This window comes from Kitasatospora sp. NE20-6 (genome assembly GCF_045862635.1).
Genome location: NZ_BPRL01000021.1, coordinates 1 through 115,343, shown reverse-complemented (window position 1 = coordinate 115,343; position 115,343 = coordinate 1). Strand labels below are relative to the sequence as shown.

Annotated in this window: 84 protein-coding genes, 2 pseudogenes and 1 riboswitch (1 of these 87 running past the window's edge); of the genes and pseudogenes, 51 read left to right on the top strand and 35 right to left on the bottom strand. The window is 74.5% G+C overall.

What is annotated here, in order from left to right:
- The 3 genes in view from SNE206_RS18450 to SNE206_RS18440 are tightly spaced (each overlapping or abutting the next) and all read right to left on the bottom strand, a layout consistent with a single transcriptional unit that may run on beyond the window.
- Positions 1-934, bottom strand: partial view of a bile acid:sodium symporter family protein gene (locus tag SNE206_RS18450; RefSeq protein ID WP_407914492.1) — the 5' portion only. The gene continues 182 nt to the left of window position 1, outside the view; the window shows 934 of its 1,116 coding nt (coding positions 1-934); the start codon lies at positions 932-934; its stop codon lies beyond the left edge, outside the window.
- Positions 931-2,241: an amidase family protein gene (locus SNE206_RS18445; protein ID WP_407914491.1), complete on the bottom strand. Its 1,311-nt coding sequence runs from the start codon at positions 2,239-2,241 to the stop codon at positions 931-933. Before SNE206_RS18445 ends, SNE206_RS18450 begins: the two co-directional genes overlap by 4 nt.
- Positions 2,238-3,374, bottom strand: a complete 1,137-nt coding sequence (locus tag SNE206_RS18440) for an acetamidase/formamidase family protein (RefSeq protein ID WP_407914490.1) — start codon at positions 3,372-3,374, stop codon at positions 2,238-2,240. The genes SNE206_RS18445 and SNE206_RS18440 overlap by 4 nt, the downstream gene beginning before the upstream one ends.
- 51 nt (positions 3,375-3,425) lie before the next feature.
- Between SNE206_RS18440 and SNE206_RS18435 the strand changes: the two genes are divergently transcribed.
- From SNE206_RS18435 to SNE206_RS18340, 20 genes are all read left to right on the top strand, one after another.
- On the top strand, positions 3,426-4,115 hold the full coding sequence (locus tag SNE206_RS18435; RefSeq protein ID WP_407914489.1) for a GntR family transcriptional regulator: 690 nt from the start codon (positions 3,426-3,428) through the stop codon (positions 4,113-4,115).
- 169 nt (positions 4,116-4,284) lie between these two features.
- Complete coding sequence (locus tag SNE206_RS18430; RefSeq protein ID WP_407914488.1) at positions 4,285-5,574, top strand: amidohydrolase family protein; 1,290 nt, start codon at positions 4,285-4,287, stop codon at positions 5,572-5,574.
- A 212-nt stretch (positions 5,575-5,786) separates the two neighbouring features.
- Complete coding sequence (locus tag SNE206_RS18425; protein WP_407914487.1) at positions 5,787-6,344, top strand: DUF1097 domain-containing protein; 558 nt, start codon at positions 5,787-5,789, stop codon at positions 6,342-6,344.
- A complete protein-coding gene (gene hpxZ / locus SNE206_RS18420; RefSeq protein ID WP_407914486.1) occupies positions 6,341-6,745 on the top strand; it encodes an oxalurate catabolism protein HpxZ in 405 nt (134 codons plus the stop codon). Before SNE206_RS18425 ends, hpxZ begins: the two co-directional genes overlap by 4 nt.
- 551 nt (positions 6,746-7,296) lie before the next feature.
- Positions 7,297-8,376, top strand: a complete 1,080-nt coding sequence (locus SNE206_RS18415) for a hydrogenase expression protein HypE (RefSeq protein ID WP_407914485.1) — start codon at positions 7,297-7,299, stop codon at positions 8,374-8,376.
- 84 nt (positions 8,377-8,460) lie between these two features.
- Complete coding sequence (locus SNE206_RS18410) at positions 8,461-10,245, top strand: nickel-dependent hydrogenase large subunit (protein WP_407914484.1); 1,785 nt, start codon at positions 8,461-8,463, stop codon at positions 10,243-10,245.
- The gene (locus SNE206_RS18405) at positions 10,242-10,706 is read left to right on the top strand and encodes a hypothetical protein (RefSeq protein WP_407914483.1); all 465 of its coding nucleotides are present in this window, start codon (positions 10,242-10,244) and stop codon (positions 10,704-10,706) included. Before SNE206_RS18410 ends, SNE206_RS18405 begins: the two co-directional genes overlap by 4 nt.
- Entirely contained in the window at positions 10,703-11,350 is a 648-nt protein-coding gene (locus SNE206_RS18400) for a DUF5947 family protein (RefSeq protein WP_407914482.1), read from the top strand. Before SNE206_RS18405 ends, SNE206_RS18400 begins: the two co-directional genes overlap by 4 nt.
- Positions 11,347-12,087, top strand: a complete 741-nt coding sequence (locus SNE206_RS18395) for a DUF6084 family protein (RefSeq protein ID WP_407914481.1) — start codon at positions 11,347-11,349, stop codon at positions 12,085-12,087. The genes SNE206_RS18400 and SNE206_RS18395 overlap by 4 nt, the downstream gene beginning before the upstream one ends.
- Positions 12,084-13,454, top strand: coding sequence for a hypothetical protein (locus SNE206_RS18390; protein WP_407914480.1), 1,371 nt, complete (start codon positions 12,084-12,086; stop codon positions 13,452-13,454). The genes SNE206_RS18395 and SNE206_RS18390 overlap by 4 nt, the downstream gene beginning before the upstream one ends.
- The gene (locus SNE206_RS18385) at positions 13,451-13,984 is read left to right on the top strand and encodes a hydrogenase maturation protease (protein WP_407914479.1); all 534 of its coding nucleotides are present in this window, start codon (positions 13,451-13,453) and stop codon (positions 13,982-13,984) included. The genes SNE206_RS18390 and SNE206_RS18385 overlap by 4 nt, the downstream gene beginning before the upstream one ends.
- Complete coding sequence (locus SNE206_RS18380) at positions 13,969-14,070, top strand: DUF6893 family small protein (RefSeq protein ID WP_407914478.1); 102 nt, start codon at positions 13,969-13,971, stop codon at positions 14,068-14,070. The genes SNE206_RS18385 and SNE206_RS18380 overlap by 16 nt, the downstream gene beginning before the upstream one ends.
- Positions 14,071-14,208: 138 nt before the next feature.
- The gene (hypA, locus tag SNE206_RS18375) at positions 14,209-14,580 is read left to right on the top strand and encodes a hydrogenase maturation nickel metallochaperone HypA (RefSeq protein ID WP_407914477.1); all 372 of its coding nucleotides are present in this window, start codon (positions 14,209-14,211) and stop codon (positions 14,578-14,580) included.
- A gap of 5 nt (positions 14,581-14,585) precedes the next feature.
- Positions 14,586-15,395 carry a hydrogenase nickel incorporation protein HypB gene (gene hypB, locus SNE206_RS18370; RefSeq protein ID WP_407914476.1) on the top strand — a complete coding sequence of 270 codons (810 nt, stop codon included), beginning with the start codon at positions 14,586-14,588 and terminating at the stop codon, positions 15,393-15,395.
- The gene (gene hypF / locus SNE206_RS18365; protein WP_407914475.1) at positions 15,392-17,719 is read left to right on the top strand and encodes a carbamoyltransferase HypF; all 2,328 of its coding nucleotides are present in this window, start codon (positions 15,392-15,394) and stop codon (positions 17,717-17,719) included. Before hypB ends, hypF begins: the two co-directional genes overlap by 4 nt.
- A gap of 14 nt (positions 17,720-17,733) precedes the next feature.
- On the top strand, positions 17,734-18,117 hold the full coding sequence (gene hypC / locus SNE206_RS18360) for a HypC/HybG/HupF family hydrogenase formation chaperone (protein WP_407914474.1): 384 nt from the start codon (positions 17,734-17,736) through the stop codon (positions 18,115-18,117).
- Positions 18,114-19,238, top strand: coding sequence for a hydrogenase formation protein HypD (gene hypD, locus SNE206_RS18355; protein ID WP_407914473.1), 1,125 nt, complete (start codon positions 18,114-18,116; stop codon positions 19,236-19,238). The genes hypC and hypD overlap by 4 nt, the downstream gene beginning before the upstream one ends.
- Complete coding sequence (gene hypE / locus SNE206_RS18350; RefSeq protein ID WP_407914472.1) at positions 19,231-20,304, top strand: hydrogenase expression/formation protein HypE; 1,074 nt, start codon at positions 19,231-19,233, stop codon at positions 20,302-20,304. The genes hypD and hypE overlap by 8 nt, the downstream gene beginning before the upstream one ends.
- Before the next feature lie 63 nt (positions 20,305-20,367).
- Positions 20,368-20,736, top strand: a complete 369-nt coding sequence (locus tag SNE206_RS18345) for a hypothetical protein (RefSeq protein WP_407914471.1) — start codon at positions 20,368-20,370, stop codon at positions 20,734-20,736.
- A gap of 181 nt (positions 20,737-20,917) precedes the next feature.
- A complete protein-coding gene (locus tag SNE206_RS18340; protein WP_407914470.1) occupies positions 20,918-21,544 on the top strand; it encodes a histidine phosphatase family protein in 627 nt (208 codons plus the stop codon).
- Positions 21,545-21,604: 60 nt separating this feature from the next.
- Here SNE206_RS18340 and SNE206_RS18335 read toward each other — a convergent pair whose 3' ends face one another.
- Entirely contained in the window at positions 21,605-22,201 is a 597-nt protein-coding gene (locus SNE206_RS18335) for a hypothetical protein (RefSeq protein WP_407914469.1), read from the bottom strand.
- A gap of 265 nt (positions 22,202-22,466) precedes the next feature.
- On the opposite strand from SNE206_RS18335, the gene SNE206_RS18330 reads away from it, so the two are divergent.
- Positions 22,467-24,152 carry an ABC transporter transmembrane domain-containing protein gene (locus SNE206_RS18330; RefSeq protein WP_407914468.1) on the top strand — a complete coding sequence of 562 codons (1,686 nt, stop codon included), beginning with the start codon at positions 22,467-22,469 and terminating at the stop codon, positions 24,150-24,152.
- Positions 24,149-25,930, top strand: a complete 1,782-nt coding sequence (locus tag SNE206_RS18325; protein ID WP_407914467.1) for an ABC transporter ATP-binding protein — start codon at positions 24,149-24,151, stop codon at positions 25,928-25,930. Before SNE206_RS18330 ends, SNE206_RS18325 begins: the two co-directional genes overlap by 4 nt.
- Positions 25,931-26,013: 83 nt before the next feature.
- On the opposite strand, the gene SNE206_RS18320 is transcribed toward SNE206_RS18325, so the two are convergent.
- From SNE206_RS18320 to SNE206_RS18300, 5 genes are all read right to left on the bottom strand, one after another.
- Positions 26,014-26,769 carry a hypothetical protein gene (locus tag SNE206_RS18320; RefSeq protein WP_407914466.1) on the bottom strand — a complete coding sequence of 252 codons (756 nt, stop codon included), beginning with the start codon at positions 26,767-26,769 and terminating at the stop codon, positions 26,014-26,016.
- Between the two features lie 154 nt (positions 26,770-26,923).
- A complete protein-coding gene (locus tag SNE206_RS18315; RefSeq protein WP_407914465.1) occupies positions 26,924-28,003 on the bottom strand; it encodes a Gfo/Idh/MocA family oxidoreductase in 1,080 nt (359 codons plus the stop codon).
- 152 nt (positions 28,004-28,155) lie between these two features.
- Positions 28,156-31,065, bottom strand: a complete 2,910-nt coding sequence (locus tag SNE206_RS18310; RefSeq protein ID WP_407914464.1) for a GH92 family glycosyl hydrolase — start codon at positions 31,063-31,065, stop codon at positions 28,156-28,158.
- A 213-nt stretch (positions 31,066-31,278) separates the two neighbouring features.
- Positions 31,279-31,620: a hypothetical protein gene (locus SNE206_RS18305; protein ID WP_407914463.1), complete on the bottom strand. Its 342-nt coding sequence runs from the start codon at positions 31,618-31,620 to the stop codon at positions 31,279-31,281.
- A 316-nt stretch (positions 31,621-31,936) separates the two neighbouring features.
- Positions 31,937-32,101 carry a hypothetical protein gene (locus SNE206_RS18300; RefSeq protein ID WP_407914462.1) on the bottom strand — a complete coding sequence of 55 codons (165 nt, stop codon included), beginning with the start codon at positions 32,099-32,101 and terminating at the stop codon, positions 31,937-31,939.
- Between the two features lie 457 nt (positions 32,102-32,558).
- Here SNE206_RS18300 and SNE206_RS18295 point away from each other — a divergent pair, with 457 nt between their 5' ends.
- The 4 genes from SNE206_RS18295 to SNE206_RS18280 all read left to right on the top strand — a co-directional run bounded on the left by SNE206_RS18295 (position 32,559) and on the right by SNE206_RS18280 (position 38,055).
- A complete protein-coding gene (locus SNE206_RS18295; RefSeq protein WP_407914461.1) occupies positions 32,559-33,626 on the top strand; it encodes a glycoside hydrolase domain-containing protein in 1,068 nt (355 codons plus the stop codon).
- Positions 33,627-33,839: 213 nt separating this feature from the next.
- The gene (locus tag SNE206_RS18290) at positions 33,840-35,948 is read left to right on the top strand and encodes a SpoIIE family protein phosphatase (protein WP_407914460.1); all 2,109 of its coding nucleotides are present in this window, start codon (positions 33,840-33,842) and stop codon (positions 35,946-35,948) included.
- A 113-nt stretch (positions 35,949-36,061) separates the two neighbouring features.
- Positions 36,062-37,303, top strand: coding sequence for a PP2C family protein-serine/threonine phosphatase (locus SNE206_RS18285; protein ID WP_407914459.1), 1,242 nt, complete (start codon positions 36,062-36,064; stop codon positions 37,301-37,303).
- A gap of 446 nt (positions 37,304-37,749) precedes the next feature.
- Positions 37,750-38,055: a DUF4193 domain-containing protein gene (locus SNE206_RS18280; protein ID WP_407914458.1), complete on the top strand. Its 306-nt coding sequence runs from the start codon at positions 37,750-37,752 to the stop codon at positions 38,053-38,055.
- A 131-nt stretch (positions 38,056-38,186) separates the two neighbouring features.
- Here SNE206_RS18280 and SNE206_RS18275 read toward each other — a convergent pair whose 3' ends face one another.
- Both SNE206_RS18275 and SNE206_RS18270 read right to left on the bottom strand, forming a co-directional pair.
- A complete protein-coding gene (locus SNE206_RS18275; RefSeq protein ID WP_407914457.1) occupies positions 38,187-38,906 on the bottom strand; it encodes a DUF4232 domain-containing protein in 720 nt (239 codons plus the stop codon).
- Positions 38,907-39,106: 200 nt separating this feature from the next.
- Positions 39,107-40,579, bottom strand: a complete 1,473-nt coding sequence (locus SNE206_RS18270; protein WP_407914456.1) for a glycine hydroxymethyltransferase — start codon at positions 40,577-40,579, stop codon at positions 39,107-39,109.
- Between the two features lie 20 nt (positions 40,580-40,599).
- Positions 40,600-40,693: riboswitch (ZMP/ZTP riboswitch) on the bottom strand.
- Between the two features lie 321 nt (positions 40,694-41,014).
- Between SNE206_RS18270 and SNE206_RS18265 the strand changes: the two genes are divergently transcribed.
- The 6 genes from SNE206_RS18265 (at position 41,015) to SNE206_RS18240 (ending at position 54,701) form a co-directional block, all read left to right on the top strand.
- A complete protein-coding gene (locus SNE206_RS18265; protein ID WP_407914455.1) occupies positions 41,015-41,794 on the top strand; it encodes a potassium channel family protein in 780 nt (259 codons plus the stop codon).
- 206 nt (positions 41,795-42,000) lie between these two features.
- The gene (locus tag SNE206_RS18260; protein ID WP_407914454.1) at positions 42,001-42,867 is read left to right on the top strand and encodes a DUF4132 domain-containing protein; all 867 of its coding nucleotides are present in this window, start codon (positions 42,001-42,003) and stop codon (positions 42,865-42,867) included.
- Positions 42,868-42,920: 53 nt separating this feature from the next.
- The gene (locus SNE206_RS18255; RefSeq protein ID WP_407914550.1) at positions 42,921-47,795 is read left to right on the top strand and encodes a DNA-binding protein; all 4,875 of its coding nucleotides are present in this window, start codon (positions 42,921-42,923) and stop codon (positions 47,793-47,795) included.
- 212 nt (positions 47,796-48,007) lie between these two features.
- Positions 48,008-49,171, top strand: coding sequence for an ATP-binding protein (locus tag SNE206_RS18250; protein ID WP_407914453.1), 1,164 nt, complete (start codon positions 48,008-48,010; stop codon positions 49,169-49,171).
- On the top strand, positions 49,168-52,770 hold the full coding sequence (locus SNE206_RS18245; RefSeq protein ID WP_407914452.1) for a vWA domain-containing protein: 3,603 nt from the start codon (positions 49,168-49,170) through the stop codon (positions 52,768-52,770). Before SNE206_RS18250 ends, SNE206_RS18245 begins: the two co-directional genes overlap by 4 nt.
- Positions 52,767-54,701, top strand: coding sequence for a hypothetical protein (locus tag SNE206_RS18240; protein WP_407914451.1), 1,935 nt, complete (start codon positions 52,767-52,769; stop codon positions 54,699-54,701). The genes SNE206_RS18245 and SNE206_RS18240 overlap by 4 nt, the downstream gene beginning before the upstream one ends.
- Before the next feature lie 60 nt (positions 54,702-54,761).
- Here SNE206_RS18240 and SNE206_RS18235 read toward each other — a convergent pair whose 3' ends face one another.
- Both SNE206_RS18235 and SNE206_RS18230 read right to left on the bottom strand, forming a co-directional pair.
- On the bottom strand, positions 54,762-55,058 hold the full coding sequence (locus SNE206_RS18235; RefSeq protein WP_407914450.1) for a hypothetical protein: 297 nt from the start codon (positions 55,056-55,058) through the stop codon (positions 54,762-54,764).
- Between the two features lie 123 nt (positions 55,059-55,181).
- Positions 55,182-55,598, bottom strand: coding sequence for a hypothetical protein (locus SNE206_RS18230; protein ID WP_407914449.1), 417 nt, complete (start codon positions 55,596-55,598; stop codon positions 55,182-55,184).
- 325 nt (positions 55,599-55,923) lie between these two features.
- Between SNE206_RS18230 and SNE206_RS18225 the strand changes: the two genes are divergently transcribed.
- Positions 55,924-56,949 carry a hypothetical protein gene (locus SNE206_RS18225; protein ID WP_407914448.1) on the top strand — a complete coding sequence of 342 codons (1,026 nt, stop codon included), beginning with the start codon at positions 55,924-55,926 and terminating at the stop codon, positions 56,947-56,949.
- A gap of 97 nt (positions 56,950-57,046) precedes the next feature.
- Here SNE206_RS18225 and SNE206_RS18220 read toward each other — a convergent pair whose 3' ends face one another.
- From SNE206_RS18220 to SNE206_RS18205, 4 genes are all read right to left on the bottom strand, one after another.
- Positions 57,047-58,153, bottom strand: coding sequence for a PQQ-dependent sugar dehydrogenase (locus tag SNE206_RS18220; RefSeq protein ID WP_407914447.1), 1,107 nt, complete (start codon positions 58,151-58,153; stop codon positions 57,047-57,049).
- Positions 58,154-58,467: 314 nt separating this feature from the next.
- Entirely contained in the window at positions 58,468-59,547 is a 1,080-nt protein-coding gene (locus SNE206_RS18215; protein WP_407914549.1) for a glycoside hydrolase family 19 protein, read from the bottom strand.
- Positions 59,548-59,881: 334 nt separating this feature from the next.
- Positions 59,882-61,123: an FUSC family protein gene (locus SNE206_RS18210; protein ID WP_407914446.1), complete on the bottom strand. Its 1,242-nt coding sequence runs from the start codon at positions 61,121-61,123 to the stop codon at positions 59,882-59,884.
- Between the two features lie 180 nt (positions 61,124-61,303).
- Positions 61,304-61,975 carry an esterase/lipase family protein gene (locus tag SNE206_RS18205; protein ID WP_407914445.1) on the bottom strand — a complete coding sequence of 224 codons (672 nt, stop codon included), beginning with the start codon at positions 61,973-61,975 and terminating at the stop codon, positions 61,304-61,306.
- 274 nt (positions 61,976-62,249) lie between these two features.
- On the opposite strand from SNE206_RS18205, the gene SNE206_RS18200 reads away from it, so the two are divergent.
- The 6 genes from SNE206_RS18200 to SNE206_RS18175 all read left to right on the top strand — a co-directional run bounded on the left by SNE206_RS18200 (position 62,250) and on the right by SNE206_RS18175 (position 73,442).
- The gene (locus SNE206_RS18200) at positions 62,250-65,009 is read left to right on the top strand and encodes an AAA family ATPase (protein WP_407914444.1); all 2,760 of its coding nucleotides are present in this window, start codon (positions 62,250-62,252) and stop codon (positions 65,007-65,009) included.
- Between the two features lie 225 nt (positions 65,010-65,234).
- A complete protein-coding gene (locus tag SNE206_RS18195; RefSeq protein WP_407914443.1) occupies positions 65,235-67,217 on the top strand; it encodes a discoidin domain-containing protein in 1,983 nt (660 codons plus the stop codon).
- A 443-nt stretch (positions 67,218-67,660) separates the two neighbouring features.
- Entirely contained in the window at positions 67,661-68,971 is a 1,311-nt protein-coding gene (locus SNE206_RS18190; protein ID WP_407914442.1) for an ABC transporter substrate-binding protein, read from the top strand.
- A 130-nt stretch (positions 68,972-69,101) separates the two neighbouring features.
- Positions 69,102-70,073, top strand: coding sequence for a carbohydrate ABC transporter permease (locus tag SNE206_RS18185; protein WP_407914441.1), 972 nt, complete (start codon positions 69,102-69,104; stop codon positions 70,071-70,073).
- Positions 70,070-70,948 (top strand): carbohydrate ABC transporter permease, encoded by an 879-nt coding sequence (locus tag SNE206_RS18180; RefSeq protein ID WP_407914440.1) that lies wholly within the window; start codon positions 70,070-70,072, stop codon positions 70,946-70,948. The genes SNE206_RS18185 and SNE206_RS18180 overlap by 4 nt, the downstream gene beginning before the upstream one ends.
- 100 nt (positions 70,949-71,048) lie before the next feature.
- Positions 71,049-73,442, top strand: coding sequence for a glycoside hydrolase family 2 protein (locus tag SNE206_RS18175; RefSeq protein ID WP_407914439.1), 2,394 nt, complete (start codon positions 71,049-71,051; stop codon positions 73,440-73,442).
- A gap of 36 nt (positions 73,443-73,478) precedes the next feature.
- Here SNE206_RS18175 and SNE206_RS18170 read toward each other — a convergent pair whose 3' ends face one another.
- The 3 genes from SNE206_RS18170 to SNE206_RS18160 all read right to left on the bottom strand — a co-directional run bounded on the left by SNE206_RS18170 (position 73,479) and on the right by SNE206_RS18160 (position 76,307).
- Positions 73,479-73,853, bottom strand: coding sequence for a DUF6083 domain-containing protein (locus SNE206_RS18170; protein WP_407914438.1), 375 nt, complete (start codon positions 73,851-73,853; stop codon positions 73,479-73,481).
- Positions 73,854-74,185: 332 nt separating this feature from the next.
- Positions 74,186-74,713, bottom strand: a complete 528-nt coding sequence (locus SNE206_RS18165) for a hypothetical protein (protein ID WP_407914437.1) — start codon at positions 74,711-74,713, stop codon at positions 74,186-74,188.
- A 76-nt stretch (positions 74,714-74,789) separates the two neighbouring features.
- Positions 74,790-76,307 (bottom strand): alkaline phosphatase, encoded by a 1,518-nt coding sequence (locus tag SNE206_RS18160; protein ID WP_407914436.1) that lies wholly within the window; start codon positions 76,305-76,307, stop codon positions 74,790-74,792.
- 408 nt (positions 76,308-76,715) lie between these two features.
- Here SNE206_RS18160 and SNE206_RS18155 point away from each other — a divergent pair, with 408 nt between their 5' ends.
- The 4 genes from SNE206_RS18155 (at position 76,716) to SNE206_RS18140 (ending at position 81,202) form a co-directional block, all read left to right on the top strand.
- Positions 76,716-78,200: an APC family permease gene (locus tag SNE206_RS18155; RefSeq protein ID WP_407914435.1), complete on the top strand. Its 1,485-nt coding sequence runs from the start codon at positions 76,716-76,718 to the stop codon at positions 78,198-78,200.
- Positions 78,197-78,637, top strand: a complete 441-nt coding sequence (locus SNE206_RS18150; protein WP_407914434.1) for a hypothetical protein — start codon at positions 78,197-78,199, stop codon at positions 78,635-78,637. Before SNE206_RS18155 ends, SNE206_RS18150 begins: the two co-directional genes overlap by 4 nt.
- Before the next feature lie 62 nt (positions 78,638-78,699).
- Entirely contained in the window at positions 78,700-80,049 is a 1,350-nt protein-coding gene (locus SNE206_RS18145) for a dipeptidase (protein ID WP_407914433.1), read from the top strand.
- A gap of 31 nt (positions 80,050-80,080) precedes the next feature.
- Positions 80,081-81,202 carry a M24 family metallopeptidase gene (locus SNE206_RS18140; RefSeq protein WP_407914432.1) on the top strand — a complete coding sequence of 374 codons (1,122 nt, stop codon included), beginning with the start codon at positions 80,081-80,083 and terminating at the stop codon, positions 81,200-81,202.
- Between the two features lie 97 nt (positions 81,203-81,299).
- Here SNE206_RS18140 and SNE206_RS18135 read toward each other — a convergent pair whose 3' ends face one another.
- Positions 81,300-82,001 (bottom strand): response regulator transcription factor, encoded by a 702-nt coding sequence (locus SNE206_RS18135; RefSeq protein WP_407914431.1) that lies wholly within the window; start codon positions 81,999-82,001, stop codon positions 81,300-81,302.
- A gap of 459 nt (positions 82,002-82,460) precedes the next feature.
- On the opposite strand from SNE206_RS18135, the gene SNE206_RS18130 reads away from it, so the two are divergent.
- The 3 genes from SNE206_RS18130 (at position 82,461) to SNE206_RS18120 (ending at position 86,956) form a co-directional block, all read left to right on the top strand.
- Complete coding sequence (locus SNE206_RS18130) at positions 82,461-84,317, top strand: DNA/RNA non-specific endonuclease (protein ID WP_407914430.1); 1,857 nt, start codon at positions 82,461-82,463, stop codon at positions 84,315-84,317.
- 117 nt (positions 84,318-84,434) lie between these two features.
- Positions 84,435-86,273: a SpoIIE family protein phosphatase gene (locus SNE206_RS18125; RefSeq protein ID WP_407914429.1), complete on the top strand. Its 1,839-nt coding sequence runs from the start codon at positions 84,435-84,437 to the stop codon at positions 86,271-86,273.
- Positions 86,274-86,551: 278 nt separating this feature from the next.
- Positions 86,552-86,956: a PPOX class F420-dependent oxidoreductase gene (locus SNE206_RS18120; protein WP_407914428.1), complete on the top strand. Its 405-nt coding sequence runs from the start codon at positions 86,552-86,554 to the stop codon at positions 86,954-86,956.
- 167 nt (positions 86,957-87,123) lie between these two features.
- On the opposite strand, the gene SNE206_RS18115 is transcribed toward SNE206_RS18120, so the two are convergent.
- The 8 genes from SNE206_RS18115 to SNE206_RS18080 all read right to left on the bottom strand — a co-directional run bounded on the left by SNE206_RS18115 (position 87,124) and on the right by SNE206_RS18080 (position 101,985).
- Positions 87,124-88,773: a glycoside hydrolase family 13 protein gene (locus SNE206_RS18115; RefSeq protein ID WP_407914427.1), complete on the bottom strand. Its 1,650-nt coding sequence runs from the start codon at positions 88,771-88,773 to the stop codon at positions 87,124-87,126.
- 73 nt (positions 88,774-88,846) lie between these two features.
- Complete coding sequence (locus SNE206_RS18110; RefSeq protein WP_407914426.1) at positions 88,847-91,813, bottom strand: carbohydrate-binding protein; 2,967 nt, start codon at positions 91,811-91,813, stop codon at positions 88,847-88,849.
- Positions 91,814-92,014: 201 nt separating this feature from the next.
- A complete protein-coding gene (locus SNE206_RS18105) occupies positions 92,015-92,905 on the bottom strand; it encodes a carbohydrate ABC transporter permease (protein ID WP_407914425.1) in 891 nt (296 codons plus the stop codon).
- A gap of 12 nt (positions 92,906-92,917) precedes the next feature.
- Positions 92,918-93,883 carry a carbohydrate ABC transporter permease gene (locus SNE206_RS18100; protein WP_407914424.1) on the bottom strand — a complete coding sequence of 322 codons (966 nt, stop codon included), beginning with the start codon at positions 93,881-93,883 and terminating at the stop codon, positions 92,918-92,920.
- A 101-nt stretch (positions 93,884-93,984) separates the two neighbouring features.
- Positions 93,985-95,349: an extracellular solute-binding protein gene (locus SNE206_RS18095; protein ID WP_407914423.1), complete on the bottom strand. Its 1,365-nt coding sequence runs from the start codon at positions 95,347-95,349 to the stop codon at positions 93,985-93,987.
- Between the two features lie 198 nt (positions 95,350-95,547).
- The gene (locus tag SNE206_RS18090; RefSeq protein WP_407914422.1) at positions 95,548-96,564 is read right to left on the bottom strand and encodes a LacI family DNA-binding transcriptional regulator; all 1,017 of its coding nucleotides are present in this window, start codon (positions 96,562-96,564) and stop codon (positions 95,548-95,550) included.
- A 132-nt stretch (positions 96,565-96,696) separates the two neighbouring features.
- Positions 96,697-99,033, bottom strand: a complete 2,337-nt coding sequence (locus tag SNE206_RS18085; protein WP_407914421.1) for an AbfB domain-containing protein — start codon at positions 99,031-99,033, stop codon at positions 96,697-96,699.
- A 96-nt stretch (positions 99,034-99,129) separates the two neighbouring features.
- Complete coding sequence (locus SNE206_RS18080; RefSeq protein WP_407914420.1) at positions 99,130-101,985, bottom strand: RICIN domain-containing protein; 2,856 nt, start codon at positions 101,983-101,985, stop codon at positions 99,130-99,132.
- Positions 101,986-102,525: 540 nt separating this feature from the next.
- On the opposite strand from SNE206_RS18080, the gene SNE206_RS18075 reads away from it, so the two are divergent.
- Both SNE206_RS18075 and SNE206_RS18070 read left to right on the top strand, forming a co-directional pair.
- Positions 102,526-104,193: a sodium:solute symporter family protein gene (locus SNE206_RS18075; protein ID WP_407914419.1), complete on the top strand. Its 1,668-nt coding sequence runs from the start codon at positions 102,526-102,528 to the stop codon at positions 104,191-104,193.
- Positions 104,194-104,229: 36 nt separating this feature from the next.
- A complete protein-coding gene (locus SNE206_RS18070) occupies positions 104,230-104,736 on the top strand; it encodes a hypothetical protein (RefSeq protein WP_407914418.1) in 507 nt (168 codons plus the stop codon).
- A 133-nt stretch (positions 104,737-104,869) separates the two neighbouring features.
- Here the strand turns inward: SNE206_RS18070 and SNE206_RS18065 are convergent, their stop codons facing one another.
- The 3 genes from SNE206_RS18065 to SNE206_RS18055 form a co-directional block, all read right to left on the bottom strand.
- On the bottom strand, positions 104,870-105,448 hold the full coding sequence (locus tag SNE206_RS18065; RefSeq protein ID WP_407914417.1) for a YdeI/OmpD-associated family protein: 579 nt from the start codon (positions 105,446-105,448) through the stop codon (positions 104,870-104,872).
- A gap of 29 nt (positions 105,449-105,477) precedes the next feature.
- Positions 105,478-106,503: a LacI family DNA-binding transcriptional regulator gene (locus SNE206_RS18060; protein ID WP_407914416.1), complete on the bottom strand. Its 1,026-nt coding sequence runs from the start codon at positions 106,501-106,503 to the stop codon at positions 105,478-105,480.
- A 180-nt stretch (positions 106,504-106,683) separates the two neighbouring features.
- On the bottom strand, positions 106,684-106,842 hold the full coding sequence (locus SNE206_RS18055; RefSeq protein ID WP_407914415.1) for a hypothetical protein: 159 nt from the start codon (positions 106,840-106,842) through the stop codon (positions 106,684-106,686).
- 295 nt (positions 106,843-107,137) lie between these two features.
- Between SNE206_RS18055 and SNE206_RS18050 the strand changes: the two are divergent.
- Positions 107,138-107,617, top strand: a pseudogene (locus tag SNE206_RS18050) (UDP-N-acetylglucosamine 2-epimerase); the annotation flags it as partial.
- Between the two features lie 60 nt (positions 107,618-107,677).
- Here the strand turns inward: SNE206_RS18050 and SNE206_RS18045 are convergent.
- Positions 107,678-108,622, bottom strand: a pseudogene (locus SNE206_RS18045) (histidine kinase dimerization/phospho-acceptor domain-containing protein); the annotation flags it as partial.
- A 553-nt stretch (positions 108,623-109,175) separates the two neighbouring features.
- Between SNE206_RS18045 and SNE206_RS18040 the strand changes: the two are divergent.
- On the top strand, positions 109,176-110,387 hold the full coding sequence (locus SNE206_RS18040; RefSeq protein WP_407914414.1) for a GH12 family glycosyl hydrolase domain-containing protein: 1,212 nt from the start codon (positions 109,176-109,178) through the stop codon (positions 110,385-110,387).
- A gap of 356 nt (positions 110,388-110,743) precedes the next feature.
- Here the strand turns inward: SNE206_RS18040 and SNE206_RS18035 are convergent, their stop codons facing one another.
- Both SNE206_RS18035 and SNE206_RS18030 read right to left on the bottom strand, forming a co-directional pair.
- Entirely contained in the window at positions 110,744-111,961 is a 1,218-nt protein-coding gene (locus SNE206_RS18035) for a hypothetical protein (RefSeq protein WP_407914413.1), read from the bottom strand.
- Positions 111,962-112,080: 119 nt separating this feature from the next.
- Positions 112,081-113,721, bottom strand: coding sequence for an endo-1,3-beta-xylanase (locus SNE206_RS18030; protein WP_407914412.1), 1,641 nt, complete (start codon positions 113,719-113,721; stop codon positions 112,081-112,083).
- Between the two features lie 303 nt (positions 113,722-114,024).
- On the opposite strand from SNE206_RS18030, the gene SNE206_RS18025 reads away from it, so the two are divergent.
- On the top strand, positions 114,025-115,317 hold the full coding sequence (locus tag SNE206_RS18025) for an extracellular solute-binding protein (RefSeq protein ID WP_407914411.1): 1,293 nt from the start codon (positions 114,025-114,027) through the stop codon (positions 115,315-115,317).
- Positions 115,318-115,343 lie beyond the last annotated feature (26 nt).

Sequence of the window (115,343 nt, the reverse complement as noted above, 5' to 3'; positions counted from 1 at the left end):
TGCAGGCCATCAGCTGCAGTTGGTGGAAGAGCATCAGCGGAAGGGCGATCAGGCCGAGATCGGTGGGCGTGAACAGCACTGCGGCCATGGGCAGTCCGCTCGCGAGGCTCTTCTTCGAACCGCAGAAGACGACGGTGATGCGGTCGGCACGCGAGAAGCCGAGAGCCCGTGCGCTCCGGTCGGTGACGATCAGGGCGGCGGCCAGCAGCAGTGCGCAGACGGCCAGGAGGAGTCCGATCCGGCCCGGCGAGGTCGTGTGCCAGACGCCGGCGACCATGCCCTCGCTGAAGGCGCCGTAGATGACGACGAGGATGGATCCACGGTCCACGGCGGTCACGACCGGCTTGTGCGCGGCGATCCACGACGCCGTCCAGCGGCGGGAGAGCTGGCCGAGGAGGAACGGCAGCAGCAGCTGGAGGACGAGGGTCAGCACCGCTCCCGCGTCGAGCCGCACCGCACCCGCGCCGCCGAGCAGCGCGGAGGCCAGCAGCGGGGTGGCGACGATGCCGAGCAGGCTGGAGAAGGACGCGGCGCAGACCGCGCCCGCGGTGTTGCCGCCCGCGATCGCGGTGAAGGCGATCGACGACTGCACCGTGGAGGGCAGCAGCGAGAGGAAGAGCACGCCGCGGGCGAGTTCGGGCCCCAGCAGGGGCGACGCGAGGGCCTGCGCGGCCAGGCCGAGCAGCGGGAGGACGACGAACGTGGCGGCCAGGATGGTCAGGTGGAGCCGCCAGTGGGTGGCGCCCTCCAGTGCGGCGCGGGGCGAGAGCCGGGCGCCGTAGAGGAAGAACAGCAGGCCGACGAGCCCGGTGGTGGTGTCGGCGAGGCCGTGGGCGGCAGCCCCGCGGGCCGGCAGCAGGACGGCGAGGCCGACGGTGGCGAGGATGGCCAGCAGATAGGGGTCGATGCCGAGGCGTGCGGTGATGCTTTTCATCGGGGGCCTTTCGCTGTGGTGCCGTCCGGAGGCGGCCCGCCGGCCGGTCCCGCACCGGTCGGCGGGTCGAGCGCGGCGAGCAGGTCGAGCAGGTGTTCGTCGGAGCCGGGGGCGGCGACGAGGCAGAGCCCGAGCGGGGCGCCGTCGAGGCGGGCGACGGGGAGGCAGAGGGCGGGTGCGCCCGCGGCGGAGGCGAGGCAGGTGAGCAGCACGGTGGCGGTCCGGCGGTCCGGCGCGGGCGGCGCGGCGGGAGCGGCGCCGCCGCCGGTGAGCAGCGGTGCCGGGCCGGGTGCGGCGGGGAGCAGCAGCAGGTCGCCGTCGTGGAGGAGTTCGAGCAGCGGCGCGATGTCGGCGGCCAGGTCGGCCCTGGCCTGTGCCGCCCGGTCCGCCGTGACCTCGGCGGCGGCGGCGAAGCGGGCGCCGACGCCGGGCCCGAACTCCGGTTGCCGTGCGGTGATCCAGGCGCCGTGCGCGGCCCACGCCTCGGCCGCCTGGACGGTGGAGAACGCCTCGCGGGTGCGGTCCCAGCCCGGTGAGGCCGCTGCCCGGAACGTCCGCCGGTCGGTGGGGGCCAGGTGGGCGAGCGCGGCCACCGGCCCGGCGAGCGCGGCGGTGACGGCGTCGCCGGCGCGGGCCCACAGGTCGTCGGGCACCAGCAGCCGGCGTACGGGCCGGGGGGTGCGCGGGTGCTGCTGCTCCGGGCCGGTGCCGAGGAGCGCCCGCAGGCCGGCGTCGAGCACGGCGGGGTCGCGGGCGAGCAGGCCGGGCACGTCGAAGGACGGTGCGAGCGGCACGATCCCGGCGCGGGGTGCCCGCCGGTGGGTGGGCCGGAAGCCGTACAGGCCGCAGTAGGAGGCGGGGACGCGGACGGATCCGGCCGTGTCGGTGCCGAGACCGAGGTCGGCGGCGCCTGCGGCCACGGCGGCGGCCGTGCCGCTGGAGGAGCCGCCGCAGACCCGGCCGGGCGCGGCGGGGTTGGGCACGGCGCCGTAGTGGGCGTTGGTGCCGCCGAGGCTGTAGGCGAGCTCGTCGGTGTGGGTCTTGCCGACGAACGCCGCCCCGGCGGCGCGCAGCCTGGCCACGGCCTCGGCGTCCCGCTCGGCGGCCGGGTGGGTGAGGAGCCGGAGCGGGTGGCCTGCGCCGGTGGGGAGCCCGGCGACGTCGACGACGTCCTTGACCGCGAGCCGGACACCGGCGAGCGGGCCGTCCGGCGCGGTCGGGGCCGGGTCGGACGGCGACGGGTCGGGCGTCGACGGGTCGGGCGGCGCGGGGAGCCACTCCACGAACGGGCCGGGACGGGTCGTCATGCCGTGTCTCCCTCACTGCGGGCGGTGTCGGTGCCGCCGGGCCCGAGGCCGGCGAGGTCGGCCTTGGGCAGGACGAAGTGGACGCCCTTGACGCGGTCGACGACCTGGGAGATCCGAACGTCGCACGCGGCGCTGAGGTAGGCGAGCGCGACGGCGGGCGGGAGGCCGTGCCGGGCGCGGAGGAAGGCGACGGCGTTGCGGGTGGCCTGCCGGACGGCCGTGTCGAGGTCGGGGTCCAGGCCGAGCACGAGGTGGGCGTCGGCCGTCTCCGCGAAGGGCAGGGCGAGGTCGGCGGCGAGCCGCCGGACGGCCTCGTCGCGGTGCACGGTGAGCCGCAGGGTCGCGCGCAGCGGCGCCTCGAAGGCGGTGAGCGAGACCTCGCCGTCGCCCTGGGAGAAGTGCGGGTCGCCGGTGTAGAAGAGGGCGCCGTCGGCCTGCACGGGCAGGTACAGCCGGGCGCCCTCGGTGAGCATGCGGATGTCCAGGTTGCCGCCGTGGGGGCCGGGCGGCACGGAGTCGTGCGGCCGGTCGCCGGCGGTGGCGACCCCCAGGATGCCGAGGAACGGGGCGAGCGGGAAGCGCAGGTGCCGGCCGTCGCCGGTGGGCAGGAGGCCGCGGCCGTCCTCGTCGACGTGGGCGACCAGGCTGACGGTGGGTGCGGGCTGCCCGGCGGGCCAGCCGTGCGGGGGTATCGGGTGTTCGCCGGCGAGGGCGCCGCGCCCGTGCCGGTTGCTGATCACGCCGTAGGGGGCGCGGCGCAGCAGGCTCAGCACCTCGACCTCCAGGACGTCGCCGGGGCGGGCGCCACGGACGGCGACCGGTCCGGTGACGATGTGCGGGCCGGTGACGTCGGGGCGGTGGGTGAGGGCGGCCGCGATGTCGCGGGCGTCGGAGAGCAGGTGGCCGGGGGCGATGCCGGCCGCGCCGAAGAAGGCGGCGGGGTCACCGCCCTGGTCGGCCAGCAGGCCCTCGTGGCTGACGGTGTCGAAGCAGACCGTCGAGCCGGAGTCGACCGTGAGGACGGGCCGGTCGGCCGCGGTGGGCAGCAAGCCCCAGGAGACGGTGTCGGGGGTGGAGCGCAGGTACGCGTCGCCGTGGATCGGGCCGGTGCCGGGTTGTAGTACGTTCGCCACGCCAAGCTCTTTCGCCGAAGGAGCGGCGATTGTATCCAATCGAGGATGATCATGGGTGACGAGGCTGGACAGTCCGCGTCGGACCGGGGGCGGGTGTCGCCGCAGGCGGTCGTCAGGGCGATCCGCGAGGACCTGATCCGGGGGGTCCACCGGCCCGGCCAGCGGCTCACCGAGGAGGCGATGGCCGCCCGGTACGGCGTCTCACGGGTGCCGGTGCGCGAGGCCCTGCGCGCACTGGAGGCGGAAGGCTTCCTGGTGAGCCGGCCCTACGCGGGCATCGCCGTGGTGGAGCTGAGCGACGACGAGGCGGAGGACCTGCTGGAGATCCGCGGCCTGCTGGAGCCGCTGGGTGCGGGCCGGGCGGCGCTGCGCCGGACACCCGAGCAGGTGGGACGGATGAAGGAACTGGTCTCGCTCGGCCTGGAGGCGGCCGAGGACGGCCGGCTGGAGGAGCTGGCCCGGCTCAACAGCCGTCTGCACGAGGTGATCGCGACGGCCTCCGGCAGCCGCACGCTCAGCCAGCTGGTGACCCAGCTCAGCCACAAGATCGCCTGGGTGTACGCGGCCGAACTCCCGCGCCGGGCCGTCGACTCCTGGCGGGAGCACGCGGAGATCGTGGCCGCGATCGAGGACGCCGACCAGGACCGCGCCCGTGACCTGGTCGCCCGTCACATCGTGAAGGCGCAGTCCGCGTACCGGCGCCGCGAGCCGGGCACGGCGGCCGCGGACGGACCGGCGTAGGACCCGTCCCGCCCGACGGCCTCCCGCCGGCCGGCGCACCGAAACACGGGCGTTTCCGGAGAAGCGTTTTCGCGCAACAAACGACTTGTATACAACCGGTGGACAAGATCGGCGGCGCCCCCGGAGGACCCCTCTCCCCCGGCGCCCCGCCCCGGAGGGATCCGCCTGTATGCACGCTCGCCGCCTGCCCGACCTCGTCCTGCCCGACCTCGTCCTGCGCGACGCCCGGATCGCCGACCACGCCGAGCCCGTCGACATCCACCTGGGCAACGGCCTGATCCGCTCGATCGGCAGCCGGTCCGCCGCGGCACCGGGCGCCGAAACCCTCGACTGCGCAGGGCGCGTGGTGATACCCGGCCTCATCGAATCCCACCTGCACCTCGACAAGGCCCTGCTCGACCGTGAACGGCCCAACCCCGACGGCTCGCTGGCCGGGGCGATCGCGGTCACCGGGGAACTCAAGCGTTCCTTCACCGCGCAGGCCGTCCGCGAACGCGCCAGGAGCGTCATCGAGCAGGCGGTGACCCACGGCACCACCCTGATCCGTGCCCACCCCGACGTCGACCCGATCATCGGCCTGCTGGCCCTCGACGTCGTGCTGGAGCTGCGCGAGGAGTACCGCGACGTGGTGGACCTCCAGGTGGTGGCCTTCCCGCAGGAGGGGGTGCTGCGCGCCGAGGGCACCCTCGGCCTGCTGCGCGAGGCGCTGCGCCGCGGTGCCGACGTCGTCGGCGGCTGCACCTACAACGAGGCGGACGTCGCGGACTGCCGGCGCCAGGTCGACCTGGTGCTCGATCTGGCCGTCGAGTTCGGCGTGCCCGCCGACCTGCACGCCGACTTCGCGGACGACACCGCCGATCCGCGGTTCGCCATGGCGGAGTACATCGCCGGGGCGGTGGTACGGCGGGGCTTGCAGGGCCGGGTCGCGCTCGGCCACATGACCTCCCTGGCCGGCCGGCCGCCCTCGGAGCGACGGGAGGTGCTCGCCGCCCTGGCGTCGGCCGGGGTGGCGGTCGTCCCGCTGCCCGCCACCGACCTGCACCTCAACGGCCGGGCCGACCAGGTGAACACGCGGCGCGGCGTCGCCCCCGTCCGCGAGCTGTGGGAGTCCGGGGTGACGTGCGCGTACTCCTCGAACAACATCCGCAACGCGTTCACCCCGTACGGCAACGCCGACCTGCTCGACATCGGGCTCCTGCTCGCCCAGACCGGCCACCTGACCGGGCCGGACGACCTCGCCCGGGTGCTCGCGATGGCCACCACCGAGGCGGCCCGGGTGGTCGGCGTGGCCGACCGGTACGGCCTCCGGCCGGGTGCCGCGGCCGACCTGGTGGTACTGGACACCCTGAACGTGCACGACGTCCTGCTGGACCGTCCGGTGCGCACCGCGGTCATCAAGGGCGGCCGGGTGGTCGCCCGTTCGACCCGGAGCACCGAGCTGTTGTTCCGCACGGCCTGACCCGATCCGGGCCGTCCTCCCCCACCGACTCGCTCCCCCGGCGATGCACTCGCCCACCGACTCGCTCCCCCGGCGATGCACTCGCCCACCGATGCACTCCCTCACCGATGCACTCCCTCACAGACTCACTTGCCCACCGACTCACTCCCTCACCGATGCACTCGCCCACCGACTCACTCCCCACGTCACTCCCCTCCCCCACGGAGTCCCCCATGCGTGAACGGATCCCCCACGAGATCGCGGCGTCCGTCCTGGCCGCCTCCACCGCCTTCATCGGCGGCACCGCCCTCGACCTCCCGCCCTGGGCGATCTTCATCTCCTGGGCCGCGACCTTCCTCGCGGGCGGCCCGAGCCTGCCGGTGGCCCGGCGGCTGTGGGTGGCCATGCCGGCGGGGTCGTTCTTCGCCCTGGTGATCGTGCTGGTGATGCAGCAGGTCGGCGGCCTGGTGTCCGGGCAGCTCGCCCGGGACGCCGTGCTGGCCGCCGTCATCCTGGTGGTCAACACCGTTCTGATGTACACCGGCCGGCTGCGGATGTTCTCCCTCGTGCCCGGCATGTTCCTCGGGTTCGCCTCGTACTTCGCGACGTTCTTCGGCGGTTTCGGCTTCCGTGCCGGCGACCCGTGGGCGGCCTGGCTGTCGGTGGTGGCGATGAACGCGCTCGGCCCGGTCTTCGCCCACCTGGCGGGCCGGCTGACGTTCCCCGTCGGCGGGCGTGCGGCTGCGGCCGCCGACGGCGACGCCCCGCTCGGTGCGGCGGCCGCCCGGTGAGCGGGGCCACGGAGCCGGCGGGACTCGTCGTCGACGACCCGGCCGTGCATGCGGAGGTCCGTGCGGCGTTCGCCCGCTACGAGCGCGCCCTCACCTCGAACGACGTCGCCGTGCTGGACGAGCTGTTCCTCGACGCCCCGCACACCGTGCGGTTCGGGGCCGACGAGGAGCTCTTCGGATATGCGGAGATCGCCGCGTTCCGCCGGGCCCGCCCGGCGGCCGGGCTCGACCGCACTCCCGAGCGCGTGGCGGTCACGACGTACGGCGACGCGTTCGCCGTGACCTCCCTGACCTTCCGCCGGGAGGGCGTGCCGGGGGTGGGCCGCCAGTCCCAGACCTGGGTGCGGATGCCCGGGGTGGGCTGGCGGATCGTCTCGGCGCACGTCTCCCGGCGCACCTGACGCGCTGCCCGGCGACGGGTGGGGCTGCGGCGGGCGGGGCTGCGGCGGGCGGCGGACGCCACCCGGCAGGGTACGGCGGGGTACGGCAGGACCGTCAGCGGTCGACCACGACGACGATCTTGCCCCGCCGCGCAGGCCTGAGGTGATGAACGCCCCGGCCACCCGGCCACCCGGGCCCGACCCCTGACCGGCCCCCTGGGCGCAGCTGCGCCCAGGCCGACCGCCCACGACGGCCGGCCACCGCCCGCGCAGCCGGTCGGGTGACTCCCCGGGCGGTGTTGCGCCGTCCGGCCCCTCCTCTGCGTCACCATCGGCTGGGACGCACCCGCGGTGTCCGGTCGGTGGCGTCCGATCGGCGGCGTCCGATCGGCGGTGTCCGCCCCCGGACGCCGGACGCCCGGCGGCCTGCACCGGCCGGGCTCCGGGGCTGCCACGGCCGGCCGGCCGGTCGCCGGTTCGGACCAATCCGGAAGCCGCCCCGACCGGAGGACTGCTAGGAAGTCAGAGAGTCCGTTTCATCGGTCTCGTCCCTTTTGCAAGGAGGCATCCTCATGGATGCTGCAGCAACGACCGCCGATACCGGCGGCACCCCAGGCGCTGTGGAGACGCCACCCGTCCACATCCTGTGGATCAACGCCGGCCTCAGCTGTGACGGCGACTCCGTCTCGCTCACCGCGGCCATGCAGCCGAGCATCGAGGAGATCGTCACGGGCGCCCTCCCGGGCCTGCCCAAGATCGCCGTCCACTGGCCGCTGATCGACTTCGAGTGCGGGCCCGTGCAGGGCGCCGACAACTTCGTCGAGTGGTTCTTCAAGGCGGACCGCGGCGAACTCGACCCGTTCGTCCTCGTGGTCGAGGGCTCCATCCCGAACGAGCGCATCAAGCCCGAGGGCTACTGGTGCGGCTTCGGCGACGACCCCGAGACCGGCCAGCCGATCACCACCAGCGAGTGGCTCGACCGGCTGACTCCCAAGGCCACCGCCGTGGTGGCGATCGGCACGTGTGCGACCTACGGCGGCATCCACGCCATGGCGGGCAACCCGACCGGCGCGATGGGCGTGCCCGACTACCTGGGCTGGGACTGGACGTCCAAGGCCGGGCTGCCGATCGTCTGCGTGCCCGGCTGTCCGATCCAGCCGGACAACTTCGCCGAGACGCTGACGTACCTGCTGTACCAGCTGGCGGGTTCGGCACCGATGATCCCGCTGGACGACAAGCTGCGCCCGGCCTGGCTGTTCGGCGCGACGGTGCACGAGGGCTGCGACCGCGGCGGCTACTACGAGCAGGGCCAGTTCGCGTCCGAGTACGGCACGCCGGAGTGCCTCGTACGGCTCGGCTGCTGGGGCCCGGTCGTCAAGTGCAACGTCGCCAAGCGCGGCTGGATCAACGGCGTCGGCGGCTGCCCCAACGTGGGCGGCATCTGCATCGCCTGCACGATGCCGGGCTTCCCCGACAAGTTCATGCCGTTCATGGACGCCCCGCCCGGCTCCACCGTCTCCACCGCCGCGAGTTCGGCGTACGGCACGCTCATCCGCCGGCTCCGCTCGATCACGCTGAAGACCGTGGACAAGGAGCCCAGGTGGCGCAAGACCGGCCGCAAGGTGACGACGGGCTACCGGCCGCCCTGGTGATCCTCCGCGAGGCCGCCCGCCGTGCGCGGGCGGCCTCGTGCCGCCCCCTCCCGCTTCCCCCCGCAGAAGGGCACGACAGAGACGATGACGCAGACGACGAAGGCAGCCGGCGACGGCAGCGGCCTGGTGGAGATGTCCTGGGATCCGATCACCCGGATCGTGGGCAGCCTGGGCATCCACACGAAGATCGACTTCAAGCAGAAGCGGGTCGCGGAGTGCTACAGCACCTCGTCCGTCTTCCGCGGCTACAGCGTGTTCATGCGCGGCAAGGACCCGCGCGACGCGCACTTCATCACCAGCCGCATCTGCGGCATCTGCGGCGACAACCACGCGACCTGTTCGGTGTACGCGCAGAACATGGCGTACGGGGTCAAGCCGCCGCACCTGGGCGAGTGGATCATCAACCTCGGCGAGGCCGCCGAGTACATGTTCGACCACAACATCTTCCAGGAGAACCTGGTCGGGGTCGACTACTGCGAGAAGATGGTCCGCGAGACCAACCCGGGCGTGCTGGAGCGGGCCGAGCGCACCGAGGCACCGCACGCCGCCGACCACGGGTACCGGACGATCGCCGACATCATGCGCTCGCTCAACCCGATCGAGGGCGAGTTCTACCGCGAGGCGCTGCAGGTCAGCCGCTACACCCGCGAGATGTTCTGCCTGATGGAGGGCCGCCACGTGCACCCCTCCACGCTCTACCCGGGCGGTGTCGGCACCGTCGCCTCCGTGCAGCTGTTCACCGACTACCTGACCCGGCTCATGCGGTACGTGGAGTTCATGAAGAAGGTCGTGCCGCTGCACGACGACCTCTTCGACTTCTTCTACGAGGCCCTGCCCGGGTACGAGGAGGTCGGCCGCCGCCGCATCATGCTCGGCTGCTGGGGCGCGCTCAACGACCCCGACCACTGCGACTTCACCTACGCCAACATGACCGACTGGGGCCGGCGGATGTTCGTCACGCCCGGCATCGTCGTCGACGGCAAGCTCGTCACCAACGACCTGACCGAGATCAACCTCGGCATCCGCATCCTCCTGGGCAGCTCGTACTACCAGGACTGGGAGGGGCAGGAGCAGTTCGTCACCCACGACCCGCTCGGCAACCCCGTCGACCCGCGGCACCCGTGGAACCAGCACACCATCCCCGCGCCGCAGAAGCGGAACTTCGACGACAAGTACAGCTGGGTGATGTCGCCGCGCTGGTTCGACGGCAAGGACCACCTCGCCCTCGACACCGGCGGCGGCCCGATCGCCCGCCTCTGGTCGACCGCCCTCTCCGGGCTCGTCGACATCGGCTACGTCAAGGCCACCGGCCACAGCGTGCAGATCAACCTCCCCCGCTCGATGACCAAGCCCGAGGTCACCTTCGAGTGGAAGATCCCCCAGTGGTCCAACGCCCTGGAGCGCAACCGCGCCCGCACCTACTTCCAGGCGTACGCGGCCGCCGTGGCCCTGCACTTCGCGGAGAAGGCGCTGGAGGAGGTGCGCGCCGGACGCAGCCAGACCTGGGAGAAGTTCGAGGTGCCGGACGAGTCCATCGGCTGCGGCTTCACCGAGGCCGTCCGCGGCGTGCTCTCGCACCACATGGTGATCCGCGACGGCAAGATCGCCAACTACCACCCGTACCCGCCGACCCCGTGGAACGCGAGCGTCCGCGACACCTACGGCACACCCGGCCCGTACGAGGACGCCGTGCAGAACACCCCGATCTTCGAGGAGAACTCCCCGGAGAACTTCAAGGGCATCGACATCATGCGCGCCGTCCGCAGCTTCGATCCCTGCCTCCCCTGCGGCGTGCACATGTACGTCGGCGGCGGGAAGACCGTGCAGAAGATGCACGTCCCCACCGGCCTGAGCGGACTCGGCGGATGAGCGCCGAACAGACCGGTCTGCGCGTGCAGGAGTGCCTGGACCAGCTGGCCGGCGCCGGACAGGGCGAGGCCGCCGAGGAACTCGTCCGGCTGCTCATGGACTTCTACACCGGCGGGCTGGAGCGGATGGCCGCCTTCCTGCCGCCGCAGGCGCTCGGCGAGCCGCTCGTGTCGGGGCTGCTCGTGCTGCACGACCTGCACCCGGAGAGCGTCGAGACCCGGATCGGCCGCGCGCTGGAGAACGAAACCGGCTGGCAGGTCGAGGAGTTCGACGCCGCGACGGGCAGCCTGCGGCTGCGCGGCGAGGACTCCGGCGGCGGCTGCGGCTGCGGCGGCGCCCAGGCCGAGGAACGGCTGGAGGAGGCGCTGGCCTGCTTCGCCCCCGAGGTGACCGCCCTCCACCTGGAACGGCGCCCCGCGCTGCTGCAGATCGGCACCCGGCCGGTGGCGGTGGAGCGGTGAGCACACGCCAGATCGACCGGCCCGGCACCGCACTGCTGCGGAGGCTCCGCGAGCCCGCCCCGCCGCAGCCCGAGGCCTGCGCCTTCTGCGGCCAGCGCCTGCCCGGCGGCCACCGGCACCTGGTGGACGTCGAGGAGCGCTCGCTCGCCTGCGCCTGCACCGCCTGCGGCCTGCTCTTCCACCAGGACGGCGCGGCCGGCGGCCGCTACCGCCCGGTGCCCGACCGCTACCTCGTCGACCCGGAGCACAGCGTCACCGACGCCGTGTGGGACTCGCTGCGGATCCCGGTCAGCACGGTGTTCTTCCTCCGCAACGCGGCACAGGAACGGCCGATCGCGCTGTACCCCAGCCCGGCCGGCGCGACCGAGAGCGAACTCGACGAGGACGACTGGCAGGCCGTGCTCGGCGGCAGCCCGCTCGCCGCCCTGCTCGAACCGGACGTCGAAGCCCTCCTCCTGCGCCGCTCCGAAGGGCACAACCGGGCCTACCTGGTGCCGGTCGACGCCTGCTACGAACTCGTCGGCCGGATGCGCCTGCACTGGCAGGGCTTCGACGGCGGCGCCGAGGCCCGCGCCGAACTCGACGCCTACTTCGACCGGTTGGACGCCCGGGCCCGGCCGGTCGGCACGGGCGGTGCGCCGTGACCGGACTCGACTTCCGGTGCACCGGTGTACGCGCCGACGGCTACGCTGCGGGCCCCACCCTGGTGTTCCGGCTCCGCATCACCGCCGAACCCGGCCTGCAGGTGCACGCGCTGGCCCTCCGCTGCCAGCTCCGCATCGAACCCGCCCGACGGCGCTACAACGACACCGAGACGGAACGGCTGGGCGACCTCTTCGGGGAACCCGCCCGCTGGGGCACCTCGCTCAACCCGATCCAGTTCGCCCAGGTGCCCCTGATGGTCACCGGGTTCACCGGGGAGACCGAGGTCGACCTGCCGGTGCCCTGCTCGTACGACCTGGAGGTCGCCGCCGGGCGCTACCCGCACGCGCTGGAGGACGGCGAGGTGCCGCTGCTCATGCTCTTCTCCGGCACCGCGTTCTCCGGTCCGTCCGGCTTCCAGGTCAGCCCGGTGCCGTGGGACCGCGAGGCCACCTGCCGCCTCCCCGTACAGGTCTGGCGGGACATGATGGAGCAGCACTTCCCCGGCAGCGGCTGGCTGCGGCTGCGCCGCGACACCCTGGACGCGCTGCTGGCCCACCGGTCGCGGCACGCGCTGCCGTCCTGGGAGGCCACCGTGCAGTCGCTGCTCGACACCGCCGCACCGGCCGCCTCCGCCGCCACGCCCGCTGCCGCGCCTTCCCCTGCTCCGGCCCCGGGCCCGGCTCCGGCTCCCGCTCCGGCCGAGCTCGCCGGCACGGCCGACGGAGGTGCGCGGTGAGCGACTTCACGACCGCCCGCAGGATCGCCGACGCGGTGCTGTTCGAGGGCTACGTGCTGTACCCCTACCGGGCGTCCGCGGCGAAGAACCGGCTGCGCTGGCAGTTCGGCGTGCTCGTGCCGCCCGCGTACGGCGAGGACGAGGGCGAGCACGCGTTCCAGCAGACCGAGATGCTCGTGGAACCCCGGCAGGGCTCGGTGCTCTCCGGCGAGCTGCGCTTCCTCCGCGCCCAGCGGCGCACCGTCAAACAGGCCGACCCGCAGGGCGGCTTCGTCGAGGTCGACTCGCTGGAACTCCCCGACCGGGTGCTGGTGCCCTGGGACGAGGGCGTCGAGGACACCGTCACCTTCTCCGTACCGGTCGACCGGCTGCTCGCGGAAGGGCTGACCGTGCCCTTCCACCGGCCCGCCCGGGACGAGCAGGAGGCGGTCTCCGCCGGCGGAGGCCCGCCGGTCGGCCGGCTGAGCCGGCGCTGCGAACGGCTCGACGGCCTGGTGCGCGTCACCGCCGAGGAACTGCCCGGCCCCTACCGGGTGCTGCGCCTCACCGCCGTGGTGGAGAACATCACCGAATGGGTGCCGCCCGCCGACGCGGACCGGGAGTCCGCACTGCGGCACTCGCTCGTCTCCGCGCACCTGCTGCTCGGCCTGGACGGCGGTTCCTTCGTCTCCATGACCGACCCCCCGCAGTGGGCCGCACCCCGGATCGCGCACTGCCGGAACCTGCACACCTGGCCCGTGCTGGCCGGCGAACCCGGCCGCTCGGACGTCGTGCTCTCCTCGCCGATCATCCTGGAGGACCACCCGCAGATCGCCCCGGAGAGCCCCGGCGCGCTCTACGACGCCACGGAGATCGACGAGATCCTCGCCCTGCGCACCGCGACCCTCACCGACCAGGAGAAGCGGGAGGCCCGCGGCACGGACGAGCGGGCCGGCGCCGTCATCGACCTCGCCGACTCCATGCCGCCGGAGGTCATGGAACGGCTGCACGGCGCCGTCCGGGCCCTCCGCGACATCACCGACCCTGCACCGACCGCCGCCGACCCGTTCGCCGCACCGGACACCCCCTGGTGGGATCCGGGCCGGGACGCCGAGGTCGACCCCGGCACCGACCGGGTCGTGGTCGACGGGCGGTCCGTCGGCGCGGGCAGCCGCGTCCGGCTGAAGCCCGGCCTGCGGCGCACCGACGCCCAGGACATCTTCCTGCACGGCCGGGAGGCCCTGGTCGAGGCGGTGCTCCACGACGTGGACGGCTCCGTGCACGTGGCGGTCACCGTCGACGGCGACCCCGGGGCCGATCTCTGGCGGGCCCAGGGCAGGTACCGGTACTTCCAGACGGACGAGATCACCCCGCTGGAGGAGTCGTGAAGGACATCCTGGTGGCCGGGGTCGGCAACATCTTCCTCGGCGACGACGGCTTCGGCGTCGAGACCGTCCGCCGGCTCACCGAACGGCCGCTGCCCGACGGCGTGGAGGTCGTCGACTTCGGCGTACGCGGCGTCCACCTCGCCTACCAACTCCTCGACGGCTACCGCGTGCTGGTGCTCGTGGACGCCACCGAACGGGGCGGCGAGCCCGGCACCGTCTACCTGATCGAGGCCGACCACGAGCCGGCCGAGGCCCCCACCGGGGCACCCGCCGTCGACGGACACCGCATGGGCCCCGACGCCGTGCTCGCCCTGCTCGGCGCGCTCGCCGCCGGCACCGGCGGACGGCCCCCGGAGCGGGTGCTGGTCGTCGGCTGCGAACCGGCGGCGCTGGACGAGGGCATGGGCCTCAGCGCACCGGTCGCCCAGGCCGTCGACCCCGCCGTGGAACTGCTCCTGCGGGTCATCGAAGAGAACCGGAAGCCCGGCGAACGGGCGGACAGGAAGGCGTCACCATGTGGAAGTTCGTGATCGGCACCGCCGCGGCGGCGGCGGCCGTCGTGGTCCTGGCCAACCTGGGGGACCTCCGGCGGTACCTGCGCATCTCCCGGATGTGAGGGCGGCCGGGCGCCCCCCGCGCCCGGCGCTACTGCAAATGGCTTGGCCTCCGGTGCGGCGGCGGCGCGGCTTCGGACCCGCGCCACCGCCGCACCCTGTACTGGACCCGCTGTGGACCCTCCCCGGGAGTGAGGCCGATGCACGAGATGTCCATCGCGGCGGCCGTCGTGGAGCAGGTGGCGCAGGCCGCCCGTGAACACGGCGCCGGCGCCGTACGGCGCGTACGGCTGCAGGTCGGCGAACTCGCCGGCGTGGTGCCGGAGGCACTGGCCTTCAGCTTCGAACTGGCCTGCACCGACACGGTCGTGGCCGGCGCGGAGCTGATCACCGAGACGGTCCCGGCCCGCGCCCGCTGCACCGGGTGCGCCACCGAATGGGCCGTCGGCATGCCACCCGATCTCACCTGCCCCCGCTGCACCACCGGACAGGTCGACCTGCTGTCCGGCCGGGAGCTGCAGATCATCGGCGCCGAGTGGGACGACCACCCGGCCTACGTCCAGGAGGGCTGAACGCCATGTGCCGCATGCTCGATCTCCACCAGGCCGTGCTCGCCAGGAACGACGCCGACGCGCAGCAGCTGCGCGCCGAACTCGCCGCCCGCGGCACGGTCGCGGTCAACCTGCTCTCCAGTCCGGGCAGCGGCAAGACCGCGCTGCTGGAGACCGAACTCTCCCTCGCCACCGAACGCGGCATCCCCGTCGCGGCGCTCACCGCCGACCTCGCCACCGAGAACGACGCGCTACGGCTCGCGCGTTCGGGAGCCCCGGTCAAGCAGGTGCTCACCGACGGGCTCTGCCACCTGGAGACGGACATGCTCCGCGGGCACCTCGCCGGCTGGCTGCCGGACGACACCCGGCTGCTCTTCGTCGAGAACGTCGGCAACCTGGTCTGCCCGGCCTCGTACGACCTCGGCGAGTCGCTGCGGGTGGCTCTGGCGTCGGTCACGGAGGGCGAGGACAAGCCGCTCAAGTACCCGACGGCCTTCGGGCTGGCGCACCTGGTGGTGGTCACCAAGACCGACCTCGCGGAGGCGGTCGACTTCGACCGTGCGGGGTTCCTCGCCAACGTCGCCCGGGTCAACCCCGGTGTGGAGGTCGTCTTCACCTCCGTCCGGACCGGGCAGGGCCAGGGGGTGCTGCTGGACCGGGCGCTCGCGGTGCTCGACGGCGGGCCCGTGCACCGGCCCGTCATGGCCGCCGCACCGTCCCACCACGGACACGACCACGGGCCTGAGGGGCACGGCGCAGGGGACGGCCACACGCACGGGCACGGGCCGCACGTCCACGGGCCGCACGAGCACGGCACGGTGGGCAGCCTGTCGTGACGACGGGCCGGACCGCGACCGCACCGCAACGCCGGCGGCTCGCCGTCCACGGCGTCGTCCAGGGCGTCGGCTTCCGCCCGTTCGTCTTCGCCCTGGCCACGGAACTCGGCCTCGCCGGGCACGTCACCAACACCGGCGAAGGCGTGCTGGCCGAGATCGAGGGCCCGGCCGACGCCCTCGACGCGTTCTGCCGCCGCGTGCGGACCGACGCCCCACCGCTCGCCGAGGTCGCCGGGGTCTCGCACGAGCCCCTCGCCGCCACCGGCGCCGCCGGATTCACCATCGCCCCCTCGCTGGCCACCGGTCCGCGCCGCAGCGCCATCCCCCCGGACGTGGCCACCTGCGACGACTGCCTGGCCGAACTCGCCGACCCGGGCGACCGCCGGTACCGCCACCCCTTCATCACGTGCACCAACTGCGGGCCGCGCTTCACGATCGTCACCGCGCTGCCCTACGACCGGGCCAACACCACGATGGCGGGCTTCCCGCTGTGCCCGCAGTGCACTCGCGAGTACACCGACCCGGCCGACCGGCGCTTCCACGCGCAGCCGCTGAGCTGTCACGCCTGCGGCCCCACCCTGTCGTTCACCGAGCCGGGCCGGGCCGCGCGCGCCGGCGAGGCCGCCCTCGCACGGGCCCGGCGGATGCTCGCCGACGGCGCGATCCTCGCCGTCAAGGGCATCGGCGGCTACCACCTCGTCTGCGACGCCGCCGACCCGCACGCCGTGACCGAGCTGCGCCGGCGCAAGAACCGCGGCGACAAGCCGTTCGCCGTGACGGCCGCCGACCTCGCCGCCCTGCACCCGCTGCAGCCCGACGCCGACGAACGGGCGGCCCTCACCTCCCCCGCGCGGCCGATCGTGCTGCTGCGCGCCACCGCGGGCGGCCGGGCGCCGGTGGCCGACGCGGTCGCCCCTCGCAGCCCCGACCTCGGCGTGATGCTGCCGTACACGCCGCTGCACCGGCTGCTGTTCGGCCTGCCGGGCGATCCGCCGGGGCCACGGCTGCTCGTCACGACCAGCGCCAACCGCTCCGGGGAACCCATCGTCACCGACGACCGCGAGGCCCTGGACCGCCTCGCCCCGCTCGTCGACGGCTGGCTCGCGCACGACCGGGCGATCCGGGTGCCGTGCGACGACTCGGTCGTCCGCGTCGTCGACGGCGACCTGCTGACCCTGCGCCGCTCCCGCGGGTACGCCCCGCTGCCGCTGGCCCTGCCGGTCCCCGTGCGCCCGGCGCTCGCCGTCGGCGGCGACCTCAAGAACACCTTCGCGCTCGGCCGCGACCGCCAGGCGTGGCTGTCGGCGCACATCGGCGACATGGACGACCTCGCCACCCTGCGCGCCTTCGGGTCGGCGGCGGAACACCTGGGCGCCGTCACCGGCACCCGGCCCGAACTCCTCGCCGCCGACCGGCATCCCGGCTACCGCTCGGTCGGCGCGGCCGTCCGGATCGCCGCCGGACGACCGCTGCACCGCGTGCAGCACCACCACGCGCACGTCTGCTCCGCCATGGCCGAACACGGCCTGGACGGAAGCAGCCCGGTGCTCGGGATCGCCTTCGACGGCTCGGGCCACGGCGACGACGGGGCCGTCTGGGGCGGCGAGCTGCTGCTCGCCGACTACGCCGGCGCCCGCCGCCTCGCCCACCTGCGCTACGCACAACTGCCGGGCGGCGACGCCGGGGTGGAGCGACCGTACCGGATGGCGCTGGCCCACCTGCACGCGGCGGGCATCGCCCGGTCGGACGACCTGCCGTGCGTACAGGCCTGCGGCGACGGCGAGTCGGCGGTGCTGGAGCAGCAACTGGCCCGCGGGGTGAACTGCGTGCCGACCTCCAGCATGGGCCGGCTCTTCGACGCGGTCTCCTCGCTCGCCGGGATCTGCCACCGGGCCGGCTACGAGGCGCAGGCCGCGATCGAGCTGGAGGCAGCCGCCGCCGGGTACGGCCCGGTGCCGCCGTCCGACCGCTACACCTTCGAACTGCGCACGGGCGACGGTCCGTCGATCGCCGATCCGGGGCCCGTGCTCGCCGCGGTCGCGGCCGACGTCCGGGGCGGCGCACCGGCCGGGGCGGTCGCGGCGCGGTTCCATGCGGCGGTCGCCGACCTGGTGCACCGGATGTGCGGCGCGGCCCGGGCGGAGCACGGCATCGCCACGGTCGCCCTGACCGGCGGCGTGTTCGCGAACGCCCTGCTCTCCTCGGCCTGCGCGCAGGCCCTGGCGGCGGACGGATTCACCGTGCTGCGGCACCACCGGGTGCCGCCGAACGACGGAGGGCTGGCGCTCGGCCAGCTGATGGTGGCCGCGCGGGCGGCCCGCTGAGAGGAGACGTGCCCATGTGCCTGGCGGTGCCCGGCAGAGTGGTGGAGATCGAGGAGCGCGACGGCGCCCGGATGGCGGTCATGGACTTCGGCGGCGTCGTCAAGGACGTCTGCCTGGAGTACCTGCCGGACCTCGGGGTGGGTGAGTACGCGATCGTGCACGTGGGGTTCGCGCTGCAGCGGCTGGACGAGGAGTCGGCCCGCAGGACGCTCGACCTCTTCGCCGAACTCGGCCTCCTGCAGGAGGAGTTCGGCGACCCGTGGGAGGCGGCAGCGGGTGCGGGCGGTCCGGCGGAGTACGACCCGGCGGCGGCGGGCGGTCCGGCGGCGGTCGGTCCGGCGGCGCCGGGCGGTCCGGTGGCGGGCGGTCCGGTGGCGCACGAGGGGGTGGAGCGGTGAAGTACCTGGAGGAGTTCCGCAACCCGGAGCTGGCCCGCGGCCTGCTCGACGACATCCGGGCGACGGTGACGCGCCCGTGGGCGCTGATGGAGGTGTGCGGCGGCCAGACGCACACCATCATCCGGCACGGTATCGACCAACTGCTGCCCGAAGAAGTCGAGTTGATCCACGGACCGGGCTGTCCGGTCTGCGTGACGCCGCTGGAGGTGATCGACAAGGCGCTGGAGATCGCCTCCCGGCCCGACGTGGTGTTCTGCTCCTTCGGCGACATGCTGCGCGTGCCCGGCACCGGCCGCGACCTGTTCCGGGTGCGCGGCGAGGGCGGTGACGTCCGGGTGGTGTACTCACCGCTCGACGCGCTGCGGATCGCCCGTGAGAACCCGCACAAGGAGGTGGTGTTCTTCGGCATCGGCTTCGAGACGACCGCACCGCCGAACGCCATGACGGTGTACCAGGCGCGCAAGCACGGCATCCGCAACTTCAGCATGCTCGTCTCGCACGTCCGGGTGCCGCCCGCCATCGAGGCGATCATGCAGTCGCCGGACTGCCGCGTGCAGGGCTTCCTCGCCGCCGGTCACGTCTGCAGCGTGATGGGCACCGACGAGTACCCGGCCCTCGCCGAGCGGTACCGCGTGCCGATCGTCGTCACCGGCTTCGAGCCGCTCGACATCCTGGAAGGGATCCGCCGCACCGTCCGCCAGCTGGAGCGCGGCGAGCACACCGTGGAGAACGCGTACGCCCGCGCGGTGCGGCCCGAGGGCAACCCGGCGGCCCGCACGATGCTGGAGGACGTCTTCGAGGTCACCGACCGGGCCTGGCGCGGCATCGGGGTCATCCCCGCGAGCGGCTGGCGGCTCTCCGAGCGCTACCGCGACCACGACGCGGAGCACCGCTTCGACGTCGGCGGCATCACCACCTGCGAGCCCGCGCAGTGCCGCGCCGGCGAGGTGCTGCAGGGCCTGATCAAACCGCACCAGTGCGAGGCGTTCGGCACCGCCTGCACCCCGCGCAACCCGCTCGGCGCGACGATGGTCTCCAGCGAGGGCGCCTGCGCCGCCTACTACCTCTACCGCCGGCTCGGTACGCCGGCCGTCCCCCAGGAGGCGAGCCCCGTTGGCTGACACCGAGACCCTCACCGCGCCGGACTTCTCCGGCTGGAGCTGCCCGCTGCCGCTGCGGGACCACCCCCGGGTGGTGATGGGCCACGGCGGCGGCGGCGCGATGTCCGCCGAACTCGTGGAGAACCTCTTCGCCCCCGCCTTCGGGAACAGCATCCTCGCCGGCCTGGGCGACTCCGCCGTGGTCGACCTGGGCGGCGCGCGGCTCGCCTTCTCGACCGACTCGTACGTGGTGCGCCCGCTCTTCTTCCCCGGCGGCAGCATCGGTGACCTGGCGGTCAACGGCACCGTCAACGACCTCGCCATGAGCGGGGCCCGCGCCGCCTATCTGAGCTGCGGTTTCATCCTGGAGGAGGGTGTCGAGACCTCGGTCGTCGGCCGCATCGCGCAGGCGCTGGGCGCGGCGGCCCGGGCCGCGGGCGTCGAGGTCGCCACCGGCGACACCAAGGTGGTGGAGGCCGGCCGCGGCGACGGCGTCTACCTCAACACCGCCGGGATCGGGCTCGTGCCGCAGGGCGTCGACATCCGTCCGCAGCGCGCGCGGCCCGGCGACGTGGTGATCGTCAGCGGCGAGATCGGCCTGCACGGCGTCGCGATCATGAGCGTGCGGGAGGGCCTGGAGTTCGGCGTGCAGATCGAGAGCGACTGCGCGCCGCTCGGCGGGCTGGTCGAGGCGATGCTGGCCGCGACCCTTGACCTGCACGTGCTGCGCGACCCCACCCGGGGCGGCGTCGCGGCGGCGCTGAACGAGATCGCGGCGGCGGCCGGCGTCGGCGTGGTCGTGCAGGAGCAGCGCGTACCGGTGCCCGACCAGGTGGCCAACGCCTGCGCGATCCTCGGCCTCGACCCGATGTACGTCGCCAACGAGGGCAAGCTCCTCGCCTTCGTGCCGCGGGAGCACGCGGACGCGGTGCTCGCCGCGATGCGCGCCCATCCGGGGGGCGCCGGCGCGGTGGTGATCGGCGAGTGCGTGGCCGAGCATCCCGGCATGGTCGTCGCCCGTACGCCCTTCGGCGGCACCCGGGTCGTCGACCTGCCGCTCGGCGAGCAGCTCCCCCGTATCTGCTGAGCCCGCCGGCCCGGCGGCCGGGAGTCACCGGCCGCCGGGCGGCCGCCGGGAAGGAGCGCGTCCGTGAAGGTCCGGCACCCCGCCGAGTCGGGAGGGAAGGGCAGGAGCCGCTTCGGCCATCTGGCGGAGGCGGTCTCGAACTTCACCGGCTCGCCCGCGTTCAACGTGCTGTGCGTGCTGCTCGTCGGCGCGTTCGTCGTGGTGCACCTGGTGCCGGTGCCGCTCGCCTGGCAGATCTTCGTGGGCGAGACCATGTCGGCGGTGGCGCTGCTGCTGCTGTCGCTGCTCACGAACTCCGAACGCCGCGCCGAGCACGCCCTCCAGCGGAAACTGGACGCCATCGCCGCCGCGATGCTCGAACAGCAGGAGGGCCGGCCGGGACCGGCCCACGAGGCGCTGCGCGACGCCATCGGGCTGGAGAAGCGGCAGTGACGGTGCGGGCCGTCCCGCCCGGTGGGGCGGGCCCGGACCGTCCGGCGCCCGGGCCTGCGACGGTTGCCGGTGGCGGGCCGGGTGCGGTACAAAGCCCGTCGTACCCACGGGTAAGGAGCCCCGCATGGCCGTCCGCACCGCCGAGGAACCGTCCCGCCGCACCGCAGGGACGGGCTGACGCGTGCCGACCGTCCACCTGCTCCGGCACGGCCAGGCCTCCGCCCACGCCGCCGACTACGACGTGCTCAGCGACCTCGGCCGCGAACAGGCCCGCCTGCTCGGCGGCGAACTGCACCGCCGGCAGGGCCGGGTCACCGCGATCAGCACGGGCACGCTCGTCCGCCAGCGCGACACCGCGGCGATCGCCGCCGCCGCGGCCGGTCTCGCCCTGCCCGCCGTCAAGGACCGGCGCTGGAACGAGTACGACCACCTGGCGCTGCTCGACGGGGTGGCGCACGGCCCCGGCTTCCAGGAACGGCTGGACACCGCCCTCACCCGGTGGGCGCAGGACCCCGACGGCAGCTGGCCGGAGTTCCGCGACGGCGCGCGGGCGGCGCTCGACGACCTCGCCGGCCGGCTCGCGAGCGGCGAGAGCGGCCTCGTCTTCACCTCCGGCGGGGTCGTCGCGGCGATCTGCGCGAGCCTGCTCGGCCCCGGACCCGGCGGTTTCGTCGCCCTCAACCGGATCACCGTCAACGCCTCGGTCACCACGGTCGTGGTCGGACGCCGGGGCGCGCACCTGCTGAGCTTCAACGACCACGCGTACCTGCACGGCCGGGGGCGCAGCGACCTGGTCACCTTCCGCTGAACGCCCCGGCCGGGCCGCGACGGCCCCGTCCGGCGGCCCCGCCGGGCCGCCGGACGAAGGTCAGGCGCCGGGCCCGTCGGCCTCCTCGCCGGCGGGCAGCGGCAGCGCGGTCGCCATGACGGCCGGCAGCAGGGCGGCCAGCTCGTCGAGGTACCGGGCGAGGTCGGTGCCCTCGGGCAGCGGCTGGTAGAGGAAGCAGGCCTCGTCGCCGATCACCGACACGGCCGGGGCGCCCGCGTGGAGGAGGCGTTCCACCAGGTCGGTGCCCTCCAGCCGGGCGTCCAGCGCGGGCACGTCGTCGGCGAGCGGCAGGTACGGGCCGGGCCCGATCGAACGGACGCCGACCGCGGCGGCGCTCCAGCCGCGCTCCAGCCGCAGGTGCCGGCAGGCCTCCGGCAGCGGGTAGACCACCGCGAGCCAGTACTCGTCGTCCCGTTCGTGCTTCCTGACGAGCACCGTCGCCTCGGCCCGGTGGCCCTCGGCGGCCGTCAGGACCGCGTGGCAGCCGGCGCGCATCCACGGGTAGTGCCGCTGGTGCGAACCGCCCGGCTCGCGGAACCGGTACGTCAGCTCCCAGCCGGGGCGCTCCGCGAGCGCCCTCATGGCCTTGCGGAGCCGTCCGACCCGGCGTGCGAGGCCGGCGGCCCTGACCGCCATGACCGCACAGAACACGACAACGACTGCGAGCACGCCGAGATACAGCACGCCGGTCCCCTCCCCCTCGGCGGCGCGCCCCACGCGCACCGCCCTCCGACCACGATAGGCGGCCGGGCGGACACCGGGAGGGGCCGTGCCCCCGGGCCACGTCCGGCAGCGGCCGCGGGCGGTGGCATAATCCTTGGCCCCCGCCCGCCTCCCCCCGATAGGCCTGCCCGTGCCAGCCGCCTTCACACCGCCCCGACCTGCGGACATCCGGGGCCCGGTGCCGTTCCTGCTCTGGCTGGTCTCCCGTCAGCGCCGCCGGATCGCCCTCGAATCGCTGCTCGGCAGTGCGTGGACGGCCGGCCTCGCACTCCCCCCGTACCTCCTCGCGCGCGCCGTCGACGACGGCCTCGCCACGGGTGACCGCCGTGCCCTCCTCACGTGGACGGCGGCGATCCTGGCCACCGGCGCCGCCGGCGCGCTGCTGGCCGCGGCACAGCACCGTACGACCACCCTGGTGCGGATGGACGTCACCTTCCGCACCGCGCGCGCGGTGACGGAGCAGACGCTGCGGCTCGGCGCGGCCCTGCCGCAGCGGGTCACGGCCGGCGAGGTGGTGGCGGTCGGGATGGGCGACGTCCGCACGATCGCCCAGGCGATGGCCGTCGCCGGGCCCGGCATCGGCGCCGTCGTCGCGTACGCCGCGGTCGCCGGCCTGCTGCTCCGCGAGTCGGTGCTGCTGGCGCTCGTCGTCGTCGCCGGGGTGCCGCTGGTGGGCGTCGTGGTCGGTCCGCTGCTGGGCCGGCTGCACCGGGCCGGCGACGGGTACCGGACCCGGCAGGGCGCCCTGACGGCGCACCTGGTGGACGTCGTCACCGGCCTGCCGGTGCTCGACGGCCTCGGCGGCAAGGAGGTGCACGCCGCCCGCTACCGCCGGGAGTCGGCCGCACTCCGCACCGAGGGGCAGCGGGTGGGGGCGGTGGCCAGCTGGGTGGGGGCGCTCGGCAGCGGCCTGCCCGCACTGTTCCTCGCCGCCGTCACCTGGCTCGGGGCCCGGATGGTCGCCGAGGGGTCGCTCACGATCGGCGGCCTGGTCGCCGTCTTCGGGTACGTCGCCGTGCTGGCCGTCCCGATGGCGCTGCTCGTCTCGGGCGGCTCCCGGCTCGCCCGGGGGCTGGTCGCCGCCCGGCGCGTGACCGCGTTCCTCGCGCTGGACGCCGGGCCCGCACCGGACGGGCCCGGGCCCGACGGTCCGGCCCGGCTGCACGACCCGGTCTCCGGTGTCGTGATCGAGCCCGGCCGGCTCACCGTGCTCACCGGCGCGCGCCCGGCCGACGCCGCGGCCGTCGTCGAACGCCTCGGCCGGTTCACCGCCTCCGACGCCACCTGGGGCGGCGTGCGGCTGGACACGATCGCCACCCGTTCCTTCCGCGCCCGGGTGCTCGTCGCCGACCACGACGCCGACCTCTTCACCGACACGCTCCGGGCCACCGTGGCCGGCCGCACCGGCGCCGGGGACGACGCCGTCCGGGCCGCCCTGCACGCCGCGGCCGCCGACGACGTCCCCGACACCCTGCCGGACGGTCTCGGCACGGTGCTCGCCGGCCGCGGCGGGAGCCTCTCCGGCGGTCAGCGGCAACGGCTGCGGATGGCCCGCGCGCTCTGCGCCGCACCGGAGGTCCTGCTGGCCGTCGAGCCGACCTCCGCGGTCGACGCCCACACCGAGGCCGTGATGGCCCGCCGGCTGCGCGCCGCCCGCGCCGGCCTGACCACGGTCGTCGCCAGCACCTCGCCGTTCGTGCTGGCGCAGGCCGACACGGTCGTCCACCTGGTCGACGGCCGGGCCGCCGCTCCCGGCACGCACGGGGCACCGGCAGCGGGCGGCCGTCCCGGACCCTCTGACCGGGCGGACCGCCGCGTCCTCGCCGCGCGCGGCGCCGACCGGGACGGCGAGGCCGTCCGATGAGCCGCGCCCTGCCCGTCGCGGGCCGTCGGCAGGTGCGCCGCGCCGCCTGGGCCGAACTGCGGGCCGACCGCCGCGCCGTCGCCGCCGTCGTCGTGCTCGACACCCTCGCCGCGGCCGCCGGGCTCGTCGGCCCGCGCCTGCTCGGCCTCGTCGTGGACACCGTCCGGTCGGCGCCCGGCCCGTCCGCCGTGGCCGCCGTCGACCGGCTCGCCCTTGCCGTCGCCGCCGCCACCGCCGCCCGGATCCTGCTCTCCCGCCACGCACTCCTGCTGGGAGCGGGGTTCGGTGAGCGGGCCGCCGCACGGGTACGGGAACGCTTCCTCGAACGTGTCCTGGCACTGCCCGCCGCTACCGCCGGACACGCCACCACCGGCGACCTCGTCACCCGCGGCACCGAGGACGTCGACACCGTCGCCACCACCCTGCGCGACGCGGTGCCCGCCGTGTTCGTCGCCACCGTGCAGACCGTGCTCCTCGTCGGTGCGGTCGTCCTCCTCGACCCGCTGCTCGGCCTCTCCGGCCTCACCTGTCTCCTGCTCTTCGCGGTCGTCCTGCGGTGGTACCTCCGCCGTGCCCGCGCCGCGTACCTCACCGAGGCCGACGCCACCGCGGAACTCGCCGAGGTGATCACCGCCAACGCCGCCGGCGCCCGCACCACGGAGGCGCTCGCACTCCGGCAGTCCCGCCACGAGGCCGCCGAGCACGCCGTCGACGCCGCCCGCCGCACCCGGCTGCGCACCCTGCGGCTGCGCACCGTGCTCTTCCCCACCGTCGAGGTCGCGTACGTGCTGCCGGTGGTGTGCGTGCTGCTCGCCGGCGGCGTCCTGCTCGACCGGGGCGCCGTCACCCTGGGCACGGTCGTCGCCGCCGCCCTGTACGTACGCCAACTCGACGCGCCGCTCGACACGCTGCTGCAGTGGGCGGAGCAACTGCAGTCCGCCGGGGCTTCGTTCGCCCGGCTCGAAGGCCTCGCCGACATCGGCGCGGCCCCGGACGCGACGAGGGGCACCGCAGCCGGGCAGGCGGCCCCCGGGGCGGAGCCGGGAACGGGCGGCGGGCGGATCCGTGTCTCCGGGGTGCACCACCACCATCCGGGCCGCGCGGACGTGCTGCACGGTGTCGACCTGGAGGTCCGGCCCGGCGAACGGCTCGCCGTCGTGGGGCCGTCCGGTGCGGGCAAGTCGACCCTCGGCCGGCTGCTCGCCGGTGTCGACGCGCCCACCACGGGCACGGTCACCGTCGACGGCACACCCGTCGCCGCACTGCCGGCCGGGCAACGGCGCCGGGAGGTCGTGCTCGTCACCCAGGAGCACCACGTCTTCCAGGACACCCTGCGCGGCAACCTGCTGATCGGCGCACCGGAGGCCGGCGACGACCGGCTCCGCGACGCCCTCGCCACCGTCGGCGCCGACTGGGCCGCCGAGTTGCCGGACGGCCTCGACACCCGGCTCGGCGGCACCGCGTACCGCCCGGACGGCGGCCAGGCCCAACAGCTCGCCCTGGCCCGGGTGCTGCTCGCCGACCCGCGCACCCTCGTCCTCGACGAGGCCACCGCGCTGCTCGACCCCGCGACCGCCCACCGGGCCGAACGCGCCCTCGCCGCCGCGCTGGAGGGTCGTACGGTCGTCTCCGTCGCGCACCGGCTCCGGACCGCACGGGACGCCGACCGGATCGCCGTCGTCGACGGCGGTGTCATCACCGAACTCGGCACCCACGACGACCTGGTGGCCGCCGACGGCACCTACGCCGCGCTCTGGCGCACCTGGCACGGCAGCTGAGCGCCGCCCCCGCGGGGGCGGCCGCGATCCGGTCGGTACACGGTGCCGGTCGGTACACGGTGCCGGTCGGTACACGGTGCCGCTCAGTACACGGTGCCGCTCAGCCGGGCGATGCCGCCGAGGACGAGTCCGTCGCGGACGGCCCGGCCGAGCGCGGCCGTGTCGCCCGGCGCGATCGTGTCCTCGCCGCCGGGCAGCACCACGAACCAGACCACCCCGGTCGTGTGCGCGGCGCGCCGCCACTCGCGCGAGGTGGCGACGCCGCCGGGCCTGGCCCACCAGAAGGCCGCGCCGTGGTCGTAGGTGACGGCGTGGATGCGGCCGGAGGCCACGTGCACCGTCCAGCCGGGGAGGTCCTCGGCGGGTACGGCCCCGGTGATGTCGAGCGGGGGCAGGCCCTCGGTGAGGCGGTCGGCGAGGTGGCCGAGGAGGCCGTGCGGGTACGGCCCGCCGGGGTGGTGGACGGCGGCGGGCCGGACGTGGCCGGGCCCGCCGGACATCGCGGGTACGAGCGCGTCCTCGGCGCGCGGCCGGTCGTCGGGCGTCACCGGCCCGCCCACCGGGGCCCGGCCCGCCCCCACCCGGGCGGCGTCGAGCTGGGTCGGCGCCCACACCCGGCTCGGGGCGCACGCCGGATGGGTGTGCAGGGCGCGGTGCTGCGCACCGGTGGGCCCGTCGACGAGGACGCCGGGCACCGGGTCGTCCCGGCGCGGGTCGAGCGGGCCGTCGCAGACGGCGCAGCCGCCGGCCGCGGGCGCGGCCGTGCCGAGCAGCCGTCGTACGCCCGGGCCCGGAACGGCGCTGCCGTACGGCGGAGTTGCGCGGGGGTCCTGGTGCACGGCATCTCCTGGCGGGGCGTCGTCCGGCGGCACGGCGTCCGGCGGCACGGGCGGGTCCGGCGGTCGGACGGTCGGGCGGTCGGCCGTCACCGGCACGGCGTCAGCGTAGGCCACCCGCGGTGCCGCCGTGGCCGGCTTGCACCGAACGGCCCGGTCAGCGGGCCCAGGCCTCCGTGGAGGTGACGACCGTGCCGCCGCCGGCCGCGGCCTCGTCGATGGCGAGGCCGATCAGGTGGTCCTGGCAGCCGTCGGCGAGCGGGTACGGCGCGGGGCCCTCGTCGCGGGCCCAGGCGGCGGTGGCGAGGAGCAACGAGGCGATCGCGATCTCCTCGTCCATCAGCCGCAGTCCGACGAAGGGGTTGCGGTAGACGACCTCGCCGTCGAGGGCGATGTGTTCGGTGTCGTGGCCGTCGAGGTTGAGGTCGTGGCCGAGTTGGGAGCGGTGCAGGGTCGAGGTGAGGACGGTCCGCGGTGCGGCGAGGCGGACGACGGTGTCGTCGGCGATCTCGCCGTGGCTGCCGCGGACGACGATGCGGCGCAGGCGCAGCCGGTTGTGCCACTGGTTGTCGGTGAAGTCGTACAGGCCGGAGGGGCCGCCGAAGTCGAGGGTGGCGAGGGTCGTGGTCGCGGGCCGGGGCGTGTCGTCACCGGTCCAGCCCGCGCGGGTCAGCGGGTCGACGAGCGGCGCGGTGTGGCGGCTCGCCCGGACGGTGACGGGTTCGAACCCGGCGCCGAGCAGTCCGCGGATCATCGAGACCGCGTGGTAGCCGTGGGTGGAGGACACCTGGACGGAGGTCGGCGTGCCGATCGTGCCGCGTTCGACGACGGCCCGGCGGGCGGCGTGGCCGGGCATCAGCAGGTACTGCTCGGCGACCTGGACGGCCTGCCGGTCGCCGACCCGTGCCCAGAGGGTGCGCAGCCCGTCGAGGTCGGGGGCCGGGGGCGTCTCGGAGAGGACCCTGGTGCCGGCCTCGACGGCCTCGGCGACGACGGCCGCGTTGACGGCCCACGGCACCGCGCTGACGACGAAGTCGGGGCGGGTCGCGCGGACGAGCTCCGCCGGGGTGAGGTGGGCCGGTACGCCCCAGGTGCGGCGGACCTCCTCGGCGGCCTCGGGGCGCCGGACGGCCGCGCCGACGAGCGTCAGCCTGTCGGGCAGCAGGGCGGCCAGCCTGGCGAAGAACCCGGCGCGCCAGCCGCTGCCGATGATGCCGAACGTCGCTGGTGTGTGCACCGGTCGCCTCCTGCGTGATCTTCCGACCGGTCACTGTAGTACCGGTCGGCGCCGCCGGTGCCGCCGGGCACCGACGGCGCCGACCGGGTCACCGCGCCACCGGATCACGACACCATCGGGTCACGGCGTCACGGCGTCACCGGGTCACCGCGTCACCGGGCGAGGCCGACGGCGAAGATGTGCATCACGCCCTGGTCGGTGCCCTTCGGCAGGAGGACCGTCGCGACCCGCTTCGCCGGGTCGAGGGCGACGGGTGCGGTGGCGAGGACCTTCGCCGCGGTGGTGTCCCGGGTGCCGTCGGCGAGGTTGCGGCCGGTGGTGGTGAGCAGCGGGACGTTGCCGAACCGGTAGGTGGTGCCCGGTGTCCAGTCGGTGAGCCCGACGGGTACGTCGACGGCGGTGCCGTCGGTGTAGAGGACGGTGGCGGTGCCCTGGGCGGGGCCGTTGGTGGCGAGGCCGAGGAACGCGATGCTGCGGGCGGCGACGGAGCCCATGGCGACGGCCTGGCCGTGCGGCACCCAGTGGTCGGCCTGGCCGGGGGCGGCGCCCGGCCAGGTGAACTCGACGCCGGTGGTGCCGAGTCGGAGGGTCGCGCCCGGGGTGGCGCCGGCGGCGCGCAGGTCGGAGCGCGGCAGGCTGTGGCCGGTCGCGTCGAGGGTGCCGGTGTTGCCGGCGCCGTCCTCCGTGGTGCCGGTGCCGTTGTACGCGTCGGTGCCCTCGCCGTAGGAGGGCGGCGCGTCGTCGGGCCCGGTGCCCCAGGTGCCGGGCGTGGCAGCGGTGGTGTAGGTGATCCGGCCGCCGGTGCGGGCGAAGGACTCGGGCAGCCAGGAGGCGGTGGTGGCGGTGCCGTCGACGGCCATCGTGCGGATGTACGGGGCGGTGGGGCCGATGCCCGGCGCGTCGATGACGATGCTCCGGGCGGTGTCGGCGGGGTGGATCTCGATGTGGGCGAACATCGGTGCGGAGACGGAGAGTTCGGCGGTGCCGGGGATCGACGGGAACAGGCCGGTGGCGGCCCAGACGTACCAGGCGGAGAGGCCGCCGAGGTCGTCGTTGCCGGGCAGGCCGGTCGGCGCGGTGGTGTAGAGCTGGTCGGCCGTGCGGCGCAGCACGTCCGTGGCCCTGGCGGGCTGCCGCAGCCAGTTGTAGATCCACGGGGTCTGCAGGTCGGCCTCGTTGCTGAGGTACGCGTACGGGGTGTTGTACACGCCGGCGTCGAGGGCGGTGAAGAACGTGTCGAGCGCGGCGGTGGCGGCGGCGGTTCCGCCGCGGCGGGCGATCAGGGCCGCCGTGTTGTGCGGCACCATCCAGCCGTACTGGATGCCGGTGGACTGCTCGAACTGGTCGCCGCGGGTGGTGAGGTCGAAGGCGCGGTCGAAGCCGCTGCGGCTGCGGGGGCGGATCTCGCCGGTCACCGGGTCGAGGAGGTTCTGCCAGTTCTGGGCGCGGGCCATGAAGGCGGCGCGGGTCGCCGGGTCGCCGAGGCGGTCGGCGAGGCGGGCGATCGCGAAGTCGTCGACCGCGTACTCCAGGGTCTTGGAGGTGGCGTTGTCGCCGTTGCGGTTCTCGGCCCAGCCGAGGCCCGCGTACTGCAGCAGGTAGGGGCGGTTGGTGGCGGTCGCGGGGAGGGTCTGGGTGGCGGCCATCGAGGCGAGGGCGGCCCGGCGGTCGTAGTCGGTGCTGCCGAAGGCGTCGGCGGAGCTGAGCACGACCTGCAGGCCGTCGCCGCTCATCTTCTGCTGCGAGACGCCGTTGTGGGGCCAGTTGGGCCACCGGCCGGTCTGGGTGGCCAGGTCGGTGATCGACTGGTTGATGTCGGAGGCGACCTTCGGGAGGAGCAGCGCGACGAGTTGGGCCTGCCCGCGGGAGGTGTCCCAGCTGGAGTAGGTGGCGTACTCGTGGTGGCCGGGCCGCACCTGGCGCACCGTGCCGTCGAATCCGAGGTAGCGGCCGTCGGTGTCCTCGTACGTGTTGGGGTGCAGCAGCGCGTGGTAGAGCGCGGTGCAGAAGACGGTGCGGGCGGCGGTGGTGCCGCCGGTGACCTCGGCGGTGTGGAGTGCGGAGGTCCACACGGAGGCTGCCTGGGCGCGGAGTTCGGCGAAGCTGCGGCCGGCGGTCTCGGTGGCGGCGTTGCGGGCCGCGCCGTCGGTGCTGACGTACGAGATGCCGATCCTCGCGGTGACGGTGGAGCCGACCGGGAAGCGGACGAAGGCGCCCGCTCCGTGGGCGGTGGCGGACGTGGCCGAGGTGCCGCCGGGGGTGACGGTGGAGCCGCTCCAGGTGCCGGAGCCGGTCGGTGCGGTGTCGAAGGTGGCGGAGAAGTGGATGCGGTAGCTGCCGCCGTTGCAGACCGTCCGGGTCTGGGTCCAGCCGGAGACCGTACTGCCCTGCACGGTCACCGCGTTGGCGGTGGAGCCGTTGTTGGAGCCGGCCACGTCGAAGAGCAGCATCGAGGAAGCGCCGCCCTGCGGGAAGGTGAAGGAGGCGACGCCGGTGCGGGTGGTCGCGGTGAGGGAGACGCCGACGCCGTTGCCGAGGGCGACGGAGTAGTAGCCGGGCCGGGCCTGCTCGCCGGTGTGCGAGAAGCCCGGGTAGTAGTCGGTGATGCGGTCGGCGGGCGAGACGGGCAGCCCTCCGCCCGGGGTCGGCGCGCCGGTGTACGGCAGCACGGGGATGTCGAAGGCCCCGTTGGCTCCGGCGCAGCCGGTGCCGGAGAGCCGGGTCAGCCCGAAGCCGCGCAGCCGGTCGGCGTCGTACTCGTAACCGCCCCAGTTGCCGGTGCCCTTGGAGTTGTACGTGGTCGGGGTGAACTGCACCATCCCGAACGGCAGGGTCGCACCGGGCCACGTGTTGCCGTACGCGCTGTTGCCCTTGTTCTGGGCGGCGTCGTTCTGCGTGCCGATGAACTGGTCGACGGAGTCGAACGCGGAGCGGTCCGCCGCGACGGCCCGGTCGGCCGAGGTGACGGCCGTGAACGCGGCGAGCAGGGCCGTCACGGCGGCGAGCGCGAGGACCCGCCGGAAGCGGGCGGGATTCAGGTGCCGGGTCGGGAGGGAGCGCATGTCCACCTTCCTGCAGCGGGTGTCGGGGCGGCGGGCGGCTCCGGGGCCGTCCGGCACCCTCGGCACCCTCGGCACCGTAGGCCACCGCCGCGAACACCGGCCGACCCGGCGGTGAACACGGCGGATCGGGACATGTCAGATACACCTGCCGTACCGTCCGGCGCGGTGCGGCCCGCGGGTCCTGACCGGACGGGAGCCCGCCGGGCCGACGGACTACCGTGCGGCGCGCCGGCGGCGGCCGCCCACCAGTGCGGTGCCCGCCACGGCGGCGACCACGCCCGCCGCCATCACGCCGCGCGAGGAGCGCCAGGACAGCACGGAGAGGTGCGAGCAGGCGGACAGCAGCGAGCCCGAGCTCAGCCAGGAGCCGGCCGAACCGACGGAGAGCGCCGAACCGGCCGAGCCGATCGAGAGCACCGACCCGACGGAACCGACGGAGAGGACGGAGCCCACCGAGCCGATCGAGAGCACGGACGCCCTCGACCAGAGCGAGAGCAGCGAACTGCCGCCGTCCGTACCGGCGGAGGGGGCGGGGCATGAGGGGTCCTGGGCCACGGCACCGATCGTAGCCTGCGGGCGCGCCGCCGCGCCGGACCCCGGGCAGGCCGGTCGCAGGCCGCCGGGCGGCGCCGGGCGGGCACCGTCCGGGCGGGGTCGGACCGCGGGGTCGGCCCGCGGGGTCGGCCCGCGGGTCGCGCACCTTCTCGGCTGCCGGGCCTGCAGGTGTTACGGTGCGCGGTACGCCGCGAGCGGGAGGGCCGCCGCGCCCGGTCCGCGCGGCGGGCCGTCCCGGTGCAGGTCCTCGGCCGGGGTGCCCCGTCGTCCGTCCGCCGCCGAGGAGATCCCCGCCCATGCCCGTGCGCACGGTCCGTCAGCGGTCGTTCCCGTCCCGGTCGGCCGAGCATGTCGCGGTGCCGCCCGTGCACACCGATCCGTGGGCGAGTCCGGCCCGGCGGCGGCACTTCGCCTGCACCGGCTGCGAGGTCACCTGGGCGGGCGGCGGGGCGGAGTGCTGGTGCTGCGGGAGGACGAGCACGGCGACGAGTCCGAGCCTCTCGGGGGTGCTGGAGCTGCTCGCCGGGCCGACCGGTGCGGCCGACCGGTGTGCCGGTCCGGGGCTACCCGACCGCCGCCACCAGGCACAGGACGTAGCCCGCCATGACGGCGGCCCAGCCCAGTCCGACGGCGAGGACGATCCAGACCCCGGCCCGTTCCGGCTTGTCGGTGCTGTCCATCCGCACCCCCTGTCCGACGCCGGCGACGCCCGTCACGGTAGTGGTGGAGCGGTCGGGCGCGCCTGAGTAGCCGTACTCAGATGCGGCGCGCCTGCCGGGCGGCGGGAGGGCTGCCGCGGTGGTGCCGCCTCCGGTGCGGCAGCCGTCACCCCGGGTCGGACCGTGGGCGGCGCAGGGTGATATCCATGCAGTCCGAACGATCCGCAGTCCGATCGGTACCGCGTGTCGGCACTGCCCCTTCCCCCTGCGAGGACCCCCGTGGCCGACGGCCTTCTCCGTGAGCGGCGCACCGCCGCCCTGTCCGCCGCCTGCCTGCTGCTGGCCGGGGGGCTGGCCCTGGGCGGCTGCGCGACGACGGACGGGACGGCGGCAGGTGACGCCTCCGGCGCGACGGCGGTCGCCGCCGCCGGTGACGCGGGCGGCTCGCCGTCCGTCTCCGCCCCGGCCCCGGCGTCGGCCTCGGCCTCGGCCTCCGTGTCGGCCTCGGCGTCGGCGTCGGCCTCCGATTCCGCGTCCGCCTCGGCATCGACGTCGGCATCGGGTTCCGCGAAGCCCTCCGCCTCCGCCGGCACCCCCGCCGCCGCCACGGCCCGGCCGGCCGGCACCTCCTCGGGCAGCGTGTTCACCGGCCTCGCCTTCGACACCTGCACCGCCCCCTCCGCCGCCACCATGAACGCCTGGCGCGGCACCTCCCCGTACGGCGCGATCGCCGTCTACGTCGGCGGCAGGAACCGCGGCTGCGCCCAGCCCCAGCTCACCGCCTCCTGGGTCCGCACCGTGAGCACCGCCGGCTGGAAGCTCATCCCCCTCTACGTCGGCGCCCAGCCGCCCTGCCAGACCGGCTCAAGCCCCGAGAAGATCACCGCCGCCACCGCCGCCACCCTCGGCACCGCCGACGGCGCCGACGCCGTCGCCAAGGCCTCCGCCCTGGGCATGCGGGCCGGCAGCACCCTCTACCTCGACGTCGAGGCCTACAGCGCCGCCGACACCGCCTGCGCCGACGCCGTCCTCACCTACACCCAGGCCTTCGACCGCGCCGTCAGGGCCCGCTCGTACCGGCCCGGCTTCTACGGCTTCGCCTCCTCCAGCGCCGCCGGCATCGCCAGGGCCGCCGCCGCCGGCAAACCCGACCTCCCCGAGGCCCTCTGGTACGCCAAGTACGACGGCGCCGCCGACACCACCTCCAGCTTCCCCTACGCCGCCGGACTCTTCACCGGCCACCGCCGCGGCCACCAGTACCAGGTCAACCAGCGCGAGACCTACGGCGGCGCCACCCTCACCATCGACCGCAACGCCTGGGACGCCCCCGTCGCCGTCACCGGCTGACCCCCCCCCGCGCGCGACCCCGACCGGACCGGCCGACCGGACCGGACCGCTGACCCCCCGTGGGGCGGACCGGCCCCGCGGACAACCCCGCGAACGGCAGCAGGAACGGCCCCAGAACGGCCCGGGAACGGCCCCGGAGCGGCACCGGCCGTCACCCGCTTGCCCCGCCGGCCGGGCATCCGATGCCCGATACTGGGAACGCTTGGGGTCACCATGTCAACGACCGGGCAGCCGGAGCCGATCCGGGCGGTGACCGCCGACTCGGGCGCGGCCCGGGACGCCGGCGGGTGGATCGGCGACGTCCCGGTGGCCATGGCGGCGACCACCGCGGACGGCCGCATCGTCGCGTGGGACGCGGTGGCGCAGCTGGTGCTCGGCTACCGCGCGGACGAGGCCGTGGGCCGCCACATCTCGGAGGTGCTGCACCCCGGTGTCCACCGCGGCATGACGCGGGCCCTGTGGGAGCGGGCCGCGACGGGTCAGGGCATCATGGGCGCCGTCACCGCCCGTCACCGCGACGGCTCGTTCGTGCAGCTGGAGATCTGGGCGCGGCCGTGCACCGGGGCGGCCGTCGGCGCCGAGGTGGTGGTGTTCGCGGCGGAGGCGCGCAGCACCGCGCGGGTGCGGGGCTCGTCGGCGGTCTGGGACGGGCTGTTCGCGCGGTCGCCGATCGGGATCGGCATCTTCGACACCCGCTTGCGCTTCGTGCGGGTGAACCCGGCGCTCCAGGCGATGAACGGGCTCGCCGAGGCCGACCACGTGGGGCGCACCCTGCCCGAGGTGCTGCCGGCGGTCAACGCCCACGCCATGGAGGAGCGCATGCGCACGGTGCTGGCGACGGGCACGCCGGTGCTCGACTTCCGCCGCACCGGGCGCACCGCCGCCGACCCGGGCACGGACCGGGTCTGGTCGTGCTCGTGGGTGCGGCTGGAGGACGGCCAGGGCACGCCGGTGGGCATCACCGCCTGCCTGGTCGACATCACCGCCCAGGAGGAGGCCCGGGCGGAGGCGGAGGCCGGCCGGCGGCGGCTCGCGATGCTGGCGGAGGCCAGTACCCGGATCGGCACCACGCTGGACCTGGAGCGCACCGCGCAGGAGCTCGCCGCCTTCGCGGTGCCGGGCCTCGCGGACACGGCGACCGTCGACCTGCTGGAGGCGTTCGACGTGGGCGGCGACCTCGTCTCCGGGCTGTTCGGCGGGGCGACGCTGCGCCGTGCCGGCAAGGCGCCCGCCGCCGGCTCGCCCGTGGCGGACGTGCTGGGCGCGGTCGGCGACCGGTTCGTCTTCCCCGCGGCGGCGCCGTACACGCAGGCGTTCTCCCGGCGCCGGCCGTTCGTGGTCGCCGACCTGGACGAGACGGCCGCCGCGGTCGCGGCGCCGTTCTCGTCGGTCGTGCGCAGCCTCCGGGCCCGGGGCGTGACGGCGCTGATGATGGTGCCGCTCGTCGCCCGCGGCCTGGTGCTGGGCGTGGCGACGTTCTACCGCAGCAGCGACGGGCCGTTCGACGAGTCGGACGTCGCCCTCGCGGGCGAGCTGGCCGCGCGGGCCGCGGTGTGCGTCGACAACGCCCGGCTCTACGCGATGGAGCACGACACGGCGCTCGTGCTGCAGCGCAGCATGCTGCCGCAGCACGTGACGCCGCCGCCCGGCATCGAGATCGCGCACCGCTACATCGCGGCCTCGGACGTGAACGAGGTCGGCGGCGACTGGTACGACGTGGTGCCGCTGCCCGACGGCCGGGCCGCCCTCCTGATCGGCGACGTGATGGGCCACGGCATCGCGGCGGCGGCCGTGATGGGCCGGCTGTCCAGCACCGTACGGGCGGTGGCGCGGCTGGGGCTGCCGCCGGTGCAGGTGCTGCAGCAGCTGGAGGCCGCGCTCGCCGACCTCGCCGAGCCGATGCTGGCGACGTTCCTGTACGCGGAGTGCGATCCGGTCACGGGGCGCTGCCTGGTCACCCGGGCCGGGCACCCGCCGCCGGCCGTGGTGACCCCCGACGGCCGCGTGCACCTGCCGGAGATGCCCGCAGGCGCGCCGCTGGGCATCGGCGGCGTGCCGTTCACCAGCACCGAGCTGCGGCTGGAACCGGGCAGCCTGCTGGTGCTCTACACCGACGGCCTGGTGGAGGCGCGCGGGCGGGACATCGACGAGCGGCTCGCCGAGCTGCTGCACGTGCTGGGCGGCCGTCCGCCGGAGTCGCTGCACGGCGTCTGCGAGCAGCTGATCGGCCGGATGGTGCCGTCGGGTGCGGAGGACGACGTGGCGCTGCTGGTGGCACGGATCGGCGGCGCGGCGTACGGGCCGGGCGGCCCGCCGGGGTGAACCCGGCCGGGGCGGGGCGGCCGGGTTCACCCCGACACGTGGCGGTCCGCGCTGCCGCCCCGTGGCCGCCCGACTAGATTGAAGGCCCGGAGGGATCGCGATCGAGGAGCGGTGTGGCAGCGCCCGGTGTCGACTACGGCGCGGCGTTCAGGGCCGGGCCCAGCCCGATGCTCGTCCTGTCGCCGGAACTGATCGTGCTGGACGCCAACGACGCGTACCAGGCGGTCTCCGGGCGTGCCCGTGAGCAGTTGCTCGGCCACCACCTCTTCGACGTCTTCCCGGACAATCCCCGGCACCCGGACGTCGGCGGCCCCGGCGCGCTGCGGGCCTCCTTCGAGCGCGTCCTGGCGACGCGCGAGCGCGACAGCATGGCGCTGCAGCAGTACGACGTCGAGGAACTCGCCCACCCGGGCGAGTTCGCCGAGCGCTACTGGAGCACGGTCAACACCCCCGTGCTGGACGGGGCCGGGGAGGTCGCGTTCATCCTGCACCGGGTGGAGGAGGTGACGGCCCTCGTCCGGCAGCTCCGGGGCGCACCGCCCGAGGGTCCGCTGAGCCCCGTTGACCGGATGGCCGCCGACCTGCTCGCCCGGTCCGAGGAGCTCGCCCTGCTCAACGAGGACCTGCGGCGGGCGCACGCACGGGAGCGCGAGGTGGCGCTCGCCCTCCAGCGGGCCCTGCTCCCGGCGGTGCCCGCGACGTACCGGCCGTCCGCCGCGGTGCGCTACCGGCCGGCCGCCACCGCGCTGAACGTCTGCGGCGACTGGTACGACCTCGTGGACCTCGACCGGCGCTCCAGCGCCGTCGCGGTGGGCGACGTCGTCGGCCACGGCCTGGAGGCCGCCGGGGTCATGGGCCAGCTGCACAGCGCGCTCAGCGCCGCCGTCCGGGCCACCGGGCAGCCCGCCCGCGCCCTGGAGACCCTGGCACTGTTCGCCGGGTCGGTGGAGGGCGCCCTGTCGACCACCGTGGTGCAGATCGTCGTCGACCGGCGGATGCACACCATCCGGTACAGCTGCGCCGGGCACCCGCCCCCCGTCCTCGTGCAGGCCGACGGCGGCGCCGAGCTGCTCGACGCCGCGACCGACCCCCCGCTGGGCGCCTGGGACGACTCCCTGCCCCGGTCGGAGGCGGAGGTGCACTACCGCCCCGGCGCCACGCTGGTGCTCTACACGGACGGCCTCGTCGAGCGGCGCGGCGAGGACATCGACGCCGGGCTGGACCGGCTCGTCGACAGCGTCACCCGGCACCGTCGCCTGGAGCCGGAGCAGCTCGCCGACGCGCTCCTCACCGACCTGGGGGCCGACGACGGCCAGCGCACCGACGACATCGCGGTGGTCGTGCTGCGCCTGTGAGAGGGGGGTGCGGGCCGCCGGTGCGGGGAGACTGGTGGCCGTCCGCGGCCGCCGGTGCCGGGCCCGGCCGTGGCCGGGCCTCGCGCTCCGCCCGGGGCAGGCGTCCCGTCCGCCGTCGCTCCCGCTCCCGCGCCCGGTGGGCGGCAGCGTCGCGCCGGGAAGGCACGGCGCCGGGACCGGCGGGGGCCGGAGGGGGTCCGCACGGTCCGGCAGGCGCCTCGTACGGTTCGCACGGCCCGCTCGTACACCTGATTCGTGGGCGGACCGGGAGTCGGACGGGTGATTCGGGGAAAAAGTCCGGCGGAGTTTTCTACCATGGGATTTCCGAGGTATTTCTCCTCCGCGGCGAACCGCCGCGACCAGGCCCGACAAATGTCGCGGCGGGCCCGCCTCCGGGAGAGGCTGGTGCGGCTACGGGGTCACCCACTCCACGGAAGGACAGCACTGTGGCAACCGATTACGACGCCCCGCGCGGCGGCGGCGACGAGAGTTCGGACGACAGCATCGAGGAGCTGAAGGGACGCCGTTCCGAGAAATCGGACGGCAAGGTCGACGTCGACGAGTTCGACGCGGCCGAGGGCCTCGAACTTCCGGGTGCCGACCTGTCGGGCGAGGAGCTGACCGTCCAGGTCCTGCCGAAGCAGCAGGACGAGTTCACCTGCTCCACCTGCTTCATGGTGCGCCACCGTAGCCAGCTCGCGGGCGAGGACGCACAGGGCCGTCCGCTCTGCAAGGAGTGTGCCGGCGGCTGACCGCCCGGCCCCGACGGGCGCGGGCGGGCCGGGTGGCCGCCCGCCCGGGCCCGTCCGCGCCCGTCCGCTGCCGTGCCCTGCCGTGCCCTGCCGCGCCGCCCTGCGACCGGGCGGCACCGCAGGGCCCGCGGTCAGGACAGCACGGTCGCCGGGAGGATCTCCGAGACCTGCACGCTGCCGCCGCAGGGCTGGAAGGCGAACGGCACCTTCTTGTCGGCGTCGGCCAGCGGGTCCACCGGCGCCCGGAAGACGAAGCCGACCGCCTTGGGGCACGGCGCGTCACCGGTCGGCACGTTGCTCCACTTCACGAAGAACGCGGCGCTCTGCCCGGGCGCCAGCACGATCGTGCCGCCGTCCTGCCCGAGATCGCCGAAGCCCGCGGGGATCGCGCCGACCGTCAGCGACAGCTCGGGCGCGGCCGGCGGGCCGTACGGGACGAACGTGGGGCGTCCGTCCATCGAGCAGGCGGCGGCCGAGACGTTCTTCACCACGAACCGCTGCACCATCGTGCCCGCGGCGCCGTCCGAGGTGGAGGCGGTGACGGACAGCCAGGGGTTGACGCAGTTCTCCGTCTCGCCGCCGCCACCGCCCCCGCCCCCGGCGGGCGAAGCGGTGGCCGGGGCCGGCTTCTTCGGCTTCGCCGAGGCCGACGCCGAGGCCGACGCCGGGGAGGCGGCCGCGGACGGCGCGGCGCCCGACGCCGACGGCGGCACGGCCGGCGAGGACGCCGCGGTGACCGCGGTCGTGACGGACGCGCTGCCCGCGTCGTGGGCCGCGCTCCCGCAGCCGGCGACGGCCCAGGGGGCGGCCAGGGCCAGGGCGACGGCGAGGCTGCGGCGGCGAGTGTGCACAGAGGGGTCCTTCGGTCGGTCCACGCGGTCGGCGGCGGGACGCCGCCCCGCCGCAACCACGGCCGGCCTGCGCCACGGCCGACATCCCACACCCCGGCCGGGGCCGGAGTCCAGCACGGATCGATCACCACTCGCCCGTCCGGGGGCGGACGCGGCACCGGCCGCGCCCGGCCCGGCGCACCGCCGGGCCGGGCGGCGCGTCACACCGCGCCGAGGCCCGGGTAGAGCGGGAAGCCGGCCAGCAGGTCGTCCGCACGCTTCGCAACGGCCTCACGCACCTGCGGGTCGAGTACGTACTGCGCCTTGGACGGGCCGCCGGCCGCGGTCCGCGCCGGGGTGGTGCCGCGCAGCACGGTGTCGATCAGGTCCGCGATCTCGTCCATCTCGGCGGTGCCGAGCCCGCGCGTGGTGAGCGCCGGAGTGCCGATCCGGACGCCGGAGGTGTACCAGGCGCCGTTCGGGTCCTGCGGGACGGCGTTGCGGTTGGTCACCACGCCCGCGTCCAGCAGCGCCGCCTCGGCCTGGCGGCCCGTCAGGCCGCGGCCGGAGACGTCGGCGAGCACGAGGTGGTTGTCGGTGCCGCCGGTGACGAGCGTCGTGCCCCGCCGCAGCAGCCCCTCGGCGAGCGCCCGTGCGTTGTCGACGACGCGCTGCGCGTAGTCCTGGAACTCCGGGCGGCGGGCCTCCGCGAGGGCGACCGCCTTCGCCGCCATGACGTGCGGGAGCGGGCCGCCGAGCACCATCGGGCAGCCCCGGTCGACGTGCTCGGCCAGCTCGGAGGTGCACAGCACCATGCCGCCGCGCGGGCCGCGCAGCGACTTGTGGGTGGTGGTGGTGACGATCTGGGCGTGCGGCACCGGGTCGAAGTCGCCGGTGAGCACCTTGCCCGCGACCAGGCCCGCGAAGTGCGCCATGTCGACCATGAGGGTCGCGCCGACCTCGTCGGCGATCTCGCGCATCAGGCGGAAGTTCACCCGCCGCGGGTAGGCGGAGTAGCCGGCGACGAGGACCAGCGGGCGGAACTCGCGGGCGGTGGCGCGCAGCGCGTCGTAGTCGAGGAGGCCGGTGACCGGGTCGGTGCCGTAGCTGCGCTGGTCGAACATCTTGCCGGAGATGTTGGGGCGGAAGCCGTGCGTGAGGTGGCCGCCGGCGTCCAGCGACATGCCCAGCAGGCGCTGGTTGCCGAACTCGCGGCGCAGCTCGGCCCAGTCCTGCTCGCTCAGGTCGTTGACCTGCCGCACCTGCGCGCGGGCCAGCGCCGGGCTCTCCACCCGCTGGGAGAGGATCGCCCAGAAGGCCACCAGGTTGGCGTCGATGCCCGAGTGCGGCTGCGCGTAGGCGTGTTCGGCGCCGAAGAGTGCGCGGGCGTGTTCGGCGGCCAGCGCCTCCACGGTGTCGACGTTGCGGCAGCCCGCGTAGAAGCGGCGGCCGACGGTGCCCTCGGCGTACTTGTCGCTGAACCAGTTGCCCATCGCGAGGAGCACGGCGGGCGAGGCGTAGTTCTCGCTGGCGATGAGCTTCAGGGAGGCCCGCTGGTCCTGGATCTCGGCGCCGATGGCGTCGGCGACGCGGGGCTCGACGGCGCGGACGGCCTCGATCGCGCTGCGGAAGGCGGTGTCCGCGGCGGGACCGACGGCGGTGTGGGGCGCGCGGGGGTAGCCGGACTCGGCCAAGGCTGTCTCCTCATGACGATTCGGACGGCCCAGGCGCACGGCGACAGCGTGAGAGACACGGAGCCGCTTCCCGATGGTCGAGTCCATCCCTGCGCGCCAGTCACGGCTCACGGAGAGCCTACCAACCCGGGCGGGCGGTGCGGGCGGAAGCCGGGAGGACGCCCGGACGGCGCAGCCGGGGACGGCCTCCAGCGGGGGCTCCGGCAGGACTCCGGACGGGCTCCGGCAGGGATGCGGGCGGCCGGGGCGCGTGCGGCCGGGAGCGGCCGCGGGCGGTGCCGCCCGGCCGGACCTGCACGGGAGGGCAAGCAGCCGGGCACGGATCGTGCAGGCGGCCGGGCCCGCCCGTGAAAGGATGCCGGTGCGGCCGCCGACCAGGGCGCCCTCGCGCGTGCGGCGGTCCGCCGGAGCAGGCACCGCGAAGGAAGGCAGCCCATGACGACGCGACGTGAGCGCTGGGAGCGGCGCACGCAGACCCCGCTGATCGCCCTGTCCGGGCTCTTCGCGATCGCGTACGCGGTGCCGGTGCTCGGGCCGCAGGCCCCCGCCCCGCTGCTGCGCTGGGCCGCCTGGACGGAGTGGGCGGTGTGGGCGGCGTTCGCCGCCGACTACGCGGCCCGGCTGCTCCTGGCCGAGCGCCGCTGGGAGTTCGTCCGGCGCAGCCCGTTCGACCTGGCGTCCGTGGTGCTGCCGCTGGTGCAGCCGCTGCGGCTGCTGCGGCTGGTGTCGACGCTGCTGCTCGCGGGCCAGCGGGTGCGGATGGCCTCGCAGGTGCGGCTCACCACGTACGTCGCGGGCGTGGTGGTGGGGCTGCTGGTGTTCGGGTCGCTGGCCGTGCTGGAGATCGAACGGACCTCGCCCACCGCGACCATCCTGACGCTCCAGGACGCGCTCTGGTGGTCGTTCACGACCATGACGACCGTCGGGTACGGCGACCTGACGCCGACCACCGGCCTGGGGCGGCTGCTGGCGGTCGCCCTGATGCTCTCCGGCATCGCGCTGCTCGGTGTGGTGACCGCGAACATCGCGGCGTGGTTCATCTCCCGGTTCGACGCGGAGGACCGCATCGACCACCTCAACCACCGGGCGATCCAGGACCTCACCGCCGAGGTCCGCGAACTCCGCCTGCAGGTGGCCGAGCTGAGTGCCGCCTCGGGCCGGGACGGCCTGGCGGGGCCGCCGGCCGTGGCGGAGGCGGCGGTCCCCCGGGGGTAGTGCCGACCGTTCGTCAGCACAGGACCTGTGGCACGTCCGGGTCCACCGCCTGCGCGTGCCCGGGGGCGGCCCGGCGGGGCCGCACCCCGCGCGTGCGTTGTCCGCGGCAGCCGCTAGCGTTCCGGCATCACCTGCGGCGGAGTGTCCGACTCCCTCCGCGTCTGCGGTGGTTTTCGACGACTTGCACGAGACCGAGGTGGGGACCGATGGGTTGGCTGGCGGCGGGCGAGGGGTACGAGGTGGCCCTCGTGGAGGGCCGGGTGACGGCGCGGGCGACGGCCGGGCGTTCGGCCGGGAGGCAGCTGAAGACGCTGCCGAAGGCGGTGCGGGAGCACCCCGAGACGGACCGGCTGCGCCGGTTCGCGGAGTGGCTGGACCGGCACGCCGTGTCGTGCGTGGCGCAGGTGGACACCTGGATGGTCTCCTCGCTGCCGGTGCCGACGGGGCTGATCGCCCGCGTCTGGCCGGACGAGGCCTGGCAGGCCGCGCTGCGCGACCTGGTGGTCGTCGGCGACGACCCGGACGAGACCGGCTTCCTGCGCGACGCCACGGCCGACGGCTCGCTGAAGCTCGTCGACCTGGACGGCGAGACGGTGCGCATCGCCCCGGAGACCGTGACGCTGCCGCACCCGGTGCTGCTGCCCGACCTCGACGACCTGCGCGAGTTCGCCGCCGAACTCGGCGTCGTGCAGCGCGTGGAGCAGATCCACCGGGCGACCTGGCTGCGGCCCGGCGACCTCGCGCCGACCGCCGCCGAGGTCCGGGACTTCGCGGGCGGGCGGTTCCCCTCGCGATTCGGCCTCGCCGCCCGTGCCTCCTCGCTGGGCTACCGGGTCTCCGGCGGCTACGCGACCTGCCGGGTGCGCGACACCGGACGCACCGTCGAGGCCTCCGTGTGGATCGGCGAGCCCTACTGGGACGGCGACTCGGAGACCGGCGCGCTCAGCTGGCAGGACGGCGACGGCAAGGCGCTCCGCCTGCCGGACGTGGGACCGGTCGCCTGGTCCGAGGGCATGCGGATGGCCGCCGCGCTGTACGCCGGCCGCACGGTCGAGGAGGGCAAGGGCGCATGAGCGGCATCACGGACACGGGTACGGACACGGACACGACGGGGGCGGCAGTGGCGATGACGGAGGCGGAGGCGGCGGACCTGCTGCAGGCGGGCGCGGTGCTGCCGCCCGGCACGGCGGGCGCGGGCGACCGGGCGGTGCCGCTGACCGCGCGCACGTACCGCCACCCCGGGCTCGACGGCCGGGTCGTGGTGCGGCTCGTCCCCGGCGAGCTGGGCGCCGCGGAGGACCTCGCCGCCGGATACCTCGGGCTGGAGACCGGCGCCGAGCCGGCCGAGGTCGGCCTGGGGCTGCGCCAGGCACTCGGCTTCCCCGAGTGGGTGCTCGCGCACCACCCGAAGGACGGCCACCACGCGCTCGGCATCATGCCCGAGCTGGAGCGGATCGCCCGGCAGGCGAAGTCCAAGCCGAAGGCCGCCCTCGACGCGTACCAGGAGGTCGCCGGGCGGCTCGCCGCGGCCGTCCCGCACTTCCTGCCGACGTTCTACGAGCAGGCCGGCCGGACGTTCCTCGGCGTGGAGAACGCCACCTACGCGGCGCAGCTCTTCTCCAAGGCCCGCCGGGCCGAGGCCGAGCACGGCCTGCGGCTCGACGAGGCCCGGCTCGACGCGGTGTTCCTGGAGTTCGCCCTCGCGGGCGCACTGCCCGTCAAGGTGCTGACCGGGTACGCGAAGGAACTCGCCGCGCGGGTGCCGGCGCAGGAGGCGTTCGACCGCTTCCGGGTCCTGTGCGTCCGGCGTACCGCGGGCGGCCTGCAGCCCTCCGCGCAGATGGCCACCGACCTGCGGAAGCTCGCCCGCGCGGCGGGCGCCGACCCCGACACCGCCGAGGGCGCCTACCTGGCGGAACTGCTCGCCCTGCCCGCCACGCTGCGCGCCGCCGCCGGCTGGTGGAAGGGCCACCGGGCGGCCCTGGTGTCGCTCGCCCGGCGGGACGCCGCGGTGCGCGGGCAGCTGCTCGGCCTGATGCCCACCGGTGACGACCGCGAACTGCCCGGCCTGTGGCTGGAGATCCTCACGGAGTCCGGCGCCGACGCCGGGCTGTGCGACGACGCGCTGCCCGCCGCGGAGCGGCCCGCGGACGGCCCGAGCGGCTGGTTCGGGCGGTTCAACACCTGGCGCGGCCGCGGCTGGGGCCGCCCGCCGCGCATCCCCGCGCTCTACCCGCTCGTCGACCGGATGGCCGGGGCCCTGCGCACCGACCTGGCCGCCTCCGGCGGCGCGCTCGGCTTCGTCGAGGCCGACGTCGACCTGCTCGACCAGCTGCTCGCCCTCGGGCTGCCGGTCGCCGACCCCGGCGACCGCACCGCGCTCGGCCTGAAGCGGTGGGCGCAGGGCGACGTGGACCGCCGCGACCTGCTCGCCGTGGCGGCGGACCCGCGGTTCCGGCCGGCGTTCCGGCGCGGCGCGAACCAGCTCTCCGACGACCAGGACAGCCGCACCGCGTTCGGGCTGCTCGCCCGCTCCCCGGGCGGCCGGCCGATGCTCGCCGAGTGGACGGCGCGGGTCGCGGAGGCCTCCTCGGCCAGCGGCCTGCCCGGCCTGCCCACCGCGCTGGGCCGGCTCACCTGGCTGCCCGGCGAGGTGCTCGTGCTCGCCGAGAAGGAGGTGCGCGCGGCCGCCGCCTTCGACCTGTCGCAGACCCTCGCCCGCACCCTGCGCGCCGGCCTGCTCGACGAACTCGGCTGGCCCGCCTGGGACGACGCCGCCGCCGCGCTCGTGCCGCGCAAGGACCTCGACGAGATCGTCGTCGCCGACGCCTGGCCGCACCTGGTGGCCGCCGGCCCGTCGCAGGCCCGCGTGCTCGGCGCCGAGGGCACCGTGCTCACCCACGACCTGCGGATACCCGCCGGCGACTCCAACGGCGACACCGGCTTCGCCTACGTCGACGGCTCGCTCCTCGTGCAGTGGCACTCCCGCGCCGCGCAGCACCGCGTCACCGGCTACTGGCACACCGCCGCCGACCGGACGTTCACCATGCCCGAGCACACCCGCACCCGCGGCATGCGCACCAACTGGCTCGGCACACTGCGCAGTTACGGCCTGCCGCTGCCCGGCGGCGGGCGCACGCTCGGCGAGGGCGTCCTGCACGCCGGCGACACCGCGCTGCCGGGCGAACGCCACGTCATCGGCGACGGCACGTCGTACTGGGTGTGGGCCCCCCAGGGCGACGGCCTCCCGCACGCCTGGACGGAGTACGACCCCGCGACCGGGGCGACCGGCCGGGCCTCGGCGCCCGCCTTCCTCGCCGACGCCCTGCGCGACACCCCGGCGGGCAGCACCCTGCGGAACGGCTGGGTCATGCCCGCCCCCGACGCCGGTGAACGCCCCGCCGGCGGCCTGCTCGGCTGGCGCGTCGTGCGGCTGCCCGACGGCACGCTGCGCGGCGAGGACACCGCCGGGCACCACGTCACCCTGCCCGGGGACGGCGACGTCCCGGCGCGGCTGCTCCGCTTCCCCGGCGCGGAGCGTCCGCTGGCCGTGGTGCGGCAGAGCTACCAGGTGAAGCTGGTCGACGCGGACGGCGTGGTCACCGCGGAGGCCCGGACGGACAACCTCCCCGGCGTCTTCGCCGAGGGCTCCCTGATCCTGCCGCCGCTGCGGTACTGGCACTGCCTGCAGCCGCGGGACGTCGACGGCTCGCTCGCGCTGCGCCGCGTGGACGCGGGGACCGCGGCCGCGCTCCTCAAGGCCGCCGCCGAGGCGGACCCGCGGCAGCCCGGCGAACTGCCCGCGGCCGTCCGGGCGATCCTGCCGCAGGTCGGCGACGACGCCCTGGTGGCGGGCATCACCGGTGTGCTGCGCTTCGCCGCGCAGCAGCAGAAGGTACTCGACGCCGTCGCCGAGCGCCTCGCCGAGGAGCTGGCGGGCGGACGGAAGTCCGAGGAGCCGACCGGCCCCACCGATCCTGAACTCCAGGACGCCCTCAACGGCCTCGGCTCCTTCGGCTACTGGTACGGCCGCGAGAACAGCCGCAACGTCGGCGCGCAGCTGCAGTTCCTCACCACGGCCCTGCAGCCCGACCACCCGGCCGTGCCCGCGGGCACCCTGCACGTGTACGGCGCCCGCGCGCCCTACGAGCAGATCAACTGGACGACGCTGCCGCAGCTGCCGGAGGTGCTCGCGCTGCGGGCGGCCTCGGACACCACCCCGCCGGAGCACCGCGCCACCCTGACCGCGTTCGCCGGGGCACTGCTCGGCCTCGGCCTCGGTGCGGACGCGCCGCACTGGCGGACGCTGGGCGTCCACCTCGACGGCCATCACCTGGCCGGCCCGGACGGCGAGACCCGCGACGGCAACCGCGAGGCGCTGGTGGCGCTGGGCGGCGGGGCGTTCCTGATGTTCGCGGACTCCGAACTGTCGACCACCGGCGGCACCTCGTCGACCGTGCTCTTCCACGACCCGACCGGGCGCTTCGAGATGCCCGCGCCCTACACCGTGCGCTCGGTCGCCGCGACCGGCACGGCCGCGGACGGCCGGGCGGCGGCCGTGCTCGCCGAGGCGGCGGTCCGCGGGCCCGCCCCCTGGCAGCCCGCCGCGGCCGAGCGGTTCGCCGAACTGACCGGGGTGACGCCGACGACCGCCGCCCTGGTGGTCGCGGGCCTGCCGCACCTCGACGCGTACGAGCGGAACTTCCTGCCCACCGCGACACGCACCCTGCTCGGGCTGAAGGTCGCCGACGCCGCGGTCGCCCGCAACGAACTCCGGTCGCTCTCCGCCGACGTCCGGCGGCGGCTCGTCGCGGCACTGCTGCCCGCCGACGCCACCGCGCTGTGGACCGACGGGCCGGACGCCGAGGCCGCCGCCGAGGTGTGGAACGCCACGGTCGGACGGCGCGTCGCCGTACCCGAGGCACTGCTCGGCGAGGCCGTCCGCGCGGTGCGCTCCGACTGGGCGCCCGGCCGCTCGCTGCCCGCCCTGCTCGACCCGGCGCAGTCGCCCGAGCTGAGCCGCGACCTCGCCTGGACCGTCCGCGGCGACCGCTGCGTGCCGGTGCAGCAGGACGAGTCCGGCTTCACCGCGCAGACGCTCGTCGGCGCGGTCGCGGCGGCCGCCTGGCTCGCCCACCGGCTGCCCGCCGGCGACCCGCTGCGCGCCGCGCTGCCCGCGGCCCTCGCGGCGGTCCGCGCCCGGCTGGCCAACCCGGAGCTGATCCTCGACCTGGGACGCTACGTCGACCTGCCGGCCTTCCGGAAGGCCGCCGGCACCCCGACCGAGCTCGGCGAGGGCTACGAGCGCTACGGCGCCGTCCTGATGGCCACGCACGACGACCGGCCCGCACCCGGCATCCGCACCAGCCTGCTCGACGAGGCCGGCGAGGACCCGTACCTGCCGGCCCTGCGGATCGACGGCGAGCAGCCGTTCCCCGCGGAGACGGCCCTGCGGATCGCCTCGTCGGACGGCTTCGCCGCGCTGCTCGCCGACCCCGGCGAGCCGGCGGCCGGTGCGCGCGGCACGGACGGCACCTGGTGGCCGCAGGACCCGTCGCGCTCGGTGCCGGACCTCGTCGCACAGACCGTCGCCGAGCACGGCATCGGCGAGGACGCCGCCGCCGTGCACCTGATGCTGCTCGCCATGCCCGACCCGACGGACCGCAACACCGCCCGCTGGACGGGCTGGCGCCCCGCCCGCCTCAAGGCGGCCCGCGCCGAACTCGCCGCGAGCGGCCTGGTCGTCGAGGCCACCCGCACCCGGGCCGGCCGGACGCTCTTCCTGCCCGGCGGCTGGACGGAGCTCCGCACGCCGCACCTGCCGATCGAGACCTGGAAGCTGCCGCTGCTCGGCCCGGCCGGCGGGCCCGGCACCCCGCTGGGCGTCATGGCACCCGTCGAGCCCGCCGAGACGCTCTACCGACGCGCATGGCAGCGACTCGCCGACGGCGACCTGCCGCGCTTCGAGGAGCTCAAGGTGCGGCGCGGCCGGCGCCGCTGACCCCCCCCCCCCCCCCCCGGTGGGGGGCCCCCCCCCGGGGGCCCCCCCCCCCCCCCCCGCGCCCCCCCCACCCCGCACCCCCTTCGTGGAGCGAATGGGGCGGGGCGGCCGCGGCGCCCCCCCCCCCCCCCCCCCCCGGGGGGCGGCCCCCCCGGGGGCCGCCCCACCCCTCCCGGCGACCTCCCACCGACCCCTGAACCCGGAGAATCCCCATGACCGTGACGACCGAGAAGCCGGCCCGGCAGATCCTGCCCGCCGAGGAGCGGTACGCCGCCGAACTCGCCTTCCTCGCCGCCCACGACGACGGCCCCCGCCCGCCCGGCTGGGCCCTCACCCCGAGCGCCGCGGTGACCTTCGTCTGCGGCAGCGCGGGCGAGGCCCTCACCCTGCCGCCGGCCCGCCGCAAGGACGGCGGCCTGCCCGCCAAGCTGGTGATCGCACCGAAGTTCGTCGGCGAGCGCGCCCTCGTCGAGCGCTGCGTCGTCACCCTGGCCGGCGAGCGCGGCCTGCTGCTCGTCGGCGAGCCCGGCACCGCCAAGTCGATGCTCTCCGAGCTGCTGGCGGCCGCCGTCAGCGGCACCAGCGAACTCACCGTGCAGGGCACCGCGGGCACCACCGAGGACGCCTTCCGCTACGGCTGGAACTACGCCCTCCTCCTCGCCCAGGGCCCCACCCCGCAGGCGCTCGTCGCCTCCCCCGTGCTCACCGCGATGCGCTCCGGGCGGGTCGCCCGCATCGAGGAGGTCACCCGCTGCCTGCCCGAGGTGCAGGACGCCCTGGTGTCGATCCTCTCCGACCGCCGGATCAGCGTGCCCGAGCTCTCCGGCACCCCCGACGCGACGGCCGCCGCCGTACCCGGCTTCACCGTCATCGCCACCGCGAACCTCCGCGACCGCGGCGTCTCCGAGATGTCGGCCGCGCTCAAGCGCCGCTTCAACTTCGAGACGGTGCAGCCGATCGCCGACGCCGACGCGGAGACCGCACTCGTCCGCACCCAGGCCACCGCCGCCGTGCAGCGCGCCGGTGCCGCCTTCGGCGTCGACGACGCCGTGCTCGACGCCCTCGTCACCGTCTTCCGCGACCTGCGCACCGGCCGCTCCGCCGAGGGCTGGGACGTGGAACGCCCCGGCACCGTGATGTCGACCGCCGAGGCCGTGCACGTCGCCTCCTCGCTCGGCCTGGCCCGCGCCTACCTGCCCGGCGGCGGCGACGTGCTCGACCTCGTGCCCGGCCACCTGCTGGGCGCCGTCCGCAAGGACGACGCCGCCGACCACGGCCGCCTCCTCGGCTACTGGGACGGCCCGGTGCGCCGCCGCGCCGAGGACGGCTCCGCCCTGTGGCGCCGCCTCTGGGACCTCCGGGAGAACCTCCGGTGACCGGGCCCCGGACCCTCACCGCCGACGGCACCGGCAGCCCCGCCGAAACCGACAGCACCGATCCGCGGGACGCCGTCGCGGCGCTCGCCGCCTCGGTGCAGCCGTACCTCGTCGGGGTGCGGCACCACAGCCCGGCGCTGGCCGCCGTCGTCCCCGCCCTGCTCGACGCGGCCGACCCGCAGGTGGTCTGCATCGAGCTGCCCGCCGACTTCGCCCCCTGGCTGCCCCACCTCGCCGCCCCCGGCACCCGGGCCCCCGTGGCCCTCGCCGGCGCGGGGGCGGGGGCGGACGGCCGGCTCGGCTTCTACCCGTTCGCGGACTTCTCCCCCGAGCTCGCCGCGCTCCGCTGGGCGCACGCACGCGGCGTCGAGGTGCTCTGCTGCGACCTGCCCATGGACGACCCCGGCTGGTCGGCGCCCGAACTCCCCGGCAGCGCACTCCCCGGCCCCGGACGGCCCGCCGCCCGCCCGTACGCCGACGGCCTCGCGGCCTCCGGCACCGGCCGCGACGGCGACGACCTGTGGGACCGCACCGTGGAGGTCCGCGCGCCGGGCGCCACCCCGGAAGCCGTCCGGCGGGCCGCGCTCGCCGTCGGCTGGGCACTGCGCCGCGACGCCGCCGAACGCGGCGGCGTCCCCGCGGGCGACCTCGCCCGCGAGGCCCGCATGCGCCGGGTGATCGCCGCGGCGGGTGCCGACGGGCGCCGGGTCGCCGCCGTCGTCGGCGCCTTCCACGGCCCCGGCCTGCTCACCCCCGACACCCCGGCCGACCGGCCCGGCCCCGCCCCCGCGGAGCCCGGACCGGCCGTCACCACCTCGCTCGTGCCCTACACCTTCGGGCTGCTCGACGCCCGGTCCGGCTACCCGGCCGGGATCCGCGACCCGCGCTGGCAGCAGGCCGTCCTGGAGGCCGGCGGCGACCCCGACCGGGTGCGCGACGCCGCCGCCCGGGCCATCACCGACGTCTGCCGCGAGCTGCGCGCCGCCGGCCACCCCGCCGGCACCGGCGAGGCCGCCGAGACCCTGCGGCTCGCGGGCGACCTCGCCCGCCTGCGCGGGCTCCCCGCCCCCGGCCGCGGCGAACTCCTGGAGGCCGTCACCGCCGTGCTCGGCCAGGGCGAACCGCTCGGCCGCGGCCGGGCCCTCGCCCGCGCCCTGGAGACCGTGCTGGTCGGCACCGACCGCGGACGCACGGCCCCCGGCACACCGCGCTCGGGCCTCGGCCCGTCGGTGGAGGCCGAGCTCGCCGAGCTCCGGCTGCCCGGCCCCGACGACCCCGAGGCCCGCGAGCTGCGCCTCGACCCGCTGCGCTCCCCGCTCGACCGGCGCCGCGAGACGCTGCTGCAGCGCCTCGCCGTCTGCGGGGTCGGCTACGCCGAGCCGACGGAGGTCGCGGGCACCGGCGACGGCACCGCGCTCACCACCCGCTGGCGGGCCTCGTGGACGCCCACCGCCGCCGCCCGGCTCGACCTCGCGGGGGTGCGCGGCGTCACCGCCGCCCTCGCCGCCGCCGGCACCCTGCGCGAGCACACCCGCCACGAGACGGCCGAGGGCGGTCCGAGCTGCACCCAACTGCTCGACGGCCTGCGCGCCGCCGCCGCCTGCGACCTGCCCGACCTCGTCGGCGAACGCCTCACCGCGGCCGGACGGATCCTGCCCGACTCCGCCACCCTGCCCGAACTCCTCACCGCCCTCGACCTGCTGGAGGCCCTGCGGCGCGGCCACCTGCCCGGCACCGACGAGGCCGGGCGGGCGCAGGCCGCCGAGCTCGCCACCGCCCTGCTCGACGCGGCCGTCCGCGGCCTGCCCGGCCTCTCCGGCAGCGACGACCCCGGCGACGCCGCCGCCCTGGTCGCGCTCGCCACCCGCGCCGGCGAGCACCGCCTCGGCCTGCGCATGGACGACGCGCTCGCCACCCTCGCCCGCACCGGCTCGCCCCTGCTGCAGGGCGCGGCCCTCGCCGCCCGCGTGCTGCTCGACCTCGACGGCCCGGACGCCCTCGGCACCCGGGCCGCCGGGTGGATCGACACCGCCACCGGACCCGACGCCCGCCGCCGGCTGGCCCGGCTGCTCACCGGCCTGCTCACCGCGGGCGGGCCGCTGCTGCAGTACGCGCCCGCCGCCCTCGGACCCCTGCTGGAACGCGTCGACCGGCTGCCCGACCGGGGATTCCTGGAGCGCCTGCCCGCGCTGCGCGCCGGGTTCGACGCGCTCAGCCCCGCCGGGCGCGGCCGGCTGCTGGAGACCGTCACCGAGCGGCTCGGGGACCGCCCCGACCTCACGCTGGCCGCCCCTCCCGCGCTGCTCGCCCTCTGGACGGCCGCGGACTCGGCTGCAGCCGCCGCCCTCGACGCCCTCGGCCTGGGCCGCGGCCGGGCCGCCGACACCGGCACCGGCACCGACACCGACACCGACACCGGTACGACCCCGGCTCAGGAGCAGGCCCCGGGGCCGGCCGACCGGCCCGCCCCGGACCCGGCCGACCGGCTCGCGCCCGCCGACCGCTGGCGGCTGCTGCTGGGCCGCGAACCCGAACGGCTGCCCGACGGCGCCCGCCGCTACGCGCACGCCCTGGACGAGCTGTACGGCGCCGGACGCGGCGAGGGCGCCCGCGACCTCGGCGGCAGCACCGGCCCCGGCGGCAGCGAGGCGTCCTTCCCGACCGCCCGCGAGTGGGCGGAGGAACTCGACGCGCTCTTCGGCGCCGAGGTCCGCGAGGAGGTGCTCGGCAGCGCCGCCGAGGCCGGCCGCACCGACGTGCTCGCCGAGCTCGACCCGGCGTCCGTACGGCCCTCGGTGGAACTCCTCACCTCGGTGCTCAACCTCGCCGGCGGCCTGCCCGAGCAGCGCCTCGGCAAGCTCCGCCCGCTGGTACGGCGGCTGGTCGACGAACTCGCCCGGGAACTCGCCACCCGGCTGCGCCCCGCGCTCAGCGGGCTCGCCACCCCGCGGCCGACCCGCCGCCCCGGCGGCCGGCTCGACCTGCCGCGCACCCTGCGGGCCAACCTGGCGCACACCCGCCGCCTCGACGACGGCCGCACCGTCGTCGTGCCGGAGCAGCCGGTCTTCAGCACCCGCTCGCGCCGCGAGGCGGACTGGCGGCTGATCCTGGTGGTCGACGTCTCCGGCTCGATGGAGGCCTCCGTCATCTGGTCGGCCCTGACCGCGGCCGTGCTGGGCGGCGTGCCCACCCTGTCGACGCACTTCCTGGCGTTCTCCACCCAGGTCGCCGACCTCACCGACCGGGTCGACGACCCGCTGTCGCTGCTGCTGGAGGTGCGCGTCGGCGGCGGCACCCACATCGCCGCCGCGCTGGCCCACGCCCGTTCCCTGGTGACCGTGCCGAGCCGCACCCTGGTCGTCGTCGTCAGCGACTTCGAGGAGGGCGCGCCGCTCGGCGGGCTGCTCGCCGAGGTGCGCGGCCTCGCCGCGTCGGGCGTCCACCTGATGGGCTGCGCGGCCCTGGACGACACCGGCAACCCGCGCTACTCCGTGCCCGTCGCCCGGCAGCTCGTGACCGCCGGCATGCCGGTCGCGGCCCTCAGCCCGCTCGCCCTGGCCCGCTGGGTCGGCGACCGCCTCCGTGGAGAGAACCGATGAGCCCGGACACCGGCCCCACCCTGCCACCGGTCGCCCCCGAGGTGCTCGCGGCCGCCGTCGAGTCGCTCACCTCGCGGCTGCGCAAGAAGCTCGACGCCGCCGTCGAGCAGTACGCCGCCCTGCCCGTCACCGCCGCGGAGGGTACCGGCGCCGCCGTCCGCTGCGGCGAGGACGCCCTCGTCACCCTCACCCCCGGGCCGGACGGCGCCGTGACGGCGGAGGACCAGGCGCACTGCAGCTGCCTGCTCGCACCGCGCTGCCTGCACCGGACGGCGGTGCTCCACTGCTGCCCGATCGCCGACCCCGCGGCGGCAGGCCCCGCCCCGGCCGGGGAACCGACCGCCGGACCGGACACCGCGGCGGGTCAGGAATCCGCAGATCAGGGGGCCCCGGGTCAGGAATCCGCAGGTCAGGAGTCCGCGGATCAGGAACCGGCACCCGGCCCGGAGCCCGGCACCGCCGTCGCGCCGACCCCCGCGCAGCTGCGCGCCGCCGACGCGCTGTGGTCGGCCGCCGCCGCCGTGCTGGCGGCCGGGGTGCCCGCCGCCGGGGCCGTCCCGCAGGCCGAACTGCTGCGGGCCGCGCACACCGCCCGCCTCGCCGACCTGCACCGCGCCGAGGCCGCCGCACTGCGCGTCGTCCGCGGCCTGCGCAGCGCCCGGGCCCGGCACGACGGCCACCGGCTGGCCGACCTGGCCGCCGCACTGCGCGACCTGCTCCTCACCACGGCCCTGCTGCGGGCGGGCCGGGCCGACCGTGCGCTGCTCGGCGGGGCCCGCCGCAGCTACCGGCCGGGCGGCGCGCTCCGCGTGCACGGCGTGTGCCGCGAGCCGGTGCTCACCGCCACCGGGTACGGCGGCGTGGTCACGCACCTGGTCGCGGAGGACGGGCAGTGGTTCTCCGTCGCCGACGTCCGGCCCGGCGGCCCGGCGCGCGCCCGGGGCGCGGCCACCGCCCCGGTCTCGGTGGGGGCCGCGGCTCTCGACCACGCGCAGCTCTCCCGCGGCGGGCTGCTGGTGTCCGGCGCGACCGTCTCGGCGGACGGCCGGCTCGGTTCCGGCCGCGGCGTCCGCGCGAACCCGGTGGCGGGGCTCGACTGGTCGTCCGGCCCGCTCGGCGCGCTCTTCGCCCGGCCGCTGGCGCAGGCCGCGGCGGAACGCCTCGGGGAGGGCCCGCTCGCCGACCCGGCGCAGGAGGGCCGCCTGGGCCGGCCGGTCGGCTGCGACCTGGTGGTGCTGGGCGGCGCCGGTGACGCCGTCCTCGCCCGCGAGGTCGACCCGGTCGACCGGCAGGCCCGCGGGCCGGTCATCCGGCTCGTCGCCGCCAACGGCCACCCGGAGCTGGCCCACACGGCCAACCTCGGCCTGCTCGCCCGGCATCCGGGCACGCTCGTCCGGGTGCTGGGACGCATCGACCCGGACCGGGCCGCGACCCTGCGCCCGCTGGCCGTCGGCCCCGTGCCGGGCAGCGAGGCCACGCTGCGCCTGCCGGCGGCGTGGCAGGGCCGGGCCGACCTCGGGTACGACCTGCTCGTCGGCGCGCACTTCCCGCCGGCCGCAGGCGACGTGCCACCGCCGCAGGCCGGGCCCGACCCGCTGGCCGACGCGCCGCTGTGGCGGGTCCGCCGGCAGGTGGAGCTCGGGGTGGCCGGCGGGCGCCGCGCCGTCGCGGAGGCGGCCCGCAGCGGCGGCGCCCTGACGGACGGCGCCGCGCTGCGCCGGACGGGCTTCCACCGCGCCGCCGGGCTCGCCGCGGACCTCGCGGCCGCCGCCGACCGGCGCGGCCGCGACGTGTTCGGGCGCCTCGGCGACGGCACCGCCGACGCGGAGGGCTACGCGGAGGCCTGGCTGGCGGCGGCCGTCCACCTCACGGGCGCCGAGCGTGAGCTCGTCCGCGCCACCTGGGGAGATCCGACCGACGGGGAGGGCTGACCGGGGGCACCCACGTCCCGGTGCGGACGGGGGCGGGCCCGGGCCGGGCCCGCCCCGCGGTCAGGACATGACCAGGTTGAAGGTGCGGTAGGAGCGGGCGACCGCGGGCGGGAAGCCGTCCTTGCGCAGGATCGGCGCAAGGAGCTCGCCGAACTCCTCGAACGCCTCCTGCGAGGCCCACACGTCGACGACGAGCCAGCCCTGCTCGGTCGGCGCGGCGGTGTGGCTCAGGAGTCCGGGCACCGGCCAGTCCGCCCGCCGGTGCAGCCCCTCGGGGTGCCCGGCGATGTCGGCACAGGCCTGCCGGTACTGGGCTTCGGAGACACCCGGGAACTCCAGCAGGACGACGATCGGCATACCTCCCAGGAGAACCCCCTGCGGCACATGACGCCAGTGCGCCGATGCGCCGATGCGGCACTGCGGCGGGCGGCGGGCGGCGGGCGGCGGTGGACGTCGGCGGGCGTCGGCGGGCGTCGGCGGTCAGATGTGCGGCACCGTCGGGCCGCCGGCCGTGCGGGCGGCGCCGAAGGGCGCGAGACTGGCGGCCGCGGCGGCCATCGTCGCGGAGAGCAGAACGGCGGTGCGGCTCGCCTCGTAGAGCTGCTCACGGGCGTCGCGGGCGGCCCTGATGACGTCGTACTCCCGGTTGTCGGCGGGGCCGGGGCCGATCCGGCCGGCCGCCTGCTCGCTGCTGAGGAAGGCCTCCAGCTGGTCCAGGAGTTCCGGCAGCCGGCCGGTGAGGCCCGCGAGGGCGGCGACCGTCTCCGCCGCCTCGGCGGTGTGCAGGAGGCCGGGCCGGCCCCCCTCGTGGGCGGCGAGGTCCGCGGAGCGGATCAGCTCGGCCGCCTCGCAGGCGAGTTCGGCCACGGACAGCTGCGGCGGGACGGGACCGGTCATGGGGCTGCTCCTTCGCTGCTCGGTGCGGTGGACCCGCGTCTGCCCCGGCCCGCCGCGGGCTCACGGGCGGAAACCGGCCATTCCACCAGCGGCGGACGCGGTGCACGGGCGCCGCGGATCCCGCGCTCCGCACGGATCCCTGACGATGCGTCCGTCACCGCACCCACGGAGGAGGGACCGTACGACGACGACGGCCGGTACGGGCCCGCTGCGCACGGCACCGACCGGGGCTGCCGCCACCGTGCGGACCACCGGATCGGTGCTGTTCCGCCGCTCCCCCGGGCCCGGCCGGGCAGCGTCGGTGGCCCGCACTACGGTGAGCGGCATGATCTTCGCACGATGGACGCCCGCACGGTCCGTGGAGCAGCTCGCGGCGGCGCTCGCCGCCCAGGATGGGCCACGCAGCGAACGGGCGTTCGCCTCGCTGCTGAAGGCCGCCGGCCGGGCCCGCCCCGCCGAACTCGCCGCGGCCGGGCCCGCGCTGGCCGGGCTGCTGCCCTTGCTGCCGCCGGAACCGCGCGGCCTCGCCGCCGTCCTCGTCGGCGCCTGCGTCGAGTCCGGCGCCGACCCGGCGGCATGCGCGGGTCCGGTGCTCGCGGGACTCGCCGAGGCGCTGCGCGAGGCCGTCCGCTTCACCGTGCTGTGGTCCGCGGTCAGCACCGACGGCCCCCGGCGGGCCGACGCCGCCGCGGCGGCGCTCGGCGGCCCGGAGGCGCCCGGGGTACGGGCCGCGGTGGCCGCCCGGGGCACCCTCGACTCCTGGGAGCGCGCCGCCGTCGCCGTGCTCGCGCACCGGGCCGGGCGCGCCGCCGTACCGGACCGGGTCGCGCTGCTCGCGGACGTGGAAGCGCTCGGCGGCGCCGACCGCCTGCGGTGCCTGCAGTACGCGCTGCTGGTGCTCGACGACGAGCCGCTCGTCGTGCTGCACCGGCCGACCGGCCGGGGCTTCGCCCTGCGGATGAGCGGCATCGGCGACACCTTCCAGCTGCACACCCTGCTCGCCGACGTGCTGATCAACGGCGGCCACCTCGCGGGGCCCGGCCCGACCGCGCAGGCCGCCGCGCTCTGCCGCACCGGGAACGTCGCGCCCGAGCACCGGCCCCTCACCGCGGGCTCCTTCAACCTCTGCGGCCCGGACGGCACCTGGATCTGGAACGAGGGCACCCCGCAGGACATCCCGGTGGTCGACGGCGTGCGGCTGCTCGTGCTCGACCCGCCGCCGTACGTGCGTCACTGGCCGGCCGGACGGTTCTTCCCCGGCATGGCGGCCGACCTCGTCCTGGAGCGGGTCCTGACCCCCGGCGAGGTGCGGGCCCGTCTCGACCGGATCACCCCCGCCGAACGGTTCTGAGCACGGCCGGAACCGCCGGCGGTGCGGCCGCCGAGCGCCCCGACGACGGGGGCGGGGTGGCGTGCGGATCCGGGGCGCAGCCCGTCGGGGTCCGGCCTCAGCGCGGGTCGACGCGGAGGATGCGGTCGTCGCCGGGCTTCGGGTCGCCGCGGCCGTCGGTGTTGCTGGTGGTCACGAGGAGGGTGCCGTCGGGCTCGACGACGACGGTGCGCAGGCGGCCGTCGGTGTGGTCGAGGTGGGCGACGGGGGTGGCGGCGCGGTCGCCGTCGAGGGGGATCTGCCAGAGCCGCTGTCCCCGCAGGCCGGCCATCCACAGGGAGCCGGAGGCGTAGGCGAGCCCGCTGGGCGAGGCGTCGGCCGGGTGCCACTGGACGACGGGGTCGGTGTAGCCGTCCCGGCCGGCCTGGCCTTCGACCACCGGCCAGCCGTAGTTCGCGCCGGGGCTGATGAGGTTGAGCTCGTCCCAGGTGTCCTGGCCGAACTCGCTGGCCCAGAGCCGCCCCTGCGGATCCCAGGCGAGGCCCTGGACGTTGCGGTGGCCGAGCGAGTAGACCGGCGACCCGGGGAACGGATTGCCGGGTGCGGGGTCGCCGTCCGGGGTGATGCGGAGGATCTTGCCGCCGAGGGAGGTGCGGTCCTGGGCGAGCTCGCGGTGGCCGGTCTCCCCGGTGCCGACGTACAGCATGCCGTCGGGGCCGAAGGCGATCCGGCCGCCGTCGTGGTTGTTGCCCTTGGGGATGCCGGTCAGGACGGTGGTGGCGCCGTCGAGCTGCGCCCCGGCCGGACGGGAGGGGTCGTAGCCGAGGCGGACGATGCGGTTGTCGTCGCGGGCCGTGAAGTAGGCGTAGAGCCGGCCCTCGCCGTCGAGGGCGAGCCCGAGCAGGCCGGCCTCCCCGCCGGGGTCGACCCCGGGCACGGTGCCGACGTCGGCGCGGGCGCCGGTGGCCGGGTCGACGCGGACGATCCGGCCGGTGTCACGGGAGCCCACCAGCAGGTCGCCGTCCGGCAGGCGGGCCACGCCCCACGGCGTGTCCAGGGCGTCGGCGACGGTCAGGGCCCCGCCCGCGGACACCGGGGCACTCGACCGGGCGGAACCTGCGGAGGCCGCGGAACCCGTGGAGCCCGTGGAGGCGGTGGAGGCCGACGAGCAGCCGGCGGCGAGGAGCAGCGCGAGGACGGCGCCGGTCGCGGTGCGGACGTTCACGGGTGCCTCCTCCGTCGGCCGGTGCTCCGGTCTCCTTCCAGCACATCACACTCCGGCCCGGCGCCCGGTCGGGTCCGCGCATCCGGCCGGTTCGGCGGTCCCGAGGGGGTGGGTCCGCGGCGGGCGGGTCCGTGGCCGGCGGAGCTGCCCGGACCGGCGGGCGCGGTTCACCGGAAAGGATGACGGCGTTCCGTGGGACGGGTGGTGGGTGTGCGGGGAGCGGAAGGCGGTGCGGGGTGCGGGGTGCACCGCCGGAACGCGCCGCCGCGGGCGCCCCCCGGATCGGGGGACGCCCGCGGCGGGCCGGTGACCGGTCAGCAGCTGAGGTTGCCGCCGGGCGTGGTGCCGAGGATCTGGACGAAGCTCTGGTACGAGTTGATCCGGCTCTGCACCTGGGCGGGGTTGCCGCCGTTGCACTCGATGCTGCCGTTGATGCTGCGGATGGTCTCGCCGAAGCCGGCGCCGTTGACCATCGCGTTGTGCGGGGTCATGGTGCCGGGACCGCTCTGGGTGTTCCAGTACCAGAGCCCGGTCTTCCAGGCGATCGCCGAGTCGGTCTGCACGAGGTTGGGGTTGGCGAGCAGGTTGATGCCGAGGGCGTCACCGGCCGCCTTGTAGTTGAAGTTCCAGCTGAGCTGGATCGGGCCGCGGCCGTAGTAGGCGGCCTGACCGGCGGGGCAGCCGTAGGACTGGCTGGTGTCGCAGTAGTGCGGGTAGTTGGCGGTGTTCTGCTCGACGATGTAGACAAGGCCGCCGGTCTCGTGGCTGACGTTCGCGAGGAAGGCCGCGGCCTCCTGCTTGCGGACGGTGTCACTGCCGGTGTTCGTGAAGGCGGGGTAGGCGGAGAGGGCCGCCTTCAGGCCGCTGTAGGTGTAGAAGGAGTTCCGGTTCGGGAACATCTGGTTGAACTGCGCCTCGCTGACCGGGAATCCGCCGGGGTTGGCGGTCTGGGTCGGGGTCGGCGTGCCGCCGCCGGAGCAGGTGTACGGCTCCCAGTACCAGGTGCTGATGACCGGGTCGTAGCCCGGGTTGTCGTGCTCGGCGACGTAGAGGTTGCCGTCGGTGTAGCGGACGATCGCACCGGTCGCGTAGGTCTGTCCGGCGACCCAGGCGGGGTAGGTGCAGCTGCCGCCGGTCGGGGTGGGGGTGCTGCCGCCGCCCCCACAGGTGCCCTGGTCGGCCCAGACGCCGGAGGAACCGCCGGGGGTCTCGTTCTGGGTCCACCACTTGGCGGTCCAGTTGTGGCCGTTGTACGAAGCGGAGTTGCCGTTCGTGTACACGGTGCTGGAGCTCCACGGCGTCGTACAGGTCGCCGCGGAGGCCGCGGACGGCAGGACGAACGCCAGACCGACGACGGCAGCCACCGCCGTCAGGAACGCCAGGAATCGCTGCAGAGTTGACACGTAATCACCCCTTCGTGCGGTGGGGGCCGCACGGTTCGAGGACAGGTGGGGCCGCCCGCACGCGGACCTCGGGGCGCACCGATCGGTGCGGACCGCCGGGACGGGGCTGAGGAGACTCAACCGTACTGGTCTATACCTGTCAAGGGGGCAGGTATGGACCAGTGTTGACATGACCCGTCATCAGCAGTGCCCGCAGGCTTCGTTCGTCCCCGCTCGGTCGCGCCGCGCGACCACCCCCACCAGGCCTTCCCCGGGCAGGAGTTCCCACCCGAACGTCCCCGGCCGTCGGCCCTCCCCCGGCCCTCCCCCGGCCGGTCCCCGTCGTTCAGTCGTCCTGCCCGGACCCCCTGAACCGCTCGCCGCGGGCCAGCCGCCGCAGCCCGGCGAAGCGGCCCAGCCGGTTGAGGCGCTCCCGGTTGGCCACCGCCGCCCGGTCGAGCTCCTCCATCAGCCGCCGCGACCGGTGCTCGGGTGCCAGCTCGTCGAGGATCCGGTCGACCTCGGCCAGCACCGAACCGTACAACTGCCAGGCTGTGGGGTCGGCCTGCACATGGCTCAGCAACTGCTGCGCCACCCGCTCCCGGCTGGCCCAGGCCGCACCGAGCTCGGACGCCAGCCGCGACTCCGCCTCCTCCGCACTCCGGCTCACCTGGGTGCTGACCAGCACGGCGAAGCTCACCATCGCGCCGCCGACATGGCCCAGCAGCTCCTCCAGCGAGACGGCGACGTCCCGGGGGAACAGCAGCTCCTCGTCGCCGCGCCGCTTCGCGAGGTCGGTGAGCGAACGTGCCAGCACCCGGACGACGACCACGCAGATCTCCAGGGTGTCGAGGCCGGTGCGCAGCACCAGGCGCGACAGCAGGCCCTCGCTGATCCGGGGGTTGAGGCGCAGGCTGTCCTCGGCCTGGCGCAGCGCGCCGTCGACGTCCGCGATGGCCTGGTCGAGGCGGCGGGCCTCGTGCAGGCGGGCGGCGGCCTCCTCGACCGGGGCCGGGCCGCCGAGCTCCTCCGCGATCTCCAGCAGCAGGTGGCGGGCGCGGCGGGCGAGGTCCTCGATCGACTCGCCGGCGGTGTCGACCCAGACGGGCGGCGCGAAGACGAAGTTGAAGGCCAGGCCGACGCCCGCGCCGATGAGCGTCTCCAGCACCCGGTCCCAGGCCTGGGAGGCGAGCCGGGTCACGCCGAGCACGAGCATCGCACTGATCGCGACCTCGTTGACGAACTCGTCGACCCGCACGAACCGTCCGATGATCAGCGAGGCGAGGATGATCAGGCCGAGACTCCACCAGGAGAGCCCCACCACGGCGCTGAAGCCGACGGCGATGAGCACGCCCACCACCACCGAGTTGACCCGGCGCACGCTCGTCGTCAGCGTCGAGTAGACCGTCACCTGCACGACGAGCAGGGCGGTCAGCGGGGCCGTCAGCGGCGCCGGCTCGGCGCTGAGCTGCACGGCCACCACGTACGCGATGGTGGCCGCCACCGTCGCCCGTACCGTCAGGACGACGGCCGGGTCCTTGATCCACCTTCGTACGGCCGCGTCCAGCCGTGTCCACAGATCGCGCATTCCTCCCTTGTACCCGGCACGCGGCCGCGAACCGTGCCGACGTGGCGCGGCCCTCCGGGTGGGGCGGAAACCCGCCCGCACGCCGCCGCCCCGCCCTGCCCGCGGAGGCGGCAGGACGGGGCGGCGGGCCGGGGCGTCAGCCGGGAGGCGTCACGCCGGCAGGAGGTGCGGGAACAGCCGTCACGTGGACAGGTACGAGCGCACCTGGGCCAGGACCACGAGGTCGGTCAGGAACCCGATGTGCGTCTGGCAGGCCACCGTGGTGTTGGTGCCGCCGCTGACCGCGGTGCTGGTGTACGGCAGGATCACGCCGTCGCACGGGGACAGCCAGGTGCGGTACGAGGTGGTGCCCGGCGTCTCGTCACCGCTGTTGAGGGTGGCGAGGAAGCTGGAGCCCGGGTACATCTCCTGGCAGGACGGGTAGACCAGGCAGGCGCCGGCGTAGGTGGTGCCGTGGTTGGCACCGGCCAGCGAGGCCCAGTGCGCGACCTTGGCGTGCCCGCCGAGCTGCTTGACGTACCAGCGGGTGACCAGGCCGCCCATCGAGTGGTTGACGATGTCGACCTTGTCCGAGCCGGTCTTCGCGCGGACCTGGTCGACGAAGGTGCCGAGCTGGGCCGCGCTGATCTTGTTCGACTGGTTGAAGTTGTAGTCGAAGGTGAACAGCTGCGAGGAGCTGTAGCCGCCGCTCGCGAAGGCCGACAGGGCGGTCGTCCAGTTGGTGGCGTTGCCGGTGTAGCCGTGCACGAAGATCACCGGGCGGGGGCCCGCGGCGTGCGCCGTGCTCGTCGGAAGGACGAAGGCGACGACGGCGGTCAGGCACAGGAACAGGGAGCCGAAAATCCGGCGCATCCCTACCTCCAGGGGGGTGGGTGGGGGGTCGTCCCTGACAGGGCGCCAGGAACGGCCACAGTCTGTGCGGCGCCCCGCACCCCCGAATCGGTGAAAGCACCGGTCACCGTCCTGCCCGCCATCCTTGTGCCGGTGCCCAGCGCGGGCCCCGCCCCACTGGGCAGCCGGACAGCCTTCGTCCCCGGCACCTGGACCGGAGGCGGCCCGGTCTGCTGTCTTGGCTCTCGCCGGGGCCGAGTCCGATCGCCCCCGGGCACCACGAGAGGGGCCACCCGTGCACGGTCGCGACGCCGAACTCCGCGCCCTGGACACCCTGGTCGCCGGTGCCCGGAACGGCGCCGGCGGCTGCCTCCTCGTCACCGCCCCACCCGGCCTCGGCCGCACCGCCCTCACGGCGCACGCCGTCCGCGCCCTCGACGGACACGGACTCGCGGTCACCGCACCCGGCCACCCCGCCGAGAGCCGCCTGCCCGGCGCCGCACTCGACCTCCTCACCGCCGCCCTCACCCGGCACGGCGCCGGCGCCGGCCCCGGCCCCGGCGCCACCCCCGCCGCACGGGCGGCCGGCCTCCTCGACCAGCTCCACCGGGCCGCCCGCACCCGGCCGCTCCTCCTCGCGGTCGACGACGTCCACCACTGGGACGGCCCCTCCCGTGCCGCCCTCGGCATCGCCGCCCGCCGGCTCGGCCCGCACGGCCCCGCGGCACTCCTGCTCACCGCCGACTCCCACCACCTGCCCTGCCCGCACCTGGACGGCCTGCCCGAGCTCCGCCCCGGCCCGCTCACCACGGCCGCCTCCGCCGCGGTCGTCCGCGGCACCGCGCCCTGCGGCGTCCACCCCGCCGTCCTGGACGCCCTCGTGCACGAGGCGCTCGGCAACCCCGGGCGGCTCACCGCACTCGTCGCCCGGCTCACCCCCGACCAGCTCACCGGACGCGACCCCCTGCCGTCCCCCCTGCCCGCCACCCCGCTGCTGCGGCGCTACACCGCCCGCCTGTGCACCCTGCCGCGCACCGAACGGCCCGCCCTGCTGCTCCTCGCCGCCGAGGACGACGGCGACATCGGCACCGCGGGCCCGCAGACCCTGCAGAGCGCCCTCAGCGCGGCCGGCTGCGGCGCCCTCCCCGAGGCCGAGCGGACCGGCATCGTGCTGACCGGAGCCGACGGCGTGCCCCGCTTCACGGACCCGCTGTGGCGCACCGCCGTCCTCCGGTCGGCCTCGCCCGCCGAACGCCGCGCCGCCCACCAGCGGCTCGCCCGGGCCAGCGCCGAGTACGGCCCGCACCTCGCCCACCTGTGGCACACCGCGGCCGCCGCCCCCGCCGCGGACCGGCGCACCGCCGACATCCTCGACGCCGCCGCCCGCACCGAGGCCCGCACCTCCGCGCCCGGCCCGCTCGCCGCCCTGCTCACCCGCGCCGCCGAACTCGGCCCGCAGACGGCCGTCGCCGCCGACCGGTACACCCGCGCCGCCGAACAGGCCCGCCTGGCCGGCCGCCACCACCACGCCCGCCTGCTGCTGGCCCGGGCCGACCGGCTGCCCCGCGACCCCGCCACCCGCGGCCGCGCCGCCTACACCCTCGGCATGGCCGGACTCGCCGACGGGCCGGTACGGCAGGCCCGCGCCGCCCTCGGACTCGCCGCCGGACTCCTCGCCGGCACCGACCCGCTGCTCGCCCTCGACGCCCGCCGCCAGGCCGCCGAGGCCGCCTGGACCGCGGGCGACCAGGCCGCCTGCCGCACCGAACTCGCCGAACTGATGGGCCGCTGGCCCGAATCCGGCGACGGCACCTCCACCGGCCCCGGCATCCTGCGCCACGGCGCGGACGGCGCCGTCGCCTCGATGGACCGCCACTACACCCGCGGCATCCCCGCGCTGCGCCGCGCCGTCGCCGACGCCGGGCACGAGACCCGCTCCGCCCCGCTCGCGCAGGCACTGGCCGCGGCCGCCGTCCTCGGCGACGCCGCCGCCGCCCGCGACCTCGCCGCCCGGGCGATCGCCCTGGCCCGCAGCCGCGGCCACGCGGCCGCCGTGCCGCACCTGTGGCAGCGGCTCGCCTTCGCGGAGCTGTACGCCGGGTGCCCCGAACGGGCGGGGCAGCACGCCCGGCACGGGCTGGCCGCGGCGGAGCACTCCGGTCAGGACAACGCGGCCGCGCACCACCGCGCCGTGCTCGCGCTGGCCGCCGCCACCCGCGGCGACGCCGAGGAGTGCGCCGACCACGCCGCCGCGGCCGCGCGGACGGCCGGCGCGCACGGCCTGGCGACCGCCTCGACCGTGGTCACCTGGGCGCTGGCCCGGCTCGACCTCACCGCCGGGCGCCCCGACCGGGCCGCGAGCCGCCTGCTCGCCCTCACGGCGCCGGGCCCCGCCCAGGGGCACTTCTCCGTCCTGCTGCTGACCGTGCCCTGCCTGGTCGAGGCCTGCGCACGCACCTCGCGCACCGAGGAAGTGCGGCCCGCCCTGCGGGAGTTCACCGTGTGGGCGACGGCCGGCGCCGGCCCGCACGCCCGGGCCCTCGCCGCACACTGCCACGCCCGGCTCGCCGAGGCCGAAGGCACCGGTGTCGACACCGTGGCCCGGCTGTACCGCGAGGCCCTCGCCCTGCACACCTCCACCGACTCGGTCTTCGAGCAGGCCCGTACGGCGCTGCAGCTCGGCAAGGCGCTGCGCCGGCACCGGCGGCCCGCACTGGCCCGGCACCACCTGCGGGAGGCGCTGGTGGCGTTCGAGCACTGCGGCGCCCGCCCGTGGGCCGAGGACGCCGGGCAGGAGCTGCGCGCGGCGGGCGCGGGCCACGCGCCGGGGGTGCCGGGGGCAGGGGGTGCGACGGCCGAGCCGGCCCGCCGGCTGACGGCGCAGCAGGAGCACATCGCGCAGCGGGCCGCCGAGGGTGCCACCAACAACGAGATCGCCCGCGACCTCTCGCTCAGCCCGCGCACCATCGAGCACCACCTGCGCAACATCTTCGCCTCGCTGGGCATCCGCTCCCGCACGCAGCTCGGCCCGCTGCTGGCGGGTCGCGGGGCCTGACCCGGTCTTCCCGCCGAAGGTGCCCGGGCCGGCGGCCCCCGCGGGTCGACAGCTCCGCATCGCACATTTCTTGCAGACACTTGACCATATTTTTCTTTCCTTGTTCTGTTCATTGCAGCCGCGTGTCGCGCTCGTTACGATCCCCGACACCGGGCCCCGTCCGCACGGACCGTCCAACGGATCAGCCGTGCAACGGAGTTGACCAGCAACCAGAGGAGAGACCAGATGGGTGTCACACGCCGGGTGTTCCTGCAGGCCGCCGTCGCGGCCGGTGCCGCAGGCACCACCGGACTCGCCCAGGCCGCCCTCGCCGGGCCGGCGTCGGCGGCGAGCGGCCCCGGCGACGTGGTCGGCAAGGTGACCGTCGGCTACCAGGGCTGGTTCGCCTGCCCCGGCGACGGCGCCCCGATCAACGGCTGGTGGCACTGGGCGCAGAACTGGGGCCAGACGCCGTCCCCGTCCAACCACAGCATCGTCGCCTGGCCGGACGTCCGCGACTACGCCACCACCTACCGCACCGGCTTCGGCAACCTCGGCAACGGACAGCCCGCGACACTCTTCTCCTCGTACGACCAGCAGACGGTCGACGTGCACTTCGGCTGGATGAAGCAGTACGGCATCGACACCGCCGCGCTCCAGCGCTTCAACCCGACCGGCGGCGAGGGCCCCACCCGTGACGCGATGGCCGGCAAGGTCCGCAGCGCCGCGGAGGCCAAGGGCGTCAAGTTCTACGTCATGTACGACGTGTCGGACTGGACGGCCATGCAGTCCGAGATCAAGGCCGACTGGACGGCCAAGATGCGGGCCCACACCGCGTCGTCCGCGTACGCCCGGCAGAACGGCAAGCCGGTGGTGTGCATCTGGGGCTTCGGCTTCAACGACAACCAGCGGCCGTTCGCCCCCGCCGCCTGCCTGGACGTCGTCAACTGGTTCAAGGCGCAGGGGTGCTACGTCATCGGCGGGGTACCGACCTGGTGGCGCACCGGCGACCGCGACTCTCGGCCCGGGTTCGCCGACGTCTACCACGCCTTCGACATGCTCTCGCCGTGGATGGTCGGCCGGATCGGCAACGCCGGTGACGCCGACAACTTCTACAACGTCGCCACCGTCCCCGACCTCGCCGAGTGCACGGCCCGCGGCATCGACTACCAGCCGTGCGTGCTGCCCGGCGGCGTCTCCGGGCGCCAGCGCGCCCACGGCGACTTCATGTGGCGGCAGTTCTGGAACATGGGCCGCGCCGGCGTGCCGAGCGTCTACATCTCCATGTTCGACGAGTACAACGAGGGCAACCAGATCGCCAAGACCGCCGAGACGCAGGCCTGGGTGCCGGCGGGCTCCGGCTTCCTCGCCCTCGACGAGGACGGCACCGCCTGCTCCTCCGACTACTACCTGCGGCTGACCGGCGACGGCGGCCGCATGCTCAAGGGACAGACCGCCCTCACCCCGACCCGCCCCACCCCGCCCGTGATCGGCGGCGGCGGCGACACCGTGCCGCCGACCGCCCCCGGCGGCCTGCACACCACCGCCGTCACCGACACCACCGCCGCCCTCGCCTGGACGGCCTCCACCGACAACGTCGGTGTCACCGGCTACCGCGTCCGCCGCATCACCGGCGGCACCCCGGCCGTCGTCGGCACCGCCCCCGGCACCGCCACCGCGTACACCGTAACCGGGCTCACCGCGGCCACCGCCTACGCCTTCGACGTGCAGGCCCTCGACGCGGCCGGCGCCGTCTCCGCCGCCTCGAACCAGATCACCGTCACCACCGCCGCCGGCAGTTCTCCGGCCGCCGACCTCGCCCTCAACCGTCCGACCACCGAGAGCGGCCACACCCAGGTCTACGGCTCCGGCAACGCCACCGACGGCAACGCCGACACCTACTGGGAGAGCGTCAACAACGCCTTCCCGCAGTGGCTCCAGGTCGACCTCGGCACCGCGACCGGCGTGCGGCGGATCGTCGTCTCCCTGCCGCCGTCCGCCGCCTGGGGCGCCCGCACGCAGACCGTCTCGGTGCAGGGCGGCACCGAGGCCGACAACCCGCCCCTCCTCGCCGCCGCCACCGCGTACCGCTTCGACCCCGCAACCGGCAACACGGCGACCGTCACCCTGCCCGCCACCGTCACCGCGCGGTACGTGCGGCTGACCTTCACCGGCAACACCGGCTGGCCGGCCGGGCAGGTCGCCGCGCTGAAGGTGTACGGCTCCTGACCCCACCGCCCCCGCCCCGCAGGCCGTCGGAGGCCTGCGGGGCGGGGGTGCGGCGTTCCCGCGCGCCGGCGCCGCGGACGGTGGACCGCACGGCGGGCACCGTCCGCGGGATGCCGCGGGCAAGCACTGCAGCGGTTCAGAGGTCAAGGTTCAAACGGTGGCCGGGATGGGCACCCCGCGGCCCTGCGCCACCGCCCGGGCCCCTCGGCCGCGTCGGCGCAGGCGGCAGCGGCCGGCCGCCGCGAGATCGCCCCGACAGCTGTCCACGACCGGCCCGTCCGCCACGCACACCCAGGTAACGGTTGAGCATCGGCGGCAATTCGACCTCTTTACGCTCCCCCACCTCCGTGCCACAGTTCCCGTCAACTGAAGCGCTTAAGCGCAGTGGCGGCACGCCCTCAGGCCGCCCGGACCGCGAACGGACCTGATCGGAGATGGTGGGGATGACCAGACGTGCGCTGGCCGCGGCGGCGCTTGCCGGCGCGGTGCTGATCACGGGGTGCGGGGGCAGCGGGGGCACCACGTCGGGCTCCGCCCTCCCGCCCGCCGACGCCGCGCAGGTGTCGGGCGACATCACCGTGCTGACGCACCGTACGGACCTCATCGCCGACGGCACGATGAAGAAGTACGCCGACGAGTTCACCAAGGTCTACCCCAAGGTCCACGTCACGTACGAAGGCATCACGGACTACGAGGGCGAAGTCAAGATCCGGATGAACACCTCCAACTACGGTGACGTCCTGCTCATCCCGGCCGCCATCGCGAAGAACGACTACCCGAAGTTCTTCGCCCCGCTGGGCGCCTCCGCCGACGTCTCCCGGACGTACGACTTCACCGCCAAGGCCACCGTCGGCGAACAGGTCTACGGCCTGGCCTCGTTCGCGAACGCCAACGGCTTCGTCTACAACAGGTCCGTCTGGGCGCAGGCCGGCATCACCACCTGGCCCAAGACCCGGGAGGAGTTCCTCGCCGACCTGCAGGCGATCAGGACGAAGACCGGTTCGACGCCGTACTACACCAACTACAAGGACGGCTGGCCGCTCACCGCCTGGACGAGCGCCGTCGGCACCACCGGCTGCGACACGCTGGCCAACGACCGGCTGGCCGCCGGCGATCCGTGGGCGGAGGGCAGCGACCTGCGCGCGAGCGACACGCTGCTCTACGACATCGTGCACGGCAAGCTCTCCGAGGAGGACCCGGCGACCACCAACTGGGAGAACTCCAAGACCCAGCTGGCCACCGGCAAGATCGCCACGATGTGGCTCGGCTCCTGGTCGATCGTCCAGATGCAGCAGGCCGCGGTCAAGGCGGGCAAGGACGCCTCGGAGATCGGCTACATGCCGTTCCCGGCCCAGAAGGACGGCGCGTTCTGCTCGGTGGTCGCCCCCGACTACCAGTACGCCGTCAACGCCCACTCCGCGCACAAGCCCGCGGCCCGCGCCTGGATCGACTGGATGCTCACCAAGTCCGGCTACGCGGACGCCAGTCAGGCCGTGTCGGCCGTGAAGGGCGCACCGATGCCGACCACCCTCAAGCCGTACTCCGACGCGGGCGTGAAGCTGGTGACGCTGTCGGAGGACAAGACCGCGCTCGTCCACACCATCGACAACGCCGCCGAGATCGGCCTGCAGAAGCCCGACTACCGCCAGCACCTGATCGACGTCGCCCGCGGCGCCGCATCGGGCGACCTCGCCTCGGAGTTCGCGGCGCTGTCGAAGAAGTGGAACGCGGCCCGCAAGGACGCCGGTTCCTGACGCTCCGGCAGTCGGCGGCTGCGGCAGCGGCGCCACCCGGCGACCGCAGCCGCAGCCGTCACCACGCATACGCACACGCACACGCACACGCACACGTCCGCGACCCACTCCGCGGCGGAGAGAGGCAGGCATGAGCCGGCAGAGCACGACGACCTGGCGCAGCAAGGACGGGCCGGTCCCGGCCGACCTCCCGCCGCCGGTCGGCACCCGCACACCGGCGCCCGCCGCGGGGGCCCGCCGCCGCGCACCGCGGCTGACTCCCTGGCTGTTCCTCCTCGCGCCGCTGGCGTTCCTGGTCACCTTCACGTACGTGCCGATCGCCGGGATGCTCTCCTACAGCCTCACCGACTGGGACGGCGTCAGCCCGGACAAGTCGTGGGTCGGGTTCGACAACTACGTACAGCTGTTCACCCGGCCCGAGCTGTTCCGGGTGTTCTTCGTCAGCGGCTACTACCTCGCCGCGTCGGTGCTGCAGATGGCGGTGGCGCTGTACTTCGCCACGCTGCTCAGCTTCAGCACCCGCTTCCGGAACCTCTTCAAGGGTGTGCTGTTCTTCCCGTACCTGATCAACGGGGTCGCCGTCGGTTTCGTCTTCCTCTACTTCTTCCAGAGCGGCGGCACCCTCGACTCCGTGCTGTCATTGCTCGGCCACCACGGCAAGCACCTGTGGCTGGGCGATCCCGACCTCGTCAACGTCTCGCTGTCGGGGGTGTCGGTCTGGCGTTACCTCGGCCTCAACTTCGTCCTGTTCCTGGGGGCGATCCAGTCCGTCCCGTCGGAGCTGTACGAGGCGTCCGAGCTGGACGGTGCCAACCGCTGGCAGCAGTTCCGCCACATCATCGCGCCGGGCATCAAGCCGGTGCTGAGCCTGAGCGTGATCCTGGCGGTCTCCGGCTCGCTGTCGGTCTTCGAGATCCCGTACGTGATGACGGGCGGCTCCGGCGACAGCAAGACCTTCGTCATCCAGACCGTCAAGCTCGCGTTCCAGTTCGACAAGACGGGGCTGGCCTCGGCGGCGGCCGTCGTGCTGCTGCTGATCATCCTGCTCGTGACGTGGGTCCAGCGCCGGCTGGTGCCCGACGAAAGGGTCGATGTCGCATGAGCGTCGCCTCTCCCTCCGGCTCCTCCCGCGCCGCCCGCCGGGCCGACGGTCTGCAGACCCTGCTCGGGGTGCTGAAGTACCTCTCGCTGGTCCTGGCTTCGCTGGTGGTGCTGCTGCCGCTGGTGGCGGTGCTGATGACCTCGCTGAAGACGCCGGAGGAGATGGCCGCCGGCAGCGGCGCCCTGACGCCGCCCGGCGACTGGCTCAACCTCGCGAACTACGGGACGGCCTTCCGCGACGGCCACATGCTGACGGCCTTCGGCAACACCCTCTTCATCCTGGCCTTCTCGATCACCGGCACGGTGCTGATCGGCTCGATGACCGCGTACGCGATCGACCGGTTCGACTTCCGGCTGAAGAAGGCGGTCGTGGGGCTGTTCCTGGTGGCGACGCTCGTGCCGGGGGTGACCACCCAGGTGGCGACCTTCCAAGTGGTCGACGGGCTGGGCCTGTTCGGCAGCCGGTGGGCGCCGATCATGCTGTACACGGGCACCGACATCGTCGCGATCTACATCTTCCTCCAGTTCATCCGCTCCATCCCGGTGTCGCTCGACGAGGCCGCGCGGATCGACGGGGCGAACTCCGTCACCATCTACTGGAAGATCATCCTGCCGCTGCTGAAGCCGGCGATCGCCACGGTGGTCATCATCAAGGGCATCACGGTCTACAACGACTTCTACACGCCGTTCCTCTACATGCCGGGCGAGGACATGGGCGTCATCTCCACCGCGCTGTTCCGCTTCAAGGGACCGTTCGGAGCACACTGGGAGGCGATCTCGGCGGGCGCGATCCTCGTGATCCTGCCGACCCTGCTGGCGTTCCTCCTGCTGCAGCGCTTCATCTACAACGGCTTCACCCAGGGAGCCACCAAGTGACCGCACCGCCCGCGGCGGACGGGCCCCGCCGCGGACGGCAGCGCCGCGGTGACCGTCCCCGGCTCCCGTCCACGACGCCCACGATGCCCAGGAGGACCGTGTGACCGCCTTCCGTGCCCTGCACGACGGCTGGACCCTCACCGCCGTCTCGCAGGACGTCCAGATCGCCGACGTGCCCGCTGCCGTGCCCGGGTGCGTCCACACCGACCTGCTGGCCGCCGGGCTCGTCGACGACCCGTACCTCGACGACAACGAGACCCGGCTGGCGTGGATCGGCCGCACGGTGTGGGAGTACCGCACCACCTTCACCTGGACGGCCGACCCGCACGACCGCACCGACCTCGTCTGCCGCGGCCTCGACACCGTCGCCACCGTGACCCTCAACGGCACCCGTCTCGGCAGCACCGCCAACCAGCACCGCTCGTACCGCTTCCCCGTGCGCCACCTCCTGCAGGAGGGCGCCAACACGCTGACCGTACGGTTCGACTCCGCCTACGCGTACGCCGAGGCGCTGCAGGCCGCGCTCGGCGACCGGCCCGGCCCGTACACCGAGCCGTACCCGTTCATCCGCAAGACCGCCTGCAACTTCGGCTGGGACTGGGGCCCGACCCTCGTCACCGCGGGCATCTGGAAGCCGATCGGCCTGGAGAGCTGGAGCGGCGCCCGCCTCGCCGAGGTCAGGCCCGAGGTCACCCTCGACGGACCGGACGGGCACGTCCGGGTGCACGTCCGCGTCGAACGCGCCGACGAGCGGCCGGTCACCGTCCGCGCCACCGTCGCCGGGGTCACCGGCGAGACCGTCCTCGCCCCCGGGGCGCGCACCGCCCGCCTCGACCTGCACGTCCCCGCCCCCGACCGCTGGCACCCGCGGGGCCACGGCGCGCAGACCCGCTACGACCTCGCCGTCGACCTGCCGGGCCAGGACTCCTGGAACGCCCGGATCGGCTTCCGCGAGGTCGCCCTCGACCCGGAGACGTTCACCCTGAGCGTCAACGGCACGCCCGTGGAGGTGCGCGGCGCCAACTGGATCCCCGACGACGCCTTCCCCACCCGCGTCACCCGCGCACGGCTCGCCGACCGCTTCGACCAGGCCCTCGGCGCCAACATCAACCTGCTGCGGGTCTGGGCCGGCGGCATGTACGAGAGCGAGGACTTCTACGACCTCGCCGACGAACTCGGCCTGCTCGTCTGGCAGGACTTCCTCTTCGCCTGCGCCGCCTACCCCGAGGAGGAGCCGATCCGCTCCGAGGTCGAGGCCGAGGCGCGGGAGAACATCGCCCGCCTCGTGCACCGCCCGTCCCTCGTGCTGTGGTGCGGCAACAACGAGAACATCGAGGGCCACGCCGACTGGGACTGGCAGGACGCCCTCGCCGGGCGCAGCTGGGGCGCCGCCTACTACTACGACCTCCTGCCCCGGCTCGTCGCCGAACTCGACCCCACCCGCCCGTACTGGCCCGGCACGCCGTACTCCGGCCGCCCCGACCTGCCGCCGAACGACCCCGCCGAGGGCACCGTCCACATCTGGGACGTCTGGAACCGCGAGGACTACACCCGCTACGGCGCCTACGCGCCGCGCTTCGTCGCCGAGTTCGGCTTCCAGGGGCCGCCCGCGCACGCCACCCTCCGGCGGGCCGTCGGCGGTGAACTCCACCAGGACGCACCGCTCGTGCTGCACCACCAGAAGGCGGCCGACGGCAACGCGAAGCTCCTGCGCGGCCTGGGCGCCCACCTCCCGCAGCCGTCCGGATACGACGACTGGCACTACCTCACCCAGCTCAACCAGGCCCGGGCCATCACGTACGGCATCGAGCACTTCCGCGCGCTCGCCCCGCACTGCCGGGGCACCATCGTCTGGCAGCTCAACGACTGCTGGCCGGTGACCTCCTGGGCCGCGGTCGACGGCGACGGCCGCCGCAAGCCGCTCTGGTACGCGCTGCGCCGCGTCTACGCCGACCGGCTGCTCGCCGTCCGCGACGGCAGGGCGGTGCTCGTCAACGGCGCGGCGGAACGCTGGAAGGGTGAACTCTCCGTCACCCGGCACCGGTTCGACGGCACGCTGCTCGCCGAGGAGATCCACGCCGTCGACCTCGACGCGCACGGCGTGCTCCGGCTGCCCGCCATGGCGGACGGCCCGGCCGACCCGGCCCGGGAGTTGCTGGTCGCCTCGATCGACAGCCACCGCACGGTCGCGCTCTGCACCGAGGATCTCGAAGCCGCCCTGCCGGAGGCCGGGTTCGACGCCCGGGCGGAACCCGTCGACGGCGGCTACCGGGTCACCGTGACGGCCCGCACGCTGCTGCGTGAGCTCGCGCTCTTCCCCGACCGGCTCGCCGCCGACGCGTGGGTGGACGACATGATGCTCACCCTGCTGCCGGGCGAGCAGGCCGTCCTCCACGTGACGACCGACGCCGTGCTCGACCCGGCCGCCCTGGTGTCGGCGCCGGTGCTGCGCTGCGTCAACGAGCGCCGTGCCGGGGGTGCCTGGCAGCGCTGACGCGTCAACCGGCCGGGCCGGCGGGGCAGGCCGGGCTCAGGCGCCGAGGCTCCGGGTGCTCCGGCCCCGCACGCTCCGCAGGTACGGATCCTGCGGGACGGGCCCGGCCGGGCAGACGTCGCGGTGGCCGAGCCGGCAGTGGTCGGACGGAACGGCGTCGCGCAGGTTGACCACCGTGCCGTCGCCCGCGACGCGCCAGCGGTGGCCCGGGGGCACCAGCAGGGTGGGGTGCTGTCCGGGTTCGACCAGCATCCACCGGCCGTGCACGGTGCGGTGCAACCGGGCGGCCGCCCCGCAGGCGCGGCACACCGTGGGGCGGCCCTGCACGGCATCGCCCTCGGCCGGGCGGCGGCCCGCGGCCGCGGCCCGGACCTGCTCCATCGCCCCGTCGAGCACCAGCCGGAGCACCACGGGCTCCCTCGGTCCGGGCGGCGGACCGGTCCCGCCGCCGGGGCAGCTGCGGCCGCCGTGGCCGCCGTACGCCCCGCACCGGCCGCACGGTTCCTGACCGCCCATCACACACCTTCCCTCACCGGGCCGGGACGCCGGCTCTCCCGTCCGGCCCACGCCCCCGCCCGCCGGACCCGACCGTAACCGGAGATCACCGCACGCAGCGGGGCGAACCGGATTTTTCCACCCGCACCGGGGATCCGACCGCCCGGGCGGCGCCGGCCCCTGCACCGGGTGCGGGGGGGGGCGGGCGAACCGGGCCGGGGCGATCCGGGCCGGGGCGATCCGCGCGGCTACTCGTTGACGAGCACCGGCAGCGAGAGCACGGCGGCGGCCGGGGTGCCGGTGAGGCCCCGGCCGGTGACGGTGACGTCGATGCCGTCACCGGCGGCACGCGGACCGTCGTGGCGGCCGGTCGCGGCCTCCTCCTCCTGGTACTCCAGGCTGCCGGTGCCGACCAGGTGCCCGGCGGCGTCGTAGTACGCGGCGCGGAGTTCGAGGGCGAGCACGTCGCTGACGTCCGAGGTGACGGCGAGGTGGCCGGTGACCGTGCCGTCCGCGGCGAGCTTCAGGCCGGTGAGGCGGACGCGGTCGGTGAACGGCCCGTCCTCCACGCGGACCTCGCCCGGACGGGGTGCGGCGGACAGTGCGGCCGCCGGGGCTGCGGCCTGCCGCGGCGCGGGCAGGGAGACGGACGGCAGCGCCTCCGAGGGCTCCGGTGCGGCCGGGGTGCCGGAGCAGCCGGCGAGGAGGCCGAGCGGGAGGAGGCCGAACGCGAGGACGGCCCGGGCCGGGAGGAGGTGCCGGGGGCGGTGCTTCATCGTGCTCCTGGGAGTCGGGTGGGGCCGGGGGGCGTGCGCCGCCTCCCGGCCCCGGTGCCGTCGGGTGCGGGGCGGGTCAGTGCCGCGGGGCCTTGCCGAACAGCGAGCGGTACATCTTGCCGTAGAGCTCGGTGTTGTCCTGGCTGGCGGCGAAGCGCTCGCCGCCGGGGCCGTACGCGAAGATCGGCACGTCGGCGCCGGTGTGGTTGCCGGAGAGGTAGGTGAGCCAGAGGCTCGCGTCGGTGCTGCCGTCGGCGACGCCGGCCGGGTCGTCGGGGGTGCGGAACGTCGCCGGGGCGAAGTTCCTGGCGTCGGCGGATCCGGCGCCGTTGACGGGGCCGGTGGAGCGGGCCGGGTCCTTGGCGCCGCTGGCCGCGCGCGACGGCGAGCTGTTGTTCGCGGTGTTGCCGCCGTCGACGTTGACCGGCGGGGCCACCGCCTCGGCGTTGGTGTAGGAGCCCTTCTCGATGATGTTGAAGCCGGCGCACTCGTGGTCGGCGGTGACGACGACGAGGGTGTGGCCGTCCTTCTTCGCGAAGTCCACGGCGGCGGCGACGGCGTCGTCGAAGGCCTTGATCTCGCCGAGGGTCTGGGCCGCGTCGTTGGCGTGCGAGCGCTTGTCGATCTGGGCGCCCTCGACCTGGAGGAAGAAGCCGGTGCGGTTGCCCTTCGCCAGCAGCGAGACCGCCTTGCCGGTCATCTCGGCGAGGGTCGGCTCCTGCTTCTGCGGGGCGTCGGCGGGCAGCGCGGCCTTGGCCTGCTCGACCGTCAGGTTGCCGCGGTTGAAGAGGCCGACGACCTTGCGGCCCCTGGCGGCGGCGAGGTCGGCCTTGGTGGCGGCCTTCTGGCTGGCCGCGGTCTGGGCGGGCAGCGCGGCGTCGCCGAAGCTGCCGAGCACCTGGTAGCCCTGCGCCTCCAGGGCCTTCTGGTCGTCGGGCTCGAAGCGGGCGAGGCCGCCGCCGAGCACGACGTCGGCCGTGCCGTTGCGGGCGATCTGCTCGGCGATCGGCGTGATCAGGGTGCGGTCCGCGGGCGCGGTCTCGTAGCTGCCGTCGGCCTTCTTGGGCAGGCAGGCGGCGTCCGAGTAGACCGGGCCCTGGCAGCCGCGCAGCAGGGCGTGGCTGAACTGCCCGGCCGGGGTGGCGTCGGTGATCTCGGCGGTGGAGACGTTGCCGGTGGCGAAGCCGGCCGCCTTGGCCTGCTCCATGAGCGTGGCGACCCGCTTCTCGTACGCGTCGACGCCGAGCGCGGCGTTGTACGTCTTGACGCCGGACGACCAGGCGGTCGCGGAGCTGGCGGAGTCGGTGACGAGCGCGGGCTTGGCGCTGTCCTTCTCGACGGCGTAGGTGGCGACGGCGCCGGTGAAGGGCAGCTTCTCCATCGTGAGGCGGCCGGCCGCGCCGTAGAAGCGCTCCCGGCCGGCGGTGACGTGGGTCCGGCCCATGCCGTCGCCGACGAGGTAGATGACGTTGCGGATGTCGGCGTGGCGGTCGCCGCGGTCGGACGGCGCGGAGCTGGCGGTGACCGCCGCGCCGCCGACCATGGTGCCCGAGAGGGCGAGCACGGTGGCGGCCTTCAAGGCCTTGCGCTGCATCAGGGTGTCTCCTCGACACGTCGGCGCGCGCGGCCGGTCGGGGCCGCTCGCGCACCCGGGCCGGGCCGGGCGGCTGCGACGCTATGAGCACGAGGTGAACCCGCACCGCCGTCGGCATGACGGACGGTCGAACAGCTGACCGCACGTCAGCGGCGAGGGGTGCCGGGCCGCGGACCCGTTGGGGACCGGGCGCCCGCACCGAGGGCGGACCCCTGCTCCGGCACGGCCGGGCGGTGGGGTGCGGCGGGCCGACGGCGGTACCGATCATGCCCGTGCGCGGCGGGCTGCGCCTTTCGGGTGGACCGTTCCGGTCGTTCCGGTGCCCCGACGGCCCGGGCGGGATGCGGCGGCCCCGGGCGCCGGGAATGGTGGGTGCGCAGCCCTGTCGGCTGCCGGAAGGAGAGCGCGATGAGTGCGATGGACGTACCGGCCGACGGCGCCGGGAGGACCGGCACCGGCACCGGCACGCGGGCCGTGCAGGCGGTGTCCGCTCCGCGGCTGACCTGGCTGACGCTGGCGCTGATGACGACCAGTTCGGTGGCCAGCCTGCGGGCCGCGCCCACCATGGCGGTCTACGGCCTGGCGTGCGTGTTCCTGTACCTCGTCCCGGCGATCGTGTTCCTGCTGCCGACCGCGCTCGTGTCGGCGGAGCTGGCGTCGGGCTGGAGCGGCGGCGTCTACAACTGGGTGTCCCAGGGGCTGTCGAAGCCGCTGGGCTTCCTCGCGGTGTGGTGCCAGTTCGCGATGACGATCTTCTACTACCCGAGCCTGCTGGCGTACGTGGCGTCGACGATCGCGTACGTGATCAACCCGGCGCTGGCGAACAGCGGGCTCTACACCGCGATCGTGATCATGGTGCTGTACTGGACCGGCGTGTGGGTCTCGTCGAGCGGCACGAACGCCGTCGCGGGGCTCGCCTCCTGGGGCCTGGTCATCGGCACGCTGATCCCGGGCGCACTGCTGGTGGTGCTCGGCATGGTCTTCCTCGGCCAGGGCAACCCGTCCGCGGCACCGATGAACGCCTCCCACATCCTCCCCGCCTGGACAGGGCTGTCCAGCCTGGTGCTGATCGTCAACAACTTCCTGAGCTACTCCGGCATGGAGATGAACGCCGTGCACGTCTCCTCGCTGAAGAACCCGGCGAAGGAGTTCCCGAAGTCGATGTTCCTCGCCATGGGCCTGGTCCTGCTGATCTTCATCCTGCCGGCCCTGGCGATCAGCTGGGTGGTGCCCTCGGACCAGCTCAGCCTCACCGCCGGCGTGATGCAGGCCTTCGACGCGTTCTTCCAGCACTTCCACATCGGCTGGCTGACACCGGTCGTGGCCGTCGGCCTGGTCGCCGCCTCCCTGGGCGGCATGCTGACCTGGCTCGCCGGCCCGTCGAAGGGCCTGCTGATGATCTCCCGCCAGGAGGGCTACCTGCCGCCGTTCCTGCAGAAGCTCAACGCGCACGGCATCCAGCAGAACATCCTGGTCACCCAGGGCATCGTCACCACCGCCATCGCCCTGATGTACGCGTTCATCCCGAACGTCTCCAGCGCGTACTGGATCTTCTCGGTGATCACCACGCAGGTCTACCTCATCGTCTACCTGCTGATGTTCGCCGCGGCGATCCGGCTGCGCCGCACCCAGCCCGACCACCCGCGCGGCTACCGGGCCCCGGCACTCGTCACGCTGTGCGTGACCGGCCTGCTGGCGTCCGCCGCCGCCATGGTGATCGGCTTCGTGCCGTCCTCGCAGTTCAGCGGCGGCAGCGTCTGGTCGTACGTGCTCATCGTCGGCTGCGGCCTGCTGCTGCTGGGCGTGGTCATCCCGTACTCGTTCCTGAAGTTCCGCAAGCCGTCCTGGCGCCGGCCCGAGGCGGAGGCGCGGGCCGAAGGGGGTGCGGCATGAGCCGGACCGAGATGGCCGCCCGGCACCGGTGGATCTACATCGGCGCGATCGTCGTCCTGGTCGGCATGGTCGTCGTCGGCCTGCTGACCTACACGCAGCAGCACGCCACCAACGACTCCTACCGCAAGGCCGCACAGCTCTCCGACGACCTCGTCGCGGCGGGCTACCCGGCCGTACCCGACCAGGGACAGATCGCCCGCCTGCTCGGCACCGACGGCGGCGCCGTCTGCGAGAACCCGGCCGGCGCCCTCAAGAACGCCCTGTGGAAGGTCAACCTCTCCAACGGCGCCACCGGCCCCGGCCAGCGCCCGATCGTCGCCGACGCCCGGGCCGTCGAGGCCGAGGCCATCGTGCTGAACGTGTACTGCCCCGACCAGCTGGACGCCTTCCGCAACAAGCTGGACGACCTCGAGACCGACGACACCGTGAACAACTGACACCGCGCCGGCCGTGCCCCGCCCGGGGACCGGCCGGCATCCGCACCGAGGAGCCCCAGCCCATGACCGACGACCTCGCCGGGCGGATCGCCGCCCTCATGCCCCGCGCCAAGGCCGACCTCACGGAACTCGTCGCCATCCCGTCCGTCGCCGACCCGCGGCAGTACCCGCCCGAGGCGTGCCAGCAGGCCGCCGAGTGGGTCGCCGCCGCCTTCACCGAGGCCGGCCTGCGCGACGTCCACCTCGCCGAGACGCCGGACGGCAGCCACGCCGTCCTCGGCCACCGGCCGCCCCCGCCCGGCGCACCGACCGTGCTGCTGTACTGCCACTACGACGTGCAGCCGCCGCTCGGCGACGACGCCTGGAGCTCGCCGCCCTTCGAGCTGACCGAACGCGACGGCCGCTGGTACGGCCGGGGCACCGCCGACTGCAAGGGCAACATCGTCATGCACCTCACCGCGCTGCGGGCACTCGGCGACGCCCTGCCGGTGGGCATCAAGTTCGTCGCCGAAGGCTCCGAGGAACAGGGCACCGGCGGCCTGGAGGCGTACGTCCGGCAGCACCCCGACGAACTGCACGCCGACGCGCTGCTGATCTGCGACACCGGCAACGCCGCCGTCGGCGTGCCCACCGCCACGACCAGCCTGCGCGGCCTCGCCAACGTCGTCGTGACCGTCTCCACCCTCAGCGGCAACATGCACTCCGGGATGTTCGGCGGCCCCGCCCCGGACGCCCTCGCCGCACTGATCCGCATCCTCGACTCGCTGCGCGACGCCGACGGCGGCACCCGCGTCCAGGGCCTCGACGCGGACGGCCGGTGGGAGGGCGTCGGCTACGACGAGCAGCAGTTCCGCGCCGACGCCGGCGTGCTCGACGGCGTGGCCCTGACCGGCTCCGGCAGCGTCGCCGACCGCCTCTGGGCACGGCCCGCGGTCACCGTGCTCGGCATCGACTGCCCGCCGGTGATCGGCTCGGCCGCCGCCGTACCCGCCACCGCCCGTGCCCGCGTCAGCCTCCGGGTGCCACCCGGCACCGACCCCGGCCACGCCCGCGACGCACTCACCGCCCACCTGCAGTCCGCCGCACCGTGGGGGGCGAAGGTCGAGGTGGAGACCGAGAGCACCGGCGCACCGTTCAGCGCCGCCACCGGAGGCCGCGCGTACACGGCACTCGACCGCGCCGTGCAGGCCGTGTACGGCAAACCGATCGCCTTCCTCGGCCAGGGCGGGTCCATCCCGCTGTGCAACGTCCTCGCCGACACGTACACCGACGCCGAGATCATCCTGATGGGCGTGGAGGAGCCGAGCTGCCTCATCCACGCGCCCAACGAGAGCGTCGACCCCGGCGAGATCGAGCACATGGCACACGTCGAGGCACTGTTCCTGCAGCACTACGCTGCCGGACGCGCCTGAACGCACCGCCGCACCCCACCGGAGGACCGCCATGCCGCACCCGTTCACCACCGACGACTTCGCCGCCCGGATGGCCCGTGCCACGCGGGCCGCCGCAGAGGCCGGACTCACCGGGCTGGTCGTCATGCCCGGCCCCGACCTCACCTACCTCACCGGCTACCGCCCGACCGCCGTCACCGAACGGGTCACCGCCCTGCTGCTCGCCGACGGCCGGGAACCCGTGCTGGTCGTACCCAGGCTGGAACGCCCCGACGCGGAGGCGGCACCCGGCGCCGCCGCCGTCCGGCTCACCGACTGGACGGACGGCACCGACCCCTACCGCACCGCCGTCGCCCCCGAACTCGACCCCGCCGGCCGGTACGGCATCTCCGACTCGGCCTGGGCCCTGCACCTCCTCGCCCTGCAGGAGGCCCTCCCCGACAGCTCGTACGCCTCCCTCACCGGCGCACTGCCGATGCTCCGGGCCGTCAAGGACGCCGACGAGCTCGAACGCCTCGCCGCCGCCGGCGCGGCCGCCGACGCCGCCTACGGGCGGATCCTGAAGGTCGCCTTCGCGGGGCGCACCGAGAACGAGGTCGCGGCCGACCTCGCCGACCTGCTGCGCGAGTACGGGCACAGCCAGGTCGACTTCACCGTCGTCGGCTCCGGCCCGAACGGCGCCAACCCGCACCACGAGGCCGGCGGGCGGACGATCGGCGCGGGCGACACCGTCGTCCTCGACTTCGGCGGACTCAAGGACGGCTACGGCTCCGACACCACCCGCACCGTGCACGTCGGCGAGGACGTGCCCGCCGACGTCCGCGAGGTGCACGACGTGGTGCGCCGCGCCCAGCAGAAGGCCTTCGAGGCGGTACGGCCCGGCATCGAGTGCCAGGAGGTCGACCGGGTGGCCCGCGCCGTCATCACCGAGGCCGGCTACGGCGACTACTTCATCCACCGCACCGGCCACGGCATCGGGCTCACCACCCACGAGCCGCCGTACATGGTCGAGGGCGAACGGCAGGTGCTCGTGCCCGGCATGTGCTTCTCCATCGAACCCGGCGTCTACCTGCCCGGCCGCTTCGGCGTGCGGATCGAGGACATCGTCACCGTCACCGGGACCGGCGGGCAGAGGTTCAACAACACCCCGCACGACCTCGGCATCGTCGGCTGAGCCGCGCACGGTCCATCGGCGGCGCTCCCGGCACCAGCCCCCCGGTACCGCTCCCCCGGTACCGCTTCCCCGGTACTGCTCTCCCGGCGCGACCGGCCTACGGGACGATGTCGTGCGTGACCGCGAAGCGGGTGAGGTCGGCGCGCCGGCGGGAGCCGATCTTGTCGCGCAGCCGGTCGAGATGGGAGTGCACGGTGTGCTCGCTGATACCGAGGCGGCGTGCGATGCCGTGGTCGGTCTCGCCGTTCGCCAGCAGCGCCAGGATCTGACGCTCGCGCTCCGTCACCCGGCACAACGGCTCCGTCAGCGGACGGACGGCCAGCGCGGCGGAGACGTACGAGCACCCGGACGCCACCAGGCGGACCGCCGACAGCAGCTCCAGCTCACCCGCCTGCCGGCTCAGACAACCGCGTGCACCCGCCTGCATCTGCGGGACGACGTCCTGCTGCAGGCCCGAGCAGAGCACCAGCACCTCCGCCCCCAGCCCGCCCAGGCGGTGCACCACGGCGGCGAGCGGCCCAGGGGGTAACTGCAGGTCGAGCAGGACGACGTCGCCGGGGCGGAGGACGGGGGTGGGGTCGTGGGTGGGGTTGGAAGTGGGGGCGGGGTCGGGGGTGGTTGCTGGGGCGGGGATGGTTGCGGGGGAGGGGGTGGGCCTCGCTCCAGCCTCCGCCTCCTCGGGTGAGGGGACCGACAGGGTCAGCTGCAGGTCGGTGGTGGACTTGATCATCTGTGTCAGCCCGCGGCGGAACACAGGACAGTCGCCGACGACGGCGACGCGGATCGGTTGGGTACTCATGGGTGGTCCTCGGCCTGCCTGCCGGGCACGCTCGGCCCGGGCGCACCGGGTCGCTGTACGGACGGCCCGCGCACCTCCAGTGTTCGCCCCTGCCGCGGACCTGGCATGCGGAGACACCTGGCCGGCCCGGACGCCCCGGAGCCGGATCCGGACCTGGACCCGGCCCTGGATCCGGGCCTGGGTAGAACTGCCCCTGGCTCCGTAGGCGCTTCCACCCTGTCCGGGGATCCGGGCCGTGGCGAGACTGGAGGCGCGGTGCCCACGCCCGGCCGGCCGCGGCGCACCGCCCGGCGCGGCGGGACTGCGGGACCGCGGGCCGACGCACCCCGGACCGGCCCCCGCGTCCCACCCAGGCGTGCCACCCCGCACCCCTCGCCGGACACTCAGCCCGTACCTCCCCTGGCACCTCACCCGCCCGCGGCCCTCCGTGGCCCTCCGTGGCGCGGAAGGGAGACCGACATGTCCAGGAACACCACCGCAGCCAGGCCCGCGAACACCGGACAGGAACAGCTCGTCGCCGCGCTCAGGCAGCACATCCGCACCCAGGGAGCCCACTACCTCCAGGATCCGAACGTCACCTCCGTCGGCATCGGCTACCGGACGAAGGGCGGCACGAAAGAGCGCGAGATAGCGCTGCAGTTCACCGTCGGCACGATCGCGAGCCCCGAGGCCCTGGAGGAGATGGGCAGTTCGCCGCTGCCCGGCTCCGTCACCGTCGACGGCATCGAGGTGCCCACGGAGGTCGTCGAACGCACCTACGCAGCGGACTTCCGGGTCGTCGCGGAGGCGGAGAGCCCCGCCCGCAAGAAGCGCATCGACCCGATCGTCCCCGGTGTCAGCGTCGCCAACGTCCACGTCTCCGCCGGCACCATCGGCTGCATCGCCTTCGACCGCGCCGACGGCACGCCGTACGTGCTGAGCAACTGGCACGTCCTGCACGGCCCCCACGGCGCCATCGGCGACGACGTCACCCAGCCCGGACCGCACGACGACAACCGGACCGCCCGGAACCTCCTCGGCACGCTCGCCCGCTCCCACCTCGGCCAGGCCGGCGACTGCGCCGTGGCCACCGTCCGGGACCGGCACATCGACCCGCGGATCCTGGGGCTCGGCGTCACACCCCGGCATCTCGGCGAACCCCAGCTCGGCGACCGCGTCGTCAAGAGCGGCCGCACCACCGGTGTCACGCACGGCGAGGTGCGACGCATCGAGACCCTCGCCACCATCGACTACGGCGGCACGGTCGGCGACCGCGACATCGGCTGCTTCGAGATCGGTGTCGACCCGGCGGACCCGCCCGCCGACGGCGAGGTCAGCCAGGGCGGCGACTCCGGGGCCCTGTGGATGTTCGCCGCGCCGGACGGCACCGCCACCGACGTGGTCGCCGGCCTGCACTTCGGCGGCGAGAGCGGCGGCCCCGACGAGTTCGCCCTGGCCTGTCTGCCCCGGTCGGTCTTCGAGAAGCTCGAGATCAGCCTCGACGAACCCGCCCCCGAAGCACTGGAAGCGCTGAGCGGCTACGACCCGGGCTTCCTCTCCGAACGCATCGACGTCCCCGAGCTCGGTCCGAAGATCGAGGACGACGCCGCACGGGTCGACGGGTCCACCGTGGTGCCGTACACCCACTTCTCCCTGAGCCACAGCATCTCGCGGCGCTTCGCGTTCTGGGTGGCGTGGAACATCGACGGCGGCAGCATCAAGAGGCTCAGCCGCTCGGGCATCGACTTCGTCAAGGACCGGCGGCTGCCCTTCGAGGTCCAGGTCGGCAACGAGCTGTACAGCGGCAACCGGCTCGACCGCGGCCACATCGCCCGGCGCGCGGACCTGCTGTGGGGCAGCATGCCCGAGGCGGAGAAGGCCAACCGGGACTCGTTCTTCTACACCAACATCACCCCGCAGATGGACGACTTCAACCAGAGTTCCAAGGCCGGGCTCTGGGGCCGGCTGGAGGACGCCGTCTACGCGGACGTCGAGGTCGAGGACCTGCGGGTCAGCGTCTTCGGCGGGCCGGTGTTCCAGGACGACGACCGGCTGTTCCGCGGGGTCCGCATCCCGCGGGAGTTCTGGAAGATCATCGCCTTCATGGAGCAGGGCGGCCTCACCGCCAAGGCCTTCCTCCTCACCCAGAACCTCAACCAGCTCGAAGCACTCGAACTCGACGAGTTCCGGGTCTTCCAGGTCACCCTCGACGAGCTGGAGGAACGCACCCACCTCCGCTTCCCCGCGTCCCTGCGGCACGCCGACACCCTCGCGACACCGGAAGCGCTCGGCGCGCGGGAGCCGCTGGAACACCTCGGCGACATCCGCTGGCAGTGACGACCCGCCCATCGCCCCGCGGGCAGACCTGGGACGACCCCCCGTGTGGATGCGCCCGGCCCGGCACGGCATGATCATGGGCAGAGTGGTTCCGGTCTCTCGGACGAGGAGGACGCGTTGCCCGCGGAGGCTTCGGGCCGGGACGCCGCCGACGCCTCGATCGACGCGGCCGCGGCCGCCCTGGCCACCGACAGCGCGGAGCTGATGCGCCACGTGCTCGACGGGGCACCGGTCGGGATCGCCCTCCTCGGCACCGACCTGCACTGGGCCTACGCCAACCCCGCCTTCCGCGACGCGGCCGGACTGCCGCCGACCGGACCGACCGAACAGGACGGGCCCGCCGGGCGGGACGGGCCGCACGAGCAGCCCGGAGCGACGCGGTCGGCGGTCGGCCTGGTCGGCCGCCACGCCGCCGACACTCCCCCCGCCGTCTCGGCACCCGACCTTCCCGGCATCCTCCGCCGAGTCCTCTCCGACGGCCGCCCGCGTGACACGGACGTCGGAGGACCTGCCGTGGCCGGTCGGCAGCTGTGCTGCCGGCGCCTGGACGTCGGCGGCCGGACCGTCGGCCTGATCGCCGTGCTGCAGCAGCGTCCCGTACCCGAGGAGCACCACCGGCAGCAGCAGGAGCTGGCCCGGGCCCGGACCCGCCTGGCCGTCCTCGACGCCGCCGCCGACCGCATCGGCACCACCCTCGACACCGACACCACGTGCACCGAACTCTCCGACTTCGCCGTCCCCTCGATCGCCGACCTCGCCATCGTGGAGGTGCTGCCGCCGGAGGACGCCGAGCGATCCGCCCCGCGGACCGGCCGCATCCGGCTGCACCGTGCGGCGACGGCCTGCACACCGGCCGTCCGGCCCCACCTCGCCGCCCTCGCCCTCCCCGGAGGGCCGGTACGGCACCCGGAGGAATCCGCCGTCGCCCGCAGCCTCCGCACCGGACGCGCCGTCCACCTCGGTCTCACCGGGCCCGGCCCGTCCGCCCCCGGTGCGTCCACCCCCGGCACGGAGGCCGACCCGCCTGCCGCCGACCCGGCGACGCTGGCCGCGTACCGGGCGGCCGGCATCGACGCCGTACTGAGCGTGCCGCTCACCGCGCGCGGCCGGACGGTCGGCGTCCTCACCCTTGCCCGCACCCGCACCCGGGGCACACGCGCGGGCTTCGACGCGGACGACCTCACGACGATCGCGGACCTCGCAGGGCGCGCCGCGATCGGCATCGACAACGCCCGCCGCCACACCCGCACCCAGGGCATCACGCTGGAGCTGCAGCGTGCGCTCCTCGCCGAACCGGGCAGCCCGCACCCCAACCTCGCACTCGCCTCCCGCTACCTGCCCTCCGGCACCAGCTCCGTGGTCGGCGGCGACTGGTACGAAACGGTCCGGCTGCCCTTCGGCCGCACGCTGCTCGTGATGGGCGACGTCATGGGCCACGGGGTCGAGGCCGCCGTCGACATGAGCAACTACCGCTCGATCCTCCGCGACGTCGCCGGGATGGACCTGCCACCGCACCGCATCCTGCGCCAGCTCGACGCCCTGATCTCGGAGAACGAATCGGCCCGGCCCGCGACCTGCGTGCTCGCCCTCGCCGACCCGGGACGCTCCCGCTGGACGTTCTCCAGTGCCGGACACCTGCCGCCCGCGCTCGTGAGCGCCGACCGGCCGACCGAACTGATCGCACTGCCGACCGGCCCACCGCTCGGCACCGGCCTCGGCGGCTACGAGCAGGTGACCCGCCCGCTCCTCCCCGACCACGTGCTGCTGCTCTACACGGACGGCCTCGTGGAGCGCCGCGGCGAGGACATCGACGACTCCCTCGCCCGGCTCGCGGCGGTGCACCTTCCGGTCACCGGCACGCTCGACGAACTCCTCGACGCCGCCCTCCGCAAGCTCGCCCCGGACACCGCGGAGGACGACATCGCCCTGCTGGCCGCCCGCCAGCGCCGCCGCTGAGCCCGGACCACGGCAGGGCTGTCCGGTGCGGCAGCGCGCCCGCGCTCCGGCGCCCGGTGCGGTCGGCGCGGTCGGCGCGGTCGGTGGCGCGCCGCGGGCGATCTCCCCTGCCATCAGTCCTCCCGGGTATCTCGACGAACCGGCCTTCGTCGACAAGGAGGCCGCCACCGGGCAGGACGTTCCCTCCGACTTTCGGATCGGGCGGCGGGCCGGCGGCGGGGCGGGCGGGGCCGACGCGGGCGGCGGGGCCGCGGCCGGGCGGCACTAGACTGCCCGCCATGAACGCCACGCCCGAGGACCGGCTCGCACGCCTCGTCCGGCTCGCCTCCGGAAGTTACCTGCTCGTCACGACGTACAAGAAGGACGGCACGACCGTGCCGACGCCGGTGTGGGTCGTACGGGACGGCGAGGCGCTCGGCATCTGGACGGTGACGGACTCGTGGAAGGTGAAGCGGATGCGCAACCGGGCCGACGTGCTGGTCGGCCCGTGCGACGTGCGCGGCAGGCCGACCGGCGAGCAGGTGCCCGGCACCGCGGAGATCTGCGGCCCGGAGCGGACGGCCGCGTACCGGACGCTGCTGCGCCAGAAGTACGGGTTCGTCGGCTGGATGACCCTGCTCGGCAGTCGGCTGCGGCGCGGCGACCGGGGCACGGTCGGTATCCGGATCACGCTCGCCGACTGACGTGCGGCGGCGGGGCGGGGGCCCCGGGGCGGGGGCCCCGCCCGCCCGCGCCCCCGGGCCGCCGGGCGGGGGGCTGGGGGGTTACCGCCAGCCCCGCCGGGGCGGCCGGGGGGGGGGGGGGGGGGGCCCGGGGGGGGGGCCCCCCCCCCCCCCGGCCCGCCGGTCCGTCAGGCCTGTGCGGTGGCGAGGAGCCAGGCGCCGGCGTCCGCGGGCAGCAGGCCGTCGGTGCAGTCGGCGCTGCTGAGCACGACGTCCGCCCCGGCGGGCAGGAGCACCGGTTCCTGCGTGAAGTTGACGACGCAGGTGAAGGATCCGTCCCGGGTGAAGGCCAGCACGCCGGGCTGCGACGGCACCCAGGTGAGGGCCTCCGGCAGGGCGCCCACCCACGCCCGGCGCAGGCGCAGGGCCTCGCGGTAGAGGTTGAGGGTGGAGGCGGGGTCGGCGTCCTGGGCGGCGACCGACCGGTCGGCCCAGTCCGCGGGCTGGGGCAGCCACGGGTCGGCGGCACCGGTCGGGGAGAAGCCGAACGGCGCCGCCGCGCCCGACCAGGGCAGCGGCACCCGGCAGCCGTCGCGGCCGCGGTCGGTGCCCTGCGAGCGGGCGAAGGTCGGGTCCTGGCGCAGGTGGTCGGGGATGTCCTCGACCTCGGCGAGGGCGAGTTCGTCGCCCTGGTAGATGTAGACGCCGCCGGGCAGCGCCATGGTGAGCAGGGCGGCGGCACGGGCCCGGCGCAGGCCGAGGGCGCGGTCGGTGGGGGCGCCGAGGCGCTTGTCCCCCATGTCGAACGACGTGTCCTCGCGGCCGTAGCGGGTGACGTGCCGGATGGTGTCGTGGTTGGAGAGCACCCAGGTGGGGGGTGCGCCGACCTCGGCGTGGGCGGCGAGGGTGCCGTCGACGACGTCGCGGACGGCGTCGTGCTCCCAGGCGCAGCACAGGAACTCGAAGTTGAACGCGGAGTGCAGTTCGTCCGGGCGCAGGTAGCGGGCGAACTGTCCGGGGGTGGGCAGCCAGACCTCGCCGACGAAGGCCCGCTCGCCGGGGTAGGAGTCGGAGATCTTCCGCCAGGAGCGGTAGATGTCGTGCACGCCGTCGACGTCCTGGTAGGGCAGGTCGGTGACGTCCGGGTCGGGGCCGACGTCGGGCAGGCCGGGCTTCTTGGCGAGGCCATGGGCGACGTCGATGCGGAAGCCGTCGACACCGCGGTCGAGCCAGAACTGCAGCACCGACTCGAACTCCGAACGGACCTCCGGGTGCTCCCAGTTGAGGTCGGGCTGCTCGGGGGCGAACATGTGCAGGTACCAGGGGCCGGCTGTGCCGTCGGCCTCGGTGATGCGGGTCCAGGCGTTGCCGCCGAAGTAGGACTGCCAGTCGTTGGGCGGGAGTTCGCCGTGCTCGCCGCGCCCGGGCACGAACCAGAAGCGCTCGCGTGCGGCCGAGCCGGGTCCGGCGGTCAATGCCTCCTGGAACCACACGTGCTGGTCCGAGCAGTGGTTGGGGACGAGGTCCACGATGACCTTCAGGCCCTGCGTGTGGGCCTCGGTGATGAGTTCCTCCGCCTCGGCGAGGGTGCCGAAGAGCGGGTCGATGTCGCGGTAGTCGGCGACGTCGTAGCCGCCGTCCGCCATCGGTGACAGGTACCAGGGGTTGAACCACAGGGCGTCCGCACCGAGGTCGCGCAGGTAGGGCAGGCGGCTGCGGACGCCCGCCAGGTCGCCGACGCCGTCTCCGTTCCCGTCAGCGAAACTGCGCACGTAGACCTGGTAGATGGCGGAGTTGCGCCACCAGGCCGGTGCGGGGCTGTCGGGGAGGTGGTTCACGGGGATCTCTCCTTGATCGGGGTGGGCCGGTCCGCCCGGCGTCGGGCCGGGCGGACCGGGGGAACGCGGGGTGTTACCAGCCGCTGTTGCCGCTGCCGCGGTTGACGGCGAACGAGCCGGCGAGGCTGAGGCCGCCGGACGGCGCGCCGGTGACGGTGACGCCGCTGAAGGTGCCGGAGCCGTTGGAGTTGATCTCCAGGCCGTACGTACCGGTGTTGGTGATCTTGACGTTGCTCAGCTGCAGGCCGGTGACGGTCTTCTGGTAGGAGACGAGCACGCCGGCGTAGGTGGAGTCGGCGATGTCGAGGTCCTGCACGACGACCGGGCTGGTGATGTCGCTGCTGCCCGGGTCGGCGTAGATCCACAGGGCTCCGAACCGGCTGTTCCAGTTGGGCTCCAGGCCGCCGGTGCGGGTGAGGGTGTTGCGCTTGACGGAGGTGGTGCCGGAGAAGGCGACCGGGGTGAAGCGGGTGCTGATGGCGATGCCGGCCGAGCCGGTCACGGTGTCGGCGAAGACGTTGTCCTCGATGCGGTTGCCGTTGCCGCCGTAGATGGCGGCGGCGTTGGCGAGCAGCGGCGCCTGTGCGGTGTTGTGGCGGAACGCGCTGTTGGTGACGGCCTGCGCCTCGGAGAACATCGCGAGGGCGTCGTCACCGGTGTTGCGGATGCTGGTGTTCCACACCTCGGTGTCGGTGGTGCCCTTGTGCAGGTTGACGCCGTCGGCGAAGGTGTCGCGGATGCGCAGGCCGCCGACGTACAGGCCCTTGGTGGGGGCGTCGATCCACAGGCCGACCTTGGTGTGCTCGATCCAGACGTCCTGGATGGTCGAGCCGCTGCCGAAGTCGCCCTCGATCGCGGTGTCGAAGTTGGCGTCGTCGCGGTAGGAGACGTCGCCGGCGATGGTCAGGTCCTGCACGGTGGAGGTGCCGCCCTGGCCGAAGAGGCCGCCCTTGCCGTTGGCGCCGCGCAGCACCGTGTACCACTGGCCCGCGCCGCGCAGGGCGACGCCGCCGAGGTTGACGTGACCGGAGATGTTGAACGTTCCGGACGGCAGCCACAGGCCCTTGCCCTGCGACTTGGCGGTGTTCAGCGCGGAGTTGAGCGCGCTGGTGTCGTCGCTGCCGTCGTTGGCGGTGACGCCGAGGGTGGTGGCGGAGACGAATCCGGCGGGCATGGCCTGGGCGGCGGCGGCCTGCTCGGCCTCGACGAGGTCGAGGGTGTAGGAGGAGGCGGTGTCGGCCGCGTCCTTCTGCAGCTTGACGACCGTGCCTGCCGGGAAGTCGCCGACGAGCTGGCGGGTCTCGTCGAAGTAGTGGTGCGGGGAGCCCTGCGACGGGGTGTTGGTGTAGGGGTAGGAGCCGTACACCCAGCTGTACTTGGAGGAGAGGTCGAGGGACTTCACCCGGGTGCCGTTGGCGTACACGCCGATGGTCGCGCTGGTGCCCGCGCCGTCCGCGCTGTCCGGGATCGAGTAGCGCAGGGTCAGCGCGTTGGCGGGCTTGGTGAGGGTGAACTGCACGTACTCGCCGGTGGAGTCGAGGACGACGGCGCTGCGGCCGGACGCCTCGGCGGCGACGGTGCCGTAGGTGCGGGTGGCGGTGAGCTTGGTGCCGTTGGTGGTGGCGGCCTCCGCCTCGTACGTGGTGTACGGGAGGGTCGCGCCGCGGGCGGCGCCGACGGTGGAGCCGGCGACGTTCAGGCCGTCCAGGTCGAGGGCGCCGTTGTCGCCGCTCTCGGTGCGCAGCTGGACGGTGTTGAGGCCGGCCCGGAGCGGCAGCGTGACGGTGCTGCTCGACCAGCTGCCGTTCGTGGCGGGCAGGGTGAGCCGCTGCACGGTCAGGCCGTTGGCGCTCAGGGTGATGGTGGCGGCGGCGGATCCGGAGGTGCGGTAGCGCACGGCGGTCTGGTAGCTCGCGGCGGAGGGGGCGTTGACGGCGAGGACGGTGCGGGCGCCCTGGGCGGTGAAGCCGGTCAGGTAGCCGCTGCCCTCGAAGCCGGCCGCGGAGGAGGCGGTGGCGGGGCCGCCGGAGAAGAACGCGTCCTCGGCCTGGTGGGTGAGGGAGCCGGTGGGCGGCGGGGTGGTCGGGCCGGTCGGCGACGGGCTGGGGCTCGCGGTGCCGGTCGGGGCGGTGGGGGTGAGGCTGTCGAGGTTGATGTTGCCGCTGTCGGCGGTGGTGAAGGTGAGCGCGACGGTGTTCGCACCGGCCTTCAGGGTGACGGCCTGGTCGACGGTCGCCCAGGTGTCCCAGTTGGCCGTGGCGGGGAGCTGGACCTGGCCGGCGTTGGTGCCGTTGACGATCAGGCTGAGCGTCTTGGCGGAGCCGGTGCCGTTGGCGTACCGGACGGCGACGCTGCCGGTGCCGGCCTGGCCGGAGGTGACGGCGAAGGCCGTGGAGGCGTTGCCCTTGTTGCCGTCGGTGTAGCCGCCGACGAATCCGGTGCCGGTGTAGCCGGTGTGGTCGGTGGCGACCACGGTGCCGCCGGACAGCGCGGCGGACTCGGCCTGGAGGGTGCCGCCGGCCGGGGCGGTGCCGGTGGTCGCGGTCAGGTTGTCGAGGTTGACGTTGCCGCTGTCGGCGGTGGTGAAGGACAGCGCGACGGTGTTCGCACCGGCGTTCAGGGTGACGGTCTGCTCGCTGGTCGCCCAGGTGTCCCAGCTCGCGGTGGCGGCCAGCGAGATCTGGCGGACCGTCGTGCCGTTGACGACCAGGCTCAGGGTCTGCGCGGAGCCGGTGCCGTTGGCGTACCGGACGGCGACCGTGGCGGCCCCGGCGGCGGCGGCCTGCACGGTGAACGAGGTCTTGGCGGCGCCCTTGTTGCCGTCGGTGAAACCGCCGACGAATCCGGTGCCGGTGTAGCCCGTGTGGTCGCCGGCGACGACGGCGCCGCCGGAGAGGGCCGCGGACTCGGCCTCCAGGACGACGGACGCGGCCTGGGCGCCGGGAGCGAGCGACCACAGGGCGAGGCCTGCGACGATCGACGCGGCCGCGGCCACGGCCGTTGTTCTGGTGGTGCGGGACTTGCCGGGTGCAGAGGACACGTGGGCTCCCGAAGGTCCACCGGCGCGCGGGGGCGACGGTGTGGGGGTGGGTGGGGGTTCGGCGGCCGGCCGCGCTGAGCGGCTGTGCGGCCGGGCGCCGGGCTCGTGGGGGTCCGGACGTGGACCGGCGCGCGCCGGGTGCGGGGGAGCTGGTCGGCGCGCGCCGGAGCAGGAGGCGGACCGCGGGGTGTCCGGCCGGGGTCAGCCCTTGAGGCTGCCGGCGGTCAGACCCGCCATGATGTTCTTCTGGAAGATCAGGAAGATCACCAGGAGCGGGATGCTCGCCATCACCATGCCGGCGAGGAGCTGGTTGGCCGGCATGTCGAGCGAGAGCGTGGCGAGGGCGACGGTGAGCGGCTGGCCCTTGGGGTCGGGCAGCGTCAGCATCGGCCAGAGGAAGTCCTTCCACACGCCGACGACGGCGAAGATGGAGACCACGCCGAGCACGGGCCGCGACAGCGGCAGGACGACGTACGCCAGGATGCGCAGCGGGCCCGCGCCGTCGATCCGGGCCGCGTCGATCATCTCCTCGGGGATCTGGTCGAAGAAGCGCTTCAGCACGAAGATGTTGAAGGCGTTGGCGCAGGCCGGCAGCCAGATCGCGAACGGCGTGTTGATCAGGTTGACGTGGATCAGCGGCACGTCCACCACGGTGAGGTAGGTGGGCACGAGCAGCGCGGACACCGGCAGCATGAGGGTGGCCAGCATCATGCCGAGCACGATGTTGCCGAGCACCGGCCGGAGTTTGGAGAGCGCGTACGCGGCGGCGACGTCCACGACGAGCTGGAACAGCAGCGCACCGGCCGCCAGCATCAGCGTGTTGAGGAAGTACCGGCCGAGGCCGGTGCTGCTCCACGCGTCGGTGTAGCTCTCCGGGTGGAAGGAGTGCGGCAGCAGCGTCGGTACGGGCTCGGCGAGTTCGGCGGACGACTTGAGCGCGCCGGAGGCCATCCAGTAGAGCGGGAAGACGAACGCGGCGGTGAAGCCGACGAGCACGAGGGTCAGCACCGTGCGGTACAGGACGCGTCCGAGGGGGCGCTCCAGCTCGGCGGGGGCGACGAGGGTGCGGGCCGGGGATTCGGCGGTGGCCATGGCGGTTTCCTCTCAGCCCTTCGAGCGGGTCAGTCGCAGGTAGAGGCCGGCGAAGGCCCCGAGGACGACGAACAGGACGGTGCTCATCGCGCTGGCCAGTCCGAAGTCGTTGTAGACGAAGGCGTAGCGGTAGAGCAGCAGCAGGACGGTGACGGTGGCGTCGTTCGGGCCGCCGCCGGTGAGCACGAACGGCTCGACGAAGACCTGCATGGTGCCGATGATCTGCAGCAGCAGGGTGATCAGCAGGATGAAGCGCATCTGCGGGATCGTCACGTGCCACAGCCGCTGGCGGATGCTCGCGCCGTCGAGCTGGGCGGCCTCGTACAGCTCGCCGGGGATGCTCTGGAGGGCGGCGAGGTAGATCAGCGTGGTGGTGCCCATGTTGGCCCAGGTCGAGACGATGACCAGGGAGAGCATGGAGAGGTTGGACGACTCCAGCCACTGCTGCGGAGGCAGGTGCAGGATCTTCAGCGCGTTGTTGAAGAGGCCCGGGCCCGGATCGTAGAACCAGCGCCACAGCAGCACCGTGACGATCGGCGGCAGCATGACCGGCAGGTAGACGGTCATCCGCAGGTAGGCGCGGCCGTGCCGGAGTTCGTTGAGGACGACGGCGGTCACGAAGGGCGCCGCGAACCCGAGGACCAGGGCAAGGACGGTGAACCACAGGGTGTTGCGCCAGGCCGTGAGGAACAGCGGGTCGTCGAAGAGGCGCCGGAAGTTGTCCAGGCCGACCCACTCCGCGGGGGTGGCGAAGTTGACCTGCTGGAAGCTCAGCAGGAAGCCCCGCACGATCGGGTACCAGGAGAACACCGCGAAGGCGAGGACGCCCAGGCCCAGGAAGAGGTAGGCCACGAGGTTGTCGGTGACGCGGCGCCGGAGGCGGTCGCGGCGGGTGCGGTCGGAGCTGCGCGGCACGTCGGACTCGGTCCTGGGAGCAGGTGGCGCGGGACGGGCTGCGCCGAGGGGTTCGGCCGTCATGGCGGGTGGCTTTCGGGTCGGGCGGAGGATCGGACGGAGGATCGGGGCGGGTGAGGGCGCGGCCGGCGGCGCCGGGGGTGGACCGCCGGCCGCGCCCCTGCTCACTTGACGGAGGCCAGGATGGTGTCGGCCTTCTTCTGGGCGTCGGCGAGGAGCTGGTCGATGTTCGCGTCCTTGTTCGTCAGCACGGCCTGCATCACGCCGTCGAGGACGGTGTAGAGCTGCTGCGCGTTCGGCGGCTCGACCTTGACCTTGACGTCGGCGCTGCGGTCGACGAAGGGCTGGTAGTTCTTCTGCGGCACGTTGACGTACTTGGCGTGGGCGGCCTTGATCGTCTCGGCGCCCTTGCCGTTGAACAGGTCGGGCTGCGGCAGGCCGATCGGGATGTCGTCGGAGACCGCGGACTTCTTGGTGATCTCCTCCTCGCGGTCCGGGTTCAGGTACTTCCACTGGACCCAGGCGAGGCCGGCCTTGATCTTCGCCGGGGTGTCCTTCGGGTTGAACATGAAGCCGTCGCCGCCGCCGAGCGTGCCGGTGCCGGGCATCGCGGCGAGGCCGAACTCGTCGTACTTGCGCTCGAACTGCTTGACGATGGTGGGGATGTTGTCCGGGCCCGCGAGGTACATGCCGAGCTTGCCGGAGCCCATCATCTTCTGGACGTCGGGGATCTCCAGGAGCTGGCGGCTGCCCATGGTGTTGTCGGTCCAGCGCATGTCGTGCAGGTACTGCAGGGCCTTGTGGCCGGCCTCGGAGTTGAAGGCGGCCTTCCAGGTGGAGCCGTCCTGCGTGGCGACGTCGCCGCCGAGCGAGTAGATCCAGGAACTGAGGTGCCAGCCGCCCTGGTTGTTCTTGCTGAAGTCGGCGTAGCCGGTGACGCCGTCGCCGAGGGCGGTGATCTTCCGGGCGGCGGTGCGGACCTCGTCCCAGGTGGCCGGCGGCTTGTCCGGGTCGAGGCCGGCCCTGGTGAAGAGCGCGCGGTTGTAGACCAGGCCCATCGAGTAGTTGCCGGTGGGCAGGCCGTAGAGCTTGCCGCCCTTGTCCTTGAAGACGTCGAGCAGTTCGGGCTTCACGTCGGCGAGGGCCGGGACGTCCTTGACGTACGGGCTGATGTCGGCGGCCTGGTGGCGCTGGACGAGGCCGGCGGGGTCGGTGAAGTAGACGTAGAAGACGTCCTCCAGCTGGCCGCCGGCCAGCTTCGCGGCGAAGGTCTTCGGGTCCATCAGGCCCTCGTGGGCGTCGATCCTGATGTTCGGGTGCGCGGCCTCGAACTTCTTGACGTCGTCCTCGAAGTTCCGGCGGTCCACGGTCTGGGTGGCCGGCGGGAGGCCGTTGACCGAGATCGTGACGACGCCGCCGGCCCCCTCGGCCGAGGAACCCGAGGAGCTGCTGCCGCACGCGGTGACCCCGAGGGCGACCGCGGCGGCCAGCGCTGCGGCGGAGACTCGACGGGTTCTGTTGCTGTCCATGCTGTCCGGACCTTCCGTGGATCCTGCCGCCGGGCACAGCGATGCCCGGGAGCATCGCCGGGCCCGGCGCGGGTGGATGAAGAGGCCCGAACGTTCGGCTCCGGGCACTCGACGATGCGCCGAGCGTAGACAGCCGAAACGCAAGCGGTCAACATATTCACGCAAGGTTTTGATAGAGCGACGGGACAGCGGGGGTGATCAGTGACTGCGGACGACAGCCGGGGTGCAGGTCGACGACCGCACGATCAGCTCCGGCTCGAAGAGCAGCTCCTCGGCGGCCCCCGAACGGCCCTCCATCTGCTGCAACAGCTCCCCGGCCGCCGCCGCGGCCATGATCTGGACGGGCTGCCGGACGGTGGTCAGCGGCGGATCCGTCGCGATCATGTACGGCGAGTCGTCGAAGCCGATCACCGAGACGTCCTCCGGCACGGCGAGCCCCATCTTGCGCAGCCGGCGGATCGCACCGAGCGCCAGCGCGTCGCTCGCACAGACCACGCCGGTCACGCCGGCGGCGATCAGCCGGGACACGGCAGCTGCTCCGCCGTCCATCGAGAACATCGTGTGCGCCACGAGTCTGGGCAGGTCAGCGCCCTGCCCACGGGAGCGGAGGAAGTCGGCGAAGGCCCCGAGCTTGCGCACCGAGGGCACGTGGCCGACCGGCCCGAGCAGCATCCCGATGCGTTCGTGCCCCAGCGAGGCGAGGTGCCCGAGGGCCTGCCAGGCGGCGCTCGCGTCGTCGACCGTGACGCGCACCGCGCCGAGGTTCTCGTCCGCGGCGTTGATCAGCACGATCGGCACGCGCTGCTCCTGCAGGGCACGGCCCTGCTCGGGCCCGGCGTCGGCGTAGCTGCCGCCGACGAACACGATGCCGGCGACGTTCTGCCGGAGCAGCATCTCGATGTAGTTGGCCTCCGAGACCCCGTCGGCGGTGCGGGTGCACAGCACGGGCATCAGCCCCCGCTTGCTGAGCGCTCCGGCGAGGACCTCCGCGAAGGCGGGGAACACGGGATTCTGCAGGTCAGGCACGACGAGCCCGACCAGTGGGGCCCGTTCGGAGCGGAACTTCGTCGGTCGTTCGATGCCCAGCACGTCCAGGGCGGTGAGCACCGCGTCCCTGGTGGCCTGCGCCACGCCCGGGCGGTTCCGCAGCACCCGGCTGACCGTCGCCGTGCTCACGCCGGCGAACTGCGCCACCTCGTCCAGTCTCTTCGTCACGGGCACAGCGTACAAAGATCCACGCAAAAATGCGACCGGTCTTTGCAAGACTGGCGATATTCTTGCGCCGGGACTACGACAGCGGCCCCCGGTGCGGCGAGCGCACCGGGGGCCGGCAGGGAGCGGGACGGGTCAGGGTGCCCAGGGCCCGTCGACGGCCCAGGTGGAGTCGGCGACGTACGCCGGGGTGTTGGCGTCCCAGGTGTTGCCGCCACCGTAGGTGGAGATCCAGACCTGGGAGTCGAAGTGGCGCAGGTAGCGGTCCGGGTAGTTGTACGCCGAGAAGCGCACCCCGGCGGTGCCGGGCCGCGCGCAGAACGTCGCGTCGGCGTTGAAGAGCGCACCGCTGCCGGCCTCGCGGTAGACCCGGCTGTCACGGTGGCGCAGGTACTCGCCGGGGAAGTTGCGGGACTCGAAGGAGTAGCAGCTGCCGTCGGCGAGGCCGGGGACGATCTTCCAGGTGGCGTCGGCCTTCAGCACGGCGCTGCTGTTCGCGTCGACCACGTCGGTGTTGGCGAGGCCGTTGTAGTGCCGCAGGTAGCGGGTGGTGCAGCAGGCCGTGGTGACCCGGAGCGACTTGTAGACACCGGTCTGCAGCACCGGGTTGGCCAGGGTGGTGCGGGAGGCGTTGATCAGGGCGAGGTTGGCGGCCCGCACGCGGTTCTGGTCGACCTTGACCACCTGGCGGTCGTAGGTCAGGAGGCCGTTGGCCTCGTTCTCCACGTCGGTGATCTCGGTGTAGACCGAGGCGGAGAGGCCGGCCGGCATCTGGTTGACCCGCATCGAGTCGAGCAGGTTCACGAAGCGGTCGTTGAGCGCGGCGGTGCTCGCCTGGTCCTCGTAGCTGAAGCCGCCGCCCGGGTACCACTCGTGGCCGGCCACCTTCCAGCCGAGGCCGCCGAACTCGCCGAGCACGGCGGCGCGGGTGGAGGTGGGCACGGTCGCGCCGGGGCCGACGTAGACGTGGTTGTCGACGACGTCTCCGTTGCCGCCGTCGACGGCGCCGCAGCAGTTGACGCCGCTCATGTTGTCGACCAGGCGGGTCGGGTCGTAGGCCTTGACGTCGTTGGCGATCCGGGCCTGGTCGTACTGGCCCCAGCCCTCGTTCTCGTCCACCCACTGGACGAGCGCCGGCGAGCTCCGGTGCTGGTCGATGATGCGGTGGTACTCGGCCTCCCACTGGGTGCGGGCGGCGGTGTCCGGGGTGCGGGTGTCCATCGCCGGCATGTCCTGCCAGACGAGCAGGCCCAGCCGGTCGGCCCAGTAGAACCAGCGCTGCGGCTCGACCTTGATGTGCTTGCGGACCATGTTGAAGCCGAGGTCCTTGTGCTTCTGCAGGTCGAACTTCAGGGCGTCGTCGGTGGGCGCGGTGTAGATGCCGTCCGGCCAGTAGCCCTGGTCGAGGGTGCCGGTCTGGAAGACGAACTGCCCGTTCAGGACGGGCCGCTTGACGCCGTTGACGGTGGCGACGGCGATGGAGCGCATACCGGTGTAGCTGGCGACCGCGTCCACCGTGGTGGAGCCGGAGAGGAGTTCGGCGCGGACGTCGTAGAGGAACGGGTCCTCCGGGGTCCACAGGTGCGGGTTGGGGATCGACACGCTGAACCGGCTGCCGATCGGACCGGTGCCGGTCGCGACGGTGGTGCCGCCGCTGGAGACGGTGATCCGGGCGGTGTGCCCGTTGATCCCCTCACCGAGGACGGTCACCCGCAGCGTGCTGTCGGCGAGGTTCGGCACCAGGTCGAGCCGGGTGATGTTGGCCGTGGCGACGGGCTCCAGCCAGACGGTCTGCCAGATGCCGGAGGCCGCGGTGTAGAAGATGCCGCCGCCGGAGTGCGGCAGCACGCTGTTGTTGTTGCGCTGCTTGCCGACCGCCCCGATGCCGGTCTGGGACGGATCCCAGACGGACACGACGATCGTGTTGGAACCGCCGTTGAGGTACGGGGTGATGTCGTACCCGAAGGCGTCGTAGCCGCCGCTGTGCACGCCGCCGGCCTGCTGGCCGTTGACCCAGACGGTGGTCTGCCAGTCGGACGCGCCGAAGTTGAGCTTGACCCGGCGGCCGCCCCAGTTCGACGGCACCGTGACGGTGCGCTTGTACCAGAGCTTGTCGTTCTGGCTGATCTGGCGCTGGATGCCGGAGAGCGCCGACTCGGCGACGAACGGCACCCGGATCTGCTCGTTGAAGCTCGCGGGCTGCCCGGCGTTGGCGGCGGTGACCGCGAAGTCCCAGATGCCGTTGAGGTTCATCCAGTCGGGGCGGGTGAGCTGCGGGCGGGGGTACTCGGGCAGCGGGTTCGTGGTCGAGACCTGGGCCGTCCAGGGCGTGGTCATCGGGGAGGTCTTGGGTGTCCAGCTCGCCGCGCGGGCGTCGGGTGCACCGGCGGCCAGCAGGCCGGCGACGGCCAGGGCCAGGACGGCGAGCAGGGCGGTGATCCGCTGGCGCAGCGCGCCGGGGGGTGCGGACATGGTGAATCGTCCTCCGGGTGGAAGGGGATGGGGTGGGGTGGAACGGGGTGGGTGTGTGACGGGCCCGGCGCGGGCGCGTGGCGGGCCCGACGTGCGTCAGCGCACGCGCCACAGGTGGTCGGCGGAGCCGTTGTCGGCGTACTGCACGACGATGGCGCTGTCGGCGGTCGACATGCCGTCGACGCCCAGCACCTTGCCCGAGTTGCGGTTGCGGATCCGGAACCGGCCCGCGCCGTCGTGGACGAGCCGCCACTGGTGGTCGGCGGAGCCGTTGTCGGCGTACTGCACGACCCGGGCGCTGTCGGCGGTCGACATCAGGTCGACGCCCAGCACCTTGCCGGAGTGCACGTTGCGGATGCGGTACCAGCCGTCGGGGTCGGCGAGGAAGGTCCACAGGTGGTCGTCGGTGCCGGTGTCGCCGAACTGCACCACCTGCGCGCTGTCGGCGGTCGACATCCGGTCGACCCCGAGCACCTTGCCCGAGTTGCGGTTCTCGACGCGGAGCTGGCCGTCGGGGTGGAGCAGCCACAGGTGGTCCGCGGAGCCGTTGTCGGCGAACTGCACCACGCGGGCGCTGTCGGCGGTCGACATGCCGTCGACGCCCAGCACCTTGCCCGAGTTGCGGTTGCGGACGCGGTACCAGCCGTCGCCGTTGTCGACGAGCTGCCACAGGTGGTCGGCCGTCCCGTTGTCGGCGAACTGCACGACCCGGGCGCTGTCGGCGGTCGACATCACGTCGACGCCCAGCACCTTGCCGGAGTGCACGTTGCGGATGCGGTACCAGCCGTCGCCGTTGTCGACGAGCTGCCACAGGTGGTCGTCGGTGCCGCTGTCGGCGAACTGCACCACCTGCGCGCTGTCCGCGGTCGACATGCCGTCGACGCCCAGCACCTTGCCCGAGTTGCGGTTGCGGATCCGGTACGCGGCCCCGCCGGCCGTCCACACCGTGCCGTCCGGCGAGGCGGTGGGGAACGAGGAGATCCGCAGCCGGGCGGCAGCCATCGGGATGAGCGTGACGGTCTCGACCGCGGCGGACGAACGGGCCGGGCTGTCCTGGAGGAGCCCGACGACGTGCTGGGAGTCGGCCTGCCACTCGGCGATCCGGCGGGCCGGGGCGGTGATCCGGTACGGATTGCCGCTCTGGGTGAAGGGGTTGGCGGGCAGGGCGCCGCCGCGGGCGGTGAACGCCAGGGCCGCGGTCGGGGCGGCCGGGTCGATCGCCAGGCCGTAGTTCCACGGGGTGGTGGCGTGCACGTCGTACTGCGGGAAGACGTCGGTGCCGCCGGTGCGGACGTAGCTCTCGCCGATCTGCAGCGCGTAGCCGAGCGGGCCGCGGGCGACGCTCACCGCACGGTGGTTGGCGTCCCAGGTGCGGACGGCGAGGCGCTGCGGCAGCCGCAGGACGACCTTGTCGCCGTTGTTCCAGGTGCGGCGGACGGTGGTGAAGGCGGGCCCGGCGGGAGCGGCCACCGCCTGTCCGTTGACGGTGAGTTGCGGGTCGGGGCACCAGGCGGGGACGCGCAGGACCAGCGGGAAGGCGAGCGGCCGCGGGGTGGTGACGGTGAACGTCACGGTGTCGCCGAACGGGTAGTCGGTGTCCTCGCGGACGGTGACGGTGGTGCCGTCGGCGACCTTGGCGGCGACCGTGCAGGGCGCGTACATGGCCGCGCACAGGCCGTTGTCGGGGGTGCCCAGCCACAGCTCCTGGGCGAACCACGGCCAGCCCATGCCGTAGTTGTGCGGACAGCAGCGGTACTGGTCGACGCCGGCCATGTAGGCCTGCATCGCGAAGCCGTTCTGGTACTGCCCCTGGCTCTTGGGCTGGTTGTCGAGGTCGACGCTGTTGGCGCTGGTGATGTAGTGGATCGCCTTGCCGTCCGGGTCCAGCGACGGGGGCAGGGAGTTGAAGGCGAGCTCCTCGCAGCGGTCGGCCCAGAGCGGGTCGCCGGTGATCCGGGTGAGGAGTTCGTGGCTGGCCATGTACTCCACGACACCGCAGGTCTCGAAGCCCTGCCGGGGGTCGCCGTAGCCGGCGCGGGCGTTCTCGTCACCGGCGAACCCGCCCCCGGGGAACTGCCCGTAGCGGCCCATGACGTTGTCGTACGTGCGGTAGGCGGCGGCCGTGTCGGCGGCGAGGCCGGAGCGCTGCGCGTACTGGGCGGGTTCGCGGAAGCCCTGGGCGATGTTGACGTTGTGCCAGCTCGGCACGGTGTTCGTCCAGTCGGCGCCGTTGCGGTGGATCTTGTCCATCAGGTCGAGCAGGAAGGAGTCGCGGGTGCGGTTGTAGAGCCAGACGACGGTGTCGAGTCCGTCGCCCCAGCGCACCGACACCCAGCTCTGGTTGAAGGCGCCGGGGCCCTGCGCGTTCATGTAGCGCAGGAACCTCGTGAGGAACGGCACGATCCGGCTGTCCGCCGCGTACTCGTACCAGGAGCGGAACGCCTGGAGCAGCGGCAGGAACGGCCAGAAGTCGGGGCCGCCGCCGAGCGAGGTGCGCAGCGCGGTGGGGCCGAAGAAGCCGTCGGACTGCTGGGTGGCCACGATCGCGTCGATCCAGCGGCGGGTGGTGGCCAGGGCGTTGGCGTCGCGGGTGACGATGGCCAGATCCACGTACCCGCGGAGCCAGTACGGGACCTCCTCCCAGCCGCCGCGCTCGGGGTGGGCCCAGCCGGTGGTGGCGAGGTCGAGGAAGTGCGAGGTCTCCGGGTAGCGGCCGCACAGGCCGGCGAGCTGGAGGGCGAGCTGGCCGGCGAGCCAGCCGGACGGACGGACGGCGTCGGGGGGCAGCCGCAGCAGGGCGGTGGGGTGCAGCGGTGCGGCGTTGGGGCTGTACAGGCCGCCTGCGGCGGGCGGCAGGCCGGCCGCGGCGGCAGGGACGAGCTGCGGACCGAGTACGAGGGCTCCGGCGGACGAGCCGACGACGGTGAGGAGTTGTCGCCTGGTCAGAGGCATGCGGGCTCCGGTCGGTGGGGGCCGTGGTGGCGGCGGGCGGATCTCCGGACGGGGGTGCGCACCCGGTCGGGGCCGGGTGGCGGCGGGCAGGACGGACTCGCAGGTGTGCGGCACAGCGGCGGTGCGGGAGGCGCGGTGGTGCGGGCCGACGGCGGTGCGGCGGCCCGCTCGGTGCGGGCACGCAGGGGTGCGGAGGCGGTGCCGGGTGTGCGGTGTCGCGCGGCCTGCGGAAGCGGGCCGGGGTCGCGGCGGCGGATGGGGCCACTGCGGTTCCGGTCGCTTCCAACGTTGGAAATTGCTGCGCCAAGCGGAATGACAGCACGCGGGCAATCCCGGTGTCCAGACCTCGCGCACCGATCCGACCGATCGGATCCGGCCATCCGCGGTGCACCGTCCGGTCCCGGCGGACGCCGCCGGCGATCACCTCGCGGGCGCGGGGTTTGAACGCACCGAAGCGGAACAGACGGGCCGGTGTTCGTTTCTGTTCGATCACGGGCGCGGGCTGTCGGCCCGGCCACCGAGGAGAGGGGTCACCGACCGATGCCGACCCAACTGGCAGGCGCGATGCGCCTGGACGTCGACTGGCTCGACTACGCGATACTCGCCGTCTACTTCGCCGTCGTACTCGGCATCGGGCTCGCCGCACGGCACTCCGTCCGCACCAGCCTGGACTTCTTCCTGTCCGGCCGCTCGCTGCCCGCCTGGATCACCGGCCTCGCGTTCGTCGCCGCCAACCTCGGCGCCACCGAGATCCTCGGCATGGCCGCCAACGGCGCCCAGTACGGCCTCTACACCGTGCACTGGTACTGGATCGGCGCGATCCCCGCGATGGTCTTCCTCGGGATCGTGATGATGCCGTTCTACTACGGCTCCAGGGTGCGCAGCGTGCCCGAGTTCCTGCTGCGCCGCTTCGGGCCGTCCTCGCACCTGCTCAGCTCGATCATCTTCAGCGTCTCCTCGGTGCTCATCGCGGGCGTCAACCTCTACGCGCTGGCGATCGTCATGAAGGCGCTGCTGGGCTGGTCGCTGTGGCTGTCGATCGTGGTCGCGGCGGCGTTCGTCCTCGCGTACATCCTGCTGGGCGGGCTGTCGTCCGCGGTGTACAACGAGGTGCTGCAGTTCTTCGTGATCCTCGCCGCGCTGATCCCGCTGACCGTCGTGGGCCTGAAGCGGGTCGGCGGCTGGGACGGCCTGAGCGGCAGCCTGGGCTCCGCGCACGGCGGCGACTTCATGACCGCCTGGGGCGGCACGGGCGTCGGCAGCGACAACCCGCTGGGCGCCAACTGGCTGACCATCGTGCTCGGTCTGGGCTTCGTCATGAGCTTCGGCTACTGGACGACCAACTTCGCCGAGGTGCAGCGCGCCCTGTCGGCCAAGAGCGCCTCCGCGGCCCGCCGCACCCCGCTGATCGCGGCGTTCCCGAAGATCCTCATCCCGGCCGTGGTCGTCGTCCCCGGCCTGATCGCCGCCGTCGTCGAGCCGAACCTCGGCAAGGACGGATCGCAGTACAACGACGCGATCCCGATGCTCATGGGCGAGTTGCTGCCGAACGGCGTGCTCGGCATCGCCGTCACCGGCCTGCTCGCGGCGTTCATGGCCGGCATGGCCGCGAACATCTCCTCGTTCAACACCGTGTTCACCACCGACATCTGGCAGCCCTACGTCAAGCCGCGGATGTCCGACGCCCACTACCTGCGGGTCGGCCGGGTGGTCACCGTGGTGGGCGTCGTCGCCGGCATCGGCACGGCGTTCATCGCGTCCTCGTTCAGCAACATCATGGCCTACCTCCAGACGCTGTTCTCGTTCTTCAACGTGCCGCTCTTCGCGGTCTTCATCCTCGGCATGTTCTGGAAGCGGATGTCGCCGGCGGCCGGGTTCTGGGGGCTGCTCGCGGGCACCGCGGCGGCGATGCTCAACTACTTCTGGCTGTACCGGGGTGGCGTGATCTCGATCCCCAGCGACCAGGGCGCCAACTTCGTGTCCTCGATCGTGGCGTTCGTGGCCGGTGTGGTCGTGAGCGTCGCGGTCACGCTGATGACCCGGCCCAAGCCGGCGGAGGAACTGCAGGGACTGGTGCACGGCACCCGCGCGCCCGACGCGGAGGAGCCGGCGGAGCCCGGCGACGCGGTCTGGTACCGCCGCCCGGCCGTGCTCGGCTGGGCCGCCGTGGTCGCCGCCGCCGCCTGCTACGTGCCGTTCTGGGCCTGACCGGGCCGTCCCACCACCAGCGAAGGAGCCGTCACCATGTCCGACCACCACACCCACGGCCTCGACGGAGGCATCGGCGGCCTCGACGGAGGCACCGGCGGGCCCGTGCCCGGCGCCGGTCCGGCCGCGCCGGGGCAGCCCGCGGCGGCTGCCGCGCAGCAGGTGTCCGCCTCCGCGGCCCGGCTGTTCGACATCCGGCGCGTCATCGGCGGCCTGTTCGTGCTGTACGGCGCCGTGCTGACCGTCGTCGGCGCCACCGACTCGGCCGCCGAGATCGCCAAGGCCCAGGGCATCCGGATCAACCTGTGGACCGGGCTCGGCATGCTCGCCCTCGGCGCCGCGTTCCTCGTCTGGCTGCGACTCAGCCCGACCGAGCCGCCCGCCGGCTCCGCCGAGGACGGGCCCGGGAGCGGGAGCGGGAGCGGGAGCGGGAGCGGGAGCGGGAGCGAGGCCACCGGCGGGGGCGGCCCGGCGCCGTCGGCCGGGCGTACGGCGACGGGCACGGTCCCGGCACCGCGGGAAGAACCGGCCACCGGGGAGTAGCGCCGCCGGAGGCGGCCGGGCGGCGGGGCGGGGTACCGGACAGGTGCCCCGCCCCGCCACCGCACGACAGCCGCCACCGTGCGACAGCCGTGGCCGCACGGCAGCCGCCGCCGTGCGACAGCCGCGGCCGGGCCTACGGCGTCCCCCGACCCTCCGTCAGCAGCCGGAGGGCGCGCTCCAGCCGCTGCTGCCGGGCCTCCGGGGTGAGCGCCTGCAGCAGCGGCAGCATGACGAGGTAGCGCGCCGTGCGGTCGAGCGCCTCGAAGGTCCGCCGGGCGGCCGGGTCCGCGTCGAACGCCGCCGCGAGGTCGGGCGGCACCTCGGCCGTCCGCTGCGATCCGTAGGCCGCCGCCCAGCGGCCGTCCTCCTGCGCCCGGCGCACCTCGGCGAGGCCCGGTTCGCGCATCCGGCCCTCGGCGGCGAGTTCGGCGACCTTCTCCACGTTGACCTGCGACCACAGGCTCCGGGGCCGGCGCGGCACGTACTTCTGCAGGTAGAACCGGTCGTCGAGGGAGCGCCTCCGGCCGGAGATCCAGCCGAAGCACAGGCCGGTGTCGACCAGTTCGTCCGAGGTGACGGACGGGATGCCGGACCCCTTCTTCGCCACCCGCACCCACACGCCCTCGTGCCGTGCGTGGTGCTCGCCGAGCCAGCGCTCGAACGCCCCGGCGTCCGCGAACGCGACGACCTCCGCACCGTCGATCTCGTCCACGGGCGCCGGGTCGGCGGCGGGACGCCGCCTCAGCACCCCTCCCCCACGGGCCGGCCGGCGCTGGACTCCCGGACGACCAGGCGGTGGCCGGGCCTGGCCCGCCTCGGCTCGCCGGCCCCGGCGCCCGTCAGCCGCTCCATCAGGGAGTCGACGGCGAGCCGCGCGATGGCCGCCTTGTCGGGGGCGATGGTGGTCAGCGGCGTCCCGGTGAAGCGGGCCTCCTCGATGTCGTCGAAGCCGACGACGGCGACGTCGCCGGGGATGCGCAGCCCCCGGTCGGCGAGGGCGCGCATCGCGCCGACCGCCATCGTGTCGTTGTAGGCGAAGACCGCGTCCGGGCGGGCGTCGCGGTCGAGCAGGGCCGCCATCGCCCGGGCGCCGTCCTCCCGCCCGTACGCGTCGGTGCCGACCACGAGGTCGTCCCCGCACGGGAGTCCGGCGGCGGTGAGCTCCTCACGCCAGCCGCGCAGGCGCAGGTGCGCGGGGCGGCGGGCGCTCTCCCGGCGTGCGCCGAGGAAGGCGATCCGGCGGCGCCCGAGGTCGATCAGGTGGCGGACGGCGAGCCGCGCGGCGGCGACGTTGTCGATCGCGATGTGGTCGTACGGCGCGTCGTACTCGCGCTCGCCGAGCAGCACCAGCGGCGCGGTGTCGGTGCGGGCGAGGAGGTCCTCCGTCTCCAGCTCGATGGGGCTGAGGATCAGGCCGTCCATGACGTGCGCCCGGAAGCCCTGGCAGACGAGGACCTCCTGGTCGCGGCGGCCGCCCGTGTGGTCGAGGAGCACGGTGTAGTCGTGGCGGGCGGCGGCGTCGATGACGGCGCCGGCGAGTTCGGCGAAGTACGGGTTGCCGAGCTCGGGCACGGCCAGGGCGAGGATGCCGGTGCGCCCTTTGCGGAGGTGGCGGGCCGTCAGGTTGGGCCGGTAGCCGAGTTCGTCGATCGCCCGCTGCACCCGCTCCCGCATGGCGGGGGTGACGTGCTGATAGCCGTTCACCACGTTGGAGACGGTCTTGATCGACACGCCGGCGCGCAGGGCGACGTCCTTCAGGCTGACCACGGTGTTCCTCTCGGCGGGCGGTTCGGCCGGCGGAGCGGCTGGCCGCGGCCCGCCGGGGCCTCGGGGACATTTCTACGCCGTCCGGGGCATCCCGCGCGGTACTCCTGCACGAGGTCGACCACAACCGGAAGGCGGTGGCCGGGGGACGGGCGGTCAGGGCGCCCGTCGGCCCCGGCGCGGTCAGCCCTGCCGGTGCCGGGCGGCCCCGGCGGGTCCGGCCGGCCGGGCGGGCCGCAGGTCGCGGCGTCCGCGGTGCCGGGGGACGTGCCCCGGCGCGGTCGCCGTGAGCACCGCCGCCAGCACCAGCGGGGTGACGAGCAGCACCATGACGAGACTCATCGCACACCTCCGTGTCGGGACCTCTTCGAGCGTCCGTCTGCCCGCAACGGGCCCGCCGCATACGCAGGATCCCGCGAACGGCCGAACCGGCACCCCGGCGGCCACCCCGGCGGCCACCCCTGCGCCCGTCCCGCCGAGCGCCCGCGGACGGCCCGGCGACGTCCTGAGGAGATCTTGAGGTTCGGCAGACCCGGGCCAGAGGTCCTGTCGGCACCTTGGGGAGCAGGCCGAAGGTCCGGGCCCTCGGTCCACCCCCGACAGCCCCGCAGCAGCCGCACCGAGCCAGGAGACCGCCATGCCCGCCGCTTCCCTGCCCCGCCGCCGCAGCTCCGACCAGGTCGGCGACGTCGCCGTCGTCCTGGGCACCCGGCCGGAGATCATCAAGCTGGCGAGCGTCATCCGCGGCCTCGGCCGGCGGGCCCGGGTGGTGTGGACCGGCCAGCACTTCGACGCCGACCTGTCCGACCGGTTCTTCGACGGGTTCGGCCTCCCCCGGCCGCACCTGCGGATCGACGGGGTGGGCGGCACCGGCCGGGGCGCCCAGATCGGCACCATGATCAGCGCGATGGACCGGCTCTTCGCGGCCGACACCCCGCATGCGGTCGTGGTCCAGGGCGACACCAACAGCACCTCCGCGGGCGCCCAGGCCGCGCACTACCGCGGCGCCGCCGTGGTGCACGTCGAGGCGGGCCTCCGCTCGCGCGACCGCGCCATGCCCGAGGAGATCAACCGCCAGCTGGTCGGGGTGCTGTCCGACCTGCACTGCGCGGCCACCCCGCAGAACGCCGCCAACCTCGTCGCCGAGTCCGCGGCTGATCGCCAGGCCCAGACCGGCCCCGCCCGGGTCGCCGCCCGCGGTGCGCCCCAGGCGCACGAACTTGTCGAAGACCCGCCGGAGGTCCTCCGGAGGGATGCCCCGGCCCTCGTCGTGCACCTCCACGACGGCCTCCGGTGCCGGGCCGGGTCGCCGCCCGGCCACGACGTGCACCCGGGTGCCCGCCCCGGAGAACTTCACCGCGTTGCCCACGAGGTTGCCGAACACCTGCACGAGACGGTCCCGGTCGCCCATGACGGGCACCGGGTCGCCCGCCACCGAGAGCACGACGCGCCGCCGCGCCGCCTCCGCCTCCAGGCCCGCCACGGCGGCGGCGGCCGCGGAGGTCAGGTCGGTCGGGAGGCAGCGCAGCGGCAGGGACCCGACGGCCAGCCGCTGCACGTCGAGGATGTCGTCGACCAGGCGGCGCAGGCGTCCCGTGTTGTCCTGGGCCAGCGACACCAGCTTCTCGTCGCGCGGGCTGCCGACGTGGCCGTCGAGCAGTTCGAGGGCCGCGTTGACGGCCGAGAGCGGGGTGCGGAGCTCGTGGCTGACGACGGCGACGAACTCGTCCTTCAGCCGGTCCGTCTCACGGCTGGCCCGGCTCATGTGCACGACGCCGATCTCGAGTTCGGCCCAGGCCGCGAGATCGGCCAGCGCCGCCAGGTCGTCCGCGCCGACCGCCCGGGGCTGCAGGTCGACGACGCAGAGGGTGCCTAGCAGGTGTCCGGACGGCCCGGCCAGCGGGCACCCGGCGTAGAAGCGGATCCCGGGCGGGCCGGTGACGAGCGGGTTGCCGCTGAAGCGGGGGTCGAGGGTGGCGTCCGGCACGACGAGCTGCCGCCCGGCGGCGACGGCCCGGGAGCAGAACGAGACGCTGCGCGGCTGCTGGGTGTCCGTCACACCGACGCACGACTTGTACCACTGGCGGTCCCGGTCGACGAGCGAGATCATCGCGATCGGCACCCGGAGCACGCGCTGTGCCAGCCGGGTGATCCGGTCGAACCGCTCCTCCCTGGGCGTGTCCAGGATCGCCAGCGCGTGCAGGGCGGCCAGCCGGTCCTTCTCCTCGTTCGGACAGCGTGCTGTCGCCCGGCGGCTCCGCCGGTTGCGCGGCCATCGCGTGGTCCTCCCTCCGGACGGCGTCCCGGCCCACCACGCTCGCCCGCCCGGGGCCGGGCCGCAACCGGCGGACCGGGTCACGGGAGGGCCGGCGCCCGGTCCGGGCCGGGGGCGGACCGCACGGCCGAGGGCGGCCGCGGCGGCGGCGTGGTGCAGCGGCACCACCGGGAGCGTGTGGGCCCGGCACGTCCCTGTCAATGCAGTCGGGCCATATTTGGGAGCGCTCCCACAATGTTTCGAAGAATTAGGCCGCTTGACCTGCACCGATGGGAGCGCTCCCGAATCTTCTGCCCGACGGCTTCCGAACCGCCGCCCGCGCTCCTACCGTTTTCGGCACGCACCCGGGCCGGCGCAGCCCGCCGTCCGGCATGCCCCCGCACCCACCCACGGAGGATCCATGACCTCGTTACTCGGCCGCGTACGCTCCGCCCTCACGGCCGTCGCCCTGCTGGTCGGTGCCGCCGTGCTCCCCACCGCCGTGGCCCCGCCGGCCCAGGCCGCCACCCAGCTGTGCGACACCTTCGGCTCCGTCCCGATCTCGGGCGGCCGCTACATCGTGCAGAACAACAACTGGGGCGACAGCACCCAGCAGTGCCTCTCCGTCACGGACACGGGCTTCACCATCTCCTCGGAGAGCCACAACAGGCCCACCAACGGCGCTCCGGCGTCCTACCCGTCCGTCTACGCGGGCTGTCACTACACCAACTGCACCAGCGGCAGCGGACTCCCCCTGCAGGTCAGCGCCTTCGCCAACCCGCAGACCAGCGTCGCCTACCGCACCGTCAACGGCGGCGAGTGGGACGCCGCGTACGACATCTGGTTCGACTCCTCCGCCAACCCGTCCGGCCAGAACAACGGCGCCGAGCTGATGATCTGGGGCAGCCACCGCGGTGCCCCGCAGCCCGCCGGGCAGAAGATCGGCACCGCCAACCTCGCGGGCGCCGGCTGGGACGTCTGGGAGGGCCGCCTCACCAACGGCGGCACCGGCTGGAACGTCGTCTCCTACGTGCGCCAGCAGGGCACCAACTCCCTGCAGGTGAACATCAAGGACTTCACCGAAGACTCCGCCAACCGCGGCTACCTGAACCGCAACTGGTACATGACGAGCGTGCAGTTCGGCTTCGAGCCGTGGATCGGCGGCACCGGCCTCGGCGTCGACTCGTTCTCCTTCACCACCAACGGCAGCGGTGGCGGTGGCGGCGGCGGCGGTGGCACGGGCAGCACCGTCGTCGGCCAGGGCAGCAACCGCTGCCTCGACGTCCAGGCCGCCGGCACCGCCGACGGCACGATCGTGCAGCTCTACGACTGCAACGGCAGCGTCGCCCAGAAGTGGCAGCGCTCCGGGAACACCCTGGTCAACCCGAACTCCGGCAAGTGCCTGGACGTCGCCGGGCAGGGCACCGCCAACGGCACCCAGGTACGCCTGTGGACCTGCCTCAACAACGGCGCCCAGCAGTGGCAGATCAACGCCAACGGCACCTGGGTGAACCCCAATTCGGGCAAGTGCCTCGACGCCGCGGGCCAGGGCACCGCCAACGGCACACGGCTCCAGATCTGGGACTGCTACGGAAGTGGCACCCAGCCCAACCAGGTGTGGTCGCTCCGCTGATCCCACCTCGGCCCGCCCACCTGGACGGGAACGGGGCGGGCAGGGTACAGGTCCCTCCGTACCCTGCCCGCCCCTTCACGTCCCCGCCCGCCCCTTCACGCCTCACGGCGGCCGGTGCCGTGGCCCCGGGCGGGGCCGTACGGATCGGCACTCTGCACGTCCCTCCCGAGGGTGGCCCCCCGCATCTCGGACGCCACCGGCACCGCTCCCGTGACCGTGACCGGGCGCGACGGGCTGCGGGAGCGCCGTGCAGCGACGGCGACGGAGCCGCCGCCCGGCGGCGTACTCGCCGGGCGGCGGCCCTCGTGCGTGCGTGCGCGGTGCGGACGGTGCCGGGGTGGAGCAGGTGCTACGGGTCAGCGGCAGTGGGTGGTGAAGCCGTTCGCCGCGAGGCCCTGGCAGAACGCGGTGCGGGCGGCGGCGTACCGGGAGATGCGGCCGTCGACGAACCAGGTGGTGTCCGGGGGGAAGTCGAAGGTGCCGTCCGGCACGGCGTCCCAGCCGTAGCGGAAGTCGAGGTCGATGTAGGTGACGGCGGTGACGACGCGGGAGAGGTCGTACGTGCCGGACTGGTTGGGGATCGGGCCGTTGTAGTTCAGCAGGCCGAAGAGACGCTGCATCCAGAGCGCGCCGCGGGCCTGCTCCATGCCGTCGGTGGCGCCGTTGTCGGCGGTGAAGTTCATCATGCCGCCCTCGGAGACGATCATCGTCTTGCCATGGTCCTTGGTGAACTTCATCATGCCGAGGACGTTGCCGTCGTAGTCCCAGTTCTTCCAGATCGCGGCCGGGTTGCCCCAGCTGTCGGTGCCGATGTACGGGTTGCGGCACTGCAGGGTGCCGGTGTCGTAGTTGTTCGGCGGGGTGCCGTTCCAGAGGTAGCCGTGGTCGTAGATCGGCAGGCAGAGCTCGTGCGCGAAGACCGAGACGCCGATCCGGTCGGTGACCGCGTCACCGGGGTAGAGCTGAGCGTACTCGCCGCGCACCGGGTGGTAGACGTACTGGACGTTGCCCTGGCGCTTCTGGCCGCCGATCAGGGAGCGGATCCGGGCGAACGCCCCCTTGTACGAGGAGCAGCTGCTGTCGGTGCAGTGGTAGGCGCTGCTGACCTCGTAGTCGATGCGGAGCAGGAACGTCGCCTGCGGGTACTGGTTGACGAAGGCGATCAGGGTGGCGAAGCGGTCGGTGTACCGGCCGTCGGCGAGTTCCTGGGTGACGGCGCGCGAGCGGGCGGCGCGGTCGCCGCCGGTGTAGCCGGGCGGGTTGTCCTTCCAGCTGATGCCGATCTGCACGGTGCGGCCCTGGGAGGCGAGGAAGGCGGCGTAGTCGCGGTGGGCGGGCGACACCCAGGTGCCGGAGGCGACCTCGTAGTAGACGGAGCCGCCTGCGGGGGCGTCGGTGACGGTGCTCATGTCGTCCCAGGCGGCCTTGGTGGACTGGCCGGCGAGCAGGATGCGCTGGGGCGGGGTGGCGGCGCCGGCCTGCGGCGCGGTGGCGAGGAGCAGGCTCGCGAGGAGGGCGAGCAGCAGGAGCGGCAGGGTCAGCAGGCGGACCGGCCGGTGCTGGGTGGGGGGCACGGGGTCTCCGGGGTGGGGAAGTGGGGGGGTGGGGGTTCCGGGGTGGGGAAGTGGGGGGGTGGGGGTGGGCTGCGGCCCGGCCCGCCCGCGCGGGCCGGGCCGCAGGTTCGGGGGTGGTGTCAGACGGTGACGGTGTAGGTGGGGGTCGACACCTGGAACGTCTGGTCGGAGCGCTGGTAGTCGAACCAGTAGGTGACCTTGTCACCGGACTTCAGCGTGACGGGCTGCTCCCAGCGGCCGGCGCCGGAGTTCCAGGTGAGGAAGTAGTTGCCCTGGGTGCCGCCGTTGACGGTGTAGTGCACGGTGACGAAGGTGGCGGTGAAGCCGGCCGGCTTGAACCAGATCGCCGGGGAGGAGCCGGTGGCCACGCCCTGGGTGTACGGCGCCTGGCTGCCGCTGGGGCTCGGCGAGTTGGTCGGCGACGGGGAGGCCGTCGGGGAGGGCGAGTTGGTCGGCGACGGCGAGTTCGACGGGGTCGGGGAGCCGGACGGCGGGGGCGGGGTGGAGCCGCTGCCGTTCACCCACTGGCCGCCGCGGAGCTCGTTGAGGAAGTTGGCGAGCACGGTCGGGTCGGCCTGGACGCGGGAGTCGCCCCAGTAGCCGTTGGAGCAGCCGGTGCCGCCGGCGGAGGCGCCGTCGGCGCACTGCCACAGGGTCTGGCTGTCCCAGTCGGTGTTGATGTAGGCGGCGGCGCGGATGACGTCGCGGTTCTGGTTGATCCAGGCGAAGTACGGGGCGTACCACTCGTTCCAGATGGTCTGGCCGGTGGCGGCGGTCTTGTTCTTCTTGAAGATGCAGCTCTTGGTGTGGGCGCCGGTCTGGTAGCCCTGCGGGGCCGACTCGGCGATCATCACGGGCTTGCCGTGCGAGCGGGCGAAGTCGAGGACGCGGTTCTGCAGGGCGACGGGGGCGGTGTCGTAGCTGCTGCAGCCCCACTGGGTGGCGAGGGAGCCGGAGTTGTAGAACGAGGAGAGCGCGACCCAGTCGACGTACTGGTCACCGGGGTACCAGTTGTTGTAGTGGTTGGGGTCGGTGACGACGTAACCCCACTCGGGGTGGTCCGGGTTGGCGTTGAGCGGCCAGGCGGCGCTCTGCCAGACGGTGGCGACGTTGTCGGCGCCGAGGGCGTCGATGCGGCCCTTGATGTAGACGAACGCCTGCTTGTAGAAGTCGGCGCTGTAGCAGTTCCACGGGCCGTCGAACTCGTAGCCGATGCGCAGGTAGACCGGGCGGTTGTAGCCCTTGAGCGAGGTGACCATCTGGTCGACCTTGGCACGGTACTGGCTGATCAGGCTGGGGCTGCCGGCGGTCACGTCGGCGTCGTTGCGGCCGATGACGGCGCGCAGCGGCTGGTTGTTGCAGCCGCTGGTGGCGTCGGAGAGGTACAGGCCGACGGCGAGCGAGGAGCCGGGGTAGGCGGCGAGCGTGGAGTTGAAGTCGACGCGGCCGGCGCCCCAGTCCGCGGGGCCGACGATGCCGGCGAGCGGCTCGGGGGTGCCGCCGAGCACGAGGTTGGTGTAGAGCGTGACGCCGCCGGGCTTGGGCGCGTTGAGCGAGGCCTTGTCGACGACGTCGGTCTTGTACTGGGCGAGGGTGTCGCTGTCCTGGCCCATGATCGACAGGATCTTGCCGTCGGCGGGCAGGTTGCGGGCGCTGACGGCGGCCTGGGCGGGCTGCTGCAGGGCCGGCGCGGCGAGGACGGCGGCCGCGGCGGCGAAGGCCGCGACGGCGGCCAGCCCTGCTCTGCGGAGGGGGCGCATGGAGGTGCTCCTTGGCGTTCCGGTGGGTGGGCCTCGAATGGTGCTGACCTTCGAATCCTCGCGTCAACAGTGTCGTAAACATTCGTCCGTTTTCGCAGCTCGCAGCACGTCACTCCGAAACAGGAATCCGGCTACGACACGGCCTTAACCCAGTTGCGACCTGCCAATTGCTCCGAAACTTGTATCGAAACAGTTGACACCAAGTTTCGATGAACGGCAGGTTGTGCACGGCGCCGCTGCCGGTCGGACCGGCCGGATCCGGCGCCTCCCCCACCCTTCTCCCGCCCCTTCCGGAGGCTCGCCATGGGTTCCCCCCGTGCCCGCAGATCCCTCACGATCGCCGCCGTCGCCGCAGCGACCGCCCTGCTCGCCACCTCGTGCTCCTCGGGGAGCGGGTCCGGCGACTCCGCCGGCGGGAAGATCACGCTGACCGTCGCGACCTTCAGCGACTTCGGCTACAAGCCGCTGATCGCGGAGTTCGAGAAGTCCCACCCGAACATCACGGTCAAGGAGCGGCTCTCCCAGCTCGACCAGCACCACAACAGCCTCTCCACCCAGCTGTCCTCGGGCAGTGGCGCGGCCGACATCGTCGCGATCGAGGAGGGCTACATGCCCAAGTTCCGCGAGGTGAAGGACAAGTTCGCCAACCTCGCCGAGTACGGCGCGAAGGACCGCAAGGACGCCTACCTGCCCTACAAGTGGGCGCAGGCCACCGCGGGCGACGACTTCGTCATGGGCTACGGCACCGACGTCGGCGGCCTGGCGATCTGCTACCGCAAGGACCTCTTCCAGCAGGCCGGCCTGCCCACCGACCGCGCCGAGGTCGCCAAGCTGTGGCCCACCTGGGACGCGTACTTCAAGACCGGCGAGACCTTCCGCTCCAAGGTCGCCGACCACGCGTGGTTCGACTCCGCGGGCAACGTCTTCACCGCGATGATGAACCAGACCGAGTTCGGCTTCTTCGACGGCTCCGACGCCTACATCGGCGACACCAACCCGAAGGTGAAGCAGTTCTTCGACGCCACCGGCGGCGCCGTCGAGAAGGGCCTGTCGGCCTCGCTCCAGCCGTTCAGCCAGCAGTGGAACGCGGGCATCAAGCAGGGCCGGATGGCCACGATGACCTGCCCGGCGTGGATGACCGGCCTCATCCAGTCCGCGGCCGGCCCGGAGGCCGCCGGCAAGTGGGACATCGCCGCGGTGCCCGGCGGCGGCGGCAACTGGGGCGGCTCGTTCCTCACCGTCCCCAAGCAGAGCAAGCACGTCAAGGAGGCCGCCGAGCTCGCCGCCTTCCTGACCTCCCCCGAGGCCGAGAAGGCGATCTTCCAGGGCCCGGCCGGCTCGCTGCCCTCGCTCACCGACGTCCTCAAGGACCCGGCCGTCCAGGGCACCAAGCAGCCGTACTTCGGCGACGCACCGACCGGCCAGATCTTCGCCGCGTCCGCGAGCGACCTCAAGCCGAGCTTCCGCGGCACCAAGGACCAGCAGGTGCGCGTGCCGTTCGGCAACGCCCTCGGCCTGGTCGAGCAGAAGAAGTCGTCCACCACGGAGGCCTGGGAGAAGGCCCTCACCGAGGCCAAGAAGAGCCTCTCGCACTGACCCGGTGGCGCCGGGGCCCCCCCCCC

Coding starts and splice junctions, on each gene's coding strand:
- SNE206_RS18120 (WP_407914428.1), top strand. CDS start 86,552: ATGAACGCCACGCCCGAGGACCGGCTCGCACGCCTCGTCCGGCTCGCC.
- SNE206_RS18260 (WP_407914454.1), top strand. CDS start 42,001: ATGGGTTGGCTGGCGGCGGGCGAGGGGTACGAGGTGGCCCTCGTGGAG.
- SNE206_RS18325 (WP_407914467.1), top strand. CDS start 24,149: ATGAGCCGCGCCCTGCCCGTCGCGGGCCGTCGGCAGGTGCGCCGCGCC.
- SNE206_RS18255 (WP_407914550.1), top strand. CDS start 42,921: ATGACGGAGGCGGAGGCGGCGGACCTGCTGCAGGCGGGCGCGGTGCTG.
- SNE206_RS18410 (WP_407914484.1), top strand. CDS start 8,461: ATGACGCAGACGACGAAGGCAGCCGGCGACGGCAGCGGCCTGGTGGAG.
- SNE206_RS18225 (WP_407914448.1), top strand. CDS start 55,924: ATGATCTTCGCACGATGGACGCCCGCACGGTCCGTGGAGCAGCTCGCG.
- SNE206_RS18055 (WP_407914415.1), bottom strand. CDS start 106,842: ATGAGTCTCGTCATGGTGCTGCTCGTCACCCCGCTGGTGCTGGCGGCG.
- SNE206_RS18425 (WP_407914487.1), top strand. CDS start 5,787: ATGCGTGAACGGATCCCCCACGAGATCGCGGCGTCCGTCCTGGCCGCC.
- SNE206_RS18290 (WP_407914460.1), top strand. CDS start 33,840: ATGTCAACGACCGGGCAGCCGGAGCCGATCCGGGCGGTGACCGCCGAC.
- SNE206_RS18445 (WP_407914491.1), bottom strand. CDS start 2,241: ATGACGACCCGTCCCGGCCCGTTCGTGGAGTGGCTCCCCGCGCCGCCC.
- SNE206_RS18145 (WP_407914433.1), top strand. CDS start 78,700: ATGACCGACGACCTCGCCGGGCGGATCGCCGCCCTCATGCCCCGCGCC.
- SNE206_RS18435 (WP_407914489.1), top strand. CDS start 3,426: ATGGGTGACGAGGCTGGACAGTCCGCGTCGGACCGGGGGCGGGTGTCG.
- SNE206_RS18070 (WP_407914418.1), top strand. CDS start 104,230: ATGTCCGACCACCACACCCACGGCCTCGACGGAGGCATCGGCGGCCTC.
- SNE206_RS18135 (WP_407914431.1), bottom strand. CDS start 82,001: ATGAGTACCCAACCGATCCGCGTCGCCGTCGTCGGCGACTGTCCTGTG.
- SNE206_RS18085 (WP_407914421.1), bottom strand. CDS start 99,033: ATGTCCGCACCCCCCGGCGCGCTGCGCCAGCGGATCACCGCCCTGCTC.
- SNE206_RS18235 (WP_407914450.1), bottom strand. CDS start 55,058: ATGCCGATCGTCGTCCTGCTGGAGTTCCCGGGTGTCTCCGAAGCCCAG.
- hypC (WP_407914474.1), top strand. CDS start 17,734: ATGTGCCTGGCGGTGCCCGGCAGAGTGGTGGAGATCGAGGAGCGCGAC.
- SNE206_RS18205 (WP_407914445.1), bottom strand. CDS start 61,975: ATGCGCCGGATTTTCGGCTCCCTGTTCCTGTGCCTGACCGCCGTCGTC.
- SNE206_RS18080 (WP_407914420.1), bottom strand. CDS start 101,985: ATGCCTCTGACCAGGCGACAACTCCTCACCGTCGTCGGCTCGTCCGCC.
- SNE206_RS18155 (WP_407914435.1), top strand. CDS start 76,716: ATGAGTGCGATGGACGTACCGGCCGACGGCGCCGGGAGGACCGGCACC.
- SNE206_RS18415 (WP_407914485.1), top strand. CDS start 7,297: ATGGATGCTGCAGCAACGACCGCCGATACCGGCGGCACCCCAGGCGCT.
- SNE206_RS18190 (WP_407914442.1), top strand. CDS start 67,661: ATGACCAGACGTGCGCTGGCCGCGGCGGCGCTTGCCGGCGCGGTGCTG.
- SNE206_RS18100 (WP_407914424.1), bottom strand. CDS start 93,883: ATGACGGCCGAACCCCTCGGCGCAGCCCGTCCCGCGCCACCTGCTCCC.
- SNE206_RS18160 (WP_407914436.1), bottom strand. CDS start 76,307: ATGCAGCGCAAGGCCTTGAAGGCCGCCACCGTGCTCGCCCTCTCGGGC.
- SNE206_RS18210 (WP_407914446.1), bottom strand. CDS start 61,123: ATGCGCGATCTGTGGACACGGCTGGACGCGGCCGTACGAAGGTGGATC.
- SNE206_RS18430 (WP_407914488.1), top strand. CDS start 4,285: ATGCACGCTCGCCGCCTGCCCGACCTCGTCCTGCCCGACCTCGTCCTG.
- SNE206_RS18105 (WP_407914425.1), bottom strand. CDS start 92,905: ATGGCCACCGCCGAATCCCCGGCCCGCACCCTCGTCGCCCCCGCCGAG.
- SNE206_RS18230 (WP_407914449.1), bottom strand. CDS start 55,598: ATGACCGGTCCCGTCCCGCCGCAGCTGTCCGTGGCCGAACTCGCCTGC.
- SNE206_RS18165 (WP_407914437.1), bottom strand. CDS start 74,713: ATGAAGCACCGCCCCCGGCACCTCCTCCCGGCCCGGGCCGTCCTCGCG.
- hypA (WP_407914477.1), top strand. CDS start 14,209: ATGCACGAGATGTCCATCGCGGCGGCCGTCGTGGAGCAGGTGGCGCAG.
- SNE206_RS18040 (WP_407914414.1), top strand. CDS start 109,176: ATGACCTCGTTACTCGGCCGCGTACGCTCCGCCCTCACGGCCGTCGCC.
- hypB (WP_407914476.1), top strand. CDS start 14,586: ATGTGCCGCATGCTCGATCTCCACCAGGCCGTGCTCGCCAGGAACGAC.
- SNE206_RS18030 (WP_407914412.1), bottom strand. CDS start 113,721: ATGCGCCCCCTCCGCAGAGCAGGGCTGGCCGCCGTCGCGGCCTTCGCC.
- SNE206_RS18025 (WP_407914411.1), top strand. CDS start 114,025: ATGGGTTCCCCCCGTGCCCGCAGATCCCTCACGATCGCCGCCGTCGCC.
- SNE206_RS18265 (WP_407914455.1), top strand. CDS start 41,015: ATGACGACGCGACGTGAGCGCTGGGAGCGGCGCACGCAGACCCCGCTG.
- SNE206_RS18140 (WP_407914432.1), top strand. CDS start 80,081: ATGCCGCACCCGTTCACCACCGACGACTTCGCCGCCCGGATGGCCCGT.
- SNE206_RS18240 (WP_407914451.1), top strand. CDS start 52,767: ATGAGCCCGGACACCGGCCCCACCCTGCCACCGGTCGCCCCCGAGGTG.
- SNE206_RS18405 (WP_407914483.1), top strand. CDS start 10,242: ATGAGCGCCGAACAGACCGGTCTGCGCGTGCAGGAGTGCCTGGACCAG.
- SNE206_RS18095 (WP_407914423.1), bottom strand. CDS start 95,349: ATGGACAGCAACAGAACCCGTCGAGTCTCCGCCGCAGCGCTGGCCGCC.
- SNE206_RS18250 (WP_407914453.1), top strand. CDS start 48,008: ATGACCGTGACGACCGAGAAGCCGGCCCGGCAGATCCTGCCCGCCGAG.
- SNE206_RS18185 (WP_407914441.1), top strand. CDS start 69,102: ATGAGCCGGCAGAGCACGACGACCTGGCGCAGCAAGGACGGGCCGGTC.
- SNE206_RS18380 (WP_407914478.1), top strand. CDS start 13,969: ATGTGGAAGTTCGTGATCGGCACCGCCGCGGCGGCGGCGGCCGTCGTG.
- SNE206_RS18150 (WP_407914434.1), top strand. CDS start 78,197: ATGAGCCGGACCGAGATGGCCGCCCGGCACCGGTGGATCTACATCGGC.
- SNE206_RS18180 (WP_407914440.1), top strand. CDS start 70,070: ATGAGCGTCGCCTCTCCCTCCGGCTCCTCCCGCGCCGCCCGCCGGGCC.
- SNE206_RS18310 (WP_407914464.1), bottom strand. CDS start 31,065: ATGCGCTCCCTCCCGACCCGGCACCTGAATCCCGCCCGCTTCCGGCGG.
- SNE206_RS18075 (WP_407914419.1), top strand. CDS start 102,526: ATGCCGACCCAACTGGCAGGCGCGATGCGCCTGGACGTCGACTGGCTC.
- SNE206_RS18195 (WP_407914443.1), top strand. CDS start 65,235: ATGGGTGTCACACGCCGGGTGTTCCTGCAGGCCGCCGTCGCGGCCGGT.
- SNE206_RS18335 (WP_407914469.1), bottom strand. CDS start 22,201: ATGGCGGTCAGGGCCGCCGGCCTCGCACGCCGGGTCGGACGGCTCCGC.
- SNE206_RS18130 (WP_407914430.1), top strand. CDS start 82,461: ATGTCCAGGAACACCACCGCAGCCAGGCCCGCGAACACCGGACAGGAA.